Genomic DNA, 108958 nt, shown 5'->3' on the forward strand with positions numbered 1-108958 from the left:
ACCGTCGACCGGCAGATCCTGTCGCGGCTCTCCGGCGAGCTGGCCCAGGGTGCAGCAAGGCTGGAGGACGAGATCTACGTGCTGGCCGGCGAACGTTTCAATATCGGCTCGCCGAAGCAGTTGGGCGATATCCTGTTCGGCAAGATGGGCCTTTCCGGCGGCAGCAAGACAAAGACAGGCCAATGGTCCACCTCCGCGCAGGTGCTCGAGGACCTGGCCGCCGCCGGTTTCGAACTGCCGCGCAAGATCGTCGACTGGCGCCAGGTCACCAAGCTGAAATCCACCTATACCGACGCGCTTCCCGGTTACGTTCACCCCGAGACCAAGCGGGTCCACACCTCCTATTCGCTGGCATCGACGACCACGGGGCGTCTGTCCTCCTCCGAGCCGAACCTGCAGAATATTCCGGTGCGCACCGCAGAAGGCCGCAAGATCCGCACCGCCTTCATCTCGACGCCTGGCCACAAGCTGATCTCTGCCGACTACAGCCAGATCGAACTGCGCGTGCTTGCCCATGTGGCCGAGATCCCGCAGCTGACCAAGGCCTTCGAAGATGGCGTCGACATCCACGCCATGACGGCGTCGGAAATGTTCGGCGTGCCGGTGGAAGGCATGCCGGGCGAGGTGCGCCGCCGCGCCAAGGCAATCAATTTCGGCATCATCTACGGCATTTCGGCCTTCGGGCTTGCCAATCAGCTTTCGATCGAGCGTTCGGAAGCCGGCGACTACATCAAGAAGTATTTCGAGCGCTTCCCCGGCATCCGCGACTATATGGAAAGCCGAAAGGCCATGGCGCGCGACAAGGGTTATGTCGAAACGATCTTCGGTCGCCGCATCAACTATCCCGACATCCGCTCTTCCAATCCATCCGTGCGCGCCTTCAACGAGCGTGCGGCGATCAATGCGCCGATCCAGGGTTCGGCTGCCGACGTCATCCGCCGGGCGATGATCAAGATAGAGCCGGCGCTTGTTGAAGTCGGCCTTGCCGATCGCGTCCGCATGCTGCTGCAGGTGCACGACGAACTCATCTTTGAGGTCGAGGACCAAGATGTCGAAAAGGCGATGCCGGTCATCGTCTCGGTGATGGAAAACGCCACCATGCCGGCGCTGGAAATGCGTGTGCCGCTGAGGGTCGATGCACGCGCCGCCACCAATTGGGACGAGGCGCACTAACGACTTCCCCAAATTGGCAAAGATTTTTCTCACTGCCAGAGCTCATTGAAAGTGCAGCGATTTATCCCAACGGGTCGTATCGGAACGATACGGCAGGAAGGAACTTATTAACCTTCCTTTTCTATCCCGGTAGGGTCGTAATTTGCAAAGCATGAGTGAGTAGCGGACGCATGCGTTTTCCCAGAACCAATTTGACTGATGCCGGAGATTTTTCCAGCGAGATTGAAACGGACCTTCCGGCGGAAAACCCAGGGGAGAAGCCGGCGCCACCCATCTGGCAGAGCAACTTTTCCCTCGCGCCGAATGTCCGTTTCACCCGTACGCCGGAAACGCTGATCAGCAGGCGGCGCGCGCCGAATGAGCCCGTTCGCGATGATTCGCAGATTGGACAGCAGGCGATACGGATAGAGCCGGTCGCCGTCGACGTGCCCTTCGATATCTATCTGCCAGAGCCGGACGAAATTTCCGCAGCACCGCACAGGGTCGAACTGCAGCAGTCACCTTTGCCTGACCAGCCCGGCGCGCCGGCTTTCCGCGCCAGCGCCGAGCTTTCCTCCATTTCGGATTTCGCCTTCTGGGAAGTCATGGCCTTCGAAGAGGCCGAGCCGGTTCGCGCACCGCCCTTGATATCGTTCCCGAAGACCGAGACCTCGCCCGAATCGATCACGTCGCTGTTCCGGATCATGGAATGGCGTCCTGGCCGGTCGGCCCCTGCTCCCATCACCTCCCGCCCGCTCCCGCAGCCGGCTGCGATCTCCGCAAAGGTCGCCGTGCGCCCTCCGGCCGCCCCGTCCCTGGAAAGGCCCAGGCGCATCGCTGTCGAGGCACCGGTCGCGCCCGTACCTCAGGCGGCGCCAACCTCTCGGGTCGCGCCAGCCCCTCAAATTGCATCAGCCCCTCAGGCAGCACCAGCGCCGCAGCGCACGCCGCCTGTCGCCGCGGTCCTGCCGTCGCCGCGCCTGGCCGTGAGGCCCGAAAGGATCGACGCATCCGGCTATGAATTCCCGCCGCGTGCCCTGTTGCAGGAACCGCCGGAACGCCTCGGCGAGATCATGTCGCAGGAGACGCTGGAACAGAATGCCGGGCTTCTGGAAAGCGTGCTGGAAGATTTCGGCATCAAGGGCGAAATCATCCATGTCCGTCCCGGTCCTGTCGTCACCCTCTATGAATTCGAGCCGGCGCCGGGCGTGAAATCGTCGCGGGTCATCGGCCTTGCCGATGATATCGCCCGCTCGATGTCGGCGCTTTCGGCCCGCGTGGCCGTCGTTCCCGGCCGCAACGTCATCGGCATCGAATTGCCGAATGTGACACGTGAAACCGTCTATTTCCGCGAGATGATCGAGAGCCAGGATTTCGAGAAGAGCGGTTACAAGCTGGCGCTCGGCCTCGGCAAAACCATCGGCGGCGAGCCTGTCATCGCCGAGCTCGCCAAGATGCCGCATCTGCTCGTGGCCGGCACCACCGGCTCCGGCAAGTCGGTCGCCATCAACACGATGATCCTGTCGCTGCTCTACCGCATGACGCCGGAACAGTGCCGCCTGATCATGGTCGACCCGAAGATGCTCGAACTGTCAGTCTATGACGGCATCCCGCATCTGCTGACGCCCGTCGTCACCGATCCGAAGAAGGCGGTCATGGCGCTGAAATGGGCCGTGCGCGAAATGGAGGAGCGCTATCGCAAGATGTCGCGCCTCGGCGTGCGCAATATCGATGGCTATAACGACCGCATGGCACAGGCCCGCGAAAAGGGCGAGACCATCCATGTCATGGTCCAGGTCGGCTTCGATAAGGGCACCGGTGTTCCGATCGAGGAAAGCCAGGCGCTGGACCTGACGCCGATGCCTTATATCGTCGTCATCGTCGACGAGATGGCCGACCTGATGATGGTCGCCGGCAAGGACATCGAAGGGGCAATCCAGCGCCTCGCCCAGATGGCCCGCGCCGCCGGCATCCATCTGATCATGGCGACACAGCGTCCGTCGGTCGACGTCATCACCGGCACGATCAAGGCAAACTTCCCGACCCGTATCTCCTTCCAGGTGACCTCGAAGATCGACAGCCGCACCATTCTCGGCGAACAGGGCGCCGAGCAACTGCTCGGTCAGGGAGATATGTTGCATATGCAGGGCGGCGGGCGGATTTCCCGCGTCCACGGTCCTTTCGTCTCGGATGTCGAAGTGGAAAAGGTTGTCGCCCATCTGAAAACCCAGGGCCGCCCGGAATATCTCGACACCGTCACCGCCGACGAGGAGGAAGAGACGGAAGAGGAAGAAGCCGGCGCCGTCTTCGACAAGAGCGCCATGGCCTCGGAAGATGGCAATGAACTCTACGAGCAGGCGGTCAAGGTCGTCATGCGCGACAAGAAGTGCTCGACGTCCTACATCCAGCGCCGCCTCGGCATCGGCTACAACCGCGCCGCCTCACTGGTGGAACGCATGGAAAAGGAAGGTCTCGTCGGCCCGGCCAACCACGTCGGCAAGCGCGAGATCGTCTCGGGACGGGGTGACGGCGATTAATCGGGCGCGGAGTGCGGCTGCGCACTCCACGTCCTCAAGTCTGCCAACCGCAGCGTCTCGCTGACGAACGTGGTTTTTCCGGCGGTGTAAAAATCCCAATCGCCGCCTGCCTCTGCGGCCAGCCGGCGTTTCAGCTCGGCATAAGCCTTGGCTCTCTCGGGGTGAACCCTGAGATAATCGCGAAACAGAATGCGCTCCCGATGTCCGCGATTATCGGGTCCGCAAAGATAGAGCCTGAAGCCATAAGCTTGATGATCACGGGTGAAAGCCCATCGTTGCTCTCCGGTATCGCCGTGGAAGACGAAATCGGCAGCGCGCACCACCTCGATCGCCGTCGACAGGAACTCGTCGGATATCATCACGGCATCAAGGTCGATCTTCGGCTTGGCTGCCAGCCCAGGCACTGATGTGCTGCCGATATGATCGATCGAAAGCAGGCGGTCACCGAGCAGAATCGAGATCTCGGTGCTGATCTCGGCAAACAGCCGCGGCCAAGAGGGATCGTAGTCGACCACTTTGATGGCGCGCATGCCTTTTCCCTCGATCCTGGTCAGTGCGCCTTGGTCAGCAATCCGTCCAGGATCTCGATCATCTTCTGCTCGGCCTCTTCGAGCGAGCCGCTATTGTCGAGCTCCACCACGTCATATTCGCCACGCACGGTCAGCGGTCCGCGGGCGAGCCGGGCCATGATATCCTCATGCGTCTCGCGTCCGCGCGCCTCCAGCCGGCCGGCGAGCACCTCGGGGCGGGCGGTGACGTTGATGACCTTCAGCCGCGGGAAGGCGGCCTGGAAGCGGTGAAGCGCCGAGCGCGAGCCGTTGGCGACAACGACATGGCCTCTGGACAGCGCCACCGAGACCTCGGCGGGAATACCGTATTTCAGGCCGTGCGCTTCCCACCAGACGGCGAAGGAGCCTGATTGCTCCATGGCGGCAAACCCTTGGAGGGAGACGGAAAGATGGTCCTCGCCGCCGGCATCGCGGTGGCGGGTGATGACGCGGCGGACGAAATGCACGTTCTCACGGCCGGCAAAACGCCGGGCGGCGAGGTTCATCAGCGTGTCCTTGCCAGCACCGCTCGGACCGACGACAACGACCATGATGCCGCGCTCGGCACCGGCTCCTGCGTGGGGTTCGTGCGGCATCATGCGACACGGCGTCCTTGGCGCCAGACGGAGCGTGTCACCGGCACGCCGTGCGAACGATGGACGCGGACAAGATCGGCGCGCAGCCCGGTTGCGATCCGGCCGCGATCGTCGAGGCTGACGGTGCGGGCGGGCGTCGACGTCACCATGGCGATCGCCTTCGGCAGGCTGATGCTCTCCACCTCATCGGCGAGGATGAAGGGCGCATGCAGCAGGCTGAGCGGTACGTAGTCGGAGGAAAGCACGTCGAGCACGCCCATCTCGGCAAGGTCGCGGGCGGCGATATTGCCGGAATGCGACTTGCCCCGCACGATGTTCGGCGCGCCCATCAGCACGCTCATGCCATGTTCGTGCGACGCCCGGGCGGCATCGAAACTGGTCGGGAACTCGGCGAGGCGCACACCGTTGTCGATCGCCTCGTCGACATGCGAGAGCGTCGCATCGTCATGGCTTGCCACGGTGATGCCGCGCTCGGCGCAGACCTTGGCGATGGCGTTGCGATGCGGCGTCGAATTGCGCGCCGATTCTGCCTGACGCTTGGCGACGAAACGCGCGAACGCCTCGTCGCTCAGGCCCCGCTTCTTCTGGTAGTAGAAGATATATTGGTCCATCGTCTGGAACTGACGCTGGCCGGGCGCATGATCCATCAGCGAGACGAGCCGCACATGCCGGTCGTTTTCGAAATCGGCGAAGTGTTCGAGCACGTTGTCGGCCGAGACCTCGCAGCGCAAGTGGATGAGGTGCTCGGCGCGCAGCCTGCCTTCCTTCTCCGCCGATTGGATGGCGTCCGCCATCTCGCGCATCTCGCCATGTTCGAAGCCGCCGTCCTCGTCCGCACCCATGCGCAGGCAGTCGAACACCGTGGTGATGCCTGACGTGACGATCTGGGCGTCATGCGCCTGGACTGCGGCGGTCTTGTTCCAGCGAATGCCGGGACGCGGTTGATAATGGCCTTCGAGATGATCGGTGTGCAGCTCGACGAGGCCTGGAATGACGTAGTCGCCTTCGAAATCTTCGCCGGCTACCGAGTTGCCCTCGGAGATGTCGGCAATCTTGCCGTCGCGGATGAGGATCGAGCCTGAGAGGATGTCATCCTCGAGAACGATGCGGGCGTTGGAAAACACGGTCTCTTTGCTCATGTCGTCAGGTCTTTCAGCTTTTGGCGCCGGCAAGCGGCAGCCAGGAATGAACTTTGAACGGCGCACCGCGCGTCTCCTCGATGAAGACGGCAAGGCCGGAAATCGAAAGCGGCCGGCCGATGAAATCGGCAAAACGCTCTGTCAGGATCGCTTTCATCACCTGAGCACGTGTCTCTGGCACTTGGCCGCTCAGCGTCATGTGAAAGCCGAAATCCTCCATGACGTAAGGATAACCCCAGCGCTGCAGATGGGCGCGCTGGCTGTCGCTGAGCTTCTCCGGATTGCGCCGCGCCATATCGGCCTCGGAAAGCGCTGCCCGGAACGGTTCGAATGACCTTACCACTTTCGCGGCGAAATCCTGAAGAGGTTGATGAAGTGAACCGGGAACGAGGGCAAAAAAACGGCCGAGCTGGCCGAGCACGAGCTCAGGAATCTCGAAGGCTTGCGTGCGCTGGGCAAAATCCTCGGCAACGGTCATGAGATCCTTCTCGGTGACCGAGGAGGCGAGGGAAAAGGGCGCCTTGATCGTGGCGTGAAAGCCGTAACGGCGCGGGTCGGCGGTCAGCTCGAACTGTTCAGGCGCACCCAGTTGCTCATATTCCGGTGCGGGGTAGGACTCGCCGGTGAAAGCATTGCGGCCGAGCCAAAGCGAGGCCGCGCCGGTCAGGGGATCATCCTTCGGCGGCGAGAAATAGAGAGCGTAGCGCAAGGCTTTTATCCTGGAGATCGTCCAAACGGGGAGGGCACTGTGCAGTGATTTGGCGGCGAACCGCAAGCAGGCTCCCGGCTAAAAGATTTCCGTGACAGAATGATGATGGCGACAGCGCCGCCACTGCTTTGATGGATGGGTCAGTGGGCTTTCGTGCCCATCAGCCGGTGGCGCAGCGCGTTCGAGGCGGTGTCGAAAATGAAGACGACGATCAGGATCAGAATGACCATGTAGGCGACGTTTTCCCAGTTGGCGTTGGTGCGCATGGCCTCCCACAGCTTGAGGCCGATGCCGCCGGCGCCGACAGCGCCGATAATGGTCGCGCCGCGCACGTTCGATTCCCATTGGTAGAGCGTCTGGCTGACGAAGACGGGAACGATCTGCGGCATAATGCCATAACGATGAACGAGCACGGTCTGAGCGCCTGTTGATTTGATGCCTTCCCGCGGCTTGTTGTCGATATTCTCGAGGCCTTCGGAATAGAGCTTGCCGAGCGTGCCGGTCTCGGTGAGGAAGATCGCACCGCTGCCGGCGAGCGGGCCAGGGCCGAAGGCGCGCGTCAGGAACAGCGCCCAGATCAGCATATCGACCGAGCGCAGGAAATCGAAGAAGCGCTTCAGGATCTGGTTCAGCAGGCGGTTCGGCGTGATGTTGCGCGCTGCCAGGAAGGCGAGCGGAAAGGCGGTAAGCGAGCCGAGCAGCGTTCCGAGGAACGCCATGACGATCGTCTGGAAAAGCTTGGTCCAGACGTCGCCGTGCTGCCATTCGCTGTTGTTCCAGATATCGTCGAAGGCGAGCGACAGGTTGGATTGGTCGGGCTTGATGCGCGGAACGGAGACGATGAGGCTGACGACCTCGCCGAACGGCTTGTCGAAGAAGGATGATTGCGTGTCGAAGATGAAATTCGCCCAGCCCATGAAACGTTTGCGGATCTTCACCCGGTCGACTGAGATGCTGACATTGCCGGCAAAGCCGAGATCCGCCAGCACGTTGTCATCATAGACTGTCATCCAGCCGGGTACCGGTCCGACGACTTTCGGCGCGCCGCTCGAAACTTCCACCGGGACGCTGACGCCATGCGCGGTGACGATCGTCTCGTTCTTGGAGACGGTGACGCTGCGGCCGGTGCCGCTGATCGAAACGGTGATGCTGCCGTCGGGATTGTTGACCAGCCAGTCCGGGTGCGGATTGTTGCCGAGCGGCGAGAAACGCGGATAACGGATGTCGATCGAGCCGTCATCCCCAATGCGGAATTCCGGTTGAACGTCGTAGCTCACCCATTGGCTGAGATAGATGCCGACGCGCTCCCAATGGGCTTCGGCAAAAAGCTTGGGCAGGTCGAAGAACCACACGGCATAGAGGCTGTAGAGCAGCGTCGCGATGAGGATCATCAGCCCGCCGAAACGCTGGCGGAACGACCGGTGGAAATATTCCGGATAGCGCGTTTCTATCTCATGCATGCGGTTTGCGTCGATCACCGTCATGGCGGCCTCAATGTTGCAGGAGGAAGGCGTGCTCGCCGACGAGGCGGCGGCGCAGCCATGCGGAGAACTGGTCGACGGCGACGATCGTCACGAACAGCAGCAGAACGAGCGCCACCGTCTTGGCGCCGAAGCCACGCGAGATCGAGAGCTTCAGCTCCTCGCCGATGCCGCCACCGCCGACGGCGCCGATGATGGTCGAGGCGCGCACGTTGATCTCAAGGCGCAGCAGCGCATAGGAGGTGAAATTCGGCAGCACTTGCGGCAGGGCGGCAAAGCGCACGCGTTCCCACCAGTTGGCGCCGACGGCTTTCATACCCTCGTGAGGCTTCATGTCGATATTTTCGGCCACTTCGTAGAAGAGTTTGCCGAGCGCGCCGATCGTGTGCAGGGTGATGGCGATGATGGCGGCGACCGGCCCGATCGACAGGATCGCCGAAAACAGCCCGGCTATGACGATTTCAGGGAAGGCGCGCAGGAACTCCATCAGCCGCTTGGTGAAGATGCGCAACGGCCATGAATTCGTCAGGTTGCGCGCGGCAAAGAAGCTCAATGGGACGGCAAAGACGAAGGCGATGATCGTCGAGATCAGCGCGACGTTGATGGTGACGATCATCAGCTCGAAATATTCGGGAATGTAGAAGGCGCCCCAGACGTAGACGCGGCCCTTGTCGAAGTTGAATTCCTCGCCGCCCTTGTCGTTGACACTCGCTATATCAAACAGCGCGCGCCAGACGTCGTGCCAATCCTTGGGGATGAGCCAGCTCAGAAAGTCGAAGAGATGCGGCAGACGGTCGAAGAAATGGCCGGCATTGCTCTCGTCGGCGAAGCGGACGGAGCTGACGAAAGCCGCAATGAGGATAACCAGGCCGAGTATGGTATAGAAGCGGCGCTTGGCGACCATCCGGTCCCAGGCGGTGCCGATCTCCTTGGTGCTCTGCATCTGCGGCTGTGTATCGGCAATAGTCATCAACGCCTCGCCTACTTCATAATTCTATCCTCAAATCGGAATCGATTTGAGGATAGAATTACGCAGAAATTCAAAGTGCTACAGCGTCCTTTGCGCGTCTAAGACGCGCGGCGCTGTAGTCAAAAGATAGAGGGCGGCCGTTGCCGGCCGCCCTCATTCGAAACGGCTCGATCAGCCGCCGATGGCAGCTTTGCGGACGTCGACGACGGCGTTGTAGAAGTCGTGCTTGACGGGCGCGTAGCCCTTGTAGTCGCCGCCTTCGACAGCGGCGAAGCACTTATGGTCCTTCTCCGGCAGAGCCGTGAAGAAGGCTGCAAGCTTCGTCTGCCACTCTTCGCCGAGAGCGTTGCGAACGACGAGCGGGCCGTTCGGGATCAGCGGCGAACGCCATACTTCGACCAGCTTGTTCGGATCGACGGCGCCCTTGTCGACTTCCTTGCGGAAGGTACCGGAGGTGTAGCCGTCCTTGAAGTCGCCGATGCCCGAGCTATCGTCGACGGCAATGTCGACCTTGCCGTCATAGGCAGCGAGAAGGTTGTTCTCGTGACCGCCGTTGAACTGGGTCGAGGCGAAGAACTTGTCGTTCGGCATGCCCGTGTCCTTCGGGATCTGCGTCAGCGGAACGAGGTAGCCGGAGGTGGAATCCGGATCGGCGTAGCCGAGCTTCTTGCCCTTGGCGTCCTTGATGGACTTGATGCCGGAGGACTTCAGAGCAAGGCCGATCGAGTAATAACCCGTCGAGCCGTCCTTCTGCTGCGTCGTCAGGATCGGCGTGACAGCCTTCGAATCCTTGATGTAGACGGCGGCGTAGCCGGAGGCGCCGAGTTCGGCGAAGTCGAGCGTGCCGCCGAGCAGGCCCTGGATCACGCCGTCATAGTCGGCGGCCGGGAAGAGCGAAACCTTCTCGAAGCCGAATTCCTGCTTCAGGTGGTCGGCAAGGCAGGCATAGTTGCGCAGGCGGTCGGTTTCGTTTTCGCCGCCGAGGATGCCGATGCGGAATTCCTTCAGGTCTGCAGCGTGGGCAGCGCTGGCGAGCGCGAAGAGCGCCGTTGCCGCAAAGAGTGCTTTCTTCAACATGTTCTCTCCTATTGACCGGTGTCCCCGGCCTTCCCGTTACGAAGAAGTGTGCCCTTGACGCGGGCGCTCGATCGCGGCTGCCTCTCTCAGAGGCCGGCCAGCGCCAGCGGCTGTGTGCCGGCGGATTGATTGTCTGCCCGCTCGGGGGCGATATTGATCGATGTCGAGGTCACCGTTTCGTCGATGCCGGCGCCGTCCTTGTCCGTCCCGTAGATTTCCTTCACCGCTTCCGCGGTCAGCTCCGAGGGCTTGCCGTCGAAGACGACGCGGCCGCCGGCCATGCCGACGATGCGCTCACAATAGTTGCGGGCGGTGTCGAGCGTGTGAAGGTTGGTGATGACGGTGATGCCCTCGCGCTCGTTGATATCGCGCAGCGCATCCATGACGATCTTGGCGTTCAGCGGATCGAGCGAGGCGATCGGCTCGTCGGCGAGAACCATCTTCGGGTTCTGCATCAGAGCGCGGGCGATCGCCACGCGCTGCTGCTGGCCGCCGGAAAGCGTGCCGGCTGCCTGCAGCGCTGTCTGCTCGATGCCGAGGCGTTCGAGAGCCGCGATGGCATGCACGCGTTCCTCGCGAGTGAAGATGTTGAGCAGGCTCATAAGCGTCGAGCGATGATTGAGGCGGCCAAGCATGACATTGGTGAGGACGTCGAGGCGCGGCACCAGGTTGAACTGCTGGAAGATCATCGCGCAGTCGCGCTGCCAGTTGCGCAACGCCTGGCCGCGAAGCCCGGAGACCTCGACGCCGGCGAAATGAATGGAGCCGGAGCTCGGCTCCTGAAGGCGGTTGATCATGCGTAGCAGCGTCGACTTGCCGGCGCCGGAGCGGCCGATAATGCCGACCATCTGGCCCTGAGGAATAGCGAGCGTGACGGAATCGACGGCGAGCTTTTTTCCGAAACGACGTGTGACATTCTTCAGCTCGAACATCATGCTCTTCCCTTGCGATCCAGGCCTTGGTCAGCATCGCATTAGTCCCGCTTGATGAACCTCACATGTCATATTTGTGTAAGTCCTGTCACAATTCTCCGCCCCTATATCGGGGGTTTAAACGCCGTAACGGGACAGAAAATCTTCCGCGCTCAGGTTGCGGAAATCCGGGAGCGCCTGGCGCAGCCGGTCGTGCTCCCAGTCCCACCAGGAAAGCCTGTCCATCCGTTCGCCGACCTCTCCTGGAAAGCGCTCGCGGATGAGCTTTGCCGGCACGCCGCCGACGATCGTATAGGGCGCGACGTCCTTCGAGACGACGGCGCCGGCTCCGATCACCGCGCCGTTGCCGACGTTGACGCCCGGCAGAATGGTCGCCCCGTGGCCGATCCAGACATCGTTGCCGATCGTCACGCGATTTGCGCGCCGCCAGGCGAAGAAGTCCGTCTCCATATCGCCGTCCGGCCAGTAGTCGGCGGCGCGATAGGTGAAATGATGCAGTGTCGCGCGCCAGGTCGGATGGTTGGTGGCGTTGATACGCACGGCGGCGGCGATATTGACGAACTTGCCGATCGTCGCACACCAGACGGAGCCGTCCTGCATGATGTAGGAATAGTCGCCGAACGTGGCCTCGCTGATGCGGCAGCGTTCAGAGACCTCCGTATAGCGCCCGAAGGTGGAATCGCTGACGGACGCCGTCTCATGAAAATAGGGCTCGATACCCAGCTTGCGGCTCATGCAGCGATCTTTCTCGGTGAGAATTGCTGGACGTCGAGGATGCGGTCGGCGACGGCTTCGCGCACCTCTTCGTCGTGGAAGATGCCGAGAAGGGCCACCCCCGCCTTCTTCTTTTCCGCGATCATGCCGACGACGACGGCACGGTTCCTGGCATCGAGTGAGGCTGTGGGTTCGTCGAGAAGCAGGATCGTATGCTCGGTGATGAAGCCGCGCGCGATGTTGACGCGTTGCTGCTCGCCGCCGGAGAAGGTGGCGGGCGGAAGCTGCCAGAGCGTTTCCGGCAGATTGAGCCTGGCAAGCAGGGCGCCCGCCTTTTCCCGCGCGGTGACGGCGTCCTCGCCGCGTGCCACCAGCGGTTCGGCAACCACGTCGATCGCCGCGACGCGCGGCACGGTGCGCAGGAACTGGCTGACATAGCCGAGCGTATCGCGGCGGACGTTGAGCACGGTGCGCGGATCGGCGGAGGCGAGATCGACGATGCGGTCATTGTGACGGATGAGGATCTGGCCGGTGTCGACGGCATAATTGCCGTAGATCATCTTGAGCAGCGAGCTCTTGCCGATGCCCGATGGGCCACCGAGCACGACGCATTCGCCCGATGCGACCGAGAAGGTGACATCGGAGACGACAGGTAGCTTGATGCCGTCGCGCAGATGCATGGTGAAGCTCTTCGAGACTTCGGAAACGACGAGGGGCGTTGCCATGATTTCTTCTTCCTTGGTTTAGGACCTCAGACCTGCAGGATCGAGGAGACGAGCAACTGCGTGTAGGGTTCGCGCGGATCGTCGAGCACGCGGTCGGTAAGCCCGTGTTCGATGACGTAGCCGTCCTTCATCACCATCATCCGGTGCGAGAGCAGGCGGGCGACGGCGAGATCGTGGGTGACGATGATGGCCGAGAGACCAAGATCGTTGACGAGGCCGCGGACCAGATCGAGCAGGCGCGCCTGCACCGAGACGTCGAGGCCGCCGGTCGGCTCGTCCATGAAGACGAGCCGCGGCCCGGTGACAAGGTTGCGGGCGATCTGCAGGCGCTGGCGCATGCCGCCGGAAAAGGCGCGCGGCTGATCGTCGATGCGGTCGGCGTCGATCTCGACGCGTTCGAGCCAGTCGATCGCCGAAGCGCGGATCTTGCCGTAGTGCCGGTCGCCGATCGCCATCAGCCGTTCGCCGACATTGGCGCCGGCCGACACCGTCATGCGCAGGCCATCCGCCGGATTCTGGTGCACGAAGCCCCAATCGGTGCGCATCAGGAAGCGCCGCTCGGCCTCGTTCATGCGGTAGAGGTCGCGGTAGCTGCCGTCGCGCATGTGATATTCGACGCTGCCGGTGCTCGGCAGCAGCCGGGTGGAGAGGCAGTTGAGCAGCGTCGTCTTGCCGGAGCCGGACTCGCCGACGATGGCCAGCACTTCGCCGGGCCAGAGCTCGAAGGAGACGTCGCGGCAGCCGATACGGTTGCCGTAGAATTTCGAAACGTCATGGACTTTGAGAAGCGGCGTATCGCTCATTCTGCAGCCTCCCGGGCCAGCATCTCGCCGGCATGTCCGTGCGCGCGGCGGTCTTCGCAATGATCGGTGTCGGAGCAGACGAACATCCGCCCGCCCTTGTCGTCGAGAACCACTTCGTCGAGATAGACATCCTCCGCACCGCAAAGGGCGCAGGGTTTATCGAAACGTTGGATATCGAAGGGATAGTCCTCGAAATCCAGGCTGACGACGTCGGTATAGGGCGGAACCGCATAGATGCGCTTCTCGCGTCCGGCGCCGAAGAGCTGCAGCGCGTCCGACATGTGCATCTTCGGATTGTCGAATTTCGGCGTCGGCGACGGGTCCATGACATAGCGGCCGTGGACCTTCACCGGATAGGCGTAAGTCCGCGAGATGCGGCCGTTATGGGCGATATCCTCGTAGAGCTTCACATGCATGAGACCGTATTCTTCGAGCGCGTGCATCTTGCGCGTCTCGGTCTCGCGTGGCTCGAGGAAGCGCAGCGGCTCGGGGATCGGCACCTGGTAGACGAGCACCTGCCCGACCCCGAGCTTTTCTTCGGGAATGCGGTGGCGCGTCTGGATGATCGTCGCATCCTTGGTATGCGTCGTCACCGCGACATTGGCGACCTTCTGGAAGAAGGCGCGGATGGAAACGGCGTTGGTCGTATCGTCGGCACCCTGGTCGATGACCTTCAGCACGTCATCAGGTCCGATGATCGAGGCCGTCACCTGAACCCCGCCGGTGCCCCAGCCGTAGGGCATCGGCATTTCGCGCGAGGCGAAGGGCACCTGGTAGCCGGGAATGGCGATTGCCTTCAGGATGGCCCGGCGGATCATCCGCTTCGTCTGTTCGTCGAGATAGGCGAAGTTGTAGCTGGCCAGATCGGTCATTCGGCGGCTTCCTTCATGTCTTCGCCACCGTTGCGGGTGGCTTCGAATTCGCGGCGCATGCGGCGGACGAGATCGAGTTCGGCCTGGAAATCCACATAATGCGGAAGCTTCAGGTGCTCGACGAAGCCCGTCGCCTGGACGTTGTCGGAGTGCGAGATGACGAATTCCTCGTCCTGTGCCGGCGCGGTGATATCCTCGCCGAGCTCTTCGGCGCGAAGCGCCCGGTCGACCAGCGACATCGCCATCGCCTTGCGCTCGCTCTGGCCGAAGACCAGGCCGTAGCCACGGGTGAATTGCGGCGGCGCCTTGGCCGAACCCTTGAACTGGTTGACCATCTGGCATTCGGTGATCTGGATAATGCCGAGCGAGACGGCGAAACCGAGTTCCGGCACATCGAATTCCACCTCGACGTCGCCGATACGGATTTCACCGGTGAAGGGGTGGTTGCGGCCATAGCCGCGCTGGGTGGAATAACCGAGCGCCAGCAGGAAGCCCTCGTCGCCACGGGCAAGCGCCTGCAGGCGCAGATCGCGGGTCATCGGGAATTCCATCGGCTCGCGGGTCAGGTCGCCGATTTCGTGATCTTCCGGCATGTCGCCATCGGCCTCGATCAGGCCCTCTTCGCCGAGGATTTCGGAGACGCGCATGACGCGGCCGGTCTCGGCTGCGCGCAGCGCGGGCGTCTCGACCGCCTCGTCAGAAAGCAGCGAGGGATCGAGCAGCCGGTGGGTATAGTCGAAGGTCGGGCCGAGCAACTGGCCCCCCGGCAGATCCTTGTAAGTCGCCGAGATGCGGCGTTCGATCGTCATATCAGCCGTGTCGAGCGGCCTGGAATAGCCGAAACGCGGCAGTGTCGTGCGGTAGGCGCGCAGCAGGAAGATCGCCTCGATCATATCGCCGCGTGATTGGCGGATGGCAAGTGCTGCGAGCGTGCGGTCGAAAAGCGAGGCCTCGGCCATGACGCGATCGACGGCGAGCGCCAGCTGCGCCACGATCTGTTCGATGCCGATCGCCGGCAGCGAACGGTCGCCGCGGCGGCGGTCGGCCAGCAGGCGATGGGCATTGGCGATGGCGGCCTCGCCACCCTTGACGGCAACATACATGAGCTCAGATCTCCGTTGCTGTGATCTTGGTGGTGCGCGGCAGGCAGAGGAAACGCTTGCCCGCCGTCAGCACGATGTCGACGCCGCGCGGAAAGAGCGCACGGTTCTCGGTCCAGAGCCGCAGGAAGGTCTCCGGCAGGCCGATGGGCGCGATCTCCGTCACGCTCTGGATGCCCGGACCCATCAGGGCCAGCCTGCGGCCACCCTCGAGTTCGGCGAGCTCGATGACAACAGTCGTCGAGCGGTCGGGGTATTCCTGCGTGCCTGATGCAAAGAGGCCGAAGGAGGAAAGTGCGGTGCCGGCCTCGGTGAAGGCAAAGCGCGCCTCGGCCTTTTCGCTGGTCAACGGCGCGCCGGCATGGAAGCCGAGCCATTCCGGCACGGCGGATCTCGCCAGTCCATGGGAAAGCCAGACGGGCGTGTCGTGGTCGCAAAGCGTCAGCGCGATCGTGCCGGCGGCGATGCCGAGCGGTGCCGGCGGAGCGACATCGGGCTGAACGGTCTGGATCGTGCCGGGGCGGGCCATTCCGTCCATCAGCATCTTGAAGACGCTCTGGGCATGGAAGACCGGCTCGGCAAAGCCACCGGTCAGAGCTTCTGTCTTCAGGCCCATCAGTTGTCTCCCCGCACCATGGTGAAGAAATCGACGCGGGTTGCCGCCGTCTCGTCCGCCTTGCGGCGTTCGGCATCGGCGATCCGTTCGGCGATCGGTAAAAGCAGTGCCTGTTCGACGAAATCCTTCGTCGCGTCCTCCTGCCAGAGCGCGTCGAAGATCGCCGCAAGCCGGGCCTTCTCGCGGTCGGTGCCGAGCGCCTGTGCATGGCCGACCGAGCCCGTGTCGAGCCGGACCGTGGCCCGCGTCACGGTCACTTCGCCCAAATTGAAGGGAGCGCCGCCGCTGCCGATGCGTCCGCGCACCATCACCAGCCCGGTCTCCGGTCCGCGCACCTGATGGGCCACAGGCTTTTGCGGCAGCGCATCGAAGACCGCCGTGAGTTCGCTGCGTTCCGCACGCGCCAGCAGATCGGCGGCGCGTTTGCGCCCGGATGCCGTCTGTGACGCAGCGTCTGTCCTGTCCGCTGGTATCATCGCCGCTTCCCTTAAAATGTCTATTGATATAGACAACCATACAAGATACATTTAGCTCTAAATCGATGTCGTGACAAGCGTGTGACATCTACAGCGCCGCGCGTCTTTTCAGACGCGCAAAGGACGCTGTAGCATTTTGAATTGCTGCATAATTCGATCCTGAAATCGGGATCGTTTTCAGGATCGAATTATGCAGAAGGCGAGAAATAGCGGGCAGGGGTGGAATGGCGGGATTGAAGCAGGTGCAAAGGCAAACCGGCGTGGCGCTGTGGCGCCAGATCGCCGATCGGATTCGCGAGGCGATCAGCAACGGAGCCTATGACGAAACGGGAATGGTACCGCCGGAAACCATGTTGGCGGTGCAATTCGGCGTCAACCGGCATACGGTGCGCAGTGCGCTGGCGGCGCTGTCGCAGGAGGGGATCGTCCGTGCGGTACAAGGTCGCGGCACGCTGATCGAACGCAAGGAGCGGCTGAATTTCCCGATCACAAGGCGCACGCGCTTTACCGCCGGCATCGGCGATCAGGCGCGTGAAATGCGCGGTCTTCTGCTCGATGAGGCGAAAGAGGAAGCGAATGCAGAGGTCGCCCGCTGGCTGGGCCTGAAGCCGGGAGAACAGGTGATCCGCCTGGAAACCTTGCGCCAGGCGGACAAGCGGCCGGTTTCAAGGGCGACGAGCTGGTTTCCGGCCGAACGCTTCGCCGGTATCGGCGAGGCCTACCGGGCGGGGGAATCGATCACCAAGGCTTTCGCCGAACTCGGCCTGCCGGATTATGTCCGGGCGACGACCGAGGTGACGGCCGCCCATGCAAGCGCAGCCGATATGGCCGACCTTGAACTCACTCCCGGTGCCATCCTTCTGATCGCCAAGGCAATGAATACCGATCTTGACGGCGTGCCGGTGCAATATTCGATCAGCCGTTTCGCGGCCGACCGGGTGCAGTTCACCATCGAGAACTGAGCGTCTTTCCCCGCCGAAGCGGGGAAAGGTCAGCTGAGATCAATGCGCGCCCGACATGTCGCCGAGTACTTCCTTTGAAGCGACGGTGGAATCCGCCTTCAGCTTGTAGACCATCGGCACGCCGGTCGCGAGGTTGAGGGCGAGCACGCCTTCTTTGTTCAGCTTGTCGAGCACCATCACCAGCGAGCGCAGCGAATTGCCGTGTGCGGCCACCAGCACCTTCTCGCCCCTGAGCACGCGCGGCAGGATCTCGGTGAGGTAGTAGGGCCAGACGCGGGCGCCGGTGTCGCGCAGGCTTTCGCCGCCGGGAGGCGGCACGTCATAGGAACGGCGCCAGATGTGCACCTGTTCCTCGCCCCATTTGGCGCGGGCATCGTCCTTGTTGAGGCCGGAGAGATCGCCATAGTCGCGCTCGTTCAGCGCCTGGTCGCGGATCGTCTGGAGATCGGGCTGGCCGACCTTGTCGAGGATGAGCTTCAGCGTGTGCTGCGCACGCACCAGCACCGAGGTATAGGCGACATCGAATTTGATCCCGTATTCGGCAAGCGCCGTACCGCCGGCATTGGCTTCCTGGATGCCGAGCTCCGTCAGATCGGGATCCTTCCAGCCGGTGAAGAGATTCTTCAGGTTCCAGTCACTCTGGCCGTGGCGAACGAGGACGAGGGTACCGCTCATGAATATGCCTCCGTAGTATCGTTATGAGGAAGAAAGCCCGAGCACATCGAGCATGGAATAGAGACCCGGCTTCTTGTCGTGCGCCCAGAGCGCCGCCTTGATGGCGCCGCGCGCAAAGATCGAGCGGTCGGCCGCGCTGTGCGACAAGGTGACGATTTCGCCTTCTCCGGCGAAAAGCACGGAATGCTCGCCGATGACGGAGCCGCCGCGCAGCGTCGCAAAACCGATCGTGCCGGCTTCACGGGCGCCGGTATGGCCGTCGCGCACCCGGACCGACTTCGAGGCCAGATCGATGCCGCGCCCCTTTGCCGCGGCCTCGCCGAAGAGAAGGGCGGTGCCGGAAGGCGCATCCACCTTGTGCTTGTGGTGCATTTCCAGGATCTCGATATCCCAGTCATCAGGGTCGAGCGCACGCGCCGCCTGCTCTGCAAGCACACTGAGCAGATTGACCCCGAGGCTCATATTGCCTGATTTGACGATGCGGGCATGGCGGGCCGCCGCGGCGATCCTGGCGTTGTCATCGGGTAAACAGCCCGTCGTGCCGACGACATGGACGATGCGGGCCTGCGCGGCGAGACCTGAGAATTCCACCGTTGCAGCGGGCGAGGTGAAGTCGAGCACGCCTTCGGCATCGAGAAAGGCGTTGAGCGGATCGTCGCCGATGATGACGCCGGTCGGGCCGAGACCGGCGATCTCGCCGGCATCCTTGCCGACGAAGGGCGAACCGGCGCGCTCGACCGCGGCATGCACCGTCACGCCGTCGATGGAATGGATGAGCCGGATCAGCGTCTGCCCCATGCGTCCTGCTGCGCCAACCACCACCAGTTTCATCGCAGCATCGCTCATGTCAGTCTCACCAGGTCAGTTTGAATCGGAGGCCGAGGGCCTCTGCAGGTTGTTGAGGCGAGCGTAAAGACCGTCGCTGACCTTCGCAAGCGTCTCGTGATTGCCTTCTTCGACGACACGGCCTTGCTGCATGACGACGATCTTGTCGGCGCGCACCACGGTCGAGAGCCGATGGGCAATGACGACGACGGTGCGTCCGGTCATCGCTTCGTCGAGCGCCTTCTGCACGGCGGCTTCCGATTCGGTGTCGAGGGCGGAGGTCGCCTCATCGAGAAGCAGGATCGGCGCATTGCGCACCAGGGCGCGTGCGATCGACAGGCGCTGACGCTGGCCGCCCGAAAGCGTCACGCCGTTTTCGCCGACCGGCGTCTCGTAACCCTGCGGCTGTGCCGAGATGAAATCATGCGCATAGGCAAGCCTGGCCGCCTCTTCCACTTCGGCATCGGTCGCCTCCGGCCGGCCATAGCGGATATTGTCGCGGATCGTGCCCTCGAACAGATAGGGCTGCTGCGAGACATAGGCGAGTTGCTGGCGCAGCGACTTCTTGGTGATGTGGGCGATGTCCTGCCCGTCAATCAGAATTTCGCCTTCGCGCGGATCGTAGAAACGCGGAATGAGGCTGATGACGGTGGATTTGCCGGCACCCGAGGGACCGACAAGTGCGGTGGTCGACCCGCCCTCGGCGATGAAGCTCACGCCGCTGAGGACGCTTTCGTTGCCATAGGCGAAGGAAACGTTGCGGAATTCGATCCTCGCCTGCGTCACGGTCAGCGGCCGGGCATCTGGCAGGTCGCGCTGGCGCGGTTCCATGTCGAGCAACTCGTAGATCATCCGCGCATTGACGACGGCGCGCTCCATCTGCACCTGCAGGCGGGCAAGCCGTCGAGCCGGGTCATAGGCAAGCAGCAGCGCCGTGACGAAGGAGAAAAAGGCGCCGGGTGGCACATTAAAGTAGATCGAGCGGTAGGCGGCATAGGCAAGCACGCTGGCGACGGCAAAGCCCGCGAAACTTTCCGTCAGCGGAGAGGTGCGCTCGGAAAGCCGGGCAATCCGGTTGGCCCGGCTTTCGGCGCCCTTGATGAGTTTGTTGACCTTGCGCTCCAGTTCTTCTTCCATCGTGAAGGCCTTCACGATGGCGATGCCCTGGATCGTCTCCTGCATCGCGCCGAGCACGTGGCTGTTCAGATGCACGGCCTCGCGGGTCGCCGAGCGCAGCCGCTTCGAAACATAGCGCAGCGCGTAAAGCAGCGGCGGCGCCATGATGAACACGGCAAGGCTGAGCAGCGGATCCTGCAGGATCATCACGGCGAGCAGCGATACGAAGGTCAGCAGATCGCGCACCGTCGAGGTGATTGTCAGGTTGAGCACGTCGCGGATGCCGCTGACGTTCTGGCTCACCTGCGCGGCGATATGGGCCGAGCGCGCTTCGCTGAAGAAGCCGACCGAAAGCGTCATCAGATGCGCATAGAGCCGGCGCTGGTAGCGGGCGACGATATCGTTGCCGACCCTGGAAAGCGCCACCGCCTGGCCGTAGCTCGCAAAACCGCGCAGCACGAAGGCGATGAAGATCGAAAGACAGATGATCCAGACGACGTCGGCGCGCCGATTGGCGAAGGCCTCGTCGATGATCGCCCGCATGATCCAGGCGGTAAACGCCGTCGAAAGCGCCACCACGATGAGGCAGGCAATCGCAAAGACATAGCCCCAGAGATGGTCGCGGCCGTTTTCAGCGATGATGCGCTTCAGGATACCGGTTACGGTATCGCTGCTGACGCTCTGCGTTCTGCTTTCCGCCGCTTCCAAATAGGATTTCCTGTCTCGGACCAAGCGCCTCGCGAGGGCGACACGCACTTTTGCCGGGGTCTATAAAGAGTTGGGACCGGTTTGGCTAGAGCGCCGCGCGTCCGGATAGGACGCGCCAGGGACGCTCTATTTACTTTGCGCGCCGGGCTAGCGTCGCCAGCGGCGGCCTTCCGTCGAGACGCCGAAATTCGCCGGCATGCGCGCATAGGAGGAAAGCCCGGCAAGCGCTGCTAAGGGATGCGTCACCACATAGGTCGGGATGGTCCGGAGCAATGCCGTATGCGGCGCCTTGTCCTCGAAGGCCATGCGGAATTCCGGCTTTTTCAGCGCCGGGATGATTTTCTGCGAAATGCCGCCGGAGAGATAGACGCCGCCGCGCGCCATGAACACCATCGCCATGTCGCCTGCCACGCGGCCGAGATAGGTGGCAAACAGCGAGACGGTCTCTATGGCCGCCTTGTCGCTGCCGGCAAGCGCGTGAGAGGTGATATCGGCGGGATCCTTCATCGTCGGCTGGATGCCGTCGACAATGCAGATGGCATGGTAGAGGTTGACGAGGCCGCGGCCGCAGAGGATCTGCTCGGCCGAAACGCGGCCTTCGATCGTCTCGATATGTGGAAAGATGTCATAGTCGCGCTTGCTGCGCGGTCCGAGATCGACATGGCCGCCTTCGCCGGGAACCGGGATCCAGCTCTGCTGGGCATGCACGAGCCCGCCGACGCCGAGGCCGGTGCCGGGTCCGAGCACGACGCGGGAGGCGATCATGTCGCCGGTAGCGTCGCCGATGCGTTCGCGGTTTTCATCCGACAGGGCGGCGATTGCCAGCGCCTGCGCCTCGAAATCGTTGACGACGAGCACGTCCTCCATGCCGAGGCCCTCGATCATCGTCTTTGGCCGCACCACCCAGTCGCAATTGGTCAGCGGGATCTCGTCGTCGTTGATCGGACCGGCGACGGCGAGGATCGCCGAACGCGGCTGCACGGCCGTCTTGTCGAGCACGCCTTTCTGGATCGCTTCGTCGATCGTGGCGAAATCCGCCGTGCGCACGTTCGGAAACTGCTTCGGCTCGGCATAGGCATCGGTCAGGATGGAGAAGCGGGCATTGGTGCCGCCGATATCGCCGATCAGGATCGGGAAAGGCAGCGGAGCGGTGCTGTTGTTCGGTTTTGGCATGGCCGGTTCCGTGCTGATCAGGCTTCGAGTGTGGGAAGAAGTTTTATAGCGGTCGCGTGGTTGAGCGCCATCGGAATATCATAGACGATCGCCAGCCGCATCAATGCCTTCACGTCGACATCGTGCGGCATTGGCGTCAAGGGGTCGACGAAGAAGATCAGGGCGTCGACCTCGCCGGTCGAAATCAGCGCGCCGATCTGCTGGTCGCCGCCGAGCGGCCCGCTTTTCAGCCTGGTGACGTCGAGATCGGGGGCGGCGTCGAGCACGCGTCCACCTGTCGTGCCGGTGGCGACGATCTTCCAGCGGGAGAGAATGTCCCTGTTGGCGCGGGCGAAATCCGCCATGTCGTCCTTCTTCTGGTCATGCGCAATCAATGCAAGGCATTTGCCGCCGGCCATCAACCCCTCCGCCCGAGCAATTCAATCGATTTGATGGCTTCTATACCAAGAGTTTGCGATTTGAAAGACAACGCACCTCGGGCCTTACTCATTGTATCGCCGGCTTGTCGTTCGGAACCGGGCCGACATCGGGCAAAGCGTCGTCGGCGTCGGCGGCAGGTGCTGCTGCCGGCGCGGTGGTGAGCGCGCTGGCGGCGGAAGGTCCGCCATAGGTGGCAGCCTGCATCGAGGCGACGGAAGCAGCATCGAGCACGGCGGCACACGCCTTGGGCAGATCGGAAACCATCATCTCGCGCGGCGGTTTTGGCGGCTTGGCGCCGGGCTTCGGCGGCTTCGGCGGTGCCCAGGGCGCCGGCGTGAACCACCAGGCGAGCGACTTGTCACAGCCGTCGCCGGCGGCGACAGAGGCCTGCGGTGTGCAGCCCGCAGCACCGGGCGGGCACTTGATGCGGATGTGGAAATGCGAGTCATGGCCGTATTCCGGCCGGAGCTTGCCGAGATTGGTGCGGTCGCCCGTCCAGGTGTCGCACATCTTCTTCTTGATCGCCGGATTGACGAAGATGCGCTCCACCTCGGGATAGCTTGCCGCCAGCATCAGCAGCCGCGCCCGCGATTGCGTCCACACCTTCGGGTCTACGGTCAGAAACTTGTCCTTTTGCAGCATGGTGGTGAAGGGCAGATTCTCGCGCTCCTCGGCCGTCATGCGGCGCGCGGGCATCGGCGTGAACCAGACGTCGGCATCGAGGCCGATCTGATGCGAGGCATGGCCGTTGAACATCGGCCCGCCGCGCGGCTGTGCAATGTCGCCGACGAGAATGCCCGGCCAGCCGGCATATTTGACCCCATCCTGCGAAAGACGTTCGAGCAGCGCGATCATCGCCGGATTGCCCCAGCGGCGATTGCGCGAAAGCCGCATCGCCTCCCAGGTCGGCCCGTCGGTCGGCAGCGCCACCGCACCCGTCATGCAGCCCTTCGCGTAAAAGCCGATCGGCTGCGCCGGTCCTTGCGTCGGCAGGCTGACGGCGCCGAACTGCCCCTTGGCGCTGCCCGGGCTCGGCGTCTTCTGCTCCGCGCCGACGTCGCCGGCGGCAAGGCTTGCGCCGATTGCGCCGGCAAGCGTCAGTTTGCCGAATGTCCTGAAAGCCTGAGCGAAGCCGAAAGCCATACTGTTCCCTTGAGCCGCTGCCGAAGTGATTTGCGATCGAATCTATCGTGAAAAGCGATTTTGGTGAATCGATGTTTTGGCCAGCCGCCATCGAGGGAGGCGGTGACGGATCGCCGCATGCTGTGAAGGCGGCCCGAAGAGACGCCACTCCGAACACGGACCCGATGCTCGAAATTTCGCACGCCCGGCAAAAACCAAACTCTCTCCTGTTTTTCGCCCGTATTTTTCGTATTGTCGAACCCATCAATAATCAGGGGAAAGCGTGAATGGCGGTTCTGTGGTCGAAGATCGGTTTGTTTCTGTCGCTTGCGGGTGCTCTGGCGCCGATGCCGGCAACGGGTCAGGACCAGCCCTTTCAGATCGGAAGCTCGGTCATCAGCGAGATGAAGTACAAGCCGGGCTTTACGCATTTCGACTACGTCAATCCCGATGCACCGAAAGGCGGAGACCTGCGCCTCTCCGCAAGCGGCGCCTTCGACACCTTCAACCCATTGCTTGCCAAAGGTCAGGCGGCGGTGGGCTTGACGCTCGTTTACGACACGCTGATGAAGCCCGCCGACGACGAGCTCCTCGTCTCCTACGGTCTGCTTGCCGAGGGACTGTCTTTTCCCGCAGACGTATCGAGCGCGACTTTCCGCCTGCGCAAGGAAGCGAAATGGGCGGATGGTCAGCCGGTAATACCCGAGGACGTCATCTTCAGTCTGGATAAGACGAAGGAATTAAACCCCCTCACGGCGAACTATTACCGCCACGTGGTGAAAGCCGAAAAGACCGGCGATCGCGACGTCACCTTCACCTTCGACGAAAAGAACAACCGGGAGCTCCCGAATATTCTCGGCCAGTTGGTGGTCGTGCCGAAACATTGGTGGGAGGGGCAGGGACCGGACGGCAAGCCACGCGATATCTCAAAGACGACGCTCGAGCCCGTGATGGGTTCGGGACCTTACAAGATTGCTTCCTTCTCGCCCGGCGCGACAATCCGCTATGAATTACGTGACGACTATTGGGGCAAGGACCTCAATGTAAATGTCGGCCAGAACAATTTCCGCAACATCATCTACACCTATTTCGGTGATCGGGATGTCGAGTTCGAAGCGTTTCGCGCTGGTAATAGTGACTACTGGCAGGAGACAACGGCTGCCCGGTGGGCGACAGGGTATGATTTTCCCGCGGTGAAGGAAGGACGCGTCAAGAAGGAAGAGGTTGCTAACCCGCTACGCGCCACCGGTATCCTACAAGCGCTGGTGCCCAACATGCGTCGTGACCTGTTTAAGGACGAGCGAGTTCGCGAGGCCCTGAACTACGGCTTCGATTTCGAAGAGTTGAATCGCACCGTTGCCTTTAACAGTTACAAACGCATCGACAGTTATTTCTGGAATACCGAGCTCGCCTCCTCCGGCCTTCCACAGGGTAGAGAACTGGAAATTCTGCTGGGCATGAAGGATAAGGTTCCGCCCGAAGTCTTCACGACGCCCTATACCAATCCTGTCGGCGGCGATCCGCAGAAGAGTCGCGACAACCTCCGCAAGGCGATTGCACTGCTGAAAGAAGCCGGCTGGGAGCTCAAGGGCAACCGGATGGTCAATACCAAGACTGGCCAGCCGATGAGTTTCGAGATCCTGTTGTCGAGCCCCATGCTGGAGCGCTGGGCGGTGCCATATGCAAACAATCTCAGGAAAATCGGTATCGATGCGCGGGTGCGAACAGTCGACGCCTCGCAAGCTGTCAATCGCGAGCGCAGCTTCGACTTCGATATGATCTGGAATGTCTGGGCGGAGACCATGAATCCGGGCAACGAACAAGCCGACTATTGGGGATCCGGTTCCGTCAACCAACAGGGTTCTCGCAATTATGCCGGCATAGCCAACCCCGCCGTTGATGAGCTCATTCGCATGATCATCTTCGCGCCGAACCGGGATGAACAGGTCGCAGCGATCAAGGCGATGGACCGGGTCTTGCTTGCAAATCACTACGTCATCCCGCTGTTCTACCGTGATACCTATAACATCACCTATTGGAACACGGTCACGCATCCGGCCGAGTTTCCGGCCTACAGCCTTGGCTTCCCTGATGCCTGGTGGTCCACCTCGGCAAAATGAGCGGGCTTGCAATGCAGGGGCCCTCGGCTCCAAATGGCACGAGCGAATCACGACAAGCCGGCAGGGCCGGCAAGGGAAGGCTGGCGGATTGAGCGGCATGAGACTGGACGGCAGGCAGACAAGAAAAACATTCCCGGAGGCTGAAGGCTGATGGGCGCCTATATCCTTCGCCGCCTGCTTCTAATGATCCCGACCATCGTCGGCATTATGGCGATTTCCTTCATCGTCATTCAGTTCGCCCCCGGCGGTCCCGTCGAGCAGGTGATCGCCCAATTGACCGGTCAGGCCGACAGTGCCGACCAGCGCCTGTCCGGCGGCGGCGATCTTCTCGGCGGCACCGGCAGCGATGAAGGCTCGAAATATCGCGGTGCCCAGGGGCTCGATCCGGAACTCATCGCCAAGCTCGAAAAGCAGTTTGGTTTCGACAAGCCGCCGCTGACCCGTTTTGGCGAGATGATGTGGAATTACATTCGCTTCGATTTCGGCGAGAGCTTCTTCCGCAACACCTCCGTGCTCGAACTCGTCAAAGAAAAGCTGCCGGTGTCGATCTCGCTCGGCATCTGGATCCTGATCTTCTCCTATGCCATCTCCATCCCGCTCGGCATCCGCAAGGCGATCAAGGATGGGTCGACCTTCGACGTCTGGACGTCGGGCGTCATCGTCGTCGGCTATGCTGTCCCGAGCTTCCTCTTCGGCATTCTCCTGATCGTGCTGTTTGCTGGCGGCTCCTTCTACGACTGGTTTCCGCTACGCGGCCTGGTCTCCGACAATTTCGACCAACTGGCCTGGTGGCAGAAGCCGCTCGACTATTTCTGGCACCTCACCTTGCCGCTGATCTCGCTTTCCCTGTCGGCCTTTGCGACGACGACGCTTTTGACCAAGAATTCCTTCATCGAGGAGATCAAGAAGCAATATGTCGTCACTGCCCGGGCCAAGGGCCTCAACCAGCGGCAGGTGCTCTATGGCCATGTCTTTCGCAACGCCATGCTGATCATCATTGCCGGTTTTCCCGGCGCCTTTATTTCCGCTTTCTTCACCGGCTCGCTGCTGATCGAAAACATCTTCTCGCTGGATGGCCTCGGTCGTCTCGGCTATCTCTCGGTCATCAACCGGGATTACCCGATCGTCTTCGCCACGCTCTACATCTTCTCGCTGCTCGGCCTCGTCGTCAGCCTGGTTTCCGACCTGATCTACACCTGGATCGATCCGCGCATCGATTTCGAGCGGAGGGATGTCTGATGGACGCCGCCGCAAATCCTGCCGTCGCAACACCCGTCAAGCCGCCGCGCAAGGGCCTGCTCTCGCCGACCAATATCCGCCGCTGGCATAATTTCCGGGCGAACGGCCGCGGTTACTGGTCGCTGTGGTTGTTCATGCTGCTGTTCGTCCTCAGCCTGTTTGCCGAGTTCATCGCCAACGACCGGCCGATCATCGCCTCCTACAAGGGCGAGGTCCTGTTTCCGGTCCTCATCGACTATCCCGAGGAGAAATTCGGCGGCTTCCTGGCCGAAACCGACTATCGTTCCTCGGTCATTGCCGACGAGATCAATGCCAATGGCTGGATGATCTGGCCGCCGATCCGCTATTCCTACCGCTCGGTCAATTCCAACATTCCGCATTCGGCGCCCACGGCCCCCTTCTGGCTGATGACGAAGGAGGAGCGCTGTGCCGGCTACCCGCAAGGGGTGAACGATCCGGATTGCACCCTCGGAAATCTCAACTGGCTCGGCACTGACGACCAGGCGCGCGACGTGCTGGCGCGCGTCATCTACGGCTTCCGCATATCGGTGCTCTTCGGCCTGGTGCTGACCATTTGCTCGGCGATCATCGGCGTGACGGCAGGTGCTGTGCAGGGTTATTTTGGCGGCTGGACCGATCTGCTGTTACAGCGCTTTATCGAGATCTGGTCGTCGATGCCGGTGCTCTACATCCTGCTGATCATCGCCGCACTCCTGCCGCCCGGTTTCTTCGTGCTGCTCGGCATCATGCTGCTCTTCTCCTGGGTCGGCTTCGTCGGCATCGTGCGCGCCGAATTCCTGCGCGCCCGCAATTTCGAATATGTCCGCGCCGCCCGCGCGCTTGGCGTCAACAATCGCACCATCATGTGGCGCCATCTGCTGCCGAACGCCATGGTCGCGACGCTGACCTTCTTACCCTTCATCCTCTCTGGCTCGATCACCACGCTGACGTCGCTCGATTTCCTCGGCTTCGGCATGCCGCCGGGCTCCCCCTCGCTCGGCGAGATGATCGCGCAGGGCAAGACCAATTTGCAGGCGCCATGGCTCGGGCTGACGGCCTTCTTTGCCATGTCGATCATGCTTTCCCTGCTGATCTTCATCGGCGAAGCCGTGCGCGATGCCTTCGATCCGAGGAAGACGTTTCAATGAGTGATATGCCAGAACCGCTGCTTTCCGTCCGCGATCTCTCGGTTGCCTTTAATCAGGGCGGCGAGACCTCCCTCGCCGTCGATCATATCTCCTTCGATATCGCTAAAGGCGAAGTCGTGGCGCTCGTCGGCGAGTCCGGCTCCGGCAAGTCGGTCTCGGCCAACTCGATTCTGCGGCTTTTGCCTTATCCGTCCGCAAGCCATCCCTCGGGCGAAATCCTCTTCAAGGGCAAGGACCTCCTGAAGGCGTCGGAGCGGGCACTGCGGGAAGTGCGCGGCAACGACATCACCATGATCTTCCAGGAGCCGATGACCTCGCTCAATCCGCTTCATACGATCGAGAAGCAGATCGCCGAGATCCTGGCCTTGCACCAGGGCCTCACCGGCCAGCCGGCGCGCCAGCGCGTTCTGGAATTGCTGAACCAGGTCGGTATCCGCGAGCCGGAGAAGCGATTGAAGGCCTATCCGCACGAACTGTCAGGCGGCCAGCGCCAGCGCGTCATGATCGCCATGGCGCTCGCCAACCGGCCGGAATTGCTGATCGCCGACGAGCCGACCACCGCCCTCGACGTCACCGTGCAGGCGCAGATCCTCGAATTGCTCCGGCAGTTGAAGGCCGTCCACGGCATGTCGATGCTGTTCATCACCCATGATCTCGGCATCGTGCGCAAATTCGCCGATCGCGTCTGCGTCATGACCAAGGGCAAGATCGTCGAAACCGGCACGGTCGAGGACGTCTTCGCCAATCCGAAGCATGAATATACCCGGCACCTTCTCGCCTCCGAGCCGCGGGGCGAACCACCGCTGGCCGATCCCTCGAAACCGATGGTGATGGAAGGGTCGGATATCCGTGTCTGGTTCCCGATCAAATCAGGGCTGATGCGCCGCGTCGTCGATCACGTCAAGGCGGTCGACGGTATCGACCTTTCGCTGCGCGCCGGCCAGACGCTCGGCGTCGTCGGCGAGTCCGGCTCCGGCAAGACCACGCTCGGCCTGGCGCTCACCCGGCTGATTTCCTCAGAAGGACGGATCGCCTTCGTCGGCAAGGATATAGCCGGCTATTCGTTCAGTGAGATGCGGCCGCTGCGCAACCAGCTGCAGGTCGTCTTCCAGGATCCCTACGGATCGCTCAGCCCGCGCATGTCGGTCGGCGATATCGTCGCCGAAGGGCTGAAGGTGCATGAGCGCTCCCTGACATCAGAAGAACGCGACCAGCGCGTCTGCTGGGCGCTGGAGGAGGTGGGTCTGGATCCCCTGACCCGCTGGCGTTATCCGCACGAATTCTCCGGCGGCCAGCGCCAGCGCATCGCCATCGCCCGGGCCATGGTGCTGAAACCGCGCTTCGTCATGCTCGACGAGCCGACCTCCGCGCTCGACATGAGCGTCCAGGCTCAGGTGGTCGATCTCCTTCGCGATCTGCAGAAGAAGCACGACCTCGCCTATCTCTTCATCAGCCACGATCTGAAGGTGGTGAAGGCGCTCGCCAACGACGTCATCGTCATGCGGTTCGGCAAGGTGGTGGAGCAGGGACCATCCTCGGAAATCTTCCGCGCGCCGAAGAATGATTACACCAGGGCGCTGATGGCGGCCGCTTTCAACATCGAGGCGGTGCCGACGCTCGCCGTGCAGCAGTAAAGAAGATCATGTCCGCCCGTCCTCCCGTTCTCGTCGATATCAAGTTCAATCCCAAAGGCGTCGCCCGCGTGCTGAAGACGGCGTTTGCCGACCGGGGCAGCATCAATCTCGCCGATCCGGGCCATCAGGCCCGCGATCTCCGCGCGGTCGAATACGCGCTTCTCTGGAAACCGGATGCCGACCTTTTCGCGCGGGCGCCGAACCTCAAGGTAATCTTTTCGGGAGGCGCCGGCGTCGACCACATCATCGGCATGGCCGGCCTGCCCGAGATCCCGATCGTTCGCTTCGTCGATCGCAGCCTGACGACCCGCATGAGTGAATGGGTTGTCATGCAATGCCTGATGCATCTGCGCGGGCAATACGCCCATGACAACCACCAGCGGCAACGTGAATGGGCCAAGCTGATCGCGCCGGAGGCGGCTGAGGTGACGGTCGGCGTCATGGGCCTCGGCATTCTCGGGCAGGACGCGGTCGCCAAGCTGAGGGTGATGGGTTTTAACGTTATCGGCTGGTCGCGCAGCCGCAAACAGATCGACGGCGTCGAAACTTTCGATGCCAGCGAGTTGGACAACTTCCTCGCAAGGACCGACATCCTCGTCGGCCTGCTGCCGCTGACGCCTGAAACGTCGGGCTTCTATGACGCCAGGCTGTTTGCGAAGCTGCGCCGCAACGGCGCGCTTGGGCAAGCGGTCTTCATCAATGCCGGCCGCGGCAAGAGCCAGGTCGAGGCTGATATCGTTTCCGCCATCCGCAACGGCACCCTCGGCGGCGCATCCCTCGATGTCTTCGAGGCGGAGCCGCTTGCATCAGACAGCCCATTGTGGGACTTGCAGAACGTCTTCCTCACGCCGCACGACGCGGCGGTGTCCGAAGAAAATGCGCTTTTCCGTCATGTCGAGACGCAGATTGCCCGTTTCGAGCGCGGCGAGCCGCTGCAATTCGTGGTCGACCGCGCCGCCGGCTATTGAGCTTTCGGAACCTTCCAGACAGCCACCCGTTTCCTTTGCGGAAATTCTTGCGGCCGGCAAGGCCGGTTAAGACAGCGGAAGGAGACGATGATGGCGCATCAGACGGAAACACGCTGGGAAAAGTCCGATGGCAAGCTTCACAAGGAAGAGCTGATCCCGCCGGTGAAGGCAAGGCAGGGACGCACGGGTTATCGCATTCTGACCGTATTGATCGTCGCGCTGGTGCTTGCCTTCGTTGTTTGGATACCGGTCGAGATTTGGGGCAAGCGCGAAGCGAACGAGGTGGCGCCGCAGCAGCCAGGCCAGCAGCTTCAGTCGCAGCAGCCTGCTCCGCCCGCCGCGCCGGCGCTACAGAACGGCACTGCCGTTCCAACCGAAACGCCGAACACCACGCCGGCCGCTCCGAATGTGGCGCCCGCAACGCCGGCCCGATAATCGTGAGCAAAACCATGTTCACGTCCCGCCGTGACACTGCGGCGGGACGTTTATTGTTTTGTCTGGACTTTAGCCGCCGATTTTTCGATAAGAAGGCACACGAGCCGGTTTCGTGCGCTGGCCCGGAATTTGGCAATACCCGGGAATTTGGCAGCACCTGACCGGAGTGGACAGGGGCAGGAATTTCATGGCCAGGACTGATATCGCAAGACGCGTCTACAATCACGCCTGGAAACTCGATCCGATCATCCGCAGCCTGATCGATACCGACTTCTATAAGCTCCTGATGCTGCAGATGATCTGGAAGCTCTATCCTGACGTGAACGCGTCCTTCACCCTCATTAACCGCACCAAACGGGTGCGTCTCGCCGAGGAGCTCGACGAAGGCGAATTGCGCGAGCAGCTCGATCATGCCCGCACGCTGAGGCTCTCCAAGAAGGAGATGATCTGGCTTGCGGGTAACAGCTTCTATGGTCGCGCCCAGATTTTCGAACCGGAATTCCTCGCCTGGCTTTCCAATTTCCAGTTGCCCGAATACGAGCTGTCGAAAAAGGACGGCCAATATGTGCTGGATTTCCACGGATCGTGGAAGGAAACCACCATGTGGGAAATCCCCGCGCTCGCCATCGTCAACGAGCTGCGGTCGCGCTCGGCGATGAAGGCGCTCGGTCCCTTCACCCTCGATGTGCTCTATGCCCGCGCCAAGGCGAAGATGTGGTCGAAGGTCGAGCGGCTGAAGGAATTGCCGGGCTTGCGCATCTCCGATTTCGGCACCCGCCGCCGCCACAGTTTCCTCTGGCAGCGCTGGTGCGTCGAAGCGCTGAAGGAAGGAATCGGCCCGGCCTTTGCCGGTACCAGCAACGTATTGCTGGCGATGGATTCCGATCTCGAGGCCGTCGGCACCAATGCTCACGAGCTGCCGATGGTGGCCGCCGCCCTTGCCGAAACCGACGAGCAGTTGCGCAACGCGCCCTACAAGATCCTGCGCGACTGGAACAAGCTCTATGGCGGCAACCTTCTGATCGTGCTGCCCGATGCCTTCGGCACCGCCGCCTTCCTGCGCGATGCGCCGGAATGGGTTGCCGACTGGACCGGTTTCCGCCCGGACAGTGCCCCGCCGATCGAAGGCGGCGAAAAGATTATCGACTGGTGGAAGAAGATGGGCCGGGATCCGCGCCAGAAGCTGCTGATCTTCTCCGATGGTCTCGATGTCGACGCCATCATCGATACCTATCGGCATTTTGAAGGCCGCGTGCGCATGAGCTTCGGCTGGGGCACCAACCTGACGAACGATTTTTCCGGCTGCGCGCCGATCGAGATCTCCGGCCTCAACCCGATCTCCGTCGTTTGCAAGGTCAGCGACGCCAACGGCCGGCCGGCGGTGAAGCTCTCCGACAATCCGCAGAAGGCGACCGGCGAACCGGCCGAGGTCGAGCGCTACCTGAAATTCTTCGGCGCCGAGGACAGGATCGATCAGACCGTTCTGGTGTAGGTCTGGGCCAATGTGCCGCCATCCCGGGGCATATTGATGTGCCCCGCCATCGCATCCTCGATCGACCAACCGAAGCGCCAGGCGTCGAACATCGAGTACCATTCCTGAAAATCGGTGATCGGCAGGATATCCGGCTTCGACATCGGATTGTCGGCCAGACTGCGGCCACGCGCACGGTCCCGTGCGCCACGCTCCTGCATCTCAAGCAGATTCTCGAACATCATTACCCCCGTCTTTATCCCGATTTATGCAATCATGCTAATAAAGCATTGTCGAGTCCGGATGCGACAATTCGGGTTTTTCACAGGATTAGCCCCAATTCGTTAGTTCGGGGGACGATTAGGGTCGCAACCGGCCCGGGGTCATCTCAATCAGACAAGCAGAGCATGGCGGCGTCCGCGAGCCGCTCATGCGCTTCGTCATCACGCACACAACGAGCACCCGTGACGGGGAGGCTCGACTTCCTGGCTGGGGTCCGCCGCCGAGCCTCCCGGCTGGCCGACCTTGAACAGGCCGGCAGCGCCGACACGTTGGCGCTTTCCGGCAAGGGCGATCCAACTCAGATGATATCGAGGGCTAACAACCGGTTAATATCCACCGGCCTCGTCCCGATCTCGCGCAGCCCCGCAATGCGTACCGGGCGCTACCGCTCGAATTTTCAGGCTGCCAGTCTGCGAAACCGGGTTCTGATCCGGTCGAGATAATAATGGCCGGGAGACGGCGCCACCGTCATCGCATGCGCTTCCGAGGAGGGAACACCTTCGAACAGACGCTCCTCGCCATTCTTGAAACAAATCCTGAGCCGCCCGTCGTCCTGGCTGAAATAGACGGATTTGATGATCTTCGACTTTACCGAAAGTTCTTCCACCTGTTTTACCTCTGTTTTTTTAAATTTGGCAGAAGGTAAACCCAAACGTGCAAAGACGCGGTGAACTCGCATGGTAAAAAATCAGGAATCTTTCGACGCTTTGAACCTCGCCGCGCCGCCGGAGCGACGGGTTCGACGAGCCCCGAACGCACGCTTGCGAGCGGGGCATTTCGTTGCTCCGTCCCGACACGTCCAGCACAGGCAAGGCCTGTTTGGGCCATTTGATCGTGAACTCGAAAACAAGATCAAGGCCGATCAGATTTTGCCAATCCGGCGGAAAACGCCGTCAGCAAGGCCTTTCCCTGGCCCCACTCCTCAAGGCCGCTTTGCCCGTTGATATGGCCGAAAGGACCGATCGCGACAAGACCGCTGCCCCACAGATCCGCTCGCGCATGGGCATGATCGAGCGTGCCGAAAGGATCATCGGCGCTTGCGATGATCAGAGTGGGGAAGCGCATCTTTTGCGGCGGCGGATCGGCGAATCCGGCAGCCTCCTCAGGGAATGACGCGGACTGCGGATCCGGGACCGCCACAAGAAATGCTCCGGCAACGGCAAGCGAAGAAGCCTGCTGCCAATGAGCGACCAGCAGACAGGCAAGGCTGTGGGCGACCAGCAGGGGAGGGGTTTCCGATGCGCCGACGGCGCGCTCCAGGGCTGAAATCCAGTCCGCCAGATCGGGTTTTTCCCAATCGGCTGGTTGAAAACGTCGCATTTCCGGGTTCGACTTTTCCCAGCGTGTTTGCCAATGAGCCTCGCCCGAACCGCCAATCCCCGGCAATATGATGATGTCCTTCATGTCTTTTCCTCTGATCGTCCGTGCAGGTGAAAATGATGCATTTTCATTTGCTTCGGAATGAATGATCATCGGAAAACCGCGTCTCTCTCCGATGATTTCAAGGTGATCCCATGGCTTTTCAGGAAAACAATCGGGTACTGCTCGATCCAACCGATATCGCCATTATCGAAGCGATGCAGGAAAATGGCCGCATTGCGATTTCCGAACTCGGTCGAAGGGTCGGGCTCTCTCAGCCGGCAGCATCAGAACGGGTCAAGCGGCTGGAAGACCGCGGCATCATTGTCGGTTACTCCGCCCGTATCGACCCCACCGCTTTGGGAATTGGAATGACGGCTGTGCTTCGCCTGCGCACGACGCATGAGCATATCAAAGCCTGCCTGAAACAGTTCGCGGAGATGCCGCAGGTCATGGAAGTATCGCGCCTCACCGGAGAGGACTGTTTCCTTTTGAAGGTGCTGGTTCCGTCGCCGGGAGAGCTGGAAACGATCGTTGACACGATCGCGCGTTTTGGGGCCGTGACGACATCTCTCGTGTTGCGCAGCGAGAATCCGAAGCCGATTGGACGCGCCCTGCTTCAGCGCCCTTGAGAATATGCGGACGACCGGCTTGTTCCAGCGAAGCGTGCCGCCACAACGCTTCCGCGTCCCGCTCTCGATACGGTTTGAATCAATATTGAAAATGAGGGATATGGCGGACAGGGTGGGATTCGAACCCACGGTACGCTTTCACGTACACACGCGTTCCAGGCGTGCGCCTTAAACCACTCGGCCACCTGTCCTTTTTTGGCGTTCGCGCCCGGATAGGAGCAAATCGTCGGAACGGCGCGATATATACCGATGAATTTTTGTCGATCAACCGAAATCTAACAGTTTTTTGACTTCTTCCGATAAAACTCGCCTCGGCCACTCCATTGTGCTTCACCTCATCGACGACTATGTAATTCTCTAAGGTGGAGAATGGCGCGGCCGGCCGGAATTGTCCGGCATATCGAGCGTCGGAGGAATTGATGCGTTTCCTGTTGCGTCTGGCGAGTCTTGTCGCGCTTGCGGCGGCGGTTATTGCCGGGACCATCGATTCGATCCAGTCGGTTGCGGCGTCCTCCGTGGTGATGACGCCGATCTCCGATGCCTGGCAGGATGTGAGTCCGACAACCCTTACGTCGCTGCAATCCTCCCTTTCCTATTATATCCACCCGCGTTTCTACACCTTGATCTTCCAGTGGCTGATGCTCCAGCCGGCCTTTGCCGTTTTCCTGGTGATCGCGCTGCTTCTGTGGATGATCGGCTACAAGAAGCCGCCGGTGGCCGGTCGCTTCACCGCATAGCAAGGTGGTTTTACCGGCACGATCCGGCGGGAAATCCCGTTGGGCATCGCCAGCTCTTCGACCTCGGTATCTGCCGTTGGATTGGCTAGAAAATCCGCATTCTGATGCAAGGAATGTCCAAAAATCAGCCCCGAAGAGCTGATTTTCGGCAATCGCTGCAAATCTTTACCAGCTGAAAAATTTCTGGTGAATTTTTCCGTGAGCCATGCAAGGATGCGCGCAGCCAGGCCTCCGGGGGGAGGTCGGTGGTTCCGCAGACATGCCCGGAAAGGGCTTGCGGGAGGACCCCTAACGAATAGCAACAACAGGGCTGCACAATGAAAAAATCCCTTCTCACTCTCTTTGCCGTGGCTGCCATGTCGACGACGGCGCTTGCCGCCGATGTCAAGCCGGCGCTGGTTTACGGCACCGGCGGGAAGTTCGATAAGTCCTTTAACGAGGCGGCCTATAACGGTGCCGAGAAGTTCAAGGCCGAGACGGGCATTGCCTATCGCGACTTCGAGCCGACGGGCGATACCCAGGGTGAACAGGCCATCCGCAATTTCGCAAGCCGCGGTTTCAATCCGGTGGTTGCTGTTTCCTTCGCCTGGACTTCGGCCATCGAGAAGGTTGCAGCCGAATTCCCGGATACCAAGTTCATCATCGTTGACTCCGTCGTCGACAAGCCGAACGTCCGCTCGGTTGTCTACAAGGAAGAAGAAGGCTCCTACCTCGTCGGCGTTCTCGCCGGCATGGCGTCGAAGTCAGGCAAGGTCGGCTTCGTCGGCGGCATGGACATTCCGCTGATCCGCAAGTTCGAATGCGGCTACGAGCAGGGCGCACGCTCCGTCAAGGCCGATATCGAAGTCTTCCAGAACATGACCGGCACCACGGGCGCTGCCTGGAACGACCCGGTCCGCGGCGGTGAGCTCACCAAGAACCAGATCGACCAGGGCGCTGACGTCGTTTACGCGGCAGCTGGTGCCACCGGTCTCGGCGTTCTGCAGACGGCCGCCGACAACAAGAAGCTGTCGATCGGCGTCGACTCCAACCAGAACTACCTGCATCCGGGCTCGGTCCTGACCTCGATGGTCAAGCGCGTCGACCTCGCCGTCTACAATGCTTATAACGACACCAAGAACGACAAGTTCACCGGTGGCGTCCAGGCGCTCGGCGTCAAGGAAGACGGTGTTGGCGCGGCGATCGATGAGCACAACAAGTCGCTGATCACGCCGGAAATGCAGGCTGCCGTCGACAAGGCCAAGGCCGACATCATTGCGGGAACCATCAAGGTTCACGATTACACCTCGGACAACGCTTGCCCGAAGTGATCCTCGCCCGAATGTGATCGACGATTGAGATCGGGCGTATGGCGGAGGGGACTTTCGCCATACGCCCTTTTCTTATTTGGAGTCTGCAGTGACAGATAAGCCCGCTATCGAGCTTGTCGGCATCGACAAGAAATTCGGTGCCGTCCACGCCAACAAGGACATCAACCTCACCGTTGCCAAGGGGACGATCCACGGCATCATCGGCGAAAACGGCGCCGGCAAATCGACCTTGATGTCGATCATCTATGGTTTCTACCATGCCGACAGCGGCGAGATCCGCGTCAACGGCAATCCCGTCACCATCCGTGACAGCCAGGCGGCGATCGCCACCGGCATCGGCATGGTGCACCAGCATTTCATGCTGGTCGACAATTTCACGGTGCTCGAGAACATCATGCTTGGCGCCGAAGGCGGCATGTTGCTGGCCAAGGGTGTTGCCTCGGCCCGCGCCGAGCTCAAGCGGCTGGAAACGGAATATGGCCTGGAGGTCGATCCCGACACGCTGATCGAGGAACTCCCGGTCGGCCTGCAGCAGCGTGTCGAGATCCTGAAAGCCATGTATCGCGGCGCCGAGATCCTGATCCTCGACGAGCCCACAGGCGTGTTGACCCCGGCCGAGGCCGATCACCTTTTCCGCATCCTCAAGGTGCTGCGCGATCAGGGCAAGACCATCATCCTCATCACCCACAAGCTGCGCGAGATCATGGCAATCACCGATACGGTCTCGGTCATGCGCCGCGGCGAAATGGTCGCGACCCGCAAGACGTCGGAGACGACGGTGGAGGAACTGGCCGAGCTGATGGTCGGCCGCCGCGTGCTGCTGCGCGTGCAGAAGGGCGAGGCGAACCCGCAAGCCGCCGTGCTGTCCGTCCGCAACCTCACGGTCAAGGATAATCGCGGCGTCACCATGGTCGACAACGTCTCCTTCGACGTGCGCGCCGGTGAGATCGTCGGCATCGCCGGTGTCGCCGGTAATGGCCAGTCCGAATTGCTGGAGGCGATTGCCGGCATCCGCAAGCCGACCTCCGGTGAAATTCTTCTCGACGGTCAGACGATCGACAAGGCCGATCCCGCCCGCCTGCGTGATCTCGGCCTCGCTCATATTCCCGAGGATCGCCACCATATGGGCCTGGTGCTGAAATTCGAGGAATATGAAAATTCCGTGCTCGGCTACCATCGCCGCCCGGCTTACAGCAAAGGCCCGCTGCTCGATCTCGATGCGATCCGCAAGGATGCAATGGAAAAGATCGAAAAATACGATATCCGCCCGCCGAACCCGCGGCTGAAGACGGCGAATTTCTCCGGCGGCAACCAGCAGAAGATCGTCGTTGCCCGTGAGATCGAACGCGATCCGAAGATACTGATCATTGGCCAGCCGACACGCGGCGTCGATATCGGCGCCATCGAATTCATCCACCGCCGGATTATCGAAATGCGTGACGCGGGCAAGGCGATCCTGCTCGTCTCCGTCGAACTCGATGAAATCCGCTCCCTTTCAGACCGTATCCTTGTCATGTTTGCCGGCCATATCGTCGGCGAGAAGACGCCCGATGCCGGTGAACAGACCCTCGGCCTGATGATGGCCGGCATTGCCGCGTGAGGCCTTTATGAGCACTGCTTCCGTTCCACTACCAAACTGGATCAATTACGGCCTCATCCCGATTTTGAACCTCGTCGTCGCCTTCCTGATCTCCGGCTTCGTCGTCTGGATAATCGGGGAAAGCCCGCTCGATGCGCTGTCGCTGCTGATCCAGGGCGCGCTCGGCAATGGCGAAGGCATCGGCTTCACGCTGTATTACGCGACGAGCTTCATCTTCACCGGCCTCTCCGTCGCGGTGGCGATCCATTCCGGCCTCTTCAACATCGGCTCCGAAGGCCAGGCCTATGTCGGCGGCCTCGGCTGCGCGCTGGTGGCGCTGGCGCTCGATCGTTACGTGCCATGGTATGTGACGATGCCGATCGCCGTCGTTGGCGCCGGCCTGTTTGGTGCGGCCTGGGCCTTCATCCCGGCCTTCCTGCAGGCAAAACGCGGCAGCCACATCGTCATTACGACGATCATGTTCAATTATATCGGCGCGACACTGATGGTGTATCTCCTGGTGCATGTGCTGATCGTGCCCGGCAAGATGGCGCCGGAAACCCGCACCTTCCTCGAAGGCGGCCAATTGCCGAAGCTCGGCTGGGTTATGCAGCTGTTCGGCGCCAAGCTGGGGGCTGCCCCGTTCAACGTCTCCTTCATCATTGCGCTCGTTGTCAGCTACCTCGTCTGGTTGCTCGTCTGGCGCACCAAGCTCGGTTTCGAGATGCGCACGCTGGGCGTCAGCCCGACGGCGGCGGCCTATGCCGGCATCCCCTATGCCCGCACCGTGATCATCGCCATGCTGCTCTCCGGAGCGCTTGCCGGCATGATGGCGCTGAACCCCGTCATGGGCTCGTCGGCCCGCCTGCAGGTGGAATTCGTCGGTGGTGCCGGCTTCGTCGGCATCGCCGTCTCGCTGATGGGACGCAACCATCCGCTCGGCATCATCGTGGCGGCGATCCTCTTCGGTATTCTCTACCAGGGCGGTGACTGGATTTCCTTCGAAATGCCGAACATCACCCGCGAGATGATCCTCGTCATCCAGGGTCTGGTGATCCTCTTTGCAGGCGCGCTGGAATACATGTTCCGGCCGGCAATGGTGCGCCTCTACCAACAGTTCAAGCGCGGTTAAGGAGCGGGCGATGGATTATTATGACATCTTCATCAGCGTTCTGAGCTCGACCATCCGCCTGTCGATCCCGCTGATCTTCACTGCCCTTGCCGGTCTGTTTTCGGAGCGCGCCGGCATCTTCGATATCGGCCTTGAGGGCAAGATGCTGGGCTCGGCCTTTGCCGCCGCCTGCGTTGCCTATCTCACCGATTCGGCCTGGCTCGGGCTCTGTGCCGGCATCCTCTGTTCGGTGGCGCTGAGCCTGGTGCATGGCTTTGCCTCGATCACCAACCGTGGCAACCAGATCGTCTCCGGTGTCGCGATCAACTTCTTCATCGCCGGCATCACCATCGTGCTTGGGCAGGCCTGGTTTGGCCAGGGCGGGCGCACGCCGCAGCTGTCGCCGGAGTCGCGCTTCGCACCGATCATCCTGCCGGGCGCCGATGCCGCCCGTGGCATACCGATCATCGGCCCGATCTATGCCAATGTCATATCGGGTAACAATGTCCTCACCTATCTCGCGTTCCTCGCCGTGCCGTTTTCCTGGTGGGTGCTTTACCGCACACGTTTCGGCCTGCGGCTGCGCGCCGTCGGCGAAAACCCGGGCGCGGTCGATACGGCCGGCATCTCGGTCGCCTGGCTGCGTTACCGCGCCGTCATGTGTGCCGGCATTCTCTGCGGCTTTGCCGGCACCTATCTGGCAATCGCCCAGTCCGCCGCCTTCATCAAGGACATGTCGGCCGGCAAGGGCTACATCGCGCTCGCAGCTCTCGTCTTCGCCAAGTGGAAGCCTGTACCCGTCATGTTTGCCTGCCTGCTCTTCGGCTTCCTCGATGCGCTGGCAAATTTCATGCAGGGAAAGCAGGTGCCGCTGATCGGCGAAGTGCCGGTTCAGGTTTTCCAGGCGCTGCCCTATGTCCTGACCTGCGTCCTGCTTGCTGGCTTCATCGGCGTCGCGACTCCGCCAAAGGCCGGTGGCGTGCCCTATACGAAGGAGCGTTGATATGTCTCACGATCTGTTCGAAGCCGCCCGCGGCGCCATGGCCTTTGCCCATGCGCCCTATTCGAAATTTCCGGTCGGCGCGGCGATCCGCGCCGAGGACGGCAAGGTCTATACCGGCGCCAACATCGAAAACCTCTCCTTTCCGCAAGGATGGTGCGCCGAGCCGACGGCGATCAGCGCCATGATCATGGGCGGCGCGAAGAAGATCATCGAAATGGCTGTCATTGCCGAGAAGCTGCCGCTCTGCCCGCCCTGCGGCGGCTGCCGCCAGAAGATCTCCGAATTCGCCTCCAAGGAGACGAAGATCTACCTCTGCGATGAAGCAGGCGTGAAGAAGACCATGACTATGGAAGAGCTTCTTCCCTTCAGCTTCGAGACTGAACTCGGATGAAGGCGACGGTCAGCCTGCTCGCCGCACTGCTCGGCGGCATCAAGCCGCGCCACGGCATCGTGCTCGGCTCCGGTCTCGGCTCCCTCGTCGGTGAGCTGGAGGGCGCCGTTCGTGTTCCCTATCGCGATCTGCCGGGCTTTCCCGTCAGCGCTGTCTCCGGCCATGCAGGCGAAGTCGTCGCCGGCCGCCTCGGCGGCGTGCCTGTCGTCATGCTTTCCGGCCGCGTGCATTATTACGAGAAGGGCGATGCCAACGCCATGCGCCTGCCGATCGAGGTGCTGAAGGCGCTCGGCGTCGAAGCGCTGATCCTGACCAATTCCGCCGGATCGCTGCGCGACGACATGCCGCCCGGTTCGGTGATGCAGATCACCGACCATATCAACTATTCCGGCATGAACCCGCTGATCGGTGAGGAAAGCGATCATCGTTTCGTCGGCATGACCAATGCCTATGACGCCGGACTTGCCGCGGCGATGCAAAAGGCAGCGGCAAAGCTTAAAATCGAGCTGGCGCAGGGTGTCTATATGTGGTTCTCCGGTCCAAGCTTTGAAACGCCGGCAGAAATCCGCATGGCGCGCATCCTTGGCGCCGATGCCGTCGGCATGTCGACGGTGCCCGAGGTGATCATCGCAAGAATGCTGGGTCTGAGGGTTGCCGCCGCCTCCGTTATCACCAACTATGGGGCAGGCATGACCGGCAATGAGCTTAGCCATGAAGAAACCAAGGACATGGCGCCCATCGGCGGCGCCCGTCTCGCCGCGATACTGAAAGACATGATTGCGGCTAGAACAGGATGATTTTAGGCCGGGTCGGCCTAAAATCTGAATCCTGTTCTAAATTATATAGTTAGAGCATGATGTCGTCCGAAAACCGCGCACACTTTTCGGCCTCATGCTCTAGAGGAAGCGAAGATGAATAGCTATTCCAACCGGGAAACGGCGGCTGTCGCCCTTTCTCTTCTCGACCTCACCAATTTGAAGGATGATTGCACCGAGGCGCAGATCGACGCGCTCTGCGCCCGCGCGCAGACGCCCTACGGCAACAGTGCTGCGATCTGCATCTGGCCGCGGTTCGTCGCTCAGGCCCGCAATATCCTTGGCACCGGCCATGCCGTGCGTATCGCGACCGTCGTCAACCTCCCCTCTGGCGATATGGAAGTGGCCGATGTCGCTGCTGAAGCACGCGAGGCGATTGCCGATGGTGCCGATGAGATCGATCTGGTCATTCCCTACCGCAAGCTGCTCGCCGGCAACGAGAAGGCGGTGACCGACATGGTCAAGGCCGTGCGCGCCGAATGCGCCGGCCCCGTTCTTCTGAAGGTCATCATCGAGACTGGCGAGTTAAAGGATGCGGCATTGATCCGCCGTGCCGCCGAACTCGCCATCGAAGCCGGCGCCGATTTCATCAAGACCTCCACTGGCAAGGTCGCCGTCAATGCGACACTCGAAGCCGCCGATATCATGATCCGCGCTATCCGCGAAAGCGGCCGCAAGGTCGGCTTCAAGCCGGCAGGCGGTATCGGCTCGGTGGCTGATGCCGCACTCTATCTGAGCCTTGCCGAAACCATCATGACACCGGACTGGGCGATGCCGTCGACGTTCCGCTTCGGCGCTTCCGACCTGCTCGACGATATCCTGGCGGTTCTGAGCGGAACACAGTCAGCACCGGCTGCGGCGTCGAGCTACTGAAATGATTCCGCAGGAGATCATTCGGCGTAAGCGCGATGGCGACGAACTCGACGCCGCCGATATCAGGTCCTTCATCGCGGCACTCGCTGCCGGTCGATTGTCGGAAGGCCAGATCGGCGCATTCGCCATGGCCGTCTGGTTCAAGGGCATGTCGCGGGCCGAAACCGTGGCCTTGACGCTGGCGATGGCCGATTCCGGCGACAGGCTGCAATGGGCCGATATCAATCGCCCGATCGCCGACAAACATTCGACTGGCGGCGTCGGCGACAATGTTTCGCTGATGCTGGCGCCGATCGCGGCCGCCTGCGGCCTCGCCGTACCGATGATCTCCGGGCGCGGCCTCGGCCATACCGGCGGCACGCTGGATAAGCTCGAATCCATTCCCGGCTATATGATCACCCCGGATGCGGACCTGTTCCACAAGGTCGTGAAGGAGGCGGGATGCGCCATCATCGGCCAGACCGGCACCTTGGCGCCCGCCGACGGCAGGCTCTATGCCGTGCGCGATGTGACCGCCACCGTCGATTCCATTCCCCTCATCACCGCCTCTATCCTCTCGAAGAAACTTGCGGCCGGGCTCGAGACGCTGGTGCTCGACGTCAAGGTCGGCAACGGCGCTTTCATGGCTGACCGCGGCCAGGCGGAGATCCTGGCGCAGTCGCTGGTCGAGGTGGCCAATGGCGCAGGCGTGAAGACCTCGGCCATGATCACCGACATGAGCCAGCCGCTCGCCGATAGTGCCGGCAATGCCGTCGAGATACGCAACTGCCTGGATTTCCTAGCAGGCAGGAAAAGGGACACGCGGCTTGATATCGTCGTTCTCGCCTTCGCCGCCGAGATGCTGGTGAAATCAGGCGTCGCCGTTTCGCCTGATGAAGCCGAGGGGATGGCGCGTCAGGCCTTGTCATCGGGAAAGGCGGCTGAAGTCTTCGCGCGCATGGTATCGATGCTCGGCGGCCCGGCCGATCTCATCGAAAATCCCGACCGACACCTGGCCAGGGCGCCTCTGGAAAAACCTGTCCCGGCCGCCCGGTCCGGCTGGCTCTCCGCTTGTGATGCGCGCGGTGTCGGCCTCAGCGTCATTGATCTCGGCGGCGGAAGGCGCCATCCGGGGGACCGGATCGACCATCGCGTCGGCTTCTCCGAACTCCTGCCGCTTGGCACCCGTGTGACCGCGGGCGAACCGATCGCTCTCGTTCATGCCGCTGACGAAGCCGCGGCGGAGAGGGCGGCTGCGGCGCTTGCCATGCACTACCGCATCACCGAGGATAAGCCGGAGCTGACACCGGTGATTGCGGGCCTAATCTGATGCGGTTTACTGCTTGAGGCTGAGCGAACCGTCGGCGACGGAATAGGAGGCGAGCTTCTGCAGGAAACTCATGCCGACCAGCGTCGTCGTCAGCGCATCGTCCCTCAGGACGAAGGCTTCGACATCGCGCACGCGAATGCCGCCGATTTCGACCCGGTCGAGTGTCACATGCGCGGCCTTCGTCTGGCCGTTCGCAGTGTTCACCCCGTAGCGGAAATCGAGCTGGTTGGCGGTGAAGCCCAGTCGGCGGGCGAGCGTCTCGTTGAGTGCCACATAGGTGGCGCCGGTATCGATCAGACCTTGCACCGGCTTGCCGTTGATCTTGAAGCTGCCGGTATAGTGGCCCTGTGCATCGGCCTGCAGGCGGATCGCATTGCTGCCGTAGACGGGCTCCGGTGCGGCCGGTTGGTCGGTTTCGGTCGATACATAATTGGCGGAGAGAGCCTCAGCAGGCTGCTGGCTGGTGCCTCCGAAGAACGAAGGCGCCTGTGTGGCGAGCACCACGGCGATGCTGGCGAATAGGACGGTACGCACGAGCATGAAACAGAAATCCTTCCTGTATAAACCCCGCTTCATGCGGGGCCTCATGCTTCAGACCTCCTAAACCTCAAGTGCTGATAAGTTGCTAATATCGACGCCGAAAGGCCCGGAGCGAACCACCGGGCCGTAAAGTCTTTCGATTTGGTAAAGGAAGGCTGAAATTACTTGGTGCCGTACATGCGGTCGCCGGCATCGCCGAGACCGGGCACGATATAGCCCTTCTCGTTGAGATGACTGTCGATCGAGGCGGTGAAAACCGGAACATCGGGATGCGCCGCACGGAAGTTGCGGATGCCTTCCGGCGCGGCAAGTAGGCAGAGGAAGCGGATATTGTGGGCGCCGCGCTCCTTGAGCTTGTCGATCGCCGCGATCGAGGAATTGCCGGTCGCAAGCATCGGGTCGACGACGATGATCAGCCGCTCGGCCACGTCCTCCGGCGCCTTGAAGTAATATTCGACCGGCTGCAGCGTCTCGTGGTCGCGATAGACGCCGATATGCGAGACGCGCGCGGATGGCACGAGATCGAGCATGCCTTCGAGCAATCCGTTGCCGGCGCGCAGGATCGAGGCGAAGACCAGCTTCTTGCCTTCGAGGATCGGCGACTCCATCGTCTGCAGCGGTGTCTCGATCGTTTCCATTGTCAGTTCGAGATCGCGGGTCACCTCGTAGCAGAGCAGTGTCGAAATTTCGCGCAGCAGGCGCCGGAAACTTCCCGTCGATGTCTCTTTGCGCCGCATGATGGTGAGCTTGTGCTGCACAAGCGGATGATCGATGACCGTGACGCCGTCCATGGGGAAGCCTTTCATTCTTTCTATCGAATGTTTCTTTCACGGAAATCGGCCCGACCGCAAGAGTGGTGGTCAATTTGCGCCGATCTTCCCCAACCTCTACCCTCAAAGCCGGGCAAGCAAGACCTTGCGCGTCTGCTCGTCGACGAAGGCCGCCTCGATCGCGGTGCGTGTCATCGCGTCGATCTCGGCGTCGCTGAAACCGAAAACCCCTGCGGCAAATTCGTATTCCTGCTTAAGCGAGGTATGGAAGAAAGGCGGATCGTCCGAGCTGATCGTCACCCCCACGCCTGCTTCCTTCAGCCGGCGCAGCGGATGGGAAGCAAAATCGGGAAACACCCCGAGCGCGATATTGGAGCCCGGGCAGATCTCGAGCACGGTTCCGAGATCGGCAAGCCGCTTCACCAAGTCGAGATCCTCGATGGCGCGCACGCCATGACCGATGCGCGAGGGGCGCACCGCATCGAGCGCGTCGGCGACGCTGAAGGCGCCGCAGACCTCACCGGCATGGATGGTTAGCCCAAGGCCGGCATCGCGGGCGATATCGAAGGCGCGGGCATAATCGGCGACGCGCCCCATGCGCTCCTCGCCGGCAAGGTTGAAGCCGGCAATCAGAGGATTGCCGGCCTTAACAGCATATTCGGCAGCACCAATCACGCTCTCCGGACCGAAATGCCGCTCGCCGGTGACGATCAGCCGGGCCTCGATGCCGCTCTTTTCCCTAGCCCGCCGGATGCCTTCGCAGATACCCGCGATATAGGCGTCGGCCCCCAGGCCGATGCGCTTGCCGTGATCGGGCGAAACGATGAGCTCGCTGTAGATCGTGTGGATGCCGGCAAGTTCGTCGAGATAGGTTTCTGTCAGAAGCGCATAGTCCTCCTCGGTCTTGTAGACCTCGGAAACCTTGTCGTAACATTCGAGGAAGCTTGCGAAATCATGCCAGACATAGGCTCCGTCGCGAAGCTGTGCGCTGATGTCGACGCCATATTTCTGCGCCTGCGCCGCGGTCAGAGCTGGAGGGGCCGCACCCTCCAGATGGCAGTGCAGTTCGACCTTCTTCAAATGCGATGTCACAGAAAGCTCCTTCCGTGCGGTCCGGCCGTGATGCCGAGATGCCGTGCGATGCTCTCGCCGATATCGGCATAGCTGCGGCGCACGCCGATCGAACGCGACCGGATGCCCGGGCCATAGGCGATAACAGGCACGCGTTCGCGCGTATGGTCCGTGCCGCGCCAGGTCGGATCGCAGCCATGATCGGCGGTGAGCACGACGAGATCGCCGGGCTTCAGTTTCTTATGGACTTCGGGCAAGCGCGCATCGAAGGCCTCGAGGGCCGCGGCATAACCCGGCACGTCGCGGCGATGGCCGTAGATCATGTCGAAATCGACGAAATTGGTGAAGACGAGATCGCCGTCCTCAGCCTCGTCAATCGCCGAAAGCGACGCATCCATCAGCGCCTCGTTGCCGTTCGCCTTGATGACCCGCGAGATACCCTGATGCGCGAAGATATCGCCGATCTTTCCCACCGCGTGCACATGTCGCCCGTGCTCGATAAGCCGGTCGAGCAGCGTCGGCTCCGGCGGCAGCACGGAAAAGTCGCGCCGGTTTCCGGTGCGCTGGAAGGTAGCGGCAGACTGGCCGATGAAGGGCCGGGCGATGACGCGGCCGATGTTGTAGGGATCGAGCAGCCCCCTGGCCAAACGGCAGAAGGCGAGCAGACGATCGAGGCCGAAATGCACCTCGTGCGCAGCGACCTGGAAGACGGAATCCGAGGAGGTATAGCAGATCGGCTTGCCGGTACGGACATGTTCCTCGCCGAGCCGGGCGATGATCTCCGTTCCCGAGGCATGGCAGTTGCCGAGAATGCCGGACACCCCGGCTTCCCTGCACAATGCGTCGATAAATTCCTGAGGAAAGGCGTCGCCCTCGATCGGGAAATAACCCCAATCGAAATTGACAGGTGTTCCCGCGATCTCCCAATGGCCCGATGGCGTATCCTTGCCGCGTGAGATTTCGGTGGCGGCGCCATAAATGCCGTAGACCTTCTCCGGGACGGGCATGCCGGCCGGAAACCGGCCTGACGCCGACCGCGCAATGTGCATCAGCCCGAGTTCCGACATGTTGGGCAGGCAAAGCGGCCCTTCGCGCAATCCGACGCGATCCCCGGCTCCGGCTGCGCAGAACTCGGCGATATGGCCGAGCGTATCGGCGCCCTCGTCGCCATAGGCCGACGCATCCGGCGCTCCGCCAACGCCGAAGGAATCCAGAACGAAAAGAAAGGCACGCGCCATTTTACACCCGAGAGAGCCGATCGCCGGCCTCTGGAATGTCGGAGGCGGCTGAAATCCAGCCATATAATGCTGCGGCCGGCTTGGCAAATTCGAGAAGTGGGAAGGGCCGTCAGCAGTCGCCGCAGGGGATCGAGTCGCCTTGCCGCTGGCGGTAGAAATAACTGCGGCTGATGGTGATCGTACGCATGCCGTCCGGCATGAAGTTCGGGGCGAACAGGAACATCGTATAGGGGATGCTGAGCTCAGTCCGGACCAGGAAACTGTTAGCCGTCTTCATATCAGACGGCACGTTGGTCACCGTGCCATTCTTGGCATAGGGCACCGTCCCGTCCCGAGCCCAGGACCAGAGCACTTTCGCATTGGCGCTGGCATCGATGGTAATCCCGGTGATCTTCAGCGTCAGCGACGTCGAGTTGTAGGGCATGAAGATCGCGGTTGCGACCGATGGCATCTGCGCGAGCGTGCTCTTCGTGACGGATTGTTGCTGGGTGATGAGGTCGGCCACCGTCCCCGCAGCGCGTGTCGCGCGCTTGCTGACGCTGAGGCCGATCGTGATCTCGAAAGCGCCGATATAGAGCATGATCAGCACGGGAAAGAGGATCGCGAATTCGATCGCTCCGGCACCCTTGCGGTCTCGGGCCAGTCGCCGCGCCGTCAGGACCAATCTGGTGAACGGGTTGCGCAACGCCATTATGGATACTGCTCGTTCTGGAAGGCCGCGGTTGCGACGATCAAATATTGGCTCGGCATCGAACCGTCGGAGGGGCGTATCGTGGTGATATAGGGCCGGACCAGATCCGTGATGATTTCCCAGCGGTAATAGGCACGGACCATATTGATCGTGCCGGCGCCGCCCGGCCCATATTTGAAGGCCGCCGTATTGATTTCGGCATATTTGTCGGCGGAAAGCTTGGGGATCGTCGTCGGAATGGCCGAGAAGGTACTGAACGTCTGCACATCCAGGTAGAGCTTGCTCGGCGTGGCGACTTCGCTCGCCGAGCAGCGGACCAGGATTGAGATCTCGTTGCAGAAAGCCTGGCGGAATTGCGCCTGGTTCATATCGGTCGTGCGGCCGAGATTATAGGTGATCTGTCCGGTTCGCATCCTGCGGCTCATCGTATCAACGCCGTTGGAGACGAGTTCTTCGGCGGCGAAGGCGACAAAAGTTTCGAGGATTGCGAAAATCACCAGGAAATAGGGAATGGCGAGCAGAGCGAATTCGATCGCCGCTGCGCCGTCGCGCGAACGGGCGAGAGCGCGAAACCGTGATAAACGGAACGGAGCGAAGGCGCGCCCCTTGTCCGTCTGCTGATCAATTGCCGTCATTGCCTGGACCCGAGCGATAATTTCCACTCGGCAGACTACGGTCTGTTCGTTGATTTTCCGTTTCAACCTGACACGACGATTTTAACGAATGGTCGAGGAAGCTCCCAGATAGTACTCAGGGTGAGGCGGTCGTGGTGGCCGCTTGCTGCGCATGCTGCTCGCAGTTCGGCGTGCAGGACAGCACGGAGCGCTCGGTCTGTCGGTAGACGCGCACCGTATTGCCCTCGTCGATCGACACCAGGATGCGCTCGTCGAGGATCGCATTGCCGTCGCCATCGAGAAGGACCAGATTGGTGGTGCCGAAGCTGCGTCCTGTCAGCACGATGGTCTTGGCGTCGGCGACGGTCGCATCGGCGACCTTGGCATTGCCGACGATCACCTTGCTGACGGGGCGGTCGAGCTTCAATACGCGCGCGTGATCCATATAGACGCGCAGCATGTCATCGTCTGCGGCCGCGGAAACTCCCGAAATACCGAAAACGGCGATCAGGCCGGCAAAGAAAATGGTTTTGCCGCTCGATGACATTTGGTCCTCTTTCACGATCACAGCGCAATATGCACATAGAATGGAAAAAAATGGTGAACGAAGCCTTAAGCTTGCCGCTCTGTTCCAGGATGAAGCGTAATGCTCCGATTTGACGCGCTCCCTGGGCGGCGCACGCCTCGGCTGGAAGTGGAATTTGTGCTATTTCCGGATGAATGCAGCGATTATTCCCGGAATATTGTTAAATATTGAGGTAAGTGTGTAAGAAAATACTGACTCTACAAAGGCCTGTTGTCTCGTTCACATGTCGTTAACTCTTTTCCTTAAGCCGATGGAAACGGCCATTCGCTAGGTTGCAGTCATCCGATCAACGGCAAACAGTTGGCGGACGTGCTGAACATCAACTGGAGTTAGGAGTTACCATGACCAAGCTTTTTAGCCGTTTTCTGAAGGACGAATCCGGCGCGACCGCAATCGAATACGGTCTCATCGCCGCCCTCATTTCCGTAGCGCTCGTGACTGGCGCAACCACGCTCGGTGGTAAGCTCAACAGCACGTTCACCACGCTGGGTAACAAGCTGGACGACGCTGTCACCCCCTGATTGGCCAGAGCGTAGCTCTGTCTAGAAGATCGGGCTCACGAGCGAAATGCCGTGAGCCTATCTGTATCGGGCAGATAAGAATTTGAGGCAGGTGAGAAGATGATCGTAGCCGCAATCCTTCTGGTTTTTCCGCTCTGCCTTGCTTTTGCGGCCATATCCGATCTGTTGACGATGACGATCCCGAACAGGGTATCGTTGATCATAGTGATTTCATTCGCCGTGTTGGCGCCATTGAGTGGAGTGGCTCTTCCGGCAATCGGAATGCATGCGCTGGGCGCCGCCATAGTGTTCGGCATTTGCTTTGCCCTGTTTGCGCTCAATGTGATGGGCGGTGGAGATGCGAAACTTTTGAGCGCAGCCGCGCTCTGGTTCGGTTGCGAGCCTGCTCTGCTGACTTTTCTGGCCTATGTCAGTGCCATCGGCGGCTTGGTCACGTTGGCGATCCTGTTGATCCGGTCACAGTCAAATACGATATTGGCCATCGGCCTTCCGATCCCCAATTCGCTGCTGCTTGCCAAGAAGGTTCCTTACGGCATCGCGATCGCGATCGGCGGTTTCATGGCCTTCCCCTCCTCGCCGCTCTTCATCGCCGCGCTGGAAAGCCTGAAATGACGGCATTTTAAATGCCCGTTAACTTAAAATGTAAGCGCTCCATTAACCATAATTATACCAATTGCTGAGCATTCTACAGGGCGAACATATCGTGCCCCGAGGAATGATCGATGAAACCGGCCCGCCTTATAATCCTAGCTGTCGCCGTGGTGGCAGCCGGCCTCGCCGGCCTCCTGGCAATGCGCATGGCGGGCAGTGGCGGTGTCGTCACCCAGGTCCGCTCGGTCGTCGAGAAGGAACCCACCGTCAACATCCTCGTCTCGAGCGCCAATCTGCCGGTCGGCGCACGGCTGGACGACAAGTTGGTGCACTGGATGGCCTGGCCGCAGGGCGGCGTCGTCCCGGGCCTCATCAGCGAAGCCGATAGGCCGGATGCGATCAGGGATCTGCAGGGCGCCGTCGTGCGTCTGCCGATCTTCGAAGGCGAACCGATCCGGCCGGAAAAGATCGCCGATTCCAGCAGCCGTATCCTCTCCTCGCTGTTGCCGGCCGGCAAGCGCGCCGTCGCGACCGAGATATCGGTAGCAACCGGCGCCGGCGGTTTCATCCTGCCGAACGACCGCGTCGATGTCATCATGGTCCGCAAGGGCACTGAGGCTGACAAGCTCATCACTGAAACCGTGTTGAGCAATGTCCGCGTCCTCGCCATCGACCAGCAGATCCAGGAAAAGGACGACGGCTCGAAATCGGTGGTCGGCACGACCGCGACGCTCGAACTCACCCCTGATCAAACGAAGGTTCTCGCCGTCGCCCAGCAGATGGCGGACCGGCTGTCGCTCGCGTTGCGCTCAGTCGCCGATGCGCAGGAGCAGGATACCAGCGCCGCCGACTACCTCCTGAGCGGTGACAACGGCAGTGCGATCATCCAGGTCATCAAATCGGGCGCCATCGTCACGGATGCCAGCGCAGCACCGAAGGCGGAGTAGAAGGACGTGCAAATGGGCAATTCAAAGCGGCACGCCGGGCTTCTCCTGACAGGCTGCCTCTCGTTGGCACTCGGCGTTTCCGGCACGGCGCCGGCCTCTTTCGTTCCGGTTCTCGGTGTAGGTGAGGCGCGTGCCGATTCCGAAAGCCTGGTCCGCATCTCGCAGACCGGCCGCGACGCTCACCGTCGGCTGAAGCTCGGGCTGAACAAGGCTGTCGTCGTCGATCTGCCGGAGGATGCGCATGATATCCTCGTCTCCGATCCAAGCATGGCCGATGCCGTCACCCGCACCTCGCGGCGCATTTACCTGTTCGGCAAGAAAGTCGGCCAGACGAACATCTTCATCTTCGGCGCCGGCGGACAGGAGATCGTCAATCTCGATATCGAGATCGAGCGCGACGTCTCCGGCCTCGAAGTCAATCTCCGTCGCTTCATTCCCGACTCCAACATCAACGTCGAAATCGTCTCCGACAACATCGTGCTGACCGGCACCGTGCGCACGCCGCAGGATGCCACACAGGCCGCCGATTTGGCGCAGGTCTTCCTGAAGGGTGGCGAGGCGACGACCAGAACCGAGACGGCATCCGGCACCGGCGGCGACAGCTCGGTGGCGCTCTTTGCCGAAAACCGTCAGACCTCGCAGGTCGTCAACCTCCTGCAGATTGAGGGCGAGGACCAGGTCACCCTCAAGGTGACGATTGCCGAGGTCCGCCGCGAGGTGCTGAAGCAGCTCGGCTTCGACAATTTGGTTTCCAACTCCTCCGGTATGACGGTCGCCCAGCTCGGCAGTCCGAGCACCGACAGCGCGACATCGACGGTTGGCGGTGGCCTGGCGGCGCTCTTCAAGAGCTCGATCGGCAAATATGACATTTCGACCTACCTCAACGCGCTGGAGCAGGCCAAGGTCGTCAAGACGCTTGCTGAACCGACGCTGACGGCGATATCGGGTCAGGCCGCGACCTTCAATTCCGGCGGCCAGCAGCTTTATTCGACGACCGACAGCGACGGCAACGTCACCGTCGTGCCGTTCAACTACGGTATCAATCTTGCCTTCAAGCCGGTCGTGCTGTCATCGGGACGCATCAGCCTGCAGATCAAGACCAACGTCTCCGAGCCGGTGGCCGGCAGCGGCAACGCCACCTATCAGCGCCGTTCTGCTGAGACTTCGGTGGAGCTGCCCTCGGGCGGTTCGATTGCGCTGGCCGGCCTTATCCGCGACAACGTTTCTCAAACGATGGGTGGCACCCCTGGCGTCTCGAAGATCCCGCTGCTCGGTACGCTCTTCCGCCAGAAGGGTTTCGAGCGTCAGGAAACCGAGCTCGTCATCATCGCAACGCCCTATCTGGTGCGTCCTGTAGCGCGCAATCAGCTCAACCGGCCCGACGACAATTTCAGCCCTGAGAATGATGGTGCGACCTTCTTCCTCAACCGTGTCAACAAGGTCTATGGCCGTCGTGAGGCGCCCGTCGCCGACGCTCAGTTCCACGGCTCGATCGGGTTCATCTACAAATGAGCGGGGCGCGATCGGCAGCAATGTCAGAAAACAGAGATCAGGCGATGGCCCATATGAATTCGATGACACCCCACCTCGGAATCTCGAAGGCCCTTCTGGCCGCAGCCGTCATTTCGGTGGCCGTCCTTTCCGGATGTGCCGGCCCGCACGACCAACTGACGACTGGCGGCATTCCGGATGACTACCGCGCCCGCCATCCGATCATCGTCACGGAGGCGGAGCAGACGGTTGATATACCCGTCGCCTCCACCGATCGACGCCTGACCATTGCCCAGCGCGATCTCATACGCGGCTTTGCCGCAAACTACATCTCGCGCGCCTCAGGCCCGGTTTACGTGCTGTCGCCGCAAGGTTCGCCCAATTCGGCGGCAGCCTATCAGCTGCGCAATCAGGTCCGTGCCGAGCTGGCGTCGCGGGGGATCGCAAGCTCGAAGATTGTCAACACTTCCTATGCCGCCGCCGGTCCCGGCGATGCGGCGCCGATCCGGCTGAGTTTTACCGGCACCACCGCGGTCACCACGCAATGCGGTCAGTGGCCCAAGGACATCTCCAACGATTTAACCAACCAGAATTACTATAATTTCGGCTGCGCCTCGCAGAACAATCTGGCCGCCCAGATCGCCAATCCGGAGGATCTGGTGGCACCCCGCGGCATGACTCCGATCGACGCGCAGCGGCGCAATAATGCGATCCAGGAATACCGGACGACGACATCGACCATCGAAGATGTTGCCGACAGCAACAGCGGCTTCTGAGGCGGAACGGAACGATGAGCGCGATCGAATACGAAATCAGGAATCCCAGCGAGCTTCGCAACGCCGAGGAGGCGGTGCGTATGGCGGATCTGGAAAACATGCGGTCGCTGCCGCGCATCTCCGTCCATGCCTTCTGCGAAAGCGAGGTCCTCCAGCATGTCATGGAACGCTGCGCCAATGATCGGCGCGTGGCGAAAGTCAGCATGCGCATCACCAGCGGCGGCATCGCCGCTGCCGCCAACATGTTTTCCGGCGCCCCGACGCCGAACCTCATCATCCTTGAGACCAAGGCGAATGCCGCGAGCCTGCTTGCCGAACTCGCGCCGCTTGCCGCAGTCTGCGACCCGACGACCAAGGTCGTCATTATCGGTTATTACAACGATATCGGGCTTTATCGCGAGCTCATCCGCAACGGCATTTCCGAATATATGGTCCAGCCCGTCGCCATGCCCGATATCCTTGCGGCGATGGCATCGATCTTCGTCGATCCGGACGCCGAGCCGCTCGGCCGCAGCATCGCCTTCATTGGCTCCAAGGGCGGTACCGGCGCCTCGACCATTGCGCATAATTGCGCCTTCGGCATTTCCAATCTCTTCTCCACCGAGACGATTCTCGCCGATCTCGACCTGCCCTTTGGTACGGCGAACATCGATTTCGACCAGGATCCGGCCCAGGGCATCGCCGAGGCGGTCTTCGCGCCCGATCGTCTCGACGAGGTCTTCCTCGACCGCCTGCTGACAAAATGTTCCGAGCATCTGTCGCTGCTTGCGGCACCCTCGCTGCTCGACCGTGCCTATGATTTCGACGGCCAGGCCTTCCAGCCGGTGCTCGATGTCCTGCAGCGCAGCGCGCCGGTCACCGTGCTCGATGTTCCGCATGCATGGTCGGAATGGACTCGTTCGGTGCTGTCGAGCGTCGACGAGGTGGTCATCACAGCGGTTCCCGATCTCGCCAACCTGCGCAACGCCAAGAACATGCTGGACGCGCTGCGCAAGATGCGGCCGAACGACAGGCCGCCGCATCTCATCCTCAATCAGGTCGGCATGCCGAAACGTCCGGAGATTTCGCCGTCGGATTTTTGTGAACCGCTGGAGATCGAACCGATCGCGATCATCCCATTCGACATCAATCTCTTCGGTAACGCCGCCAATAGCGGCCGGATGATCTCCGAGGTCGACCCGAAGTCGCCGACGGCGGAAACCTTTTCGCAGATATCGCACATCGTCACTGGCCGTGTCGCGATCAAGAAGGCGAAGAAGGGCGGCCTGCTGGGCCTCCTGAAGCGCAAGTAGTTGAGTAGAACGAGCAGATTGGATCGAGCGGCATGTTTGGAAAACGCGGAAACGAAGGTTTCGGAAAGGTTGGTGGGACGATTGCTCCCCCGCCGCCGGCTCCGGCCGCCGCCCCTGCGGTCTCTTCCCCCTCCATTCTGGTCGAACCCTCGCGCGAGCCACCCGCACGCCAGCAGGTGACGCCGCCGCCGCTACAGACGCCGCAGCGCAAGCGCCCGGCCCGCACCGACGAATATTACGACACCAAGGCGCAGGTCTTTTCCGCGCTGATCGATACGATCGATCTCTCGCAGCTTTCCAAGCTTGACGGAGAAAGCGCGCGCGAGGAAATCCGCGACATCGTCAACGACATCATCACCATCAAGAACTTTGCGATGTCGATCTCTGAGCAGGAGGAATTGCTCGAGGATATCTGCAACGACGTCCTCGGTTACGGCCCGCTGGAACCGTTGCTGGCGCGCGACGATATCGCCGACATCATGGTCAATGGTGCTGGCCAGACCTTCATCGAAGTCGGTGGCAAGACGATCGAATCGGAGATCCGCTTCCGCGACAACGGGCAGCTTCTCTCGATCTGCCAGCGCATCGTCAGCCAGGTCGGCCGCCGTGTCGATGAATCGAGCCCGATCTGCGACGCCCGCCTGCCGGATGGTTCGCGCGTCAACGTCATCGCGCCGCCGCTATCGATCGACGGGCCGGCGCTCACCATCCGCAAGTTCAAGAAGGACAAGCTGACGCTCGATCAGCTCGTCCGTTTCGGCGCTATCACGCCGGAAGGCGCAACCGTGCTGCAGATCATCGGCCGCGTGCGCTGCAACGTCATCATCTCCGGTGGCACGGGCTCGGGCAAGACGACGCTTCTGAACTGCCTCACCAACTATATCGACAGGGATGAGCGCGTCATCACCTGCGAGGATACGGCGGAACTGCAGCTTCAACAGCCGCATGTCGTGCGTCTCGAAACGCGCCCACCGAATATCGAAGGCGAGGGCGAAATCACCATGCGCGATCTCGTCAAGAACTGCCTGCGTATGCGCCCTGAGCGCATCATCGTCGGCGAAGTGCGCGGACCGGAGGTTTTCGACCTGCTGCAGGCGATGAACACCGGTCACGACGGTTCGATGGGCACGATCCACGCCAATACGCCGCGCGAGTGCCTGAGCCGTATCGAATCGATGATCGCCATGGGCGGCTTCACGCTGCCGGCAAAGACGGTGCGCGAGATCATCTCCACCTCGGTCGATATCGTCATCCAGGCAGCGCGCCTGCGCGACGGTTCGCGCCGCATCACTCAGATCACCGAGGTGGTCGGCATGGAAGGTGACGTCATTATCACCCAGGATCTGATGCGCTACGAGATCGAAGGCGAGGACGCGAACGGCCGCCTGATCGGCCGGCACATGTCGACCGGCGTCGGCAAGCCGCATTTCTGGGATCGCGCCCGCTACTTCAACGAGGAAAAGCGCCTTGCCGCCGCTCTCGACGCGATGGAAGCGAAAACGAAGGAATAGGCGGGATGTTCGGGTTCGATCCGATAGTGCTGGCAATCGTCGTCCTCGCCGCCGTCTCCGCGGGCGCGGTGGCCTATGCCCTGTTGTTTTCCCGGATCGAGACTGACAAGAAATCGGCAAGCCGCATCAACCGCGTCAAGTCGGCCGAAAGCGACCGTGTCAAGGTCAAGGCTGCCCGCGACCGGGTGCAGGAGCTGTCGAAGCGCCGCAAATCGGTGCAGGACAATCTGAAGGACCTGGAAAAGCGTCAGCACGAAAAAACCAAGAAAACCCTGTCGATGAAATCCCGGCTGGTGCAGGCGGGCCTGACGATCACGGTGGCGAAATTCTATCTCATCAGCGCCATCTTCGCCTCCGTTCTGCTGCTCGTTGCCTTTATCGTTGGTGTATCGTGGATGGTCATGGTCGGTGTCGCCGTCGTCGCCGGTCTCGGTCTGCCGCGCTGGGTTCTCGGCTTCCTGATCAAGCGCCGTCAGAACAAGTTCCTCAACGAGCTCCCCAATGCACTTGACGTCATCATCCGCTCGATCAAATCGGGCTTGCCACTCAACGATGCGATCCGTCTTATCGCCACTGAAGGCACCGACCCGGTGAAAAGCGAATTCCGGCGTGTGATCGAGGCGCAGCAGGTGGGCCTCAGCATCCCCGACGCCTGCGCCCGCATGACGCTCCACATGCCGCTCCAGGAAGTCAATTTCTTCGCCATCGTCATCGCCATCCAGTCGCAGGCGGGCGGCAATCTCTCGGAAGCGATCGGCAACCTCTCCAAGGTCCTGCGTGATCGCAGGAAGATGAAGGCCAAGGTTACGGCGCTCTCGATGGAAGCCAAGGCGTCGGCCTACATCATCGGCGCTCTGCCCTTCATCGTCGCGACCCTCGTCTATCTCACCTCGCCGAACTACATGATGATCCTGTTCACCGATCCGCGTGGCCATTTCATCATGGGTTTCTCGGCGATCTGGATGTCGATCGGCATTTTCGTCATGCGCAAAATGATCAGTTTTGATATCTAGCCGGAAGGAAGCAGCATGACGCAGGACCTTGCCGCAACGCTCACCAATCCGAGCATGCTGATCGCACTTTTCGTGGCGATTGCCGTCTTCGCTACTTTTTATACGATCGCTGTTCCCTTCTTCGAGCGCGGCGATCTCACCAAGCGCATGAAGGCCGTTTCCACAGAGCGCGAGCAGATCCGCGCCCGCGAGCGCGCACGCATGAACTCGGAAACCGGCGCCGGCAAGGCCTCGCTCAGGAGCCAGAATAACCGCTCGATTCGTCAGATCGTTGAGCGCTTCAACCTGCGCAAGGCGCTGGTCGACGATAACACGGTCAACAAGCTGCGCGCCGCCGGTTTCCGCTCGGAGAATGCGCTGAATAGCTTCCTAGTGGCACGTTTCCTGCTGCCTTTCCTTTTCCTGGCGCTTGCTGCCTTCTGGGTCTTCGGCCTCGGCAATCTCACCGAAAGGGGCATGGCCATCCGCCTCTTCGCCGTCATCGGCATCGGCTATCTCGGCTTCTACGCGCCGAACATCTATATCTCGAACCGCATGGGCAAGCGCCAGCACTCGATCAAGCGCGCCTGGCCGGATGCGTTGGACCTGATGCTGATCTGCGTCGAATCCGGTATCTCGATCGAGGCCGCGATGCGTCGTGTGTCCGAAGAGCTCGGCGAGCAGTCGCCGGCGCTCGCCGAGGAGATGGTGCTGACCACGGCCGAACTCTCCTTCCTGCCGGATCGCCGCGTGGCGCTCGAAAATCTTGCCACGCGCACCCAGATCGAGCTGGTACGCTCGGTGACGCAGGCGCTGGTTCAGGCCGATCGCTATGGCACGCCGATCGCGCAGGCGCTGCGCGTTCTCGCCCAGGAAGGGCGCGACGAGCGCATGAACGAGGCGGAAAAGAAGGCGGCCGCGCTGCCGCCGAAACTGACGGTGCCGATGATCCTGTTCTTCCTGCCGGTGCTGATCGCCGTCATTCTCGGTCCGGCCGGCATTCAGGTGGCAGACAAGTTCTGACGATTGCGCTAGCCCCGCAAGCGGATGCGGCTTTCGGCAGAAGACGATACCTCAAAGAGCATTGGTCCGATCTGCAGCCTTCAATCACGCGTGACCGCCCCTAGCATAGCTGGTAAACGGGATGGACGACCATTGGCAAGCGCGCGGATGCAGCCGCAGTGCCCCTGGCGCTCGTTCAACCCAAAAGAGAGGTCTCCGATGTCTTCTGCCGGCATTTTCATTAGCATCATGGCAGCCTTGGCGGTCGGCGCGATGAGCCCCGGCCCGAGCTTCGTCGTCGTCTCCAGGATCGCCATCTCGCGTTCCAGGCTGGATGGCCTTGCGGCCGCACTCGGCATGGGCGTCGGCGGTGTCGTTTTTGCCGTGCTGGCGCTTGCTGGACTGACAGCGCTGCTGTCTCAGTTCGAATGGCTCTATATCCTGCTGAAGGTCGCAGGCGGCGCCTATCTCGTCTATATCGCCGTCAATATCTGGAGGAGCGCCGGTCAGCCGCTCGAAGTCTCTGACGCCGTCAACGGCAACCGCGCGCTGAAATTGAGCTTCACGACTGCGCTGCTGACCCAGCTCAGCAACCCGAAAACCATCATTGTCTATGCCAGCCTCTTTGCGGCACTTCTGCCGAGGACGGTGCCGCTCGATCTCATTGTCGCGCTGCCGCTCGGCGTCTTTGCAGTGGAGGCCGGGTGGTATTCGATCGTGGCCTTCGCCTTTTCGGCCCGCCACCCGCGGCGGCTCTATCTTGCCGCCAAGAGCTGGATCGACCGCACCGCGGGTGCCGTCATGGCCGGCCTCGGCCTTCGGCTCATTCTCGCGGGCGTAAGTGATCGATAGGCTGGCGCGCGAGTGACTTCGGACGCTCTCAGGCTCAGAGGAGATCCCGTCAGTTGGTATTGCTGCCGCCCGCTGCGCCAGGCGCCTTGTCCTTGGCGGCGAGTTTCTGCCAGGAATTCTGCTGCGAGAGCATGCCTCTAAGATAGGCGACATTGGCGTCGGCCTGCTGCGGCGAAAGTTCGCGCCGGGCGATCTGCTCGGCTTCCGGGAATCGTCCCTGAAGGCCGACGACGAGGGCAAGGTTCTGCCTGACACGGCTGTCGGCTGTGGGTTGGCCGGCGGCGGAGCGCAGGTAGGTTTCGGCCGTGCGCAAATCGCCGGTCAGCACATAGGACATGCCGAGGTTGGAAAGGATGGAGGGCTCGTTCGGCTGGATGTCGAGCGCGTCGCGGTAGCGCTGCCTGGCATCGCTTGCCCGGCCCATCTGGTCGAGGATCGCGCCTTGGGCCGAAATCAGCTTCCAGTCCGGACGGTCGGGTGTCTGGGCGCGGCCGATCGTGTCGAGCGCCTGCTGGAACTGGCCGGCCGCCGCCTGCGCCTTGCCGTAGGCGGCCAGCACGTTGCGGTCGCCGGGATTGGCGATGGCCACTTGCTGCATGACGGCGAGCGCCTGGGTGTCGCGGCCGTTCATGCGCAGCAGATTGGCATAATTGACGCCGGTGACGGGATCGCGCGGGTTCTTTTCGTAGGCCTGGCCGAGCCGGTCCGTCGCCGAGCGCAGCTCCGTCGCATCCATCTCTTCAACCGGCTTGGTGAGCTTCGGCACCGAGCCGGTTGTCATCCGGTCCTTGGTCGTCGAGCAGCCGGCAAGCGCAAGGACGATCAGCGAGGCCGCAGCGCCCTGCAGGATACGATTCGTGAATGTGGTGAGCGAGGCAGGCATGATGCGTTCCTGGATTCCGAAATCGGCGCCTGACCTCGAAGCGGAACAGGGAAAGGTTTGACGCAATCTTCGCTCCAGCAATAGTCTGTTAACCCTAACAGACCGTTAAGGAACGATTCCTTACGACCGCCGAAGGACAATCATGGCCCCCTATCAGTTCATCGAGAGACCGACCCCTTTCAACACGAAGGGCGGTTTGACGCTGCCGATCTTTGCCGTCACGCCTGCCCATATCGAGACCGGCACGATCGATCCGATCGCGCTCGATTGGGCGCGCCGGGCAGGCTACAAGGCCGAAAGTGGGTCGCTGCTGCTGATCCCGACGGCCGAAGGCCATCTCGGCGGCGCGCTTTACGGCCTCGGCACCAATCCATCCGAGCAGCCTTACATCACCGGCCGGCTCGCTCGTGCGCTGCCGTCCGGCGACTGGCACATCGAGACCGCGCCGCTGACGGCAAATCGCCTGGCTCTCGGCTTTGGGCTCGGCAGCTACCGTTTCGACCGTTACAAATCCGAAAAATCGCCGGCGGCGACGCTGATGATCCCCCGCGATGCCGACGCCGCCGACATCAAGCGCCAGCTCGCCGGCGTCTTTCTCGCCCGCGACCTGATCAATACGCCGACGAATGACATGGGGCCGGTACAACTCGAGGCCGTTTTCCGTGGCCTGGCCGGACATTACAAGGCGGAGATATCGGTTATTACGGGTGACGACCTGCTCAAGCAAAACTTCCCGCTGGTCCATACCGTCGGTCGCGCCGGCGCCGATGCGCCGCGCCTTCTCGAACTGCGCTGGGGCAAGAAGGGCCATCGCAAGGTGACGCTCGTCGGCAAGGGCGTCTGCTTCGACACCGGCGGTCTCGACATCAAGCCTGCCGCCTCCATGCTGCTGATGAAGAAGGACATGGGCGGCGCGGCGAATGTCATGGGGCTTGCTCTGATGATCATGGACGCCAAGCTGAAGGTCGACCTGCGCGTCATCGTCCCTGTCGTCGAAAACGCGATCTCGTCCAATGCCTTCCGGCCCGGCGACATCTATCGGAGCCGCAAGGGCCTGACCGTCCAGATCGACAATACCGACGCCGAAGGCCGTTTGATCCTTGCCGATGCGCTTGCCTATGCCGATGAGGAAGAGCCCGATCTGCTGATCGACATGGCGACGCTGACCGGCGCTGCCCGCGTGGCCCTTGGCCCGGATCTCCCGCCCTTCTTCACCGACGACGCCAATCTGGCGCATGATCTGACCGAAGCGAGCCTGGAAACCGACGATCCGATCTGGCGCCTGCCGCTCTATTCCGGCTACGAAAAGGATATCCGCACCAAGTTCGCCGATCTTACCAATGCGCCCGCCGGCGGCATGGCGGGGGCGATTACCGCAGCCCTCTTCCTCAAGCGTTTCGTCAGCAAGGCGAAGAGTTGGGCGCATTTCGACATTTACGGCTGGGCTCAAGCCGAACGACCTCATTCGCCGGGCGGCGGCGAGGCACAGGCGATCCGCGCGCTCTTTCACCATATCCGCGAGAGCTTGCGCTGATGCTATGCTAAAGCGCGTCGCGATCTTTCAGATCCACTCCTTGCGCTTTAAGTCTTTGTTTTACGCATGTCGTATCGCAAAACCGCTGCACACTTTTGCGCGACATGCTTCAGAAATAAGCGCTGAGGCGCATCGCGTGATCCCTGTTCACGCGATGCGCCTCGCTGCAGATCGTTAAAATTTTATTCACCCTGCCGGGCGGCAGTTTCCAGCGCCCCTTGCATGTGCATGGCAACTACCGGAAAATGGAACGCTAGCGTAACGATCTTCCGGAGGGGCCGTGCCGATCGAACTGACCGCCTCGCAGGCGCTGGGGCTCTGGCATGGCGCGGCGCTCGATCAGGTCCGCCACGACGATCGCGATTTGACGTTGCGCCAGATGGCGATCCTGCTGCATATTTATCTGGTGCCGCCGCCGCACACGGTGCGCGGGCTTGCCGCCACACTTGATGTCACCAAGCCGGTCATCACCCGCGCCTTGGATACGATGGGCGAGATGGGCCTGGTCGATCGTGTGCGTGACGATGCCGACCGGCGCAACGTGATCATCAAGCGCACCGTCGGCGGTGCGCTTTACCTGGAAAAGCTCGGCGATCTCATACGAGATCAGGCCCGCCGGCTGCCGATCTGAAAGGAATGCGAATGACGATGCTCGACCGCCGCCTGCATGCCTACCGGCCCGATCTCGCGGAAGCCGGCCTTGAAGGCAAGGTCGAGGCGTCGCGTTTTGTGAAGGGCGCGCCGGCGCGTGTCGCCGTTCCTGTCCTGGCCGTGCGCCCTGAACCGGACGTCGCCCGCGGCATCGATACGGAACTGCTTCTCGGCGAGGAGGTGACGGTTTTCGATCGCGCCGACGGCTGGTGCTGGGTGAAAGCCGCCGCGGACGGTTATGTGGGTTATGTCGCGGCGGACGCGCTCTTAGAAGGCAGGCCGGCGCCGACCCATATCGTCACCGTGCAGCGCACCTTCGTCTATCCCGAACCGGAACTGCGCAAGCCCCACCAGGCCATCGTGTCGATGGGAAGCCGCGTCTACGTCGCCGGCGAGGCGGAAGCGCGGGGCAATCGCTACGTCGTGCTCGAGGACGGAACGGCGATCTTTGCCAAGCACGTCCAGCCGATCGGCGCTCTCGATGGCGCCGATTACGTGGAGATCGTCACCCGTTTCCTGGAAACGCCCTACCTCTGGGGCGGACGCTCCGGCCTCGGCATCGATTGCTCCGGCCTCGTCCAGCTGGCGATGCTGATGACGGGCAGAGCTGCGCCGCGCGATGCCGACCTGCAGGCGGCGGGCCTCGGCCAGCCGATCGATCGCTCCGAAATCCGCCGTGGCGACCTGGTATTCTGGAAGGGCCATGTCGCCGTCTTCGAGGATCCGGAAACCATCCTCCACGCCAACGGCCATAGCATGACGGTGGCGCGCGAGAATTTCGCGGCCGCCGTCGAGCGCATCGGCTGGCTCTACGAGCAACCGACCGGCTATCGCCGCCCGATCAGCTGATCAGTTGATCGGAGGCCGCGGCCAGGATCTTACCCCGCCGGTCCAGTCCTCGAAGGCTTTCGACAGCCTCAGCACCCGCATGTCGTCGAAACGCGGCCCGACGATCTGCAGGCCGATCGGCATCCCTGATCGGGAGAAACCGCAATTGATCGACGCGGCCGGCTGCTCCGACATGTTCCACGGCACGGTGAAACCGATATGCTCGAACGGCAGGGCCGGATCGTTGGTCGGCGATGCCCATTCGGCCGGATAGGAGATGATCGGATTGGTCGGCGAAAGCAGGGCGTCGACCTCGGTAAACAGCTGTCCGCAGCTCTTGCGCATCTCGATCGTCTGGTTGAAGCCCCTGACCGCATCGACACCGCTGATGTCGGCGCCGCCCATCGCCCAATCCCTGATATAGGGCAGGATGCTGTCGCGCCTGATGTCGTCGAGCTCGGCGATATCGCCCCAGAACCGGGACCGCCAGAATTTGTCGAGGCCATCCAGCATCGCGCGCGTCAGCACCGGCTGGACTGATACAATGGTCGCGCCGGCCTTCTCGAACTGTTGCGCCGCCGCTTCGACTGCGACCCTGATCTCGTCCTCCACCGTAAGCCCGCAGCCGGCATCGAGCATTAGCCCGATCTTCATGCCCGATAGGTCGATGTCGAGATCCATCCAGTTGAAATCGTTCGGCGGCAGACTGGTGCCGTCGCGCCAGTCCGGCCGTGACAGCGTCGCCATCGAAAAGGCCGCATCCTCGACTGTGCGCGCCATCGGCCCGACGCAGCGCCCGACATAATAGGGATCGGCCGGAATGCGCCCATGGCTCGGCTTGAAGCCGAAGATGCCGGTCCAGCCGGCGGGAAGGCGCACCGAGCCGCCGATATCGGTGCCGATATGCAGCGGTCCATAGCCGGCCGCCGCCGCTGCGGAAGCCCCGGCGCTCGATCCGCCGGGATTCTGCGCGGTGTTCCAGGGATTGCGGCTGAGAGGATGAAAGCTCGAAAGCCCGGAGGAAAGCATGCCGTAATCGGGGCAGGTCGTCTTGGCGAAGATCACCGCGCCGTCTTCGCGCAGCCGGGCGGCGGCCGGTGCGTCGGCGTCCGCCGGCTTCAGTTCCACTGCCCTCGTGCCGAGCGGCACCGGCTGGCCCTTCGTGGCGATCAGCTCTTTCAGCGTCGCCGGGATGCCGTCGAGGGGGCCCAGCGTTTCTCCCTTGGCCCAGCGCTCCGTCGACGCTTTCGCCTGCGCGCGCGCCGATTCCGGATCGTAGAGGTAGAGTGCCGAAATCGAAGGCTCCCAGGCCGCTATATGGCCTTCGAGGGAAAGCCAGTATTCGAGAGGGGAGAGGCTCTTATCGGCGAAGCGCCGCCTGAGTTCGCGAATGGTAAGGTCGGTTTCGGTCATGGCATGGTCTTTCGGGCTTTTCGTCTTGGGAGGACATCAGCGGCTCGCCTCGCGGGGGTCGAGCAGATCGCGCAAACCGTCGCCGAGCATGTTGAAGCCGAAGACGGTGAGCGCGATGGCAAGGCCGGGCAGGATCGCCAGCCAGGGGGCGAGCGCCAGATAGGTTTGCGCATCGGCAAGCATCCGGCCCCAGGTCGGCGCCGGCGGCGCCATGCCGAGCCCAAGGAAGCTGAGCCCCGCTTCGGTGAGGATCGCCAGCCCCAGCTGGATCGCGCCATGCACGATGATCTGGCTCATGATATTCGGCAGCACATGGCGTAGCGAAATGGTCAGGCGCGTATTGCCGATCGCGCGCGCCGCCGTCACGTAGTCGCGGCTCCAGGCCTGCAGCGAGGTCGCGAGTGTGACGCGGGCAAAGACCGGGATCATGAAGACGGCAATCGCGGTGATCGCGGTGAACCGCCCCGGCCCGAGAAAGGCGCCGAGCACCATGGCGGACAGGATCGGCGGCAAGGCGAAGATGACGTCGCAGATGCGCATCAGCAACGCCTCGAAAGGACCGCGGATCGCCGCCCCCGAAATGCCGGCGATCGAGCCGAGCGTCCCGCCGATCGCAACCGCGGTAATGGCGATCGACAGTGAATTCCAGCAGCCTGCCATCAGCATCGAAAGCACATCGCGGCCGAACTGGTCCGTGCCGAGCAGGCCGAACGCAAGCGGTGGCTGCAGCTTGTGGATGATCTGCATTTTCGCCGGCGGCAGCGGCGTCCAGACAAGCGACAGCAGTGCAACGGTGACCAGCAGGCCGATGATGACAGCCCCTGAAATCAGGTTCATTCGCCGGCTAAGTCTAAAGACCCGGCGGCGGCTCATGATTGCGGTGGATACGATCGGTGCCATGCGTCAGGCCGCCTTTCTCATCCTGGGATCAATCGCCAGATAGGAAAGATCGACGATGAAATTCATCACGATGACAAGGCCTGCGAAGAACAGCACGACATCCTGCATCACGATGATGTCGCGCTGGGAGAGCGCCTGCAGCGCGAGCCGCCCGAGGCCGGGCAGGTTGAAGACGTTTTCCACCAGCACCGCGCCGGCGACGAGAAAGGTGAATTGCAGCCCGATCATTGTCAGGATCGGGATCAGCGCGTTCGGCACGATATGCCGCCAAAGCACTGCACTGCGTGACAGTCCCTTGGCCACGGCGGTGCGGGCAAAATCCTCATGCATCGTATCGAGCACCGCCGAGCGCGCCACCCGCGTCAACACGCCCGCTTGCGGCATCGCCAGCGCGACGGCGGGCATAACCAGCGCCTGCAATGCCGGCAGCAGACCGGCGCTCCAGCCCGGGAAGCCGCCGGCCGGCATCAGCCCGAGCATCGTCGAAAAAAGGATGATCAACAGAAGTGCCACCCAGAAGGCGGGCACGGCGATGCTGATCTGCGAAAACAGCGTTGCGATGATGTCGAAGACACCGCCGCGGCGCGAGGCGGCCAGCACCCCGAGCGGCAAGGCAATCGCCACAGAAAGCATAATCGCCATCAGCGCCAGCGGCAGCGTCACTGCCAGCCGCTCGACGATCAATCCCGCGACTGGCACGCCATAGGTTAAGGAATTGCCGAGATTGCCGGAGAGCACGCCGGTCAACCATTGCCCGTAGCGCAGCAGCAGTGGCTGATCGAGCCCGAGATCGTGGCGCAGTGCGGTAAGCGTTTCCGGTGTTGCCGAGGTGCCGAGCATGATCGAGGCGGGATCGCCGGGCAGAAGGTCCATGACGGCGAAGATCAGCAGCGAGACGACGACCAGCGTGACGAGAAGACCGGCGAAGCGGCGGGCGAGGAGGGTGATCATGCGTGCCACGCTTTCGATGCGGCACGGCGGCTTCCCCGCCCTCCCTCATTCCTGTGCTCGTCACAGGAATCCAGCCACGGCGCATCTGCGCCGTGAATAACTCTCGTCCAGGCACGGAAGTCTCCCGCGCCCAAGGACTTGGGCGCGATGGATTCCTGTGTCGAGCCCAGCAATGAGGGACGGAGAAGGCTGCGACCGGCATTGAGCGTTTCGCTATGCAGTTTCCCTGCGCTCATCCCATGCCTCTCAATCCGCACGAACTCGCCGCCTATTCGTCCCAGGAAACGCCGGAGAGTACGTTGGAAGGGATCGGCTCGTTCTCCCACAGTCCCTTCAGCTTCTTGTCCCAGACGCCGAGTTTCGGCATGACGAAGAGGTAGAGCGCCGGCACGTCCTCGGCGAGGATCTTCTGCGCGTCGCCATAGATCGCATTCTGCGCGGCGGGATCGGTCGTCTCTTGGACCTTCTTCATCAGCGCGTTGAAAGCGGGGTTCTTATAATTGAAATAATAGGGATCGCGGGCATAGATGTCGATGTCGAGCGGTTCGGCATGGGCAACGATCGTCATGTCGAAGTTGCGGTCCTTCATGATGTCCTGGACCCATTTCGCCGGAAATTCGGTCGGCTCGATATTCATCGTCACGCCGATCTCGGCAAACATCGCCTGCATCACCTGGGCGCTGCGCGGCGCATAAGCCATCTGCGGCGATTTGATCGTGAAGGTGAAGCCGTTGGGATAGCCGGCTTCGGCGAGCAACGCCTTCGCCTTCTCGACGTCGTAGGGCAGCACATTGGTCATGTCCTGATAACCCGGATCGTTCGGCGTGTAGTGGCTGCCGATCGGTGTGCCGAGGCCCGACCATGCGCCGTCGATTACCGTCTTGCGGTCGATCGCCATCATCAGCGCCTGGCGGACGCGTTTGTCGTCGAACGGCTTCTTGGCATTGTTCATGCCGGCAACGACCTTGAGCTCGGTATTGCCGATCTTGGTGACCAGCCTCGCATCGCCGTCGAAAGAACTCATCAGCTCAGGCGCGGCAAATTCCGGAAAGGCATCGAGATCGCCGGATTTCAGCGCAGCCGCCTGCGCCTGCGGATCGGCGATGAAGCGGAAGGTCACCGTGTCGAGCTTGGCGGCCGCATTCTTGTTCCAATAATCGGCATTCCTGGCGAGTTCGACCTTGTCGCCCTTCGCCCAGCTGGCGAATTTGAACGGACCGGTGCCCACTGGCGTCGTCTTGTCGTCGGCAGCCGTCTTCGGTGCGACCATCACCGAGGCTGGCCAGCCGAGCCAGTAGATCAGGCTGCCGGTCGGTGCCGAGAGATGCAGCACCAGCGTTTCGGCATCGGGCGTATCGACCGAGGCGATCGAAGCGAAGAAGCGCTTCTGCGGATTGACGGAATCGGCGCCGCGGGCGCGGTCGAGCGAAAACTTGGCAGCAGTGGCATCGAAGGCCTCACCGTCATGGAATTTCACGCCGGTCTGTAGCTTGAACGTATAGGTCAGGCCATCGGGAGAGATCTCCCAGCTTTTTGCCAGCTGCGGCTGGATCTTGCCGGCCTGGTCGATCGTCACCAGCCCCTCGAACACGTTCTGCCAGGTCACCTGGCCGATTGCGACTGGTGCTGCGATCGTCGGGTCGAGACCGGTTGGCTCGACGCTCATGCCGAGATTAAGCGTGGTCTTCGCCGCCTCGGCCGGCGTCATCGCCGTCATCACCAGGCCGGCCGAAAGCGCAGCACCGAGCGAAAGCCGCCGGGCGAAACGCGCTGAAGGCGCAAACGAAAGCTTGATCATCATGTTCCCTTATCTGGCCGCGCGTCGATGACGAAGACCTTTTGCGAGGAGAGTGACACTATGCCGGTGCACACACAATGACGATTTTGTGTGCTCAGTGTAGCCGAAAAAGCTACACCGCAAATCCGCGGGCAATGCAAGCGCGAAGCGTCAGTCTTTCGTCTCGGTCCGGCGGTTCGTGCGCTCGCGCATGAACCTCTCGATGAAGTCGAGCAGTTTCGTCGCGGCGAAGGACAGCTGCCGGTCCGGTGCAACGCAGAGATCGACATGGGTGCGGATGCCGGTCTTGCCGGCGAGCGGAATGGCAAGGAGCTGACCCGCCTCGATCTCGCGGCGGACAGTCAGCGCCGGCAGCAGCGTGGCCGCAGCCCCGCTGAGCACAAGTTCCTTCAGCATTTCGAGCGAGCTGGTGACGAAGACGGGATCGAGGCTCAACCCCTCCTTCTCGAACAGCGCGTCGAAAGCCTGGCGGAAGCCGAAGGATTGATCCGGCAGCGCCAATGCGTAGTCGGCGAGTTGCCCGATAGGGATCTCGGCATGCGCGGCGGCCGGATGCTGCGGCGTGACGATGAGATCATAGGCGATCTCGGAGCGCAGCCGCACCTTGGTGCCGGACATCGGTGGCGCAAACAGCGTCACCGCAATATCCGCCTCGGCGCTGTTGACCGCATCGACCGCCTGCCGCGCGCTGGTGATTGTCACGGTAAAGCGCAGCTTCGGATATTTCAGGCTGAATTCGGCAAGCGCCGGCGCCAGCAGATTGGCGACGGTCGCCCCATTGGCATAGATGCTGACACGGCCGCGCTGCAGGCCTTTAAGATCTTCGATCAGCTGCTGCACGTGATCGAGTTCGCGCAGCGTCCGGCCGGCGCGGGCAGCAAGCAGTTCGCCGGCGGCCGTCAGCTTGACGCCGCGGGCGCTGCGTTCGACGAGCGGCGCGCCGAAATGATATTCGAGGTTCTCGATCTGCCGGCTGATCGCCGTCGGCGCGACATTGAGATTCTCGGCCGCCTGGCGCATCGAATTGGTCCTGACCAGCTCGTCGAAATACATCAGCGCCCGGATCTGCATTCACGTCTCTCCGCCATTCGGCATATTGATCTGTAGAGAGTCTGACCCTATTCAATCAGCCGCTGCTCGGATAGCGGTCGCGCCAGGCCTTTTGCGCGCCCTCGACCGGAAGGGCGGTCGCGGCGTAGACGCCGCGGGCAATCGCCCGGGCCATGACGATGGTCGCGAGGTGGCAAAGCTCCATCAGGCTCACCATGTCGTCTCTTCGATGCTTGGCCGTCGAAGCGGCAAAGACGGTGTCGCCGTCGAGCGGCAGATGCGCCGGCAGCAGTGCTCGGGCGAGGCCGTCATGGCCGGCGAGCGAAAGCCGGTGCGCCTCGGCCTTCGTCAGCTGCGCATCGGTCACAACAGCGCCGATCGTCGTTGCCGGCGTGTTCATGCCCTTGAGCCGCATCCGGTGGTCGGCCACATCAGGCATGCCGAGCCCACCGAATTCCGCATCCTTTTCAAAAGGCGCCGCCCAGAAATGCGGTCCGTCGCCGATCGTTGCGGAGCCCAGCGCATTGACGGCGACGATCGCCGCAACGCGATGCCCGGTGCTGCTGACGGCGCTGGCCGAGCCGAGCCCGCCCTTGACGGTGGCCGTCGTCGCTCCTGTGCCGGCACCTGTCGTGCCGAGCGCGAAGGCACCTTTGGCGGCGGCCTTCAACGCCGCATAGCCCATATCGCGATAGGGCGAGTGAAGGCCCCAATCCTTGTCGCCGCCATTCAGCAGGTCCATCAGAATCGCCTGTGGCACGATCGGAATGCGCAGCGGCCCGACGACAAAACCGCGGCCGAGTTCGCGCAGGCCCGCCTGCACGCCGCCGGCGGCATCCAGCCCGAAGGCCGAGCCGCCGGAGAGCACGAAGGCATCCACGGCATTGACGGTCATCGACGGATCGAGCAGGCCGGTGTCGCGCCCGCCGGGCGCACCGCCGAGCACCGTGCCGGATGCGACGGCCGGTTCGTCGAAGACGATGACCGTGACGCCGGAACCGAGCGCAAGGTCGATTGCATGGCCGACGGAAACGCCTTCGATGTCGGTGATGAGGTTCAGAAGATCGGGCAAGGGCGGATCCTTATGCGGAAAGGCCGCCGATAGGACTGCAATTGCCTTCAAAAAACAAGACCGGCCCCATTTTGCGGGACCGGTCGGACATCGGGAAAAGCCGCGAATGCTAATCGCGGCCTCATGCCCTCAGGCATGAAGCGGCTTCGGATGACGGCGGGTCATCAGGTCATGGATGGCCAGCCGCACCTCGTCGGGCGAGCCGAAACGCTGCTCGTCAAGGTCGTGGACATGAAATTTCACGGCGATGAACTTCAGCCGGTCTTCATCGGGAATGACGATCCCGACGGGAACGCCTGCATATTCGATAACTTGCTTCTTCATAGATAGAACTCCTGCCGCGCGACATGCGCAGCCATGGCGAATTGACTTGTCTGGTACCGTTGAAAGGAGGACGAACGTCACATTCGACAGTTCGGGCGGGAGAGGGCGCCCGGACGGTCATTGCCAAGCACAGATCGCCCAAGGAGATCGGCGAGAATATCGATGTCTATCATGCTCGTTCCTTGTGTTGGCGTTGCACTTGAGAGGTCCCGGGTACAGCCCGGGGCCGGTGATGGCTGTCTTCAATAATCTACTATCTTGGTAGAGATTACCCGATAGCCTGTCGGAAACATATTCCGAAACGTGTCAAAATATCGACGATCCGAAAAAATTCATTCCGTCGCAGCCCGAACTTACAGAAAGAAACATATCAGTCCTTCGTTAAATTCGCATGACAGAATCGGAAGTTCGATCGATCACAGCGGCAGACATAGGAAGCCTTGCTGTATCAGGCAATGGCCCGTTTCATTAAAAATCGCCATGCCTCGAAATGACCGATTTGGTTAATGCTGGAAGCCCCGTGTCACCAGCCTTCTTCGAGCACCTTCTCCAGCATGTCCGCGAAAAAATCTGCGCTGTCGATGCTGAGGCAGAGCGGCGGTTTGATCTTCAGCACATTTTGGTGATCGCCGGTCGGCTGCATGATGACGCCGAGTTCGAGAAGCCGGTCGCAGATTGCAGCCGTCTCTTCCGTCGCCGGCTCCAGCGTCGTTCTGTCGCGGACGAATTCGAGGCCGAGATAGAGGCCCATGCCGTGCACGGCGCCCGCAATCGGATGACGGTCGATCAGCGCGGCGAGCCGCGCCTTCAGATGATCGCCGACTGTCCGGGCATTTTCCTGCAGCTTTTCCTCGGCCATGATGTCGAGCACCGCCATGCCGGCGATGCAGCTGACGGGGCTGCCGCCCGTGGAGGAAAAGAAAGAGCCCTCCTTCTCCAGCGATTGCGCAATCTCCCGCGTGGTGATGACGGCGCCGAGCGGATGGCCGTTGCCCATGCCCTTGGCGACGGTGATGATATCAGGCACGACCCCTTGCTGCTCGAAGCCCCAGAAATAATGTCCGAGCCTGGAATAACCGACCTGCACCTCATCGGCGATGCAGAGGCCGCCGCGAGCGCGTACCTGCGCGTAGATTTCCCTGAGATAACCGTCCGGCAGCGGAATGCCGCCGGCATTGCCGTAGACCGATTCGGCGATGAAGCCCGCAAGGCCTTCGCCCGCAGCATCAATTGCCTCCAGCACCGGCGTCGCCATGCCGAGATAATCCGCTGCCGTATCGGGACCACGGAAGTCGCCGCGATAGGTGTTCGGCGAAACGACGGTATGCACCCAGTCCGGCCGGGTGGTCGGTGCCTGCGGATTGTCGGCGATCGAGGTGGAGACGGCGTCGCTCGCCGCCGACCAGCCATGATAGGCTTCGAGCAGGCAGAGCATTTTGCGCGCGCCGCTATGGGCTTGCGCCAGCCGAAGCGCCAGATCATTCGCCTCCGAGCCGCTGTTGACCAGGAAGACCGCGTCGAGCCCGTCCGGCGACAGGGCGGCGAGGCGTTCGGAAAATTCCGTGATCGCGGCATAGTGGAAGCGCGAATTCGTGTTGAGCCGCAGCCATTGGGCGTGGATCGCTGCCGCGAACCTGGGATGGCCATGGCCGAGAATGGTGACGTTGTTGACCATGTCGAGATAGGCGCGGCCCTCGACATCGAACAGATGCTCCCTCCAGCCGCGCTCGATCTGCGGCGCCGCCGCGTAATAGTTCTTCTGCGGCCTTGCGAGATGCGCCTGCCGCCTGGCGAGCAGTTCGGCGGTATCAGATCTCGGTGCATCGGCTTCCGGGCTGAGAAGGAGCGAGGGTGAGGGGCAGAGCGCCGACCAGGCCGCGGCCGTGCGCGGCGTGGCAAAAAGCGGCGGTTCGAGACCTGCGACGCTGCAAAGCTGGACGCGCAACCCGCCGAGCGACGCAGCCTCTCCGAAAACCGTGCCGAGCGGATCGCCGGCGGCCACCTCAGCTCCATCCTCGACCGAGAGATCGAGCCCATCGAGATGCAGGGTCATGCTGTCGCTGGCAAGCGTCAGATGCTGGTCCTTCCAGCCGATGCGGCCGGCAAAGGGTGCAGAAATCGCGTTGCCTGCCGCGAGGCAAATGTCGATATGCAGGGCGCAGGTTGCCTGTCCCGTCGCATTTCCCAAGCTCGCGCGGGAAAGCCGATATTCGCCATAGCGCGTCGCTGCGATGCCGTTTTCCGTTGCCACGCGGGCAAGCAGCCGCCAGTCCATGTCGGTATTCAGCCAGTTGCCGGCAGAAAAATGCGGGCTCCGCACCCCAAGATCGACATAAGCGATCCCGGCGGGATCGATGTCCGGCAGCAACGGCAGCCATCCCGATGCTTCCGGGGCGGCAACGTCTGCGCCGGCCGCCTTGAGGATCGCGCCTTCCATGAGTTCGAAGGGAACGGACATCGCCGTATCGAAGATCGCCCGCTCGTGCTTGAGGTTGCCGCGGACATAGTCATTATCGGGATCGACCGAAATCTGCTGCTCGCTGCTGGCGACGAGAATGACCGCGCGCGCGACGGTCAACGGCCAGAGCGCCTTCAGCTCCTCCTCGGTCAGCGGATAGATCGCCTGATAGGCGGTGACGGCTGGCAGGATATAAAAAGGGTCGCCATCCGCCTGATGCAGCAGCGAAGCGCATGTGACGGCGAGGTCGCCGACCAGCCAGCCGCGGATGATGTCGCCGAAATCGATCACCCCGTCGGGGATCGTATGGCCACGGGCGTCGCGGTGGCCGACGACATTGTCGCCGGTGACGTCATGATGCACGGCCTGCAGCCGAAGCGATGGCGCCAACGGCTGGATGCGGCGGATGGCCATCACCATGGTCTTGGCGATCCGGTCGCGCGCCGCACTGTCGGTGATCGCGGACAGCAGCTGCACCGCGACCGGCCCGGCGCGCCTGAGATCCCATTGCAGGCTGCGGTCGAGACCAGGATGGTTGAAATCGGCAAGCGCTAGCGCCAGCCTGGCGCAGAGCGCGCCGAGGGCCGCAACGGAGGCCGGCGCCAGATAGGTCAGTTCTGTCAGCCCCTGGCCTTCGAGATATTCCAGCAGCCGGACCTGATAGCCCCGCCCGCGCACGGTCAGGACGACGATCTCCCGCGCGTCATTAGTGGGGATCACCTGCGGAACGCGCGGCGCATCTTGCCGGCTTTTGAGGTGACGGATCGCCGCATTCTGCGCTTCGAGCTCGCGGGTCTCGTAGGCTGCATGGCAGATCTTCAGGACGTAGCGGCCACGATCGTTATCGACGCGATAGTTTCGATCCTGCTGGCTGCCGAGTTCGGTAAGCGTGCCGGAGAGGCTGTAATGAGCAAGGAGTATCTCTTCCGCGTCGCTAGCGGTGACGTCGGGACGCGGCAGCGCCATGCGATCAACAAGCGCCTCGTCGGTCATGACACCCCTCCGCAGCATGATTCGATTACCTATTGAACGAGATAATCAAGTACTTGCCGCCGGCAGGCAACGGGAGATTGTCATTCGCCAGCAAAAGAGATGCAGGGTCTAGGCGGCGCTCAACCCATGCGTTCGGAAGCGTAGCCGCCGGGGCTTGCCGGAAAGACCACGGTGCGGTTGCCGTTCAGGAAGGTGCGGTGGTGGATGTGAGCGTGGATGGCGCGGGCCAGCACCTGGCTTTCGACGTCGCGGCCGATCGAGACATAGTCGTCGGGCGACTGTGCATGGGTGATGCGTGCCGTGTCCTGCTCGATGATCGGGCCCTCGTCGAGATCGGCGGTGACGTAATGCGCCGTCGCCCCGATCAGCTTCACGCCGCGGCCGTAGGCCTGCTTGTAAGGGTTGGCGCCTTTGAAGCTCGGCAGGAAGGAATGATGGATGTTGATGATCCGGCCAGACATTTTCTGGCACATCGCATCCGAAAGCACCTGCATGTAACGGGCGAGAACGATCAGCTCCGTACCGGTCTGTTCGACGATATCCATGATCTGGCCTTCGGCCTGCAGTTTGTTCTCCTTCGTCACCTTGATGTGGTGGAAGGGGATGTCGTGGTTGACCACGACCTTCTGGTAATCGAAATGGTTGGAGACGACGCCGACGATATCGATCGGCAGTGCGCCGATCTTCCAGCGGTAGAGCAGGTCGTTGAGACAATGGCCGAACCGCGACACCATCAGCAGCACCTTCATGCGGGCGTTGCCGTCATGGATCTCGGCATCCATGGCGAACCGCTTGGAGATCGGCTCGAAGCCTTCCTTGAGTTCGGCAAGGGGCACGCCTTCCTCGGAGATGAAGCTCACCCGCGTGAAGAACTTGCCGGTATCGAGATCGTCGAACTGGGAACTATCGACGATGTTGCAGCCCTTGTCTGCCAGATAGCTCGAAATCGCCGCGACGATGCCGCGTGTCGATTTGCAGGATACCGTCAATACGTAACTTGTCATGTCTTTCCCTCTCCAAGGCCGCCGCCGTGCTTAGATCAAAGCCCGGGCCGCGAATAGGCCGGCGCACTTTCATTCATGCGACAAATTGCAAGAGAAACCATCACGTTTCTGCAAGTTCTCTCATTTGCCAAGTTTGAAGCTTAGGAGAAGTTGCGCGAAAAACTGTACCGTCAGCGCCGCTTGGATGCGTATTCTCGCCTTCGACGCGCTTTAGGCCGGCGGGCGGCTCGCCACCGCAACCTTCCGGCGCGGCGAGGTGATCTCATGGATGATCGCACCGCCGATCGACGAGAGCACCAGCGAGAGGATGACGAAGAGCACCGGCTGCTGCAGTATGCCGATCGGCAGCCGATCGGCGGCGACCCTGAGAAAAGCCAGCGTGAAGGCGTGGGTGATATAGATGCTGTAGGAGCAGTCGCCGAGGTAGTTCAGCCATCCCACAACCGGCAGCCTGGAAAAATCGATGGAGATCGCGCCGTAGATGATGAAGATCGCTGGGATTCCCCAGGCGTAGAACCGGCTTTCCGGCGGCATCAGCGCCTCGTTGATGAAGAGAAAGGCGAAGCCTATGGCAAGGGCCGCCCAAGCCCAGCGGTTCGGCAGCAGGACCTTCTGTCCGTAGAGCCAGCCGAGCACGACACCGGCGAGAAACTCCAGCATGATCGGCTCGCGGTAGTACCGGGTCACAGTCGTTTCCGGCAGCAGTCGGCAGGTGATCAGGATGAGGGCAAAGACGGCAAACATCGCCGGGATGCGGCGAACTTCCTGCAGCGGCAGTAGAAGCGCAAAGACCAAGTAGAAGAACATTTCGTAATTCAGCGTCCATCCCGGAACGACCACCGGCGTGATCGTGCTGGGATCGGCGGGATTGGCCCATGGCAGGAACAACAGCGAGGCGATGAGATGCGGCAGGTCGAACACCGTCGATTTCAACAATGACGGGGCCACCAGCGCCACAGTCGCCGAAAACAGCGTCGCCAGCCAGTAGAGCGGCACGATCCTTTTGATGCGCCGCCGGGCGAAATCGACCGGGCTCATCGCGCGTCCGCTCGTCGTCAGCCACATCACGAAACCGCTCAGGACGAAGAAGATGTCGACGCCGGTTTCGCCATAGATGAAGGCGGTGGCGTCGACCGCGGGATTGACCTTGGCAAGCTGCAATATCGCGTGGAAATAGACGACCATCAGCGCCGCGATGGCACGCAGATATTGAAGCTGGACAAGCATCGAGCGTCTTGCTCCCTCGGGCTCGCGCGGACAGGCGCCGCTGCGGTCAACTCAATACATCTGCCGGACGACCCTGCCGGATGCGCGGGCTGTCGTGGAAGCGCATATATCCGACGACGAACCATAGGAGACCGGCGATCTTCATCGAGAAGACCGCGGTTCCCCCGATCATCATATTCAGAAAAATGAAAAGAGAAAGTGAATGGGCGCAGCGCCGCTGCGCCGCCGTGCGCCCGGCGGGAAAGAGGCAGACGAACAGCCACAAGGCGATGACGCCGAAGATCGTCGCCGCGTAGATCAGGTAGACATAGCCGCTGTCGGCGAATTCGGCGACCCGGTCGACCGAAAGTCCAAGGATGGCAAGCGGATCGAGCTCCATGATCTTCTTCATCGTCAGGTTGATGCGGCCGGTGAAATTGTCGCCCGTCGCATTGGGTTTCATCACGTAGACGAGGAAGCCGGCGGCGACGATCAGCGGCATCAGCGCCAGATTGAAATTCTTCGGGATCTTCGGAAAGACGAAGTAGCCGACGATGCAGGCAAAACAGAAGATCAGCATTGTGCGCGTGTCGTTCGTCACCAGGATCAGCACGGCCGTGCTGATCATCAGCAACCGGTCCCAGCGGCCAAGCCTCTCCCACATCGAGATCAGGTAGACCGCGATCACGCCGCAGAAATTGGCCAGCGACACCTGTTCGAGGAAGATCGAGGAGGAACGATGGTCGATGATGCCGAAGGAGAAGCGCTCGGGAAAGCCGAGCGCGTTCTGGAAGAGGCCCGTCGTGTTGTAGCTCAGCGGCAGCAGCCCTCGCGTATTGGCGAAATAATCGGAAGGGTGGACGATGCTGACATAGAACGGCACGCTGATGATCTCGAAGATCAGGAAGATCATGACGGCAAGACTTGCCCAGCGAAAGGCGAGCTTCATCGTTTTCTCGTTGCTCCAGCCGCCGAGCCCGGTAAAGCAGAAGATGATCAGCACGTTGCGGAAGTGATCGATGAACAGCATGCGGTTGAGCACGCTGACATAGATGGTCACGATGAGCGTGAACAGCAGGAACAGGAAGGCCGGCAGGTCGGTCTCGTAGATCCCCTTGTGCAGGATGTAGATGATGGCGCTCGCCATGATCAGGCCTTCACTGGCTGCGACATGCGTCATCGACAGCGGCACGATGTTGTGGTTGATGAAGGCGAGAATGCCGTTGTAGAGCACGGAGAGCAGGCCGAGCCAGAACACCGTATGATCGGTGCGTGATGCCTCGCGGGCAGCATCGAGCCGGTTGCCGGCTACAGTGAATGTCGCTGTCCTGTGATCGACGACTGCCATGCTCATTTCCCCGCAGGCTTGACGGCGGAGCAAGTGCCGGCATCGGCTTTTGCCGCCTCGGCAAGAAGCCGCATCTGCGGCCGCTCAGAGCCCTTGCGCGGCTGGACGTTGAAGGGCTCGTCCGCCGGCCACCATTCGCCGGCCGCCCAGTAGGACCAGCCGAGCCAGACGTCGCTATTATCAGTCATGGTGGCGTAGATTTCGGTCAATCCGCTCATGCAGTCCTTGTCGGCGGAGGCGCCGAATTCACCGAGAAAGCCGCGCTTGTGGTTCCGCTTCAGCCAGGCGGTGACCCCGGCGATCGCCTCGACCGCAGCAGTCGAGCCTTCGCAGGTCGGATGGGTGCCGGAGGAATCGGCATCGAGATACTGGTGAACCTCATAGGCGTAGAAATCGAGTGGATCGCGCACGCCGAGCATCACCGTGCCGTTGGCGCCGCCGATCACATCCTTTTCCCAGCTTGACGCGCCGCTCCAGGCTGTGCCCGGCACCAGGATGAGGTTGCGCGCGCCGACGGCGCGGATGCTGCGGATCGCCGCATTGGCGGCATCCAGCCAGTCGGTCGCCTTGATGTCGTGCGGTTCGTTCATTAGGCCGAAGAGAACACCGTCCTGATTGGCGAATTCAACGGCGAGCCTTGCCCAGAAATCCCCGAAGGCGGCATCCGTTGCCGGCGCCGTGCCGACCTGGGTCTTGTCGTAATAGCCGAAATTATGCGGGTCGAGCAGAACCGCCATGCCGTGTTTGCGGATCAGGCCGATGGTATCTTTGAGCCGCTTGAGCTCGTCCTCGTCGAGCCGCCCGCCGAGTGCGGACTGCAGCCGCTCCCAGCGGAAGGGCAGTCGGATGATCGTCATGCCCTTTTTGGCGAAATAGCTAATCGTGTCTTCGCCGGGATAGGTATAGTTGGTGCCATAGATGCCGCCGCGCTCGCCATATTCGCCGCCGGACAAATTGACGCCGCGGTAGCACGGGGCCTCAGCCGCAAGGACCGGCGACGGGGTGAGAGCGACCGCAAGCAGCAGCGCTGTCAGATGTCGTGTCGTCCTCATGGCCATCCTCGCTATCGCGGCAATCGCAACGTCGGCGTCGCAGAAGTTATTTTAACGGTCCGTTAGCTAAGAATTTCTAAAGTATCAGCACCTCGGCTTCAGTCTTTCACGCTGGGCGGGACACGAGTGCGCGTATGAACCAGTATGACAGGAACAGGGTAAGCCGGCTCCCTGGCTGGCGCAGTTTTGAGCCATCTCAGACTGCGCCGGAAGGCGTGCGCATGCGCAGTCCCGTCATCCGCCCGGATGATTTCGTCCGGCCGTCGCCCGAACCCGCTTCGCCCCCTTTCGTGCCGCCGGAAAATACTACGGAAACCCGCCAGTATGAGCGTCCGGCACCTCCGCCGCCGCTTCCAAAACAACCTGTCGTCGACGCGCCGTCGAACGCAGCATCCGCGCCTGCGGCACCACTTCTCGACCTCCGCTCGAGTATCGCCGCGATCTGGAGCCGACGGCTGATCGTGCTGGGCCTGGCGCTTCTCGGAGCTGTGGCAGGCGGGGCGGTGGCGCCGCGCATCGCCCAGAAATTCACCGCCGTCAGCAGCCTCTATTTCGACCCGCGCCAGATCGGCCTTGCCGATACTGGCGCGCAATCTTCGGGTCCCTCGCCGGAAATGATCTCCGCGCTGATCGATAGCCAGGTGCAGATCTTGACCTCGGGCAATGTGCTGCGGCGCGTCGCCGAAGCCATGAAGCTCGACCAGGATCCCGAATTCACCGGCGGCCGCACGGATGGCGCCGCCGTGATCGGCACTCTGCAGAAGGCGCTGGTCATCACCCGTGAGGCCAGCACCTATGTCGTCTCGCTTGCCGCCACGACCAATGATCCCGAAAAATCCGCAAGGCTTGCCAACCAGGTCGTCACCTCCTTCACCGAGGAAGAGAACAGCGCCTCGAACGGCATTTACGAAAACACCTCCTCGACGCTCGACGGACGCCTCAACGACCTGCGCCAGAAGGTGCTGGAGGCCGAGCAGGCTGTCGAAACCTTCCGCGCCGACAACGACATGGCCGCGACAGAAGGTAACCTGATTTCCGATCAGCGGCTCGTGTCGCTGAACACGATGCTGGTGACGGCACAGGAAAAGACCATCCAGGCGAAGGCGCGCGCCGATGCTGTCGCCAATCTCCGCGTCGAGGACATCGTCGCCGGCAACCAGGCGGAGGGCGGCGTCACCTCGCCGCTCGTCAGTCTGCGTCAGCAATATGCCACCCAGGCCGCCGCCGTCGGCAGCCTCGAAAGCCAGATGGGCACGCGTCATCCGCGCCTGCAGGCGGCCCGCTCCTCGCTGCAGAGTATTGGCGGCGAAATCAAGGGCGAATTGCAGCGTCTCGCCACCTCGGCAAGGGGCGAATACGAGCAGGCCAAGGCCGCCGAGGACAGCATCGCCAAGGAACTTGCCGTGCAGAAGGCGCTGCAGGCGAGTACCTCCGACAAGCAGGTGGAATTGAACGAATTGCAGCGCAAGGCGACGGCGGCGCGCGATATTTACGAGACGGTGCTGAAACGCTCGAGCCAGACGAGCGAGGAACAGAACTTCAACCAGAGTAACATTCGCGTCATTTCGCCGGCCGAGCCGCCGGTCAAGGGAGACGGTCCCGGAAAGACGATTCTATTGGTTGCCGGCGTCATCGGCGGTTTTCTCGCGGGTTTCGTCATCGGCGCCGGTATTGCGATCCTCGCCGGTCTCTTCGGCCATCCCGTCATCAGAAGTTATTTCAGGAAGTCCCCCGCTACGGCGGCTTGATGACGGTCGTCGGTTTTCCTACATCGGAAGAGCGGCCTATTGCCGGCAGGAGAGTTCCCATGCGGCTGCTGATGATGCTTCTGATATCGCTCGTTGCCGTGTCGAGCCTCGCCCCGGCGTCCGCCTTTGCCGTCGACTGGACAAAATCCGTCGATTCGGGCGTTCAACCCCTCTATCCCTATAAGGGTCTGCCCGGCGTCAAGGCGCAGCCGGACAAGAAAGAGGAGGATTCCTACAATTGCCGCACCGAAACCGTGCAGATCCGCCGTCGGTATGACGAGATCTTCCGCTCCGGCGGCATGCCGACGCTGATGTATGTCTGCGAACGCGACGGCTTTATCTCGATGGACGACAAGGTCCCGCTGCGCGGCCACTATCAGCCGGTGCGGTGAACGCTTCGGGCCGACTGCTGCAATGTAGTGCTGTTGTGGTAGCCTCCAGCGGCTGACGGCATAGGCAGCGGCTGATCTGGACAGGACGGCGCCGGATCCCATTCCGCCGGCCGATGGCCGCCGACAAAAGCGGGCGCGTCGGCAGAAAGAAAAAATCCCACTTCGGAATCCCGAAATTCCCCCGCTTCGGGATTCCGAAATCCGACGCCTTTTGTGGGCTGTCGTCGCGGAGAAACATTCAATGATTTCAATCTATCAGCCAATTTCGGGATTCCGAAGTGCTATATAGATTATGGTGGGAGTTCCCAGGCTCTGCCATACCTTGGCCGGATCGTTGCGGCTAAGTCTCCAGATTAAGCTGGAGTGGAGCGTCGTCTGCCTCGGCGACCTTGGACTTACGCTTTGTTGCCGCACGGCGTGCTGGCTTGGTGGTTTTCGCTCGAGTGTCGGAGCCGAGCTCGTCTGCCTCGGAGCCGGGCAGCAGCGGGCCGGCCGCAGGCGCCGCAGCGGCTACCTCAATGACCGGCTTCGGGGGCGGCATTTCAATGGCCGGCTTGGCGGCTGACACCTCGCGAGCCTTTATAGGCTCGGGGTTGCTGGCGGCGGGTGCGGCGTATCGGATCATCAGCAAGACTCCATTTTGTTCGCTTTATGTTCGCATTTGGGAGTGAGGGAGTCAATGCAGGCCAGCTATCAAGAGCGGCGGGAATAAGCGTCTAGAAATGAGGACTTCGGAGAATTCTTGGGAGCTATTGAGCGAACAAGCCCTTGCGCGCATCGCGACTGGCCTTTGTTGCAAGGCACCTGCGCAACTTTGGTTGAAAAGGCTTAACTCCTTGATCTTGGTAGCGATCAAGAATGGAATGGTGCCCAGAAGAGGACTCGAACCTCCACACCCTTTCGGGTACCAGCACCTGAAGCTGGCGCGTCTACCAATTCCGCCATCTGGGCGACGGAGAGCGATGTAAGGGGGTGGCCCCTGACTGTCAACTGGGTTTTTGAAGTTTTTCTGACAGTTGGCGAAAAAGCGGCCGATCACATGCGAGGGAGCGCCGAAGGGTGGGCATAGCGCTCCGGTTGGCACGCCCTATATAGAGGAAATATCGAAAGGAATGCATCATGCTTGCTCCCCGCACGCTTCTGCTCGCCGGTCTGTTGGCCGTTTTGTCACCCGCCATCGCCGGGGCCGATTCGCTGAAGCTGGGCAAGCCCGGGGTCGGGCCGCTCAATACCGGCTCGACGCTTTGCGATTTTCGCGGCTGCTTCGGCTTCGGGCCGCAGCAATGGCATCGTCCCGCCTATGTCCAGCCGAACTACCGTCCGCGCGGCGCGGGGCCGACCTATTACCGGCCGGGCGCTGCCGGGCCGCCGCAGCTGACCTATGATCCGCCGCCGGTGCAAAGGGTGCAGCCGAAGGCGCGTGACATGAACAGCCATGCCGCCTGGTGCAGCAACGAGTACCGCTCCTACAATCCGCGGACGGATCGGTTCCTCACCTATGAGGGCATCTACAAGACCTGCCGCTCGCCCTATCGCTGATCGTCGTGATCAGCTTTCGAGCGAGGCGCGGTCGACATGGCCGAGATCGCGGCCGGGCTCGACGATGTCGCGGACCCGCTGCTTCAGCTCCTTCGGCCCGGGAAAGCCGCCGTCGCGCTTGCGCTCCCAGATCAGATCGCCATTGACGCGGATCTCGAAATTGCCGCCGGTGGCAGGGATCAGCGCCACTTCACCGAGGCTGTCGGAAAAGGTGTGCAGAAGCTCCTGCGCCATCCAGCTGGCGCGCAGCAGCCAGTTGCACTGGGTGCAGTAGAGGATCGTGACGCGGGCTTTTTCGGTCATGGCGATGTCCTTTCGTTTGTTGAGATTTAAGCCCTGTGGCGCGTGCGCGCAATCGCCCTCGCTAGAGCATGATGCCGAAAAGTGTGAGCGGTTTTCGGGCGACATCATGCTCCAACTATTTAATTAAGAACAGGATTCAGATTTTGGGCCGAACCGGCCTAAAGCCTGAATCCTGTTCTGGCGTCTTGCGCGCCGTCCTCCGCCATGGTCTCTTCCGATGGTCGGCCATACCAGGAAGAGCCCATGCGCGTCGCAGTCATCGAAAATATGCGAAATACCGGCCTCGGCGCGCTTGCCGCAGCGCTCGACGAGGCGGGAGCGGAGATCGAGTGGTTCCGGGTGTGGCAGGACGGCATCCTGCCGCTGGATATATCGGGCCATGACGCGCTGGTCGTTCTCGGCGGCGAGCAGAGCGCGCTGGATGACGAAACCCATCCCTATCTGCCGGAGCTCGCCCGGCTCACGCGCCGCTTCGGCGATGCCGGCAAGGCCGTGCTCGGCATCTGCCTCGGCAGCCAGATTCTCGCCCGCGCTTATGGCGCCGACAATCACTTAGGGATCGCTCGCGAATTCGGCTGGCACCGGATCGGCGTCACCGTCGATGGCCGGGCCGATCCGCTGCTGTCGGCGCTTGGCGGCGAGTTCACCATCTTCGAATGGCATGCCGACACGTTTTCCCTGCCTGAGGGCGCGGTGCGTCTCGCCTCGAGCCCCGTCGCCGAGAACCAGGCCTTCCGCATCGGTCGCGCCGTCTATGGCACCCAGTTCCATTTCGAGGCCAATTCGGACGTCGTCGAGCAATGGAAGGCCGAATTTCCCGACACGATCGCGCGTATTGCGCCGGGCTGGCTGGAGAAACATGCCGAGCTGGCGGCAAGGCATGGCGGAGCCGCCAATGCCGCGGGCCTTGCCATTGCGCGCGCCTGGGTCAGCCTGATCGAACGGGAAGAGGTCGAAATGCTGTCGCAGGCCTCGGCGTGAGGGGTGATGCGATGGCGGCCAGTGAACGCGAAAAGATGGCGGTAGGCGAATGGTATTGCTGCCTCGATGACGAGCTCGATCTCTTGCGCCGGCAGGCGCGCATGGCCGTCCATGCGCATAACTCGCTGCCGCCGGATGAGCGCGGCGCGATGGCTCCGGCCCTGAGGGCACTCTTTGCGCAGGCAGCACTCAATGTCTTCATCGAAGCACCGTTTCACTGCTCCTACGGCATCAACATCACTCTCGGCGAACGCGTCTATTTCAATGCCGGCTGCACCATTCTTGATTCCGGCCGGGTGACGATCGGTGATCGCAGCATGTTCGGCCCGGGGGTGCAGATCTATTGCGCCGAGCATCACAAGGAGCCGGCACTTCGCAGCACGGGCATCGAGATTGCCAGGCCGGTCACCATCGGCAACGACGTCTGGATCGGTGGCAGCGCCATCATCCTCGGCGGCGTCACCATCGGCGACGGCGCGATCGTCGGCGCCGGTGCGGTGGTCACCAGGGATGTGCCGGCCGGCGCAACCGTAGTCGGCAATCCGGCCCGCATCCGCTAACGCCGGCTCCTATCCCGTGATGGCCCCTCGCCATCTCGACAGCGGCGATCATTCCGCTAGATGAGAGGGCAAAACGGGAGGGAGGCATGAGCGAACTGAATTTACCGATGGAAGGCGGCTGCCGTTGCGGCCGGGTGCGATTGAAGATCAGCGCCCCGCCGCTGCTCACCATGGCCTGTCATTGCACGGGGTGCCAGAAGATGACATCAAGCGCCTATTCGCTGAGTGCGGCCATCCCAAGCGAAGGCTTCGAGGTGACGCAAGGCGAGCCGGTGATCGGCGGCCTGCATGGCGTCACGAAGCATTATTTCTGCCCGCATTGCATGAGCTGGATGTTCACCCGGCCGGAAGGCATGGACTGGTTCGTCAATCTGCGCGCGACCATGCTCGACGATCCGAGCTGGTTCACGCCCTTCATCGAAACCTGGACAAGCGAGAAGCTGTCATTCGCCGAGACCGGGGCGGTGTACAGCTACGCGGCGCTGCCTGAAATGGACGCCTATGAGGGGCTGGTGAAGGAATATATGGGCAGGGGATGAGGCTCAGAAACCCCGGAAAAGAAAATCGACGGCGGCGATAATTCGATCACTGTCGGCGGTAAGATCCGCCACCACGCCTCCAATCTCCTTTACGGAAATTGCGCCGGTGAATTGGGTAGCCATCACATAGGGCAGGTCATTGATCACGAATTGTGGATTGAGCTGACGCATGATTTTGGGAAGAGCTTCCAATGGAAGCATCGGCGCCATGGTCCGCGTTGTCAGCTCACCAAGCAAGTCGGACTGCAGATCGAGGGCAAGCGCGTCGGTATGCATAAGATTGTAAACATGAAACCGAGCCATCAGAACTGTCGATATTTCTGAAACGGCAGACCGTGCTTTTCGACATAGGCATTGGAAGCGGCAATAGCCTCGGCGTTCTCGATACGCCAAAGCCGCTCGCGCTCCGCCTTTATGGCCTGTGCGATACCATCTTCCGCCGCCCGGGATATGTTGATCTTGAGCTCGCGCGCCTGGGAAACGAGACCTTCATCAAGAGACAGGTTCGCTGCTTTTCTTGGTCGCTGAGCCATAACGATCTCCTCAATTTTATGCGCACAGCGTATGCGCATAAAATACCGTTGAGAAGCGTTATTCGTCGCCCATCTTCAGCGCGGCGATGAAGGCTTCCTGGGGGATCTCCACCTTGCCGAACTGGCGCATGCGCTTCTTGCCGGCCTTCTGCTTGTCGAGCAGCTTGCGCTTGCGGGTGGCGTCGCCGCCGTAGCATTTCGCGGTCACGTCCTTGCGCAGCGCCGAGATCGTCTCGCGGGCAATGACGTTGCCGCCGATCGCCGCCTGGATCGGGATCTTGAACATGTGCTTCGGGATCAGCTCCTTGAGCTTCTCACACATGTCGCGGCCGCGCTTTTCGGCGGCCGTCCGGTGCACCATCATCGACAGAGCGTCGACCGGTTCGCCGTTGACGAGGATCGACATCTTCACGAGGTTGCCCTCGCGGTGGTCGGTCAGCGTGTAGTCGAAGGAGGCATAACCCTTCGAGATCGACTTCAACCGGTCGTAGAAATCGAACACGACTTCGTTGAGCGGCAGGTCGTAGGTCAGCATCGCGCGCGTGCCGACATAGGTGAGTTCGATCTGGATGCCGCGCCGGTCCTGGCAGAGCTTCAGGATGCCGCCGAGATAATCATCGGGCGTCAGGATCGTCGCGCGGATCCAAGGCTCGTGGATTTCGGAGATTTTGACGACATCGGGCATGTCGGCCGGGTTGTGCAGCTCACGCTCCGTGCCGTCGGTCATATACATCTTGTAGACGACCGAGGGTGCGGTGGCGATGAGGTCGAGGTCGAACTCGCGCTCCAGCCGTTCCTGGATGATTTCGAGATGCAGCAGGCCGAGGAAGCCGCAGCGGAAACCGAAGCCGAGGGCCGCCGATGATTCCATTTCGAAGGAGAAGGAGGCGTCGTTGAGGCGAAGCTTGCCCATGGCGGCGCGCAGATCCTCGAAATCGGCGGCATCGACCGGGAAGAGGCCACAGAACACCACCGGCTGGGCCGGCTTGAAGCCCGGCAGCGCCTGGGCCGTCGGCCGCTTGTCCTCGGTGATCGTGTCGCCGACGCGGGTATCGGCCACTTCCTTGATCGAGGCGGTGATGAAGCCGATCTCGCCGGGGCCGAGGCGGTCGATATTGACCATCTTCGGCGTCAGCACGCCGACGCGCTCCACCTGGTATTTCGCATCCGTGCCCATCATCCGCACCGTCTGGCCCTTGGTCAGCACGCCGTCGATGACGCGGACCAGAACCATGACGCCGAGATAGGCATCGTACCAGCTGTCGACCAGCAGCGCCTTCAGCGGCGCCTTTTCGCCGCCGGGGCTCTTCGGCGCCGGCAGCTTGTGGACGATCGCTTCCAGCACATCGGGAATGCCGAGGCCGGTCTTTGCCGAAATCAGCACGGCCTCCGAAGCGTCGATGCCGATCACTTCCTCGATCTGTTCCTTGATGCGGTCGGGTTCGGCGGCCGGCAGGTCGATCTTGTTGAGAACGGTGACGATCTCGTGATTGTTGTCGATCGCCTGGTAGACGTTGGCGAGCGTCTGCGCTTCGACGCCCTGGCTGGCATCGACGACGAGCAACGAACCCTCGCAGGCCGACAGCGACCGCGAGACTTCATAGGCGAAGTCGACGTGGCCGGGCGTGTCGATCAGGTTGAGAATGTATTTCTCGCCGTTGTTGGCCTGGTAATGCAGGCGCACGGTCTGGGCCTTGATGGTGATGCCGCGCTCGCGCTCGATATCCATATTGTCGAGCACCTGCTCGGACATTTCGCGCTCGGCAAGGCCGCCCGTCGTCTGGATCAGGCGGTCGGCCAGCGTCGATTTGCCGTGGTCGATATGGGCCACGATCGAAAAGTTGCGGATATGGGACAGCGGAGTGGTGGAATTGGTGCTCATGCGCGCCATATAGCAGCGCCGCCCCCTGCCGCAAAGCGGTAATTATCCTGCTGTTTACGCTATTTCGTCCTGTATCGGGCGCCTGTCAGACCGGCCACGTCTCCAGCCGCCAGGCCGAATCCCAGAACATCCATTCATATTGCGAGGCGCGCACGAAGACATCGGTCATTTGCGCCCGCTCCACCGGCGATGCGGCGCGGGCGGCAATGTCGGTCAGCGCGATGACTTCGCGGGCACCGGCGGCAAATTGCGGATCGCCATAGGTGTTGATCCAGGCCTGGAAGGCATTGCCTTCGATAACAGGCCGGTTCTTGATCGCTTCGCCGACGTGCCAGTAGATCCAGAAGCAGGGAAGGATGGAGGACAGCGCCACCGCGTAGGAGCTGTGATAGGCGGTGGCAAGCAGGAAGTTCGTATAGGCAAAGCCGGCAGGCGAGGGCTCGGCTGATGTGACGTCCGCAGACGTGATGCCGAATTGGGTGAGGAAGCCGGCATGCAGGCCCTGCTCGACGGTGATCGCCTTCTGCGCCGAACCGAGGAAGCGCAGGACCTGCGCATTGTCGGGCGCTTTGGCCGCGACGATCGCCAGGCATCGCGCATAATGCTTGAGGTAGAGCGCATCCTGCAGGATGTAGTGCCGGAAAACCTCCGGCGGCAGCGTGCCGTCCGAAAGGCGCTGCAGCAGCGGCAACGCCTCGATTTCAGCCATGATCGGCGCGATCCTGTCCCAGGCGGCAGCCGTGAAGCTTTCCGTCGTTTCCGTGCTCTGCATGCTGCCGTCCATCACTCTCTCCTCGGATTACGCCGCCATATATGGACGGCGCAGCGGCGAAAGCAAGCCGCGTTTTGGCCGCTTTTCGTAGACACTTGATTCCATCATCAGATAATGTATTTCTCTTATAGTGGAATCGCGGGGCTGGAAAATGGAACCGGAACTCGAACAGGCGATCGGCATCCGCATCCGCACGCTACGCCAGGAAAAGGCTCTGACGCTCGATGATCTTGCTGCGGCTTCCGGCGTCAGCCGGGCGATGATCTCGCGCATCGAGCGGGCGGAGGCGAGCCCGACCGCCTCGCTGCTGGCAAGGATCTGCGCCGCGCTCGGCCTGTCGCTGTCGGCCTTCTTTGCGGAAGAGGGGCAGGCCTCGCCGCTCGCCCGGAGGCAGGAACAGCAGGTCTGGCGCGATCCGGAGACCGGTTATATCAGACGGTCTGTTTCACCCCCGGGCACCGCCTCCGATGTCGATATCGTCGAGGTTGAATTCCCGGCCGGCGCCCGCGTCAGCTTCCCCCCGCATGCGAGCGCCCATGGCATGACGCAGCATATCTGGCTGTTCGACGGCGAACTGGAGATGACGGCGGCTGAGATCGTCTACCGGCTGCGGCCGGGCGATTGCCTCTTCATGCCGGTCGGCGAGGGTCACGTCTTCCACAATCCCGGCAACACGCCGGCGCGCTATTGCGTCGTGCTCGATCGCGGCGGCCGATAAAAACATTCAATTCAGGAGAACAGCATGCCTGCTATTCGCACCCTTTCCGCCGAGGAGGCCCGCGCCGCCATTCCGGCCCTTTCGCAAGTGCTTGTCGATTGCGTCGCGGGCGGCGCCTCCGTCGGCTTCATGCAGCCCTATGGGCCCGAAGATGCCGAGCCCTATTGGCGTGATGTCGCCGATGCCGTTGCCACCGGCGGCAATCTGCTGCTGGTTGCCGAACTCGACGGCAGGATCGTCGGCACGGTGCAGGTGGGTGCCGCGCAGATGCCGAACCAGCCGCATCGCGGCGACCTGAAGAAGCTGCTGGTGCATCGCTCCGCCCGCGGTAAGGGGCTTGCCCGGCTGCTGATGGATGCCGCTGAGCGTGAGGCGGCAAGCCGCGGCAAGACCCTGCTCGTGCTCGACACGGCAACCGGCAGCGATGCCGAGGCGATCTATCCGCGCCTGGGCTGGCAGCGTGTCGGTGTCATCCCCGATTACGCGCTGTGGCCGGAAGGCGGCTTCTGCGCCACCACCCTGTTCTACAAGCGGCTTACCTGATTGCGCCGGCCCCGCTCATGCCGGCCTGGCGAAGACCGGAAGCGCGCCGCCAAGCGTCGTGCCCGCCGTCCATTGCGCCGCATTCCAGCCGAACTGTCGCGCCGCTTCGATGTTTTCGGCCATATCGTCGATGAAGGCGATGTCGCCGGGCAGCACGCCGGCCCGCTCGGTCGCCAGCCGGAAGAAATCGGGAGAAGGCTTGCTGTGCCCGAGTGCTGCGGAATAGATGATGTCGTCGAAATGCGCGCTAAGGCCGATCTGCTCCATCAGGTAGCGTGCCCGCCTATGCTCCTGGTTGGTCGCCAGCAAGAGAGTGATGCCGCTTTGCCTGAGAGCGGCGAGTTCTTCGAGCAGATTGCGGTCGAGGCGGGAATCGTTTTCGAACCAGTAGTCGATCAGTGTTTCGGCGTTGAGGTGGGGCGCAATCTTTGCGAGAATGCCGGCGAGCCTTGGCTCCAGCGCCTCGCGGCCGATGATGATATCGCGCCAGTGCGTCTGAAAGAATTCCTGCTGCAGCAGGTCGACACGCAGGCCGAGGTCGCGTTCCAGATAGGTGAAGTGAGGCAGGCCGTCGGTGGGGCGACCATGAATGAGCACGCCGTCGACATCGACCATCAGCACTTTCATGCGGAAAATTTCCTCGTTCTCAAAACACCGGCGAAGGTGGCGTCATCCGCCTGGACGTTCAAGACGGCGCGCCACTTTTTTATCGCGGCCGAGCCGTGTAAATCTCCATCGTCAATCAAGGGCAGGATCTGAAATGCGCGTCATCTATTCCGAAGACCACAAGCTGCGCGATGCCAGGACCGAGCTGCACGCCGGCCAACTGGTGACGCCCTTCGAGGCGCCGTTTCGCGCCGAATGGATCCTGGCGGCGGTCAAGGAGGCGGGCTTTACCGACGTGGTGGCGCCTGATGCGCATGGACTGGAAACGGCGCTGAAGGTGCATGATCCCGCCTATCTGGATTTTCTTGCCACCGTCTGGGACCGCTGGGTGGCGGCCGGTTTCACCGGCGAGGCGATCGCCAATTCCTTCGCCGTTCGCCGCACCAGCCAGCGTGTACCCAACAATATCGTCGGCGCGATCGGCCATTACGCCAATGCCGCCGATACCTCGATCACCAAGGGCTCCTACGAGGCGGCGATCGCCTCCATGCGCTGCGCGATCACAGGCGCCGATTGGCTGAATGCCGGCAATCGTTTCGCCTTCGCGCTCTGCCGCCCGCCCGGCCACCATGCCGGCATCGATCTCTTCGGCGGTTATTGCTTCATCAACAATTCGGGCGTCGCCGCGCAGCGGCTGCTCGACCATGGTGCGAGGAAAGTCGCGGTGCTGGATGTCGATTTCCACCATGGCAACGGCACGCAGGATCTTTTCTATCACAGAGGCGATGTCTTCACCGCCTCGCTGCATGGCGATCCCATGCATGCCTTTCCCTATTTCCTCGGCCATGCCGACGAGGAAGGTGAGGGAGAGGGCGAAGGTAGCAACCGCAACTATCCGATGCCGCCGGACACGCCTTGGGATGTCTGGTCTTCGGCCCTTGCCGATGCGCTGGCCCGCATCAAGGCCTTCGGCGCCGAGGCGATCGTCGTGGCACTCGGCGTCGATACCTTCGAGCGCGACCCGATCTCCTTCTTCAGCCTCACCTCCGATGATTTCACCCGCATGGGCGCGATGATATCAGCCGCCGGCCTGCCGGTGCTCGCCTGCATGGAGGGCGGCTACGGCGTGCCGGAGATCGGCCTCAACGTTGCCAATGTCCTCAAGGGCCTGGAAGCCTGATCTCTGCCGATGACTGACGAGACCGTTCCATCCGACGTTCCGACACCCCGCATGCTAAGCTGGGCGCGCAACTCCACCATCTATCGGCTCGAGCGGCGGATGATGACGGAAAAGCAGCTGTTTGACGCCATTGCCCGCAAGGCGAAGGAGAAATTCGAGGATATCAGCGCGGTGCAACTCAAGGCCGTTGCCGATTTCGCCGTCAAATTTGCCTATGACAACAAGGTGCTCGACGATAGCGCCTATGCGGAGATCAGCACGCGCTCGGCCGTGCGCGGCGGTAAATCGAAGCGCGCGATCGCCCAGAAGCTTGCTGCCAAGGGCGTCTCCAGCGACAAGGTCGAAGTGGCACTTGAGGAGGCTGACGATCTCTATGCCGCAGCGATTTTTGCCCGCAAACGCGCCTTCGGCCCCTTCCGCCGGGTCGAGCTCGACGAAAAGCGAAAGGCGAAAGAGCTTTCGGCTTTCGCCCGCAACGGCTTCAGCTTCGACATCGGCAGGAAGGTCTTCGACATGAGCTTCGGAGACGCCGAAGAGGTCATCCTTGCTGGCCGATCTTTGGCGCCTCAGCATCAGCGCTCTTGATCCCGGCATGAAAAGTTTGAATTTGGTTCTCACCCGTCTTCGGCCTAGAACCGCGCCAGGATCGGGGGCCACATGGACATCAAGAATATCGAGACCGGGACGGACGGCGCAGCCTTGATTGCGCAGCCGGGCGTATCGCCGAGTTCGGGCGGCTTGGCGGCCGGTGTCGCGATGTGCCTGATGTCGATGTCTTCGATCCAGTTCGGCGCAGCACTGTCTTCGCCAGCCATTGCGACCTATGGCGTTGCCGGCGCCACCTGGCTGCGGCTTGCTTTTGCGGCGATCATCCTTGCCGTCGTCGTCAGGCCTTCGGTGCTGCGTTATAGCGGCGCCCAGTGGCGGGCGACATTGCTGCTTGGCACGACGACGGCCGCCATGACGCTCTGCTTCTTCGCGGCGATCCAGCGGCTGCCGCTCGGCCTGGCGATCGCCATCGATTTCCTCGGGCCGCTCTCGGTCGCCGTCTTCGGCTATGGTCTGACATGGCGGCTCGCCTGGCCGTTGATCGCTGCGGCCGGCATTCTCTTCCTCGCCCATGACGGCGAAGGCTGGGTCGGCAATCTCCCGGGCGTCCTCTTCGCTCTCGGCTCGGCTGTGGGATGGGCGGTCTATATCCTACTGACGAAGAAAGTCGGCGCTGCCTTCAAGGGTCTGCAAGGCCTCTCGATGTCGCTGATCGTTGCCGGCCTCGTCGCAACCCCCTTCGGCCTTGCCGAGACAGGGGGCGCCTTCACGCTGAAGGGACTGGTCGAGGTTCTCGGCCTTGCCATCCTCGTGCCGCTGTTGCCCTATGCGCTGGAAATGGTGGCGCTGCGGCGCATGCCGTCGGCATCCTTCGGCATCCTGATGAGCCTCGAACCGGCGATCGGCGCGCTCGCCGGCTTTCTGATCCTGGCCCAGCCGATGACCGCGCTGCAGATACTGGGTACGGCGCTCGTGGTGGCGGCCAGCGCCGGCGCCACCGCCTCGGCGGCGAAGTCTTAGAGCTGAATGCCTGCGCTATTTCGTTAATTTGGATCAGGCGGGTTTGCGCTTGGGATCGTCGAGAGCCGGATTGTAGAACAGCGACAGCACCAGGCTCTTGGCGATCCGTTCCGCCGTCGCCATGAACCAGGCCTTGGCCTCCGGCGACGGGGCGATGTCGTCGAGTGTTGCGGCAAACAGCGACAGCCACTTCGGAAAGAGATCCGGTGTCAGGTTTGCCACATGAGTATGCGCCTGCACCGGCTTGCCGCCATAGGCGCCGCTGCGGAAGGCGACAGCCGACCAGAAGCCCTTCATTTTCGCCATATGCTCCGGCCAGCGGCCGGCCAGCTTGGCGTCGAACACCGGGCCGAGATCGGGATGCGTTAACACGCGCCCGTAAAAGGTCTCGACCAGCCTGTCGATGAAGGCCGCGTCGACGCCCATGTCCCGCATCTCGGCCTCCGCCCTTTCGCGGATCGCCGCGACATGAGCAGGGCGGCCCTGAATGTCATTGTCCATTCCAAAACCCCGGCGCCGCGTGATGCGGCGCCCTTTCATATAGGTGTTTATGCCAGCGCACCAAAGTCGTCCGTGCCGCTTGCGGCAATCTGTCAGCGCTGTAGCACTTTGAATTGCCTCACGCACTTGACCGCCATCGCCGCGTTCTTTAGATTTAGAATAATTCTAAAAATTGGAGAAGATCATGCTGGCGCGGTTTTTCAGATCCTCGAAACGATCTTTCGAGTCGCTGTCCGAGCAGGAGATCCTTGCCCTTGGGATCGCCTCCGAGGAAGACGATGCCCGCATCTATCTTGCCTATGCAGACAGACTGCGCCGCGAATTTCCGGCCTCGGCCAAGGTCTTCGAGGACATGGCCGAGGTCGAGGACACGCATCGCAAGTCGTTGATCGAGATCCATCGCCAGCGTTTCGGTGAGCGCATTCCGTTGATCCGGCGCGAGCATGTGGAGGGCTTCTATGAGCGCAAGCCGGACTGGCTCAGGGCAAACCTTTCGCTGGATGCGATGCGCCGGGAATCCGAGGCGATGGAGGAGCAGGCCTATCGCTTCTATGTCGAGGCGGCAAAGCGGACCTCGGACGCCTCGACGCGCCAGCTTCTCGGTGATCTCGCCCTCGCCGAACAGGGGCATGAAGATATTGCCCGCATGCTGGGCGACAAACATACGCCGGAAGACGTCAAGCACGACGAGGACGAGACGGTGCGCCGGCAATTCGTGCTGACCTATGTGCAGCCGGGCCTTGCCGGGCTGATGGATGGCTCGGTCTCGACGCTGGCGCCGATCTTCGCTGCCGCCTTCGCCACGCAGGATACCTGGCAGACCTTCCTCGTCGGCCTTTCGGCCTCCGTCGGCGCCGGCATTTCGATGGGCTTCACCGAAGCCGCCCATGACGACGGCAAGATCTCCGGCAGAGGCTCGCCGGTCAAGCGCGGCCTTGCCTGCGGCATCATGACGGCGCTCGGCGGTCTCGGCCACGCGCTGCCTTATCTGATCCCGCATTTCTGGACGGCGACGATCACCGCTGCCGTCGTTGTCTTCTTCGAACTCTGGGCCATCGCCTTCATCCAGAACCGCTACATGGAAACCCCCTTCCTGCGCGCCGCCTTCCAGGTGGTGCTCGGCGGCAGCCTGGTGCTCGGCGCCGGCATCCTGATCGGGAATGGGTGAGTTGCGGTCGGGCATAGCCCGAGCAATCGATCCAGTAAATCCGCAGCAACCAACGCCCTGAGCCAAAAGCGAAGGGCCGGGAGACGGTGCGGCGTCCGAAACCCACAAAACAAAAAGGCCGGCAAATCGCCGGCCTTTTCCACATTCTCTATTGCAACCCTTACCGCAGGGCGCCGACCAGGACGTCGCGGCCGTTCTCGATGGTGACCCAGCGGCCGGCATTGTAGCTCGACTGGCGCTTGACGAAGGAATAGGGCGTCGCAAACCACGGCTTGACGTCGGAGGCGAGGTTGTCGAGCACGAAATCGCCCTCTGCAGTGCGCAGCGTCAGCACCGCATGGCCTTCGCCATCCGGCTTGCGCACGACGGTCATCAGCAGGTCGGCCGCCGAAAAGCCGCGCTGGATCAGCATGCGGCGCTTCAGCAGAGCGAAATCCTCACAGTCGCCGGCGGTGGTCGGATAGGCCCAGACCTCATCCTTGCCGTAGATTTCCTTGTCGGTCATCGGCGTGATGGTGCGATTGACCGTGGCGTTGACCAAACGGACGAGCGACCACTTCCCCGGGTTCATGGCGACCGGGCCTGCGTTGCGGTTTGCGCCACATTCATTGCGGTGGATCTGACAGAAATCGTAGTGGCCGATCGGCTGTGAGGTGGCATTGCCCGTTACCATTGAAGCATTTCTGCTTGGGGCCGGTATGGCGGCCGTTGCCATCGCAAACACGGCCATCATGGCCACAAAAATACCCTTGATCCGCACGCCCGCTCTTTCCTTGCATCGCCCCTTATTTATTAACAAAGTGTTAATGGAGAGGGCCGGAAAGAGTCAATCGTTACTTCTTGGTAGGACCTTGCGACTCGCCGACATGGTTAAAATGCAACGGCTTGGGGACCTGTATCAGGCGAATTTATCCGCCGATGCCATTCAAGCGGGCATCTGCCTAATTGTTGATGAACGGATGATGCCTTTGACGGCGCTCACGAGCAGCGCGATGTCGCCGGGGCGGGAAAGGCGATGGTCGCCGTCGCGAATGAAGGTCAGCACCACGTCGTCGGCGGGAAGATGTTCGACCAGTTTCATCGCATGCGCATGCGGCACATCAGCGTCTTTCATGCCCTGGAGGATATGCACCGGGCAGCCTGTTTCGATGATGCCGTCGAGTACCCGGTTCTTTCGGCCATCCTCGATCAGCGCCCGCGTATAGATGTTCGGTTCGGGACTATATTGCGAGCGCTCTTCGAAATAGCCGCGCTCGGCCAGCGACTTGCGCTCCTTGGCCTTCAGGTTCGGCTCGATCAGCTCCGAGGTGAAATCGGGTGCGGGCGCGATCAGCACCATGCCTTCGAGTTTTGGGCCTTCGAGCTTTGGGTCGCCCTGCCGCGCAAGCTCCTGCGCCAGCCTGAGCGCGATCCAGCCGCCCATCGACGAGCCGACGAGGATCACGCGTTCGGGCGCGACATGGCGGATGACGGCAAGCGCCTCCTCCAGCCAGCGCGAGATCGTGCCGTCGCCGAAGCTGCCGCCGGAAAGTCCGTGGCCGGAGTAATCGAGGCGGATGCAGGCGGCGCCAAGTTCCGCCGCCAGCCCGTCGAGTTCCACTGCCTTGGTGCCGCTCATGTCGGAGCGGTAGCCGGACAACCAGACGAGTGCCGGTGCGCCATTGCCGGCCTGCGCCGGGCGGACGAGCATGGCGATCTCACGTGCCGCCTCACCCTCGCCGACCGTCAGGAACTGCGGCTGGGCATTGGACAACTGATCGGACATCGGCGAAACTCCTGTTGTTTTGGCCTATAAAACAGATTCTTGTCAGGCTGACAGCGGGTGATTTTTCCGCTAAAGGATGATATTGACTCCGTTGCAGCGATGACGCGACACGTTTGTGCACCCCTGATTGGGAGCGCGATGCTGCAACGTTCCGAAACAACGCGAGGAGAATACGACCATTCGCAGACCTTTTAAAACCGACGCGCCCGTGAAGGACGGACCGCGCTCGAACCGTGAAATCCGCATTCCCAAAGTTCAGCTGATCGGGGCTGACGGAGAGAATATGGGCGTCGTGCCTACCGACCAGGCCTTGAGAATGGCGGAAGAAGCCGGCCTCGATCTCGTCGAAATTTCCCCCAATGTCGAACCGCCGGTGTGCAAGATCCTCGATCTGGGCAAGCTGAAATATGCTAACCAGAAGAAGGCTGCCGAGGCGCGCAAGAAGCAGAAGATCGTCGAAGTCAAAGAAATCAAGATGCGCCCGAACATCGACACCCATGATTATGAGGTGAAGATGAAGGCGATGGGTCGCTTCTTCGACGAAGGCGACAAGGTCAAGGTGACGCTGAAGTTCCGCGGCCGTGAAATGGCCCACCAGGAACTCGGCATGAAGCTTCTGCAGCAGGTCAAGGCTGATACGATCGAGTTCGCCAAGGTCGAAGCCGAACCGAAGCTCGAAGGCCGCCAGATGATGATGGTGCTGGCGCCGAAGTAAGCGCCAGGCAGTTTTTCGCCCAAGGCCGTCCGCAAGGGCGGCTTTTGTGCTTTCTGCTATTCTGCTTTGCGCCATTGTGTTTTCGGGTGAGCGAAGATTCCTCCGCCGCCCCGTTGCACTTTCATGACGCTGCGGTTATAAGCGCGCGTCCGAACTGACCGGCAGGGCATGCCGTGGCAGTTTCGAATGCTTGCGGAACGGTTCGTCGCCGATGCCGCAGATCAACAACAAACGCTCCCGCACCTTGTTGCGACGGCCGGAGAACCGGACTTCGCAGGAGGGCTTTTTTGATAAAGCGCGCAGGGAGGACAGAAGGAGTAGCAAAATGCCCAAGATGAAGACGAAGTCCTCTGCCAAGAAGCGGTTCAAGATCACCGCAACCGGCAAGGTCAAGGCTGCCGCTGCTGGCAAGCGCCATGGCATGATCAAGCGTACCAACAAGTTCATTCGCGATGCACGTGGCACCATGGTTCTCGCAGAACCGGATGGCCGCAAGGTTATCAAGAATTACCTGCCGAACGGTCTCTGAGACTCGTCCGCGAACGCTAGATTTAAGGAGATCATGATATGGCACGTGTAAAAAGAGGCGTCACCTCTCATGCCAAGCACAAGAAGGTTCTGAAGGCAGCAAAGGGCTTTTACGGCCGCCGCAAGAACACCATCCGTACCGCCAAGGCTGCTGTCGATCGTTCGAAGCAGTACGCTTACCGCGACCGCAAGGTCAACAAGCGCAACTTCCGCGCGCTTTGGATCCAGCGCATCAACGCCGCTGTGCGTGAATTCGGCCTGACCTACGGCCGCTTCATCGACGGCCTGAACAAGGCTGGCATCGAAGTCGACCGCAAGGTTCTCTCCGACATGGCGATCCACGAGCCGGAAGCATTCGGCGCGCTGGTCAGCGCTGCCAAGAAGGCTCTTGAATACCTCAAGGAAGCCGGCACGGCGAACGAGTTTGAAGGCGCGGTCAAGTAACCAGCGCTTCCCAAGCTTTTGAATCTATGATTTTGGGAAACCCGCGCTGGTTTGAGCTAGCGCGGGTTTTTCTTTCTTTATATTCCTGGCGCCGGCCGGCGCCGCCTGCCTCCCGATCGCCCGCCTGATACTGGACGGAAAGAAGTGACAATGTCAGATATCGACCAGCTCAACACATCGCTGCTCGCCGAAATCGCCGCCGCCGATGACGAAACGGCCTTGGAAGCCGTGCGCGTTTCCGCCCTCGGCAAGAAGGGCTCCGTCTCCGAACTGTTGAAGACGCTCGGCGCCATGACGCCGGAAGAGCGCCAGAGCAAGGGCGCTGCGATCAACGTTCTGAAGAATGCAGTGACCGAGGCGCTTGGCGCCCGCAAGGCGACGCTGCGGCAAGCGGCAATCGATACGCGGCTGAAGGCCGAGACGGTCGACGTCAGCCTGCCGGTGCGCTCTTCGCCGGCCGAGCGCGGCCGTATCCATCCGATCAGCCAGATCGTCGACGAGATCACCGCGATCTTCGCCGACATGGGCTTCTCGATCGCCGAAGGTCCCGACATCGAGACCGATTATTACAATTTCACCGCGCTGAATTTCCCCGAAGGCCATCCGGCCCGCGAGATGCACGACACCTTCTTCTTCAACCCGGATGAGAATGGCGAGCGCAAGGTGTTGCGCACCCATACCTCGCCGGTGCAGGTGCGCACCATGGAGGCGCAGACACCGCCGATCCGCATCATCATTCCCGGCAAGACCTACCGCCAGGACAGCGACGCCACGCATTCGCCGATGTTCCATCAGGTCGAAGGCCTGGTCGTCGACAAGAAGGCCAATGTCGCCAACCTCCGCTGGGTGCTGGAAGAATTCTGCAAGACCTTCTTCGAGGTCGACAGCGTGACGATGCGTTTTCGCCCGTCCTTCTTCCCCTTCACCGAGCCCTCTTTCGAGGTCGATATCCAATGCGACCGCTCCGGCCCGATCGTCAAGTTCGGCGAGGGTACCGACTGGATGGAAATCCTCGGCTGCGGCATGGTCCACCCGAACGTGCTGCGTTACGGCGGGCTCGATCCGGACGAATATCAGGGTTTTGCCTGGGGCATGGGCCTCGACCGCATCGCCATGCTGAAATACGGCATGCCCGATCTGCGCGACTTCTTCAACGCCGACGTCCGCTGGATGACGCATTACGGCTTCCGCCCGCTCGACATGCCGACGCTGTTCGGCGGCCTCAGCGCTTGAACGGAGAATTGGGACGATGAAATTCACGCTCTCCTGGCTGAAAGAGCATCTGGAAACGGATGCCGGCCTCGATGAAATCTGCACGCGCCTCACCGAGATCGGACTGGAGGTCGAGGATGTCGACGACAAGGCGGCATTCAAGCCCTTCGTCATCGCCAGGGTCGTCTCGGCGGAAAAACATCCCCAGGCCGATCGGCTGAAAGTGCTGATGGTCGATACCGGTTCCGGCGCGCCGGTCCAGGTCGTCTGCGGCGCCCCGAATGCGCGCGCCGGTCTCGTCGGCGCCTTTGCAGCGCCCGGAACCTATGTTCCTGGTATCGACGTGACGCTCGCTGTCGGCAATATCCGCGGTGTCGAAAGCCATGGCATGATGTGCTCCGAAAAGGAGCTTGAGATTTCCGACAGTCACGACGGCATCATCGATCTGCCCGAAGATGCGCCGGTCGGCCAGAGTTATGCCGCCTATGCTCATCTCGACGATCCCCTCATCGAGATCAACCTGACGCCCAACCGGCCGGATTGCACCAGCATCCACGGCATCGCCCGTGATCTCGCCGCTTCCGGTCTCGGTACGCTGAAGACGCGGCCCGCACCGTCCTTCGCTGTCGAAGGCGAGACGTCGGTGAAGCTGACGCTCGATCTCGACGACCCGAAGCTTTGCCCGGGTTTTGCGCTCCGCCTCGTGCGCGGCGTCAAGAACGGCCCGAGCCCGCGCTGGATGCAGCAGCGGCTGATCGCCATCGGCCTGCGCCCCATCAACGCGCTTGTTGACGTCACCAATTATATGACCTTCGATCAGGGGCGGCCGATCCACGTCTTCGATGCCGCCAAGATTAAGGGCAACCTGACCGTCCGCCGTGCCGCCGAAGGCGAGACGGTTCTGGCGCTCGACCAGCGCGAATACAAGCTCTCGCCGAACAACGTCGTCATCTCCGATGAGGATGGCATCGAATCGATCGGTGGCATCATGGGCGGCGAACATTCCGGCTGCGACGAGAACACCGTCGACGTGTTGATCGAATCCGCCCTCTGGGACCCGATGAACATCGCCAAATCAGGCCGCAGCCTCGGCATCATCACCGATGCCCGCTACCGCTTCGAACGCGGCGTCGATCCGGAATATATGGTCCCCGGTCTCGAACGCACGACGGAACTGGTGCTGGAACTTTGCGGCGGCAAACCCGCCAAGGCCGAGATCGTTGGCTACCAGGGTCATGAACAGAAGATCGTCGATTTCCCCTATTCGGAGGTCAAGCGCCTGACGGGCCTCGACGTCTCGAATGCGGAAAGCAACACGATTCTGACGCGCCTTGGCTTCACGGTCTCCGGTTCCGGCGAGCGGGTCTCCGTCGCCGTTCCCTCCTGGCGTCCCGATGTCGACGGCAAGGCCGATCTCGTCGAAGAGGTCATGCGCATTCACGGCGTCGACAATATCAAGCCGGCGCCGCTCGAAAGTCACGCGGCCGTCAACGGCAAGATCCTGACGACGCTGCAGATCCGCACCCGCCTTGCCAAGCGGGCTCTGGCCGCGCGCGGCATGCTCGAAGCCGTCACCTGGTCCTTCATTCCGGAAGACCAGGCAAAGCTGTTCGGCGGCGGCTCGCCCGCCCTCAAGCTTGCCAACCCGATCGCCGCCGAAATGTCGGATATGCGCCCCTCGCTGCTGCCGGGCCTGCTGTCAGCCGCCCAGCGCAATGCCGACAAGGGTTACGCCGACGTCGCCCTCTTCGAGGTCTCCGGCACCTATGAGAACGATCGGCCGGACGGTCAGCGCCGCGTTGCCGGCGGCATTCGCCGCGGCACGGCCTCGCTTGCCGGCGCCGGTCGCGCCTGGTCGAACGTCGCCAAGGGCGGCGGCAAGCCGGTCGATGTCTTCGACGCCAAGGCCGACGCGCTCGCCGTCATCGAAGCCTGCGGCCTGCCGATGGGCAATATCCAGATCGAGCAGGGCGGGCCGGAATGGTATCATCCCGGCCGCTCCGGCACGATCAAGATCGGGCCAAAAGTCGTGCTCGGCTATTTCGGCGAATTCCATCCGCTGACGCTGGAAGCGCTCGATGTCTCCGGCGCGCTCTGCGGCTTCGAGGTCTATGTCGACGCCATGCCGGACGCCAAGCGCAAGGCGACGCGCACCAAGCCGGCGCTCGAACTGTCGCCTTTCCAGGTGGTCCGGCGCGACTTCGCCTTCGTCGTCGACAAGACGGTCGAAGCAGGCGCGATCGTCAAGGCCGCAACAGGCGCCGACCGCAAGCTGGTGACCGGCGTCAATGTCTTCGACATTTTCGAGGGCGCATCGGTTGGCGACGGCAAGAAGTCGGTGGCGATCGAGGTGCAGATCCAGCCGGTCGAGCGCACGCTGACGGACGAGGATTTCGAGGCGCTGACGCAGAAGATCGTCGCCAGCGTCACGAAATTCACCGGCGGTGTCCTCAGAAGCTGAGCTTCACCCAGCGTCGTCAAATAATGGACCGGTCGCCAATAGCGGCCGGTCTTTTCACAGATGCAGATGGAAGAGTTTGCCGACGATCGTCCAGCGGCCGTCGATCTTCAGCAGCGAGAGATAATCGGTAAAGCGCATGCCGGCGAAATCGTCGGTGACCTTGACGCTTGCCGCATCGCCCTCGACATCAACGCTCTGGATATCCATGTAGGGCTGCGTGCCGGGCGGCGCCGGCTCTTCCGCCAGGATCGCGGCGATGAATTCGTCCCGCGTCAGCCATTCGACGGCATTCTCATAATGGCCGATGATCGAGCTTTTAGGGTGAAAGGCCTTTTTCAAGGCTGCCTCATTGGCGAAGGCCATGCCTTCGACATAGAGATGAACCGTCTGTTCGACTGCCTGCCTGTCCGACATATTTTCATCCCGTTCTCCGAGATGGCGTTAGATAGTTTCGCCAGCCCCGAAGGCAAGCCCGGCCGGTTGTGGCCGACCGGGCTTTTCCAGGTCAGATGTTCGTCATGGCAAGCGAGGCGTCCGAATAGCGCTTGCCGGCAACCTGCCCGGCTGGGATGACCTCTTCAAGCCTCGCAAGTTCCGCCGGGCTCAGCACGATATCGGCGGCCGCTGCGTTCTGTTCGAGATGATGAAGCTTGCGGGCGCCGGGGATCGGCACGATGTCGTCACCCTGGTTCAACACCCAGGCGAGCGCCAGCTGTGCTGTCGTCACGCCTTTCTCGGCGGCAAGCCGCTCGAGCGTCGCGACGAGGGCGGCATTGGCATCGAAATTTTCCGCCTGGAAACGCGGCACCTGCCGGCGGAAATCGTCCGCGTCGAGATCCTCCGCCTTGCGGATCGCCCCGGTCAGGAAGCCGCGCCCCAGCGGGCTGTAGGGCACGAAGCCGATGCCGAGTTCGCGGCATGTCGCAAGCACCTCCTCTTCGGGATCGCGCGTCCAGAGCGAATATTCGCTCTGGAGGGCTGCGATCGGATGGACCGCATGCGCGCGGCGAATGGTGGCGCTGCCGGCTTCCGAAAGCCCGAGCGCGCGGACTTTCCCTTCCTTCACCAGCTCTGACATGACGCCGACCGTCTCTTCGATCGGCACGTCGGGATCGACCCGGTGCTGGTAGAAGAGGTCGATGGTTTCGATGCCGAGGCGTTTCAGCGAGGCCTCGGCCACCACCCGCACGTGCTCGGGTCGGCTATCGACGCCGGCGATGGCGGCAATACCCGGCTTGCTGGCGTCGATCTTGAAGCCGAATTTGGTGGCGATCACCACGCGGTCGCGGAACGGCTTCAACGCTTTGCCAAGAAGAACCTCGTTGGTAAAGGGACCATAGACTTCGGCGGTGTCGAAGAAGGTCACGCCGAGATCGATGGCGCGATGCAGTGTCTTGATCGATTCCGCATCGTCGCTGGCGCCATAGGCAAAGCTCATGCCCATGCAGCCAAGACCGACGGCAGAGACGGTCAGATCGTTTCCGAGTTTCCGGGTTTTCATGATGCGCTCCTTGAGCTGATTTTGAACCGCTAACGGATCGTTGCGGTACCGGCAGACCATATCGCTGCGGCATCAATCAGAAAATACATGCAGTTTCTAACAGGTTGTTCTATCATTTCGATCAATGAACAGAACACAGCTCTCACAACTCGCCGTTCTCGCCGCCGTCTCGGAGCATCGCAGCTTCCGGGCCGCGGCGAAGGAACTCCTCGTCGCACCCTCGGCTGTCAGCCATGCGATCTCCAGCCTCGAAGAAAGTCTGGGGGTGCGGCTGCTGGCGCGCACTACCCGCAGCGTGGCGCCAACGGAGGAGGGCCGCCTGCTTCTCGAAAGACTTCGTCCCGCACTCGAGGAGATCGATATTGCCTTGGAGGCCGTCCGCGATACGCGCGGCAAGCCGGCCGGAAACCTGCGCATCACTGCGCCGCGCTTCGCCTCCGATCTGCTGCTCGCCCCGCGCCTCGGCGACTTTCTCAACCTCTATCCCGATATTACCCTGGAGATCGCCAATGAGGATGGCTTCACCGATATCGTCAAGGAGGGTTTCGATGCCGGTATCCGGCTGGAGGAGAGCCTGGAGGCTGATATGATCGCGGTCAGGGTCTCGCCCAATCTGACGACGGTGATCGCCGCTTCGCCCGAATATTTCGAGCATCATCCGAAGCCGGAGCATCCGCGCGATCTCGTCCATCATCGCTGCATCAAGCGGCGCTTCACCAACGGCTCGATCTATCGCTGGGAATTCGAAAAGGACGGGCAGGAACTTGTCGTTTCGGTCGACGGGCCGCTGATCGTCAGCGAGGATCGGCTGGCCCTGCTCGCAGCGCTGAACGGTGCGGGTCTTGCCTATCTCTTCGACATGCGGGTTAATGCCGAACTGGCGAGCGGCAAGCTTGTGCGGGTGCTGGAGGATTGGTGCGCGCCCTATTCCGGGCCGTTTCTCTATTATCCCACTCGGCGGCAGATGCGCCCGGCGCTGCGCGCCTTCATCGATTTCTTCAGATACAGCGCGCAGGATACGGGCGGCCGGTAAGGAATGGGGACCGGGCCGCCCGTTTTTATTAGGGCGCCGTGTGCATCAGGCAGCCTTTGCCTTCTGGTTTGCCGCCGTGGTGGCGAGCTGGGAGAGGGTCTTGTCGGTGGCCGTTTCCTGCTGCAGCGTCTGGTCGAGCAGGCCGACGACCTCCTTCAGACCGAGCGTCGCGGCCCAGGTCTTCAGCGTGCCGTAGCGGGCGATTTCATAATGCTCGACGGCTTGAGCCGCAGAAATCAGGCCGGCATCGAGAGCTGACGTGCCCTTGAATTCCTCCATGATTTCCTCGCCCTCGGCGATGATGCCCTGGATTGCCTCGCAGGTCTTGCCCTGCGCGCGTTTGCCGATCAGCTCGAAAACCTGCTGCAGGCGTTCGACCTGCCCTTCGGTTTCCTCACGGTGTTTTTCGAAACCCTTCTTCAGTTCCGGGGATTGGGCGGCGCGTGCCATCTTCGGCAGGGCGCGCAATATCTGCCGTTCGGCAAAGTAGATGTCCTTGAGGGTGTCGTAGAAGAGATCTTCCAACGTCTTTTCCTTGGCCATTTTCTCGATCCTTGTTCTGGGGAAAACCGCGAATGCGGCGACACATTAAGAAGAGAAGACCGCGCTAATTGTTCCCGATCGATTTCGGGTGGACTGGAAATCGGTGCCGGGCGATGATTCCTGCCGTCGATGTGGGAGGTAAAGTCATGCGAAAGCCGAATTCGATGAAGGGTCTGGAGGACCTTGGCCGCGTGCGGCTGTCGCAAAACTTCTTCCTCCGCGATTTCCTGCATTCCGAAATCGCCGATTTTTACCGCATCCCCAATATTCCCGAGGATCCCGATCTGGCGATCGAGGCGGGCAAGAGGCTCTGCGAGGACTTGCTGGAGCCGCTAGAGGCAACGTTCGGGCGCCTGCATATCCGCTCCGGCTATCGTTCGCCCGCGGTCAACAGGTTCGGCAATGAGAACAAGCTGAACTGCTCGACCAATGCCGCCACATCAGCGCATCACATCTGGGATATGAGGGACTTCGACGGCTGCATGGGCGCAGCCGTCTGCATTGCCGTGCCATGGATGATCGACCATTACCACGATGAAAGCGACTGGCAGCGGCTCGCCTGGTGGATTCACGACCACCTGCCTTATGCCTCGCTCTGTTTCTTCCCGAAGCTATGGGCATTCAATATCCAGTGGCACGAACGGCCGAAACGGGTGATCCAGAGTTATATCAGTCCGCGCGGCATCCTCACCAAACCCGGCATGGCCAATTGGGAAGGCAATCATTCAAAATGGTATGCGGGTTTTCCATCGCTTGCAGCGCCGCGCGTCTTTTCGAGAGCAAAGGACGCTGTAACACTTTGAATTGCTGGATAATTTTATCCCTAAATCGGTTCCGATTTAAGGAATTATGTAGTGAAGCTGATGCGATATCGGATGTGACCGTCGCTTTCGACATAGCTGTCGTAAAGCGCCCGCGCCGTCTTGTTCTGCTCGCTCGTATGCCAGTAGAGCCGTGACCAGCCCTTGGCTTTGCAGGTCGAAACGAGATCGTCCATCAGCGCCCGGCCGAGGCCTTTGCCGCGCGCCTCGGCATCGACGAACAGGTCTTCGAGATAGCAGTCCCTGCCGTGGATCCACGTGCCCTCATGCGTGAGATAGAGCGCAAAGCCCATCATCCTGCCGTCGACCTCGGCGACACGCATCGCGATTGCCGACGCCGGATCAAAGACCCGACGCCATGTCTGATCGGTGATATCGGCATCGACCGCGACTTCGTAAAAGGCAAGGTAGGCCGCCCAAAGTTCGCGCCAGCGGGCTTCGTCCTCGGGGCGGGCCTCGCGTATCTTCACGGTCATGGCGTCTCTTTCTTTCAGGCGCCGGCTTGGTCGAGCAGCGCCATCGCGTCATCGGAAAGCGCAAGTGTCGCCGATTTCGCCAGGCTTTCAAGCTGCGAAAGGCTGGTCGCGCTGGCGATCGGCGCCGTCACGCCCTTCTTGCGCAGTAGCCAGGCGAGCGAAATTTCCGCGGGCTTGGCGCCGGTTTCGGCAGAAATCTTGTCGAGCGCGGCCAGGATGCGCAGGCCTTTGTCATCGAAATATTTCGAAACCCGGCCCTCGCGCGCGCGGCCTTCCGTATCGGCCTTGCTGTGGTATTTGCCGGTGAGGAAGCCGGCGGCGAGGCTGAAATAGGTGATGACCCCGATGTCTTCCTTGACGCAGAGATCGGCAAGCGGCCCCTCGAAGCTGGCGCGCTCATAGAGATTATATTCCGGCTGCAGCACATCGTAACGCGGCAGGCCGGCCTTCTCGGCAGCGTCGAACGAGGCCTGAAGCAGTTTCGCATCATAGTTCGAGCAGCCGATGGCGCGGATCTTGCCCTGCTGCTTCAGCTTGGCAAAGGCGCCGAGCGTTTCCTCGTGCGGCGTATCGGCATCTGGCCAGTGCGAGAGATAGAGGTCGATATAGTCGGTCTGCAGCCGGCGCAGCGAATCCTCGACCGCCTTGAGGATATAGGTCTCCTTCAGCGTCTTTCCCTGTCCCATGTCGGAACCGACCTTGGTGACGATGACAGCCTTGTCGCGGGAAACCTTGGCTTGGCTTAGCCAGCGCCCGATGATCTCCTCGGAATCGCCACCCTTGTTGCCCGGAACCCAGGCGGAATAGACATCGGCCGTATCGATCGTGTTCAGGCCCGCATCGAAGAAGGCGTCGAGAATGGCGAAGGATGTTTTCTCGTCGGCCGTCCAGCCGAAGACATTGCCGCCGATGACGATCGGCGCGACCGAAAGACCTGTTTTTCCAAGCCGGCGCATTTCCATAACGCTCTCCAGAAGTGTGAAGGAATTGAAATCGCGAATACGGCAGAACGCCGCCCTGACAGAACCTAGCGCATTCCGGGCATCCGGGAAGGCAAACTTCCGTGATTTCAGGTCGCGCCATTGCGCCGCAGCCAAGGCCTGAATATGGTTCGCGGAAATCAGTTTGGGAGGCTTGGATCATGCTGCGCTTCGGTATCATTTCAACGGCGAAGATAGGCCGCGACAATGTCGTTCCGGCGATCCAGGATGCGGAAAATTGCGTCGTCACGGCGATTGCCAGCCGTGATCTGACGCGCGCAAGGGAGATGGCCGATCGCTTCTCCGTGCCGCATGCCTTCGGCTCCTACGAGGAGATGCTGGCCTCCGACGTCATCGACGCCGTCTACATCCCGCTGCCGACCTCGCAGCATATCGAATGGTCGATCAAATCAGCCGATGCCGGCAAGCACGTGCTTTGCGAAAAGCCGCTGGCGCTGAAATCAGGCGATATCGACGACGTGATCGCCGCTCGCGACCGCAACCGGGTGGTGGTCACCGAAGCCTATATGATCAACTATTCGCCGGTCTGGCAGAAGGTGCGCTCGTTGATCGATGAGGGCGCGATCGGGTCGCTCCGGCATGTGCAGGGCGCCTTCACCTATTTCAACCGCGACCCCGCCAATATGCGCAACGTTCCCGAGCTCGGCGGTGGCGGCCTTCCCGATATCGGCGTCTATCCCGTCATGAGCACGCGCTTTTCCACTGGCAAGGAGCCGCTCTGGATCCAGGCGATCACCGAGCGCGATGCGGATTTCGGCACGGATATCTATTCGAGCGTCAAGGCCGATTTCGGCGATTTCGAGCTGAGCTTCTATATCTCGACGCAGATGGCAAACCGTCAGGTCATGGTCTTTCACGGCACCGAAGGTTACATCGAGGTCAAGTCGCCGTTCAACGCCAATCGCTGGGGCCCGGAAGAGATCGAGCTTGCCGACCGCAGCCACAGGGAATCGCGCATCTTCCGCTTCCAGGACAGCCGCCAGTACAAACGGCAGGTCGAGGCCTTCGCCCGGGCGGTGACGAACGGCAAGGAAGAGATCGTCACGCTCGAAAATTCGAAGCTGAACCAGAAGGTGATCGACGCGATCTATCGCGCCAGCGAGAAGGACGGCTGGGAGGCAGTCTAGCGCATAACCCCGAAAATCGGGATCGATTTTCGGAAAGGATTATGGGCCAATTTAAAGTGTTAGAGCGACCTTTGCGCGTCCTTTGGACGCGCGGCGCTCTAATCACTCGGCGCGGAAGACGAAGCGCGAATAGCCGAAAAAGCTGAAGACCATCGAGGCGAGGTTGGCGACCACCATGGCCGCAAGCGGCTGAAGTGCCGGCAGCGACAGCAGAAGGGCGCAATAGAGCCCGTAATTGACCAGCGCTGCCGTCACCCCGACCGAGCCGTAGCGGAAACCTTCGGCGGCAAGCGAACGGCCGGTGCGATCGAAGGTGAAGCGCCGGTTGAAAGCCCAGGTCGCCGCCATGGCGAAGGCGATCGCGGCGAGCCGCGCCAGAAACGGCCCGAGCGGCGTCAGATGGAGCAGCGCCGACAGGATGCCGGCATCGACGAGGAAGCCGATGCCGCCGGCAATAGTGAAGCGGATGAGCTTTCTCATGCCGCGTCCGCCTTGCCGGGACGGGCGCGCGATACCGGCCCTGCGTCGCTGAGCGGCGCCTTCAACGCGCTCGGCCTCTCCAGGCCCATATAGTGGATACGGAGCTGTTCGGCGCGGGCACGCGCAACGGAATCCAGGATGACGCCGGCGGTAAACAGCATGAAGGATATCATCATCAGCGCCGTCGACAGCACCCAGGTCGGCATGCGGCTGACGAGACCCGTCTCGAAATATTCCGCCAGCACCGGCGCCATGAAGCCGAGGCTCGCCAGCATGAAGGTGGCGCTGATCGCGCTGAAAAAGGCGAAGGGCCGGGTTTCCTTCATCAGCATCGCGAACATCCAGAGGATCTTGGCGCCGTCGCGGAACGTCGAAAGCTTGGAATGCGAGCCTTCCGGCCGTCGGCCGTAGTCGAGCTCCAGCTCGCTGACCGGCAGCTTCAGCCGGGAGGCATGCACGGACATCTCGGTTTCGATCTCGAAGCCGCCTGATACCGCCGGGAA

At 61.7% G+C, this 108958-nt stretch carries 115 protein-coding genes and 2 tRNA genes (2 of these 117 only partly in view); 54 read left to right on the plus strand and 63 right to left on the minus strand.

The genetic code is table 11. The features are described from left to right. A protein-coding gene (gene polA, locus AB8B31_RS22510) for a DNA polymerase I (protein WP_065277026.1) crosses the window boundary here: on the plus strand, positions 1-1173 show its 3' end. 1827 nt of this gene lie to the left of the window's left edge; 1173 of the gene's 3000 nt are visible here — the last part of the coding sequence; the start codon falls outside the window, past its left edge; its stop codon occupies positions 1171-1173. Between the two features lie 170 nt (positions 1174-1343). After that, on the plus strand, positions 1344-3689 hold the full coding sequence (locus tag AB8B31_RS22515) for a DNA translocase FtsK (protein WP_065277025.1): 2346 nt from the start codon (positions 1344-1346) through the stop codon (positions 3687-3689). On the opposite strand, the gene AB8B31_RS22520 is transcribed toward AB8B31_RS22515, so the two are convergent. The 15 genes from AB8B31_RS22520 to phnG form a co-directional block, all read right to left on the minus strand. Beyond that, complete coding sequence (locus tag AB8B31_RS22520; protein WP_065277024.1) at positions 3686-4219, minus strand: GrpB family protein; 534 nt, start codon at positions 4217-4219, stop codon at positions 3686-3688. The genes AB8B31_RS22515 and AB8B31_RS22520 overlap by 4 nt on opposite strands. Positions 4220-4239: 20 nt before the next feature. Beyond that, entirely contained in the window at positions 4240-4836 is a 597-nt protein-coding gene (phnN, locus tag AB8B31_RS22525) for a phosphonate metabolism protein/1,5-bisphosphokinase (PRPP-forming) PhnN (RefSeq protein ID WP_018244296.1), read from the minus strand. Beyond that, positions 4833-5972, minus strand: a complete 1140-nt coding sequence (locus AB8B31_RS22530) for an alpha-D-ribose 1-methylphosphonate 5-triphosphate diphosphatase (RefSeq protein WP_028731839.1) — start codon at positions 5970-5972, stop codon at positions 4833-4835. The genes phnN and AB8B31_RS22530 overlap by 4 nt, the downstream gene beginning before the upstream one ends. A gap of 13 nt (positions 5973-5985) precedes the next feature. Next, on the minus strand, positions 5986-6681 hold the full coding sequence (locus AB8B31_RS22535) for a DUF1045 domain-containing protein (protein ID WP_065277023.1): 696 nt from the start codon (positions 6679-6681) through the stop codon (positions 5986-5988). Between the two features lie 140 nt (positions 6682-6821). After that, entirely contained in the window at positions 6822-8165 is a 1344-nt protein-coding gene (phnE, locus tag AB8B31_RS22540) for a phosphonate ABC transporter, permease protein PhnE (protein ID WP_128408461.1), read from the minus strand. Positions 8166-8172: 7 nt separating this feature from the next. Next, positions 8173-9132, minus strand: coding sequence for a phosphonate ABC transporter, permease protein PhnE (gene phnE, locus AB8B31_RS22545; protein WP_128408462.1), 960 nt, complete (start codon positions 9130-9132; stop codon positions 8173-8175). Between the two features lie 171 nt (positions 9133-9303). Beyond that, positions 9304-10209, minus strand: a complete 906-nt coding sequence (gene phnD, locus AB8B31_RS22550) for a phosphonate ABC transporter substrate-binding protein (protein WP_065277020.1) — start codon at positions 10207-10209, stop codon at positions 9304-9306. A gap of 86 nt (positions 10210-10295) precedes the next feature. After that, positions 10296-11141, minus strand: coding sequence for a phosphonate ABC transporter ATP-binding protein (gene phnC, locus AB8B31_RS22555; RefSeq protein WP_065277019.1), 846 nt, complete (start codon positions 11139-11141; stop codon positions 10296-10298). Positions 11142-11258: 117 nt separating this feature from the next. After that, complete coding sequence (locus AB8B31_RS22560) at positions 11259-11876, minus strand: DapH/DapD/GlmU-related protein (protein WP_065277018.1); 618 nt, start codon at positions 11874-11876, stop codon at positions 11259-11261. Next, positions 11873-12580 (minus strand): phosphonate C-P lyase system protein PhnL, encoded by a 708-nt coding sequence (gene phnL, locus AB8B31_RS22565; protein WP_065277017.1) that lies wholly within the window; start codon positions 12578-12580, stop codon positions 11873-11875. Before phnL ends, AB8B31_RS22560 begins: the two co-directional genes overlap by 4 nt. Positions 12581-12606: 26 nt before the next feature. Then, positions 12607-13383 carry a phosphonate C-P lyase system protein PhnK gene (phnK, locus tag AB8B31_RS22570; RefSeq protein WP_003544413.1) on the minus strand — a complete coding sequence of 259 codons (777 nt, stop codon included), beginning with the start codon at positions 13381-13383 and terminating at the stop codon, positions 12607-12609. Then, positions 13380-14255: an alpha-D-ribose 1-methylphosphonate 5-phosphate C-P-lyase PhnJ gene (locus tag AB8B31_RS22575; protein WP_003544415.1), complete on the minus strand. Its 876-nt coding sequence runs from the start codon at positions 14253-14255 to the stop codon at positions 13380-13382. The genes phnK and AB8B31_RS22575 overlap by 4 nt, the downstream gene beginning before the upstream one ends. Further along, positions 14252-15358 (minus strand): carbon-phosphorus lyase complex subunit PhnI, encoded by a 1107-nt coding sequence (locus AB8B31_RS22580; protein WP_028731830.1) that lies wholly within the window; start codon positions 15356-15358, stop codon positions 14252-14254. The genes AB8B31_RS22575 and AB8B31_RS22580 overlap by 4 nt, the downstream gene beginning before the upstream one ends. Before the next feature lie 4 nt (positions 15359-15362). After that, on the minus strand, positions 15363-15971 hold the full coding sequence (gene phnH / locus AB8B31_RS22585; protein WP_065277016.1) for a phosphonate C-P lyase system protein PhnH: 609 nt from the start codon (positions 15969-15971) through the stop codon (positions 15363-15365). After that, a complete protein-coding gene (gene phnG / locus AB8B31_RS22590) occupies positions 15971-16447 on the minus strand; it encodes a phosphonate C-P lyase system protein PhnG (RefSeq protein ID WP_065277015.1) in 477 nt (158 codons plus the stop codon). The genes phnH and phnG overlap by 1 nt, the downstream gene beginning before the upstream one ends. A 224-nt stretch (positions 16448-16671) precedes the next feature. On the opposite strand from phnG, the gene phnF reads away from it, so the two are divergent. After that, a complete protein-coding gene (gene phnF, locus AB8B31_RS22595; protein WP_028731827.1) occupies positions 16672-17409 on the plus strand; it encodes a phosphonate metabolism transcriptional regulator PhnF in 738 nt (245 codons plus the stop codon). A gap of 39 nt (positions 17410-17448) precedes the next feature. Here phnF and AB8B31_RS22600 read toward each other — a convergent pair whose 3' ends face one another. From AB8B31_RS22600 to mepA, 6 genes are all read right to left on the minus strand, one after another. After that, positions 17449-18084 (minus strand): 2,3-bisphosphoglycerate-dependent phosphoglycerate mutase, encoded by a 636-nt coding sequence (locus AB8B31_RS22600; protein ID WP_028731826.1) that lies wholly within the window; start codon positions 18082-18084, stop codon positions 17449-17451. 21 nt (positions 18085-18105) lie between these two features. Further along, positions 18106-18930 (minus strand): 4-hydroxy-tetrahydrodipicolinate reductase, encoded by an 825-nt coding sequence (dapB, locus tag AB8B31_RS22605; protein ID WP_128408463.1) that lies wholly within the window; start codon positions 18928-18930, stop codon positions 18106-18108. 15 nt (positions 18931-18945) lie between these two features. Beyond that, entirely contained in the window at positions 18946-20733 is a 1788-nt protein-coding gene (locus AB8B31_RS22610; RefSeq protein ID WP_028731824.1) for an ABC transporter ATP-binding protein, read from the minus strand. Between the two features lie 147 nt (positions 20734-20880). Then, positions 20881-21906, minus strand: coding sequence for a glucokinase (locus AB8B31_RS22615; RefSeq protein WP_113541791.1), 1026 nt, complete (start codon positions 21904-21906; stop codon positions 20881-20883). 17 nt (positions 21907-21923) lie between these two features. Next, positions 21924-22304: a methylglyoxal synthase gene (locus tag AB8B31_RS22620; protein WP_003583482.1), complete on the minus strand. Its 381-nt coding sequence runs from the start codon at positions 22302-22304 to the stop codon at positions 21924-21926. A gap of 88 nt (positions 22305-22392) precedes the next feature. Beyond that, entirely contained in the window at positions 22393-23469 is a 1077-nt protein-coding gene (mepA, locus tag AB8B31_RS22625) for a penicillin-insensitive murein endopeptidase (RefSeq protein ID WP_065277011.1), read from the minus strand. Between the two features lie 47 nt (positions 23470-23516). Between mepA and AB8B31_RS22630 the strand changes: the two genes are divergently transcribed. The 8 genes from AB8B31_RS22630 (at position 23517) to pncB (ending at position 32484) form a co-directional block, all read left to right on the plus strand. After that, a complete protein-coding gene (locus AB8B31_RS22630) occupies positions 23517-23735 on the plus strand; it encodes a hypothetical protein (protein ID WP_128408464.1) in 219 nt (72 codons plus the stop codon). Further along, on the plus strand, positions 23736-25568 hold the full coding sequence (locus tag AB8B31_RS22635; RefSeq protein WP_065277009.1) for an extracellular solute-binding protein: 1833 nt from the start codon (positions 23736-23738) through the stop codon (positions 25566-25568). Positions 25569-25718: 150 nt separating this feature from the next. Then, the gene (locus AB8B31_RS22640; RefSeq protein ID WP_018447986.1) at positions 25719-26807 is read left to right on the plus strand and encodes a microcin C ABC transporter permease YejB; all 1089 of its coding nucleotides are present in this window, start codon (positions 25719-25721) and stop codon (positions 26805-26807) included. Beyond that, on the plus strand, positions 26807-27955 hold the full coding sequence (locus AB8B31_RS22645) for an ABC transporter permease (protein WP_018447985.1): 1149 nt from the start codon (positions 26807-26809) through the stop codon (positions 27953-27955). Before AB8B31_RS22640 ends, AB8B31_RS22645 begins: the two co-directional genes overlap by 1 nt. Next, complete coding sequence (locus tag AB8B31_RS22650) at positions 27952-29589, plus strand: ABC transporter ATP-binding protein (protein ID WP_128409305.1); 1638 nt, start codon at positions 27952-27954, stop codon at positions 29587-29589. Before AB8B31_RS22645 ends, AB8B31_RS22650 begins: the two co-directional genes overlap by 4 nt. Positions 29590-29597: 8 nt before the next feature. Next, positions 29598-30557 (plus strand): 2-hydroxyacid dehydrogenase, encoded by a 960-nt coding sequence (locus AB8B31_RS22655; protein ID WP_128409304.1) that lies wholly within the window; start codon positions 29598-29600, stop codon positions 30555-30557. 87 nt (positions 30558-30644) lie between these two features. Beyond that, positions 30645-30992: a hypothetical protein gene (locus AB8B31_RS22660; protein ID WP_026230918.1), complete on the plus strand. Its 348-nt coding sequence runs from the start codon at positions 30645-30647 to the stop codon at positions 30990-30992. A 187-nt stretch (positions 30993-31179) separates the two neighbouring features. Further along, the gene (pncB, locus tag AB8B31_RS22665; RefSeq protein WP_011650004.1) at positions 31180-32484 is read left to right on the plus strand and encodes a nicotinate phosphoribosyltransferase; all 1305 of its coding nucleotides are present in this window, start codon (positions 31180-31182) and stop codon (positions 32482-32484) included. Here the strand turns inward: pncB and AB8B31_RS22670 are convergent. The 3 genes from AB8B31_RS22670 to AB8B31_RS22680 all read right to left on the minus strand — a co-directional run bounded on the left by AB8B31_RS22670 (position 32466) and on the right by AB8B31_RS22680 (position 34218). After that, the gene (locus tag AB8B31_RS22670; RefSeq protein ID WP_018244322.1) at positions 32466-32705 is read right to left on the minus strand and encodes a CrpP-related protein; all 240 of its coding nucleotides are present in this window, start codon (positions 32703-32705) and stop codon (positions 32466-32468) included. The genes pncB and AB8B31_RS22670 overlap by 19 nt on opposite strands. Before the next feature lie 437 nt (positions 32706-33142). Continuing rightward, on the minus strand, positions 33143-33352 hold the full coding sequence (locus AB8B31_RS22675) for a KTSC domain-containing protein (protein ID WP_003589248.1): 210 nt from the start codon (positions 33350-33352) through the stop codon (positions 33143-33145). Positions 33353-33597: 245 nt separating this feature from the next. After that, positions 33598-34218 carry an RBBP9/YdeN family alpha/beta hydrolase gene (locus AB8B31_RS22680; protein ID WP_128408741.1) on the minus strand — a complete coding sequence of 207 codons (621 nt, stop codon included), beginning with the start codon at positions 34216-34218 and terminating at the stop codon, positions 33598-33600. 41 nt (positions 34219-34259) lie between these two features. Here AB8B31_RS22680 and AB8B31_RS22685 point away from each other — a divergent pair, with 41 nt between their 5' ends. Further along, entirely contained in the window at positions 34260-34736 is a 477-nt protein-coding gene (locus tag AB8B31_RS22685) for an Lrp/AsnC family transcriptional regulator (protein WP_439007510.1), read from the plus strand. Positions 34737-34837: 101 nt separating this feature from the next. On the opposite strand, the gene AB8B31_RS22690 is transcribed toward AB8B31_RS22685, so the two are convergent. Further along, positions 34838-34927 (minus strand) — tRNA-Ser (locus AB8B31_RS22690). A 228-nt stretch (positions 34928-35155) separates the two neighbouring features. Between AB8B31_RS22690 and AB8B31_RS22695 the strand changes: the two genes are divergently transcribed. From AB8B31_RS22695 to deoA, 9 genes are all read left to right on the plus strand, one after another. Next, positions 35156-35473 (plus strand): hypothetical protein, encoded by a 318-nt coding sequence (locus tag AB8B31_RS22695; protein WP_003544459.1) that lies wholly within the window; start codon positions 35156-35158, stop codon positions 35471-35473. Between the two features lie 317 nt (positions 35474-35790). Further along, positions 35791-36783, plus strand: a complete 993-nt coding sequence (locus tag AB8B31_RS22700; RefSeq protein ID WP_018070332.1) for a BMP family lipoprotein — start codon at positions 35791-35793, stop codon at positions 36781-36783. An 88-nt stretch (positions 36784-36871) separates the two neighbouring features. Then, on the plus strand, positions 36872-38383 hold the full coding sequence (locus tag AB8B31_RS22705; RefSeq protein WP_020493415.1) for an ABC transporter ATP-binding protein: 1512 nt from the start codon (positions 36872-36874) through the stop codon (positions 38381-38383). Positions 38384-38390: 7 nt separating this feature from the next. After that, entirely contained in the window at positions 38391-39494 is a 1104-nt protein-coding gene (locus tag AB8B31_RS22710) for an ABC transporter permease (RefSeq protein ID WP_018244328.1), read from the plus strand. Positions 39495-39504: 10 nt separating this feature from the next. Continuing rightward, positions 39505-40476 carry an ABC transporter permease gene (locus AB8B31_RS22715; protein WP_018244329.1) on the plus strand — a complete coding sequence of 324 codons (972 nt, stop codon included), beginning with the start codon at positions 39505-39507 and terminating at the stop codon, positions 40474-40476. A 1-nt stretch (position 40477) separates the two neighbouring features. Then, positions 40478-40867, plus strand: a complete 390-nt coding sequence (locus AB8B31_RS22720) for a cytidine deaminase (RefSeq protein WP_018244330.1) — start codon at positions 40478-40480, stop codon at positions 40865-40867. After that, entirely contained in the window at positions 40864-41664 is an 801-nt protein-coding gene (locus AB8B31_RS22725) for a purine-nucleoside phosphorylase (RefSeq protein WP_128408742.1), read from the plus strand. The genes AB8B31_RS22720 and AB8B31_RS22725 overlap by 4 nt, the downstream gene beginning before the upstream one ends. A 114-nt stretch (positions 41665-41778) precedes the next feature. Beyond that, complete coding sequence (gene deoC / locus AB8B31_RS22730) at positions 41779-42555, plus strand: deoxyribose-phosphate aldolase (RefSeq protein WP_018447978.1); 777 nt, start codon at positions 41779-41781, stop codon at positions 42553-42555. Position 42556: 1 nt separating this feature from the next. Further along, a complete protein-coding gene (gene deoA, locus AB8B31_RS22735; protein ID WP_018447977.1) occupies positions 42557-43864 on the plus strand; it encodes a thymidine phosphorylase in 1308 nt (435 codons plus the stop codon). Between the two features lie 6 nt (positions 43865-43870). Here deoA and AB8B31_RS22740 read toward each other — a convergent pair whose 3' ends face one another. The 7 genes from AB8B31_RS22740 to AB8B31_RS22770 form a co-directional block, all read right to left on the minus strand. Continuing rightward, entirely contained in the window at positions 43871-44440 is a 570-nt protein-coding gene (locus AB8B31_RS22740) for a TIGR02281 family clan AA aspartic protease (RefSeq protein WP_018447976.1), read from the minus strand. Between the two features lie 125 nt (positions 44441-44565). Further along, positions 44566-45195, minus strand: a complete 630-nt coding sequence (gene upp / locus AB8B31_RS22745; RefSeq protein WP_012759721.1) for a uracil phosphoribosyltransferase — start codon at positions 45193-45195, stop codon at positions 44566-44568. Between the two features lie 102 nt (positions 45196-45297). Continuing rightward, entirely contained in the window at positions 45298-46266 is a 969-nt protein-coding gene (locus AB8B31_RS22750; RefSeq protein WP_018447975.1) for an adenosine deaminase, read from the minus strand. Beyond that, a complete protein-coding gene (locus AB8B31_RS22755; protein WP_018447974.1) occupies positions 46263-47483 on the minus strand; it encodes a phosphopentomutase in 1221 nt (406 codons plus the stop codon). Before AB8B31_RS22755 ends, AB8B31_RS22750 begins: the two co-directional genes overlap by 4 nt. Positions 47484-47592: 109 nt before the next feature. Further along, positions 47593-48174 carry a TadE/TadG family type IV pilus assembly protein gene (locus AB8B31_RS22760; RefSeq protein WP_018447973.1) on the minus strand — a complete coding sequence of 194 codons (582 nt, stop codon included), beginning with the start codon at positions 48172-48174 and terminating at the stop codon, positions 47593-47595. Next, positions 48174-48809: a TadE/TadG family type IV pilus assembly protein gene (locus AB8B31_RS22765; RefSeq protein WP_018447972.1), complete on the minus strand. Its 636-nt coding sequence runs from the start codon at positions 48807-48809 to the stop codon at positions 48174-48176. The genes AB8B31_RS22760 and AB8B31_RS22765 overlap by 1 nt, the downstream gene beginning before the upstream one ends. 115 nt (positions 48810-48924) lie before the next feature. Further along, complete coding sequence (locus AB8B31_RS22770) at positions 48925-49335, minus strand: pilus assembly protein N-terminal domain-containing protein (protein ID WP_018447971.1); 411 nt, start codon at positions 49333-49335, stop codon at positions 48925-48927. Positions 49336-49715: 380 nt separating this feature from the next. Between AB8B31_RS22770 and AB8B31_RS22775 the strand changes: the two genes are divergently transcribed. From AB8B31_RS22775 to AB8B31_RS22820, 10 genes are all read left to right on the plus strand, one after another. After that, positions 49716-49895 (plus strand): Flp family type IVb pilin, encoded by a 180-nt coding sequence (locus AB8B31_RS22775; RefSeq protein ID WP_017962804.1) that lies wholly within the window; start codon positions 49716-49718, stop codon positions 49893-49895. Positions 49896-49994: 99 nt separating this feature from the next. Beyond that, a complete protein-coding gene (locus AB8B31_RS22780) occupies positions 49995-50507 on the plus strand; it encodes an A24 family peptidase (protein ID WP_026230915.1) in 513 nt (170 codons plus the stop codon). Positions 50508-50617: 110 nt separating this feature from the next. Then, entirely contained in the window at positions 50618-51433 is an 816-nt protein-coding gene (cpaB, locus tag AB8B31_RS22785) for a Flp pilus assembly protein CpaB (RefSeq protein ID WP_018244342.1), read from the plus strand. Between the two features lie 12 nt (positions 51434-51445). After that, positions 51446-52945: a type II and III secretion system protein family protein gene (locus AB8B31_RS22790; protein WP_018447968.1), complete on the plus strand. Its 1500-nt coding sequence runs from the start codon at positions 51446-51448 to the stop codon at positions 52943-52945. Then, on the plus strand, positions 52942-53700 hold the full coding sequence (locus AB8B31_RS22795) for a CpaD family pilus assembly protein (RefSeq protein WP_026230913.1): 759 nt from the start codon (positions 52942-52944) through the stop codon (positions 53698-53700). Before AB8B31_RS22790 ends, AB8B31_RS22795 begins: the two co-directional genes overlap by 4 nt. A gap of 14 nt (positions 53701-53714) precedes the next feature. Next, entirely contained in the window at positions 53715-54992 is a 1278-nt protein-coding gene (locus AB8B31_RS22800; RefSeq protein WP_128408887.1) for an AAA family ATPase, read from the plus strand. 32 nt (positions 54993-55024) lie between these two features. Beyond that, the gene (locus AB8B31_RS22805) at positions 55025-56503 is read left to right on the plus strand and encodes a CpaF family protein (RefSeq protein ID WP_018447965.1); all 1479 of its coding nucleotides are present in this window, start codon (positions 55025-55027) and stop codon (positions 56501-56503) included. 5 nt (positions 56504-56508) lie between these two features. After that, positions 56509-57516, plus strand: coding sequence for a type II secretion system F family protein (locus tag AB8B31_RS22810; protein WP_018447964.1), 1008 nt, complete (start codon positions 56509-56511; stop codon positions 57514-57516). A gap of 15 nt (positions 57517-57531) precedes the next feature. Next, positions 57532-58518 carry a type II secretion system F family protein gene (locus AB8B31_RS22815; RefSeq protein WP_128408886.1) on the plus strand — a complete coding sequence of 329 codons (987 nt, stop codon included), beginning with the start codon at positions 57532-57534 and terminating at the stop codon, positions 58516-58518. 198 nt (positions 58519-58716) lie between these two features. Further along, positions 58717-59349: a LysE family translocator gene (locus tag AB8B31_RS22820; RefSeq protein WP_018447962.1), complete on the plus strand. Its 633-nt coding sequence runs from the start codon at positions 58717-58719 to the stop codon at positions 59347-59349. 49 nt (positions 59350-59398) lie between these two features. On the opposite strand, the gene AB8B31_RS22825 is transcribed toward AB8B31_RS22820, so the two are convergent. Then, positions 59399-60232, minus strand: coding sequence for a tetratricopeptide repeat protein (locus AB8B31_RS22825; protein WP_018447961.1), 834 nt, complete (start codon positions 60230-60232; stop codon positions 59399-59401). Positions 60233-60374: 142 nt separating this feature from the next. Between AB8B31_RS22825 and AB8B31_RS22830 the strand changes: the two genes are divergently transcribed. The 3 genes from AB8B31_RS22830 (at position 60375) to AB8B31_RS22840 (ending at position 63266) form a co-directional block, all read left to right on the plus strand. Further along, on the plus strand, positions 60375-61766 hold the full coding sequence (locus tag AB8B31_RS22830; RefSeq protein ID WP_439007511.1) for a leucyl aminopeptidase family protein: 1392 nt from the start codon (positions 60375-60377) through the stop codon (positions 61764-61766). A gap of 280 nt (positions 61767-62046) precedes the next feature. Continuing rightward, positions 62047-62397: a MarR family transcriptional regulator gene (locus AB8B31_RS22835; RefSeq protein WP_003544522.1), complete on the plus strand. Its 351-nt coding sequence runs from the start codon at positions 62047-62049 to the stop codon at positions 62395-62397. An 11-nt stretch (positions 62398-62408) separates the two neighbouring features. Then, entirely contained in the window at positions 62409-63266 is an 858-nt protein-coding gene (locus tag AB8B31_RS22840; protein ID WP_128408884.1) for a C40 family peptidase, read from the plus strand. Here AB8B31_RS22840 and AB8B31_RS22845 read toward each other — a convergent pair whose 3' ends face one another. From AB8B31_RS22845 to AB8B31_RS22900, 12 genes are all read right to left on the minus strand, one after another. After that, positions 63267-64658: an amidase gene (locus AB8B31_RS22845; protein WP_128408883.1), complete on the minus strand. Its 1392-nt coding sequence runs from the start codon at positions 64656-64658 to the stop codon at positions 63267-63269. Between the two features lie 36 nt (positions 64659-64694). Beyond that, positions 64695-65558 carry an ABC transporter permease gene (locus tag AB8B31_RS22850; protein WP_026230912.1) on the minus strand — a complete coding sequence of 288 codons (864 nt, stop codon included), beginning with the start codon at positions 65556-65558 and terminating at the stop codon, positions 64695-64697. Between the two features lie 3 nt (positions 65559-65561). Then, positions 65562-66509, minus strand: a complete 948-nt coding sequence (locus AB8B31_RS22855) for an ABC transporter permease (protein WP_128408882.1) — start codon at positions 66507-66509, stop codon at positions 65562-65564. Between the two features lie 268 nt (positions 66510-66777). Then, positions 66778-68307 (minus strand): ABC transporter substrate-binding protein, encoded by a 1530-nt coding sequence (locus AB8B31_RS22860; protein ID WP_197730795.1) that lies wholly within the window; start codon positions 68305-68307, stop codon positions 66778-66780. A gap of 150 nt (positions 68308-68457) precedes the next feature. Further along, positions 68458-69378, minus strand: a complete 921-nt coding sequence (locus tag AB8B31_RS22865) for a LysR family transcriptional regulator (RefSeq protein WP_018447954.1) — start codon at positions 69376-69378, stop codon at positions 68458-68460. A 55-nt stretch (positions 69379-69433) separates the two neighbouring features. Further along, positions 69434-70429 (minus strand): P1 family peptidase, encoded by a 996-nt coding sequence (locus AB8B31_RS22870; protein WP_439007512.1) that lies wholly within the window; start codon positions 70427-70429, stop codon positions 69434-69436. A gap of 129 nt (positions 70430-70558) precedes the next feature. Continuing rightward, positions 70559-70753 carry a hypothetical protein gene (locus AB8B31_RS22875; protein ID WP_003544544.1) on the minus strand — a complete coding sequence of 65 codons (195 nt, stop codon included), beginning with the start codon at positions 70751-70753 and terminating at the stop codon, positions 70559-70561. A 523-nt stretch (positions 70754-71276) separates the two neighbouring features. After that, positions 71277-74204 carry an aminotransferase gene (locus AB8B31_RS22880; RefSeq protein ID WP_018447952.1) on the minus strand — a complete coding sequence of 976 codons (2928 nt, stop codon included), beginning with the start codon at positions 74202-74204 and terminating at the stop codon, positions 71277-71279. 119 nt (positions 74205-74323) lie between these two features. Beyond that, positions 74324-75208, minus strand: a complete 885-nt coding sequence (purU, locus tag AB8B31_RS22885; protein WP_018244360.1) for a formyltetrahydrofolate deformylase — start codon at positions 75206-75208, stop codon at positions 74324-74326. 210 nt (positions 75209-75418) lie between these two features. After that, positions 75419-76435 carry an acyltransferase family protein gene (locus AB8B31_RS22890; protein WP_018447951.1) on the minus strand — a complete coding sequence of 339 codons (1017 nt, stop codon included), beginning with the start codon at positions 76433-76435 and terminating at the stop codon, positions 75419-75421. A gap of 46 nt (positions 76436-76481) precedes the next feature. Beyond that, positions 76482-77762: a hypothetical protein gene (locus tag AB8B31_RS22895; protein ID WP_018447950.1), complete on the minus strand. Its 1281-nt coding sequence runs from the start codon at positions 77760-77762 to the stop codon at positions 76482-76484. Positions 77763-77764: 2 nt separating this feature from the next. Continuing rightward, positions 77765-78814, minus strand: coding sequence for a glycoside hydrolase family 5 protein (locus tag AB8B31_RS22900; protein WP_018447949.1), 1050 nt, complete (start codon positions 78812-78814; stop codon positions 77765-77767). A 134-nt stretch (positions 78815-78948) separates the two neighbouring features. Here AB8B31_RS22900 and AB8B31_RS22905 point away from each other — a divergent pair, with 134 nt between their 5' ends. Together AB8B31_RS22905 and AB8B31_RS22910 are read left to right on the plus strand one after the other, a co-directional pair. Next, on the plus strand, positions 78949-80562 hold the full coding sequence (locus AB8B31_RS22905) for a GumC family protein (RefSeq protein ID WP_128408879.1): 1614 nt from the start codon (positions 78949-78951) through the stop codon (positions 80560-80562). Positions 80563-80621: 59 nt separating this feature from the next. Then, positions 80622-80954: a hypothetical protein gene (locus AB8B31_RS22910; RefSeq protein WP_018447947.1), complete on the plus strand. Its 333-nt coding sequence runs from the start codon at positions 80622-80624 to the stop codon at positions 80952-80954. A 340-nt stretch (positions 80955-81294) separates the two neighbouring features. Here AB8B31_RS22910 and AB8B31_RS22915 read toward each other — a convergent pair whose 3' ends face one another. Both AB8B31_RS22915 and AB8B31_RS22920 read right to left on the minus strand, forming a co-directional pair. Beyond that, positions 81295-81579: a poly(hydroxyalkanoate) granule-associated protein gene (locus AB8B31_RS22915; protein ID WP_130813516.1), complete on the minus strand. Its 285-nt coding sequence runs from the start codon at positions 81577-81579 to the stop codon at positions 81295-81297. A gap of 239 nt (positions 81580-81818) precedes the next feature. After that, a tRNA-Leu gene (locus AB8B31_RS22920) sits at positions 81819-81905 on the minus strand. Between the two features lie 168 nt (positions 81906-82073). Here AB8B31_RS22920 and AB8B31_RS22925 point away from each other — a divergent pair. Further along, entirely contained in the window at positions 82074-82493 is a 420-nt protein-coding gene (locus tag AB8B31_RS22925) for a BA14K family protein (RefSeq protein ID WP_018244367.1), read from the plus strand. Positions 82494-82502: 9 nt separating this feature from the next. Here the strand turns inward: AB8B31_RS22925 and AB8B31_RS22930 are convergent, their stop codons facing one another. Continuing rightward, positions 82503-82796: a SelT/SelW/SelH family protein gene (locus AB8B31_RS22930; protein WP_003544579.1), complete on the minus strand. Its 294-nt coding sequence runs from the start codon at positions 82794-82796 to the stop codon at positions 82503-82505. A gap of 204 nt (positions 82797-83000) precedes the next feature. Between AB8B31_RS22930 and AB8B31_RS22935 the strand changes: the two genes are divergently transcribed. From AB8B31_RS22935 to AB8B31_RS22945, 3 genes are all read left to right on the plus strand, one after another. Then, positions 83001-83777, plus strand: coding sequence for a type 1 glutamine amidotransferase (locus AB8B31_RS22935; RefSeq protein ID WP_197730796.1), 777 nt, complete (start codon positions 83001-83003; stop codon positions 83775-83777). Positions 83778-83788: 11 nt separating this feature from the next. Next, positions 83789-84337, plus strand: a complete 549-nt coding sequence (locus AB8B31_RS22940; protein WP_128408876.1) for a sugar O-acetyltransferase — start codon at positions 83789-83791, stop codon at positions 84335-84337. An 86-nt stretch (positions 84338-84423) separates the two neighbouring features. Further along, positions 84424-84876: a GFA family protein gene (locus AB8B31_RS22945; RefSeq protein ID WP_018244370.1), complete on the plus strand. Its 453-nt coding sequence runs from the start codon at positions 84424-84426 to the stop codon at positions 84874-84876. Between the two features lie 3 nt (positions 84877-84879). Here the strand turns inward: AB8B31_RS22945 and AB8B31_RS22950 are convergent, their stop codons facing one another. The 4 genes from AB8B31_RS22950 to tenA all read right to left on the minus strand — a co-directional run bounded on the left by AB8B31_RS22950 (position 84880) and on the right by tenA (position 88075). After that, positions 84880-85179, minus strand: coding sequence for a CcdB family protein (locus AB8B31_RS22950; protein ID WP_128408875.1), 300 nt, complete (start codon positions 85177-85179; stop codon positions 84880-84882). Then, positions 85179-85409, minus strand: coding sequence for a type II toxin-antitoxin system CcdA family antitoxin (locus tag AB8B31_RS22955; protein WP_018447942.1), 231 nt, complete (start codon positions 85407-85409; stop codon positions 85179-85181). The genes AB8B31_RS22950 and AB8B31_RS22955 overlap by 1 nt, the downstream gene beginning before the upstream one ends. Before the next feature lie 58 nt (positions 85410-85467). Further along, positions 85468-87300, minus strand: coding sequence for a translation elongation factor 4 (lepA, locus tag AB8B31_RS22960; RefSeq protein ID WP_003544593.1), 1833 nt, complete (start codon positions 87298-87300; stop codon positions 85468-85470). Positions 87301-87376: 76 nt separating this feature from the next. Further along, positions 87377-88075, minus strand: coding sequence for a thiaminase II (gene tenA / locus AB8B31_RS22965; RefSeq protein ID WP_047617441.1), 699 nt, complete (start codon positions 88073-88075; stop codon positions 87377-87379). A gap of 139 nt (positions 88076-88214) precedes the next feature. Between tenA and AB8B31_RS22970 the strand changes: the two genes are divergently transcribed. Both AB8B31_RS22970 and AB8B31_RS22975 read left to right on the plus strand, forming a co-directional pair. Then, positions 88215-88781, plus strand: coding sequence for a helix-turn-helix domain-containing protein (locus AB8B31_RS22970; RefSeq protein ID WP_128408874.1), 567 nt, complete (start codon positions 88215-88217; stop codon positions 88779-88781). 24 nt (positions 88782-88805) lie between these two features. Further along, a complete protein-coding gene (locus AB8B31_RS22975; RefSeq protein ID WP_128408873.1) occupies positions 88806-89324 on the plus strand; it encodes a GNAT family N-acetyltransferase in 519 nt (172 codons plus the stop codon). Between the two features lie 15 nt (positions 89325-89339). Here the strand turns inward: AB8B31_RS22975 and AB8B31_RS22980 are convergent, their stop codons facing one another. Then, complete coding sequence (locus AB8B31_RS22980) at positions 89340-89951, minus strand: HAD-IA family hydrolase (RefSeq protein ID WP_128408872.1); 612 nt, start codon at positions 89949-89951, stop codon at positions 89340-89342. A 133-nt stretch (positions 89952-90084) separates the two neighbouring features. On the opposite strand from AB8B31_RS22980, the gene AB8B31_RS22985 reads away from it, so the two are divergent. From AB8B31_RS22985 to AB8B31_RS22995, 3 genes are all read left to right on the plus strand, one after another. Further along, a complete protein-coding gene (locus tag AB8B31_RS22985; protein WP_047617435.1) occupies positions 90085-91110 on the plus strand; it encodes a histone deacetylase family protein in 1026 nt (341 codons plus the stop codon). Between the two features lie 9 nt (positions 91111-91119). After that, positions 91120-91695: a recombination regulator RecX gene (gene recX / locus AB8B31_RS22990; RefSeq protein WP_128408871.1), complete on the plus strand. Its 576-nt coding sequence runs from the start codon at positions 91120-91122 to the stop codon at positions 91693-91695. A 72-nt stretch (positions 91696-91767) separates the two neighbouring features. Then, on the plus strand, positions 91768-92679 hold the full coding sequence (locus AB8B31_RS22995) for an EamA family transporter (RefSeq protein WP_439007513.1): 912 nt from the start codon (positions 91768-91770) through the stop codon (positions 92677-92679). A 33-nt stretch (positions 92680-92712) separates the two neighbouring features. On the opposite strand, the gene AB8B31_RS23000 is transcribed toward AB8B31_RS22995, so the two are convergent. Beyond that, positions 92713-93180 (minus strand): group III truncated hemoglobin, encoded by a 468-nt coding sequence (locus tag AB8B31_RS23000; RefSeq protein WP_018447934.1) that lies wholly within the window; start codon positions 93178-93180, stop codon positions 92713-92715. Positions 93181-93364: 184 nt separating this feature from the next. Here AB8B31_RS23000 and mbfA point away from each other — a divergent pair, with 184 nt between their 5' ends. Beyond that, the gene (gene mbfA / locus AB8B31_RS23005; protein ID WP_018447933.1) at positions 93365-94348 is read left to right on the plus strand and encodes an iron exporter MbfA; all 984 of its coding nucleotides are present in this window, start codon (positions 93365-93367) and stop codon (positions 94346-94348) included. Positions 94349-94508: 160 nt separating this feature from the next. On the opposite strand, the gene AB8B31_RS23010 is transcribed toward mbfA, so the two are convergent. Beyond that, positions 94509-95108 (minus strand): transglutaminase-like cysteine peptidase, encoded by a 600-nt coding sequence (locus AB8B31_RS23010; RefSeq protein WP_018244382.1) that lies wholly within the window; start codon positions 95106-95108, stop codon positions 94509-94511. 165 nt (positions 95109-95273) lie between these two features. After that, the gene (locus AB8B31_RS23015) at positions 95274-96113 is read right to left on the minus strand and encodes an alpha/beta hydrolase (protein ID WP_128408870.1); all 840 of its coding nucleotides are present in this window, start codon (positions 96111-96113) and stop codon (positions 95274-95276) included. Between the two features lie 178 nt (positions 96114-96291). Between AB8B31_RS23015 and infC the strand changes: the two genes are divergently transcribed. From infC to pheT, 5 genes are all read left to right on the plus strand, one after another. Beyond that, positions 96292-96828: a translation initiation factor IF-3 gene (gene infC, locus AB8B31_RS23020; protein WP_075225634.1), complete on the plus strand. Its 537-nt coding sequence runs from the start codon at positions 96292-96294 to the stop codon at positions 96826-96828. Between the two features lie 325 nt (positions 96829-97153). Continuing rightward, complete coding sequence (gene rpmI, locus AB8B31_RS23025; protein WP_003570998.1) at positions 97154-97357, plus strand: 50S ribosomal protein L35; 204 nt, start codon at positions 97154-97156, stop codon at positions 97355-97357. A gap of 38 nt (positions 97358-97395) precedes the next feature. Next, positions 97396-97800: a 50S ribosomal protein L20 gene (gene rplT / locus AB8B31_RS23030; RefSeq protein ID WP_003544622.1), complete on the plus strand. Its 405-nt coding sequence runs from the start codon at positions 97396-97398 to the stop codon at positions 97798-97800. A gap of 150 nt (positions 97801-97950) precedes the next feature. Then, a complete protein-coding gene (gene pheS, locus AB8B31_RS23035; RefSeq protein ID WP_018447930.1) occupies positions 97951-99033 on the plus strand; it encodes a phenylalanine--tRNA ligase subunit alpha in 1083 nt (360 codons plus the stop codon). Positions 99034-99049: 16 nt separating this feature from the next. Continuing rightward, positions 99050-101473, plus strand: a complete 2424-nt coding sequence (gene pheT / locus AB8B31_RS23040) for a phenylalanine--tRNA ligase subunit beta (RefSeq protein ID WP_018447929.1) — start codon at positions 99050-99052, stop codon at positions 101471-101473. A 54-nt stretch (positions 101474-101527) separates the two neighbouring features. Here pheT and AB8B31_RS23045 read toward each other — a convergent pair whose 3' ends face one another. Continuing rightward, positions 101528-101887 (minus strand): nuclear transport factor 2 family protein, encoded by a 360-nt coding sequence (locus AB8B31_RS23045; protein ID WP_018244386.1) that lies wholly within the window; start codon positions 101885-101887, stop codon positions 101528-101530. 91 nt (positions 101888-101978) lie between these two features. Next, entirely contained in the window at positions 101979-102974 is a 996-nt protein-coding gene (locus tag AB8B31_RS23050; RefSeq protein ID WP_018447928.1) for an aldo/keto reductase, read from the minus strand. 124 nt (positions 102975-103098) lie between these two features. On the opposite strand from AB8B31_RS23050, the gene AB8B31_RS23055 reads away from it, so the two are divergent. Beyond that, entirely contained in the window at positions 103099-104007 is a 909-nt protein-coding gene (locus AB8B31_RS23055; protein ID WP_018244388.1) for a LysR family transcriptional regulator, read from the plus strand. A gap of 45 nt (positions 104008-104052) precedes the next feature. Here AB8B31_RS23055 and AB8B31_RS23060 read toward each other — a convergent pair whose 3' ends face one another. Continuing rightward, positions 104053-104550: a YciE/YciF ferroxidase family protein gene (locus AB8B31_RS23060; protein ID WP_028731767.1), complete on the minus strand. Its 498-nt coding sequence runs from the start codon at positions 104548-104550 to the stop codon at positions 104053-104055. 113 nt (positions 104551-104663) lie between these two features. Between AB8B31_RS23060 and AB8B31_RS23065 the strand changes: the two genes are divergently transcribed. After that, a complete protein-coding gene (locus tag AB8B31_RS23065) occupies positions 104664-105353 on the plus strand; it encodes a hypothetical protein (protein ID WP_128408679.1) in 690 nt (229 codons plus the stop codon). A gap of 44 nt (positions 105354-105397) precedes the next feature. Here AB8B31_RS23065 and AB8B31_RS23070 read toward each other — a convergent pair whose 3' ends face one another. Both AB8B31_RS23070 and AB8B31_RS23075 read right to left on the minus strand, forming a co-directional pair. Next, positions 105398-105847: a GNAT family N-acetyltransferase gene (locus tag AB8B31_RS23070; RefSeq protein WP_128408678.1), complete on the minus strand. Its 450-nt coding sequence runs from the start codon at positions 105845-105847 to the stop codon at positions 105398-105400. A gap of 14 nt (positions 105848-105861) precedes the next feature. Next, positions 105862-106809, minus strand: coding sequence for an aldo/keto reductase (locus tag AB8B31_RS23075; protein ID WP_128408677.1), 948 nt, complete (start codon positions 106807-106809; stop codon positions 105862-105864). 179 nt (positions 106810-106988) lie between these two features. On the opposite strand from AB8B31_RS23075, the gene AB8B31_RS23080 reads away from it, so the two are divergent. Beyond that, positions 106989-107975, plus strand: a complete 987-nt coding sequence (locus tag AB8B31_RS23080) for a Gfo/Idh/MocA family protein (protein ID WP_018244392.1) — start codon at positions 106989-106991, stop codon at positions 107973-107975. A 102-nt stretch (positions 107976-108077) separates the two neighbouring features. On the opposite strand, the gene AB8B31_RS23085 is transcribed toward AB8B31_RS23080, so the two are convergent. Both AB8B31_RS23085 and AB8B31_RS23090 read right to left on the minus strand, forming a co-directional pair. Continuing rightward, on the minus strand, positions 108078-108455 hold the full coding sequence (locus tag AB8B31_RS23085) for a GtrA family protein (RefSeq protein WP_028731762.1): 378 nt from the start codon (positions 108453-108455) through the stop codon (positions 108078-108080). After that, a protein-coding gene (locus AB8B31_RS23090) for a glycosyltransferase (protein ID WP_018447922.1) crosses the window boundary here: on the minus strand, positions 108452-108958 show its 3' portion. 501 nt of this gene lie beyond the right edge of the window; only the last 507 of its 1008 coding nucleotides appear in the window; its start codon lies beyond the right edge, outside the window; the stop codon is at positions 108452-108454. Before AB8B31_RS23090 ends, AB8B31_RS23085 begins: the two co-directional genes overlap by 4 nt.

Origin of the sequence: Rhizobium sp. 62_C5_N11_2, from assembly GCF_051811185.1 — a bacterium.
In the GTDB taxonomy this organism is placed as follows: Bacteria; Pseudomonadota; Alphaproteobacteria; order Rhizobiales; family Rhizobiaceae; genus Rhizobium; species Rhizobium leguminosarum.

What these genes read in the sequence shown, in the direction of transcription:
- AB8B31_RS23045 (WP_018244386.1), bottom strand. Translation starts at nt 101,887, where the DNA reads ATGTCGGACAGGCAGGCAGTCGAACAGACGGTTCATCTCTATGTCGAA.
- AB8B31_RS22515 (WP_065277025.1), top strand. Translation starts at nt 1,344, where the DNA reads ATGCGTTTTCCCAGAACCAATTTGACTGATGCCGGAGATTTTTCCAGC.
- phnL (WP_065277017.1), bottom strand. Translation starts at nt 12,580, where the DNA reads ATGGCAACGCCCCTCGTCGTTTCCGAAGTCTCGAAGAGCTTCACCATG.
- AB8B31_RS23050 (WP_018447928.1), bottom strand. Translation starts at nt 102,974, where the DNA reads ATGAAAACCCGGAAACTCGGAAACGATCTGACCGTCTCTGCCGTCGGT.
- AB8B31_RS22825 (WP_018447961.1), bottom strand. Translation starts at nt 60,232, where the DNA reads ATGCCTGCCTCGCTCACCACATTCACGAATCGTATCCTGCAGGGCGCT.
- AB8B31_RS22800 (WP_128408887.1), top strand. Translation starts at nt 53,715, where the DNA reads ATGAGCGCGATCGAATACGAAATCAGGAATCCCAGCGAGCTTCGCAAC.
- AB8B31_RS22905 (WP_128408879.1), top strand. Translation starts at nt 78,949, where the DNA reads ATGAACCAGTATGACAGGAACAGGGTAAGCCGGCTCCCTGGCTGGCGC.
- AB8B31_RS22620 (WP_003583482.1), bottom strand. Translation starts at nt 22,304, where the DNA reads ATGGCCGGCGGCAAATGCCTTGCATTGATTGCGCATGACCAGAAGAAG.
- phnK (WP_003544413.1), bottom strand. Translation starts at nt 13,383, where the DNA reads ATGAGCGATACGCCGCTTCTCAAAGTCCATGACGTTTCGAAATTCTAC.
- cpaB (WP_018244342.1), top strand. Translation starts at nt 50,618, where the DNA reads ATGAAACCGGCCCGCCTTATAATCCTAGCTGTCGCCGTGGTGGCAGCC.
- AB8B31_RS22700 (WP_018070332.1), top strand. Translation starts at nt 35,791, where the DNA reads ATGAAAAAATCCCTTCTCACTCTCTTTGCCGTGGCTGCCATGTCGACG.
- AB8B31_RS22995 (WP_439007513.1), top strand. Translation starts at nt 91,768, where the DNA reads ATGGACATCAAGAATATCGAGACCGGGACGGACGGCGCAGCCTTGATT.
- AB8B31_RS22775 (WP_017962804.1), top strand. Translation starts at nt 49,716, where the DNA reads ATGACCAAGCTTTTTAGCCGTTTTCTGAAGGACGAATCCGGCGCGACC.
- rpmI (WP_003570998.1), top strand. Translation starts at nt 97,154, where the DNA reads ATGCCCAAGATGAAGACGAAGTCCTCTGCCAAGAAGCGGTTCAAGATC.
- AB8B31_RS22880 (WP_018447952.1), bottom strand. Translation starts at nt 74,204, where the DNA reads ATGACCGACGAGGCGCTTGTTGATCGCATGGCGCTGCCGCGTCCCGAC.
- deoC (WP_018447978.1), top strand. Translation starts at nt 41,779, where the DNA reads ATGAATAGCTATTCCAACCGGGAAACGGCGGCTGTCGCCCTTTCTCTT.
- AB8B31_RS22805 (WP_018447965.1), top strand. Translation starts at nt 55,025, where the DNA reads ATGTTTGGAAAACGCGGAAACGAAGGTTTCGGAAAGGTTGGTGGGACG.
- AB8B31_RS22945 (WP_018244370.1), top strand. Translation starts at nt 84,424, where the DNA reads ATGAGCGAACTGAATTTACCGATGGAAGGCGGCTGCCGTTGCGGCCGG.
- pncB (WP_011650004.1), top strand. Translation starts at nt 31,180, where the DNA reads ATGGCCAGGACTGATATCGCAAGACGCGTCTACAATCACGCCTGGAAA.
- AB8B31_RS22975 (WP_128408873.1), top strand. Translation starts at nt 88,806, where the DNA reads ATGCCTGCTATTCGCACCCTTTCCGCCGAGGAGGCCCGCGCCGCCATT.
- AB8B31_RS22640 (WP_018447986.1), top strand. Translation starts at nt 25,719, where the DNA reads ATGGGCGCCTATATCCTTCGCCGCCTGCTTCTAATGATCCCGACCATC.
- AB8B31_RS22810 (WP_018447964.1), top strand. Translation starts at nt 56,509, where the DNA reads ATGTTCGGGTTCGATCCGATAGTGCTGGCAATCGTCGTCCTCGCCGCC.
- AB8B31_RS22680 (WP_128408741.1), bottom strand. Translation starts at nt 34,218, where the DNA reads ATGATCATTCATTCCGAAGCAAATGAAAATGCATCATTTTCACCTGCA.
- pheS (WP_018447930.1), top strand. Translation starts at nt 97,951, where the DNA reads ATGTCAGATATCGACCAGCTCAACACATCGCTGCTCGCCGAAATCGCC.
- AB8B31_RS22695 (WP_003544459.1), top strand. Translation starts at nt 35,156, where the DNA reads ATGCGTTTCCTGTTGCGTCTGGCGAGTCTTGTCGCGCTTGCGGCGGCG.
- phnE (WP_128408462.1), bottom strand. Translation starts at nt 9,132, where the DNA reads ATGACTATTGCCGATACACAGCCGCAGATGCAGAGCACCAAGGAGATC.
- AB8B31_RS23080 (WP_018244392.1), top strand. Translation starts at nt 106,989, where the DNA reads ATGCTGCGCTTCGGTATCATTTCAACGGCGAAGATAGGCCGCGACAAT.
- AB8B31_RS23055 (WP_018244388.1), top strand. Translation starts at nt 103,099, where the DNA reads ATGAACAGAACACAGCTCTCACAACTCGCCGTTCTCGCCGCCGTCTCG.
- AB8B31_RS23070 (WP_128408678.1), bottom strand. Translation starts at nt 105,847, where the DNA reads ATGACCGTGAAGATACGCGAGGCCCGCCCCGAGGACGAAGCCCGCTGG.
- AB8B31_RS22600 (WP_028731826.1), bottom strand. Translation starts at nt 18,084, where the DNA reads ATGAGCGGTACCCTCGTCCTCGTTCGCCACGGCCAGAGTGACTGGAAC.
- rplT (WP_003544622.1), top strand. Translation starts at nt 97,396, where the DNA reads ATGGCACGTGTAAAAAGAGGCGTCACCTCTCATGCCAAGCACAAGAAG.
- AB8B31_RS22930 (WP_003544579.1), bottom strand. Translation starts at nt 82,796, where the DNA reads ATGACCGAAAAAGCCCGCGTCACGATCCTCTACTGCACCCAGTGCAAC.
- AB8B31_RS22520 (WP_065277024.1), bottom strand. Translation starts at nt 4,219, where the DNA reads ATGCGCGCCATCAAAGTGGTCGACTACGATCCCTCTTGGCCGCGGCTG.
- AB8B31_RS23015 (WP_128408870.1), bottom strand. Translation starts at nt 96,113, where the DNA reads ATGTCCGATCAGTTGTCCAATGCCCAGCCGCAGTTCCTGACGGTCGGC.
- mepA (WP_065277011.1), bottom strand. Translation starts at nt 23,469, where the DNA reads ATGGCTTTCGGCTTCGCTCAGGCTTTCAGGACATTCGGCAAACTGACG.
- AB8B31_RS22795 (WP_026230913.1), top strand. Translation starts at nt 52,942, where the DNA reads ATGAGCGGGGCGCGATCGGCAGCAATGTCAGAAAACAGAGATCAGGCG.
- AB8B31_RS22725 (WP_128408742.1), top strand. Translation starts at nt 40,864, where the DNA reads ATGAAGGCGACGGTCAGCCTGCTCGCCGCACTGCTCGGCGGCATCAAG.
- AB8B31_RS22685 (WP_439007510.1), top strand. Translation starts at nt 34,260, where the DNA reads ATGGCTTTTCAGGAAAACAATCGGGTACTGCTCGATCCAACCGATATC.
- AB8B31_RS22925 (WP_018244367.1), top strand. Translation starts at nt 82,074, where the DNA reads ATGCTTGCTCCCCGCACGCTTCTGCTCGCCGGTCTGTTGGCCGTTTTG.
- AB8B31_RS22890 (WP_018447951.1), bottom strand. Translation starts at nt 76,435, where the DNA reads ATGCTTGTCCAGCTTCAATATCTGCGTGCCATCGCGGCGCTGATGGTC.
- AB8B31_RS22715 (WP_018244329.1), top strand. Translation starts at nt 39,505, where the DNA reads ATGGATTATTATGACATCTTCATCAGCGTTCTGAGCTCGACCATCCGC.
- AB8B31_RS22560 (WP_065277018.1), bottom strand. Translation starts at nt 11,876, where the DNA reads ATGAGCCGCAAGCTGGGTATCGAGCCCTATTTTCATGAGACGGCGTCC.
- AB8B31_RS22815 (WP_128408886.1), top strand. Translation starts at nt 57,532, where the DNA reads ATGACGCAGGACCTTGCCGCAACGCTCACCAATCCGAGCATGCTGATC.
- AB8B31_RS22635 (WP_065277009.1), top strand. Translation starts at nt 23,736, where the DNA reads ATGGCGGTTCTGTGGTCGAAGATCGGTTTGTTTCTGTCGCTTGCGGGT.
- AB8B31_RS22770 (WP_018447971.1), bottom strand. Translation starts at nt 49,335, where the DNA reads ATGTCATCGAGCGGCAAAACCATTTTCTTTGCCGGCCTGATCGCCGTT.
- phnH (WP_065277016.1), bottom strand. Translation starts at nt 15,971, where the DNA reads ATGGGCCTGAAGACAGAAGCTCTGACCGGTGGCTTTGCCGAGCCGGTC.
- AB8B31_RS22530 (WP_028731839.1), bottom strand. Translation starts at nt 5,972, where the DNA reads ATGAGCAAAGAGACCGTGTTTTCCAACGCCCGCATCGTTCTCGAGGAT.
- AB8B31_RS22875 (WP_003544544.1), bottom strand. Translation starts at nt 70,753, where the DNA reads ATGAAGAAGCAAGTTATCGAATATGCAGGCGTTCCCGTCGGGATCGTC.
- phnF (WP_028731827.1), top strand. Translation starts at nt 16,672, where the DNA reads ATGGCGGGATTGAAGCAGGTGCAAAGGCAAACCGGCGTGGCGCTGTGG.
- AB8B31_RS22950 (WP_128408875.1), bottom strand. Translation starts at nt 85,179, where the DNA reads ATGGCTCGGTTTCATGTTTACAATCTTATGCATACCGACGCGCTTGCC.
- AB8B31_RS22765 (WP_018447972.1), bottom strand. Translation starts at nt 48,809, where the DNA reads ATGACGGCAATTGATCAGCAGACGGACAAGGGGCGCGCCTTCGCTCCG.
- AB8B31_RS23000 (WP_018447934.1), bottom strand. Translation starts at nt 93,180, where the DNA reads ATGGACAATGACATTCAGGGCCGCCCTGCTCATGTCGCGGCGATCCGC.
- AB8B31_RS23085 (WP_028731762.1), bottom strand. Translation starts at nt 108,455, where the DNA reads ATGAGAAAGCTCATCCGCTTCACTATTGCCGGCGGCATCGGCTTCCTC.
- purU (WP_018244360.1), bottom strand. Translation starts at nt 75,208, where the DNA reads ATGACAAGTTACGTATTGACGGTATCCTGCAAATCGACACGCGGCATC.
- upp (WP_012759721.1), bottom strand. Translation starts at nt 45,195, where the DNA reads ATGGACGGCGTCACGGTCATCGATCATCCGCTTGTGCAGCACAAGCTC.
- lepA (WP_003544593.1), bottom strand. Translation starts at nt 87,300, where the DNA reads ATGGCGCGCATGAGCACCAATTCCACCACTCCGCTGTCCCATATCCGC.
- AB8B31_RS22720 (WP_018244330.1), top strand. Translation starts at nt 40,478, where the DNA reads ATGTCTCACGATCTGTTCGAAGCCGCCCGCGGCGCCATGGCCTTTGCC.
- AB8B31_RS22940 (WP_128408876.1), top strand. Translation starts at nt 83,789, where the DNA reads ATGGCGGCCAGTGAACGCGAAAAGATGGCGGTAGGCGAATGGTATTGC.
- AB8B31_RS22985 (WP_047617435.1), top strand. Translation starts at nt 90,085, where the DNA reads ATGCGCGTCATCTATTCCGAAGACCACAAGCTGCGCGATGCCAGGACC.
- AB8B31_RS22820 (WP_018447962.1), top strand. Translation starts at nt 58,717, where the DNA reads ATGTCTTCTGCCGGCATTTTCATTAGCATCATGGCAGCCTTGGCGGTC.
- AB8B31_RS22895 (WP_018447950.1), bottom strand. Translation starts at nt 77,762, where the DNA reads ATGGCAGTCGTCGATCACAGGACAGCGACATTCACTGTAGCCGGCAAC.
- AB8B31_RS22845 (WP_128408883.1), bottom strand. Translation starts at nt 64,658, where the DNA reads ATGACCGAAACCGACCTTACCATTCGCGAACTCAGGCGGCGCTTCGCC.
- AB8B31_RS23075 (WP_128408677.1), bottom strand. Translation starts at nt 106,809, where the DNA reads ATGGAAATGCGCCGGCTTGGAAAAACAGGTCTTTCGGTCGCGCCGATC.
- AB8B31_RS22955 (WP_018447942.1), bottom strand. Translation starts at nt 85,409, where the DNA reads ATGGCTCAGCGACCAAGAAAAGCAGCGAACCTGTCTCTTGATGAAGGT.
- AB8B31_RS22740 (WP_018447976.1), bottom strand. Translation starts at nt 44,440, where the DNA reads ATGAAGCGGGGTTTATACAGGAAGGATTTCTGTTTCATGCTCGTGCGT.
- AB8B31_RS22650 (WP_128409305.1), top strand. Translation starts at nt 27,952, where the DNA reads ATGAGTGATATGCCAGAACCGCTGCTTTCCGTCCGCGATCTCTCGGTT.
- AB8B31_RS22860 (WP_197730795.1), bottom strand. Translation starts at nt 68,307, where the DNA reads ATGATCAAGCTTTCGTTTGCGCCTTCAGCGCGTTTCGCCCGGCGGCTT.
- AB8B31_RS22865 (WP_018447954.1), bottom strand. Translation starts at nt 69,378, where the DNA reads ATGCAGATCCGGGCGCTGATGTATTTCGACGAGCTGGTCAGGACCAAT.
- AB8B31_RS22915 (WP_130813516.1), bottom strand. Translation starts at nt 81,579, where the DNA reads ATGATCCGATACGCCGCACCCGCCGCCAGCAACCCCGAGCCTATAAAG.
- AB8B31_RS22935 (WP_197730796.1), top strand. Translation starts at nt 83,001, where the DNA reads ATGGTCTCTTCCGATGGTCGGCCATACCAGGAAGAGCCCATGCGCGTC.
- AB8B31_RS22710 (WP_018244328.1), top strand. Translation starts at nt 38,391, where the DNA reads ATGAGCACTGCTTCCGTTCCACTACCAAACTGGATCAATTACGGCCTC.
- AB8B31_RS22575 (WP_003544415.1), bottom strand. Translation starts at nt 14,255, where the DNA reads ATGACCGATCTGGCCAGCTACAACTTCGCCTATCTCGACGAACAGACG.
- AB8B31_RS22840 (WP_128408884.1), top strand. Translation starts at nt 62,409, where the DNA reads ATGACGATGCTCGACCGCCGCCTGCATGCCTACCGGCCCGATCTCGCG.
- AB8B31_RS22615 (WP_113541791.1), bottom strand. Translation starts at nt 21,906, where the DNA reads ATGCCAAAACCGAACAACAGCACCGCTCCGCTGCCTTTCCCGATCCTG.
- tenA (WP_047617441.1), bottom strand. Translation starts at nt 88,075, where the DNA reads ATGGACGGCAGCATGCAGAGCACGGAAACGACGGAAAGCTTCACGGCT.
- phnC (WP_065277019.1), bottom strand. Translation starts at nt 11,141, where the DNA reads ATGTTCGAGCTGAAGAATGTCACACGTCGTTTCGGAAAAAAGCTCGCC.
- AB8B31_RS23065 (WP_128408679.1), top strand. Translation starts at nt 104,664, where the DNA reads ATGATTCCTGCCGTCGATGTGGGAGGTAAAGTCATGCGAAAGCCGAAT.
- deoA (WP_018447977.1), top strand. Translation starts at nt 42,557, where the DNA reads ATGATTCCGCAGGAGATCATTCGGCGTAAGCGCGATGGCGACGAACTC.
- mbfA (WP_018447933.1), top strand. Translation starts at nt 93,365, where the DNA reads ATGCTGGCGCGGTTTTTCAGATCCTCGAAACGATCTTTCGAGTCGCTG.
- AB8B31_RS22855 (WP_128408882.1), bottom strand. Translation starts at nt 66,509, where the DNA reads ATGATCACCCTCCTCGCCCGCCGCTTCGCCGGTCTTCTCGTCACGCTG.
- AB8B31_RS22790 (WP_018447968.1), top strand. Translation starts at nt 51,446, where the DNA reads ATGGGCAATTCAAAGCGGCACGCCGGGCTTCTCCTGACAGGCTGCCTC.
- AB8B31_RS22900 (WP_018447949.1), bottom strand. Translation starts at nt 78,814, where the DNA reads ATGAGGACGACACGACATCTGACAGCGCTGCTGCTTGCGGTCGCTCTC.
- phnE (WP_128408461.1), bottom strand. Translation starts at nt 8,165, where the DNA reads ATGACGGTGATCGACGCAAACCGCATGCATGAGATAGAAACGCGCTAT.
- AB8B31_RS22660 (WP_026230918.1), top strand. Translation starts at nt 30,645, where the DNA reads ATGATGGCGCATCAGACGGAAACACGCTGGGAAAAGTCCGATGGCAAG.
- phnD (WP_065277020.1), bottom strand. Translation starts at nt 10,209, where the DNA reads ATGTTGAAGAAAGCACTCTTTGCGGCAACGGCGCTCTTCGCGCTCGCC.
- phnG (WP_065277015.1), bottom strand. Translation starts at nt 16,447, where the DNA reads ATGATACCAGCGGACAGGACAGACGCTGCGTCACAGACGGCATCCGGG.
- AB8B31_RS22755 (WP_018447974.1), bottom strand. Translation starts at nt 47,483, where the DNA reads ATGGCGCGTGCCTTTCTTTTCGTTCTGGATTCCTTCGGCGTTGGCGGA.
- pheT (WP_018447929.1), top strand. Translation starts at nt 99,050, where the DNA reads ATGAAATTCACGCTCTCCTGGCTGAAAGAGCATCTGGAAACGGATGCC.
- AB8B31_RS23060 (WP_028731767.1), bottom strand. Translation starts at nt 104,550, where the DNA reads ATGGCCAAGGAAAAGACGTTGGAAGATCTCTTCTACGACACCCTCAAG.
- AB8B31_RS22830 (WP_439007511.1), top strand. Translation starts at nt 60,375, where the DNA reads ATGGCCCCCTATCAGTTCATCGAGAGACCGACCCCTTTCAACACGAAG.
- dapB (WP_128408463.1), bottom strand. Translation starts at nt 18,930, where the DNA reads ATGAGCGATGCTGCGATGAAACTGGTGGTGGTTGGCGCAGCAGGACGC.
- AB8B31_RS22760 (WP_018447973.1), bottom strand. Translation starts at nt 48,174, where the DNA reads ATGGCGTTGCGCAACCCGTTCACCAGATTGGTCCTGACGGCGCGGCGA.
- AB8B31_RS22850 (WP_026230912.1), bottom strand. Translation starts at nt 65,558, where the DNA reads ATGGCACCGATCGTATCCACCGCAATCATGAGCCGCCGCCGGGTCTTT.
- AB8B31_RS22655 (WP_128409304.1), top strand. Translation starts at nt 29,598, where the DNA reads ATGTCCGCCCGTCCTCCCGTTCTCGTCGATATCAAGTTCAATCCCAAA.
- recX (WP_128408871.1), top strand. Translation starts at nt 91,120, where the DNA reads ATGACTGACGAGACCGTTCCATCCGACGTTCCGACACCCCGCATGCTA.
- AB8B31_RS22970 (WP_128408874.1), top strand. Translation starts at nt 88,215, where the DNA reads ATGGAACCGGAACTCGAACAGGCGATCGGCATCCGCATCCGCACGCTA.
- AB8B31_RS22780 (WP_026230915.1), top strand. Translation starts at nt 49,995, where the DNA reads ATGATCGTAGCCGCAATCCTTCTGGTTTTTCCGCTCTGCCTTGCTTTT.
- AB8B31_RS22980 (WP_128408872.1), bottom strand. Translation starts at nt 89,951, where the DNA reads ATGAAAGTGCTGATGGTCGATGTCGACGGCGTGCTCATTCATGGTCGC.
- AB8B31_RS22910 (WP_018447947.1), top strand. Translation starts at nt 80,622, where the DNA reads ATGCGGCTGCTGATGATGCTTCTGATATCGCTCGTTGCCGTGTCGAGC.
- AB8B31_RS22670 (WP_018244322.1), bottom strand. Translation starts at nt 32,705, where the DNA reads ATGTTCGAGAATCTGCTTGAGATGCAGGAGCGTGGCGCACGGGACCGT.
- phnN (WP_018244296.1), bottom strand. Translation starts at nt 4,836, where the DNA reads ATGATGCCGCACGAACCCCACGCAGGAGCCGGTGCCGAGCGCGGCATC.
- AB8B31_RS22580 (WP_028731830.1), bottom strand. Translation starts at nt 15,358, where the DNA reads ATGTATGTTGCCGTCAAGGGTGGCGAGGCCGCCATCGCCAATGCCCAT.
- AB8B31_RS22645 (WP_018447985.1), top strand. Translation starts at nt 26,807, where the DNA reads ATGGACGCCGCCGCAAATCCTGCCGTCGCAACACCCGTCAAGCCGCCG.